Source organism: Bacteroidia bacterium, from assembly GCA_023228875.1.
Classification (GTDB): Bacteria; Bacteroidota; Bacteroidia; order NS11-12g; family UBA955; genus JALOAG01.
Map to the genome: position 1 here is coordinate 461,371 of JALOAG010000001.1, position 115,343 is coordinate 576,713.

A 115,343-nucleotide genomic window follows, 5' to 3' on the forward strand; every position below is an offset into this window, starting at 1 on the left:
CAAGAAAGCAGGCTGATTAGCAACAATACCTATGCTTTTACCAGCCAATCGTGCAAAGCCAACCACTATATTCTCTGCAAAATTTTTGTGTACTTCAAAGAATGACCCTTCGTCAATCACACCCTCAATAATTTCTCGAATATCATAAGGTTGATTGGCATTCTCCGGCACAATGTTTTTAAGCTGGTTACGACTTTCATCATCTTGTGGTGTATAAGGTATAGAAGGGGTTTTCTCTTCGCAATTCTGAGGAATATATGAAAGGAGTTTTTTTAAATTATTTAAGCAATCAATTTCATTGGTGAATGAAAAATGCGCAACTCCGGATTTGGATGAGTGCACGCTTGCTCCACCCAACTCTTCGCTTGTAACTTCTTCGTTGGTAACGGTTTTTACAACATTAGGACCGGTTACAAACATATAACTGGTGTTTTCAACCATACCAATAAAGTCAGTAATAGCAGGTGAATATACCGCACCCCCTGCACATGGACCCATAATTGCTGAAATTTGAGGAATTACTCCGGATGCCAAAGTGTTTCTATAGAATATATCTGCATAGCCTCCCAGTGAAACCACGCCTTCTTGTATGCGAGCACCACCGGAATCATTTAATCCAATGACGGGTGCGCCATTTTGCATCGCAAGATCCATGATTTTACAGATTTTCTCTGCATGAGTTTCAGACAATGAACCTCCGAATACAGTGAAATCTTGTGAAAATATATAGACCAATCTTCCGTTTACACGTCCATATCCGGTAATCACTCCATCACCTAAGTATCGTTGTTTTTCCATCCCAAAATCATGGCTTCTATGCGTTACAAACGCGCCAATTTCCTGAAAAGTACCCTCGTCAAGAAAGAAATTGATTCTTTCTCTTGCAGTCAGCTTTCCTTTTTTATGTTGAGATTCAATTCGTTCTTGACCTCCTCCTTGCAGTGCAAGTTCTCTTTTGCTGTTTAGCTTTTCACGCTTATCCATTTATTCTTTTTCTAATTCTTTCTCTAATTCTTCAGTCAGTTCCAGATTATGATAGACCATGGTTACATCATCATCTTCTTCGAGTTTTTCTATGAGTTTAAAAACCTTGAGTGCTGTTTCGGTATCAAGTGTTGAAGTGCTTTTTGGGATGCGTTCTAATTTCGCACTGGCTACTTCAATATTTTTTTCTTCAAAACTCTTTTGCATTTTGCCAAAGTCTTCAAAAGCAGAGGTAACAATAACCATGTCTTCCTCCCAATCTATATCTTCGGCTCCCATTTCAATTAATTCAAGTTCAAATTCATCTTGAGAAAAACGGGCAATGGCGCTTTTGTTAATTTCAAAAATACCTTTTTGGTCAAAAATAAATGAGAGCGAACCATTAGTGCCCAAATTACCATTGTGTTTATTGAATGCCGCACGAACATTTGCAACAGTTCTTGTCGGATTGTCGGTTGTTGCCTCAACAAATACAGCAATACCTCCGGTTGCATAGCCTTCATAAGTAGCGTTTTGTAAGTTTGCACCTTCGCCACCGGCTCCTTTTTTAATTGCTTTTTCAATTGTGTCTTTAGGCATGTTGACTCCTTTTGCATTTTGGATAGCCAATCTAAGATTAGGATTGAAATTTGGATCCGGTCCACCGTCTCTTGCTGCCATGGTGATATTTTTAATGATACCCGTAAATGCTTTAGAGCGTTTTGCGTCTTGCTTTGCTTTCCTATGTTTGATGTTTGCCCATTTACTATGTCCTGACATAACTCTGTTGAAATTTGTTTTGGTTGCAAATTAAGGGCTTTTTAAGCGAAATTTAATGACTGTCTACCAAACTATAATGGTTATCATTGCATAAAAGAACTGTAAATTATTTTAAATGTTGGCAATAATCATCGCAGCCGTTATCCCAATTGTCTTTATTGCTTTTGTAATATATTTGCTTGATACTGAAAGGGAGCCTATTGCACTGCTTATACGCTGTTTTTTATGGGGAATGATTATCGTAATCCCTGTTGTGTTGGTTGAGAGTTTGTTGCAAATGTTTGGCAACAATTTCGGGTTAAATAGCTTTGCTCAAAGTATTTATGATGCTTTCCTCATTGCCGGTTCAACTGAAGAAGTGTTTAAGTTCGTTGCAGTTTGGCATATACTCAGGAAGACAAAATACTTTGACCAGTTCTATGATGGAATTGTCTTTGCTGTCTTTGTGTCATTAGGTTTTGCATTGGTTGAGAATATTCTTTATGTAGCTGAACATGGAATGACAATTGCTTTGATTAGAGGTTTTTTGTCTGTACCTGCTCATGCGTTTTTTGCAATTTTTATGGGTTATCATCTTTCTTTATGGAGAATTGGCAAACCGCATCATCGAGCAGCAAATCTTATTCTGGCTATTGTTATCCCCATTACAGTTCATGGATTATTTGACTTTTTCTTAATGGATGTTAGTAAGAGAGTGGAATCGCATCCTTTTATTGTAATTGTGTATATGCTCGCTTTTTTCTCATTGAATATCTGGTTCTGGCGGGCTGCATACAAACGTATTAAATTCTATCTCAAAAAGGATTTGCAAAATTTGAATTTACATAAAAAGGAGAAGAATAATAGTTAGTCTTGTAATTTGCTCTTTATTTCATCCATTAAATCCCGAAGCCTTGCAGCTTCAAGGAACTCTAAATTTTTAGCAGCTTTGTACATTTCTTTTTCAGTTCGTTTTAATGCTTTTTCTAATGATTGTTTGCTCATGAACTCAAGTGCAGGGTCGGCTGCCGTATTCATTTTCTCCTGCATGATATAAGGTTTTAACTCTTCATTCTTAATAGCATCTGCAACAGAAGTTTGTTTTAAAATTTGCTCGTTGGATTTTCGAATTGTTTTGGGAGTAATGCTGTGTTCTAAATTGTATTTAATCTGAATCTCACGTCTTCTGTTAGTCTCTTCAATTGTTTGTTGCATTGAACCTGTAATTACATCGGCATACATAATTACTCTACCCCTGTCGTTCCTAGCTGCCCTACCAATGGTTTGCACTAATGAAGTGGTTGAACGCAGAAAGCCCTCTTTGTCAGCATCCATGATTGCCACTAAGCTGACTTCGGGCAAATCTAATCCTTCTCTTAGCAGGTTGATACCTACCAAAACATCAATAATGCCTAAGCGTAATTGACGAAGAATTTCAACTCGCTCTAAAGTCTTAACTTCGGAATGTATATACCGTGCTTTGATATTCAGGTTTTCCAAATATTTACTCAACTCTTCAGCCATTCGTTTTGTGAGTGTTGTAACCAACACGCGGTCTCCTTCTTTAATTGATTTATCAATTTCGTTTAATAAGTCGTCAACCTGATTGATACACGGGCGAACTTCAATAATCGGGTCTAATAATCCCGTAGGTCTGATAAGTTGTTCAACAATCACACCTTCTGAATCATTAATTTCGAAGTCTGAAGGTGTTGCACTTACATACACTGTTTGAGGCACAAGATTGTAAAATTCTTCAAATTTGAGGGGTCTATTGTCAAGTGCCGCGGGTAGTCTAAAGCCATATTCTACTAAGTTGTTCTTGCGAGAGCGGTCTCCGCCATACATGGCTCTCAATTGAGGTAGCGAAACATGGCTTTCATCAATAAATACTAAGAAATCTTTTGGGAAATAGTCTAATAAACAGAAAGGGCGTTCTCCAGCCAATCTCCTGTCAAGATACCGACTGTAATTTTCTATTCCGCTACAATAACCAAGTTCTCGAATCATCTCTAAGTCAAAATTCACTCTTTCGTCAAGTCTTTTGGCTTCTATTGGACGTTCAGTCTCATTGAAATAAGCTACTCTGGTTATCAAGTCATCCTGAATCTGTCTTATTGCAGATTGTAATTTGTCTTTTGGTGAAACATAAATATTAGCAGGGAAAATGGCTGCTTCGCTTAATTGTTCAAAAGAATTGCCGGTAAGCGGATCTATTTTTTGAATCTCTTCGATTTCATTGCCAAAAAATAATATTCTCAAGGCATAGTCAGCATAAGCAAGATATACATCCACTACATCACCAGAAACTCTAAAGTTACCTCTATTAAAGTCCGCTGTAGTTCTGGAATACAATCCGTCCACTAATGCGTGGAGTAGTGTTTGCCTACTCAGCGTTTTACCTTTATAAATCCGCACAATGCTCCCTTCATAATCCTTGGGATTACCCGCTCCATATATACAAGAAACAGATGCGACAACAACAACATCGCGTCTGCCTGATAAAAGTGATGATATCGTCTTAAGTCTGAATTTTTCGATTTCATCATTTATGCTCAAATCCTTTTCAATATAGACTCCGGTGGTGGGTACAAATGCTTCCGGTTGATAATAGTCATAGTATGAAACAAAATATTCAACTGCATTTTCAGGAAAAAACTCCTTGAATTCACCATATAATTGAGCTACTAAAGTTTTGTTATGGCTCAATATCAGTGTGGGTTTTTGGACTCTTTCAATCACATTAGCCATTGTGAAAGTTTTGCCCGAACCCGTAACGCCCAGCAGTGTTTGTGCCTTTAATCCATTTTCAATTCCTTCGGTTAATTGTTTAATTGCCTGGGGTTGATCGCCTGTTGGTTTAAATGGAGAAATAAGTTTAAAAGGCATGGTGCAAAGATAGATTATAAATCATGGATGAGAAGAGGAGGTTGTAGGCAATCTAATGGTAATAAAATGTACATTCGTGCATAAGGAAACCGGATTTATATCATGAATTATTGATCGAGAAACTTTATTAATTCTTGATAAAATTGACCTTGATTTTCTGCATGTAACCAATGCCCGGCATCTTTGATAGTTACAAACTCTGCAAACGGAAAAAGCTCTTTGATATCTGCTAAGTCTTTCTCTCTTATATAGCCTGATTTTTCACCTCTCATGAACAAAGTAGGAATACTGATTGGGAATGGAATGTCAATCTTGCCTGAAATTTCATTATAAGCAGCTTCAATTGCTTGTACATTACATTTAAGTTGAAAGCCTTTGTCTGCGCGTTCTAAATTTTTTAACAAAAACATTCTAATACCTACATTTGCCTCGTATTTAGCGAAAGCTTCATCTGCTTCTTGACGAGTCTGAAATTTGCTAAAATCAATTTCATTAAATGCTCTAAAGTATATTCCATGAGCTGGAGGATATGCTTGAGGTCCAATATCTGCAATAATCAATTTGGATAAGAATTGGGGAAAGTCAACTGCAAACTGCATAGCAACCTTGCCACCCATAGAATGTCCCAGCAGTATGATATTATTCAAATGATGTTTTTGGCAAAATTCTGCTATATCCTGTGCCATTGCCGCAAAGGTCATAACAGATGAATGAGGTGAGCGACCATGATTGCGAAGGTCAACTGCAAAAACTGCATATTGTTCACCAAGCAACTTTGCGTGATATTGCCAATTATCTAACATCCCAAAAAGTCCATGTAGGATGATGATAGGTGGATTGTCTTTATTTCCGTATTGTTTGAACGCAAGTTCCATTTCGCCTGCAAAGATAGATATTAACGCATGACCGTATTTCCTATACTTAGGATTCTCTTGGAATTGGGGTTTATGTCCATTACTTTTGTGGCTAATAAAAAAACTAAATAGAGATGAGAATTGCAATAAATGGATTTGGACGCATTGGACGACTTACTTATAAAATTTTATTAGAAAAAAAGGATGTTGAAATAGTAGCGGTCAATGACTTGACTGACACAAAAACATTGGCACACCTGTTAAAATATGATTCAGTTCATGGTATTTTTAAAGGGGCTGTTTCTTATGATGAACACTCTATCATTGTGAATAATAAAAAAACAGAAGTGTTTGCTGAAACATCACCGGAGAATTTACCTTGGAAAGAACTTGGAGTAGATGTTGTTATTGAATCAACAGGAAGATTTACTGATATTGAACATGCTTCTTTACACATTAAAGCAGGGGCGAAAAAAGTAGTAATCTCTGCTCCCGGCAAAGGAGAAGGACTAAAAACCATTGTATTGGGAGTAAATGAACATGCCTTGGATGGAAGCGAGACTGTCGTGTCAAACGCTTCATGTACCACTAATTGTTTAGCACCAATGGTTAAAATTCTGGATGATTTATGTGGTGTAGAGCATGGATTTATGACAACTACGCATGCATATACAGCAGACCAAAGGCTTCAAGATGCTCCCCATAAAGATTTACGTAGGGCAAGAGCGGCAGCCTACTCTATTATTCCTACAAGTACCGGGGCTGCAAAGGCTGTGGGTGAAGTTTTGCCACATCTAAAAGGTAAATTAAATGGTATTGCACTCAGAGTCCCGGTGCCTGACGGGTCAATCAATGACTTTGTTTGTGTAGTAAGAAACCCAAAATCTGTTGAAGAAATAAATCAGACATTCAAAAACGCTGCTGAAGGTGCCATGAAAGGGATATTGGAATATTCCGAAGAACCATTAGTCTCCATAGACATAGTTGGAAACACTCACTCATGTATTTTTGACAGTGAGTTAACTATGGTCTATGGCAATACTGTGAAGATAGTCGGATGGTATGATAATGAAATGGGGTATTCAAATAGAATTGCAGACCTTGCTCTAAAAGTTGCCGGATAAAATTCTCAAATCTGTTCTGTGTTAAACATACGTTCATTACTTTTCTTTTAAATCGGAACATATTATAAAAATTTATGTATAAGTTTGACCCCGAAACTAAATACAATAAAATTTATGAAAAAGACAAATTACTCAATCGGTGTGCTTGCGCTCATTTTTGCAGCGGTGATCTTTCTAAGTTCATGTAGCACAGTATCGTTAACCCAAAGGAAATATAACAAAGGCTTTCATGTTGAATGGGCTTCGAAACAAAGAAATAACAGTAAGGCTGAAAAACCTAAAGTTACTATTGTTCCTAAAACAGATGTGGTTGTAAATGAGAGTATTCAAAATGAAAATGTGGTGCTTGAAAACACAACATTTACGAATCCTGTAATTGAAAATTCTTATGTTGCAGAATCCGGTATTTCAAACCCAATTACGGCTGCAAAGATGATTCACAAGATTAAAAATATTAACAAAATTGAATTAAGCAATGATGTAATCACTTCAAAAACATTTTCAAAAACCACTTTTCTAAAAGCAAAGAAGGCTCAAAAAGCAGACAGCGTAGATCCCCTTTTATTGATTGTATTGGCAATTTTGCTTTCTCCTGTAGCAGTGTATTTATATGAAGGTTCTTGGACTAATCGTTGCACAGTAAACCTTATCTTATGGATTTTATGTTGGTTGCCAGGCGTGATTCACGCGCTTATAGTGATTTCAGGTAAAAAATAATTTTATTAAAGACAATGTCGCTTCTCAAAAAGGCACTGTTAATCTTTGTATTAATAGTGCCTTTTTTTTTACTTTTTCTCCCCGCAGATTATTTTGATACCGGACAAAGTTTGTGTCCCAGTAAAGTCTTTTTTCATACAGAATGTCCCGGTTGTGGATTAACACGTGGTGTCATGCATCTTATGCATTTTGATTTTGCAACTGCGTGGCAATTTAATGTTCTTTCATATCCTATTTTAGTTATAGGTATCATAGTTTGGTTTCATATTTTAGGTAAAGTAATTCATAAAGAAATCTTCCCTTGGTTGAATAAATTTTATTGATTTTCAACGCTTGCGATATTGTTTTTTAGCGCAAAACATAGTTCCTTTGCAGTCTCTAAACTAGCCATGGAAAAGATACGGTCAATAATTGAAGAATTAAAATCAGGATTAGAGAAGAATATCCGATACACACAAAGTGAATTAAATAGAATCAGAGCAGGGAAAGCACAACCTGAAATGTTAGAACGTGTGATGGTTGATTATTATGGAGCGCAAACTCCCATTAATCAAGTTGCCAATGTTTCTGCACCCGAATCTCGTACTTTAACAATTCAACCATGGGATAAAAGTATTATTGGAGAAATTGAAAGAGCAATTATCAACAGTAATTTAGGACTAAATCCGCAAAACGATGGCGAAATGATTCGCATCAATATTCCTCCGCTCACAGAACAAAGAAGAATTGAATTGGTGAAAACTGCCAAACAAGAAGCAGAAAATTCTAAAATCGGAATCCGAAATTTAAGAAAAGAAGCAAACGAGAGTTTAAAAAATGCTCAAAAAGAAGGAGCATCAGAAGATGAAGTAAAAGATGCTGAAGCACAAGTTCAGAAGCTTGTGGACCATTATATTGATAAGATAGATGCAGTGTTAGCCGATAAAGAAAAAGAAATAAAAACCATCTAATTATAGCTTGCTCTTATTAAAAAATAAAAGCACTTGCAAAGCATAAAATTATGCTTATTTTTGCAACCCCAATTTTGCCCGATCGTCTAATGGCAGGACGACTGATTTTGGTTCAGTTAGTGTTGGTTCGAATCCAGCTCGGGCAACTTTGATAAATAAGATAGGAAAGGGAAAGGCTTAGTAACAAAGTATAAAGTGACATCAATTATTAATACCGTCAAATTGTTTTCCGGCACTAGTTCAAATGCTTTTGCAAAAAAAGTAGCGGAAGCTTATGGCAAAGAATTAGGTGATGTTGCGATTTCCAAATTCAGTGACGGAGAACTACAGCCCAGTTTTAATGAATCAGTGCGTGGTTGTGATGTGTTTATTATGCAGTCAACTTTTGCTCCTGCTGATAATTTAATGGAGTTACTCTTGATGGTGGATGCTGCAAGAAGGGCATCTGCAAATTATATTACCGCAGTTATCCCTTATTATGGTTATGCAAGACAGGACAGAAAGGATAAGCCCAGAGTATCAATAGGTTCAAAACTTATTGCAGATATTTTGTCGGCAAGTGGTGTGAATCGCTTAATGACTATGGATTTACACGCACCTCAAATTCAAGGTTTCTTTAATATCCCTGTTGACCATCTTGACGCTTCTGTAATTTTTATTCCATATATCAATTCACTCGGATTAGAGAATCTTACCATTGGGTCTCCTGATGTTGGTTCTTCCGCGAGAAATCGTGAATATGCAAAGGCATTGGATTGTCCAATGATCATTTGTGATAAAGAGAGAAAGAGAGCAAATGAAATTGCCTCAATGCAAGTAATCGGAGAAGTGCAAGGAATGGATGTGGTATTAGTGGATGACATTGTTGACACTGCTGGTACTCTTTGTAAATCTGCTGCCCTATTATTGGAGAAAGGTGCTAAGAGTGTAAGAGCGGTTACAACTCATCCTGTTTTGTCTGGAAAGGCTCTAGAGAACATTGAAAATTCAGTATTAGAGGAGTTGGTTGTGTGTGATACTATACCCGTGAAAATACAATCTTCAAAAATTAAAGTGTTGAGTTCTGCACCCCTCTTTGCTCAAGCAATCAGGCAGGTACATGAACATGGTTCTATCAGTTCTTTATTTAAGAAGGACAATGTTATTCAGAAAAAGTTAATTTAGAAAATTCATAATTTACATATAAATGAAAACCATATTATTAAAAGGCGAAAAGAGAGCAGACTTAGGAACAAAATTCTCTAAAGCAGAGCGAAATGAAGGCAAAGTGCCTTGTGTGCTTTATAGCAAAGACTCTCATGAACATTTTGTTGTTTATCGCCAGGATTTCAAAAATTTAGTTTACACACCTAATACATATAAGGTAAAATTATCTATCGAAGGAAAAGAATATAATGCAATTTTACAGGATATCCAATTTCATCCTGTGAATGATCTGATCCTACACGCAGATTTCCTACAAGTTGATGATAAAACCCCGGTTGTGATGAATATCCCGATAAATATCACCGGCAATGCACCTGGTGTGAGAGCAGGTGGTAAATTAATCCAAAAAATTTCTAAAGTACAGGTGAAAGGTTTGTTGAATGATTTGCCTGATTTTATTGAAATTAGTATTGATTCATTGAATATAGGTCAATCTATCAAGGTAAAAGATGTCGAAACTGCTAAGTTTCAAATCTTAGATGCGGCTGAGAATGCAATTGTTTCTTGTAAAACTACAAGAAATGTGGTTGCTGCTGATGCTGCTGCAACTGCTGCTAAGTAAATTACGCTTTGTAAGAATTTGTTAAGAGCCTGTAAGTCTTGCAGGCTCTTTTTTTGTGTTTGTACATTTTATTGCATTTATTCGCTTTATATGATTAGCTTTGCAAGTTCCTTATTACCAAAACTATAGATAAGCTAATCCTTCTGTGAGCCAAACAAATTCAATAATGCTTTCAAAGAATCAAGACAATATTGAAATTGTATTTACCCTTGAGCCGCATCCGCAGTTAGGAAATATTATTCAGGTTCAAGCAGTAGAAAAATTAGCCAGTGGAGATTTTTCTATGAATTTTTCCAAAGTCCGTATTCCAAATGCGGATTTTTATGGAATGACTCCGGAGGATAAGGAAGTCTTGAATATTATTGAGGAGTACGAATCTGAAAAGCTCATTGCATTGTTCTACAAGGGCAAAAAGAAAGTTAAAACACAAGAGTTCTTAGAAAAATATTGTACCGAAGAAATTTTGTCTAAACATGTTTTACCTTATGTAGAACATAGGGTTGCAAAAATTCTTTTAAAACTAAAAGGTAGAACAATATATTATTGGGGAGATGGAATTGTAAATAAATGGCTGCCAATAAAAGTCAATGAAAAGCAAAGTGATGTAGTTTTTGCAGTAGAAAGAACTGCTCAGGGTATGAAGTATTATGTGGATGTTTTTCACAATGGAAAGCAAATCAAATTACAAAACCCGGAGAATCTTGTTATTGTAAATAAACCGGCAAATATTCTGTTTGGTAAATCTATTCACTTTTTTGACTCACTAACAGAAGCCAAAAAAATTGCCACATTCTTTAACAAACCAGAAGTGCTTATACCTGCGGCTTCAGAAGAATTATATCTAAATAAGTTCATTTTGCCATTGGTTTTGTCACATCATGTTGAGGGAAAAGGAATTGAAATTAAGGTGGAGCAAGTTGACAGGCAAGCTAAGTTGAATCTGATGACATTTAATTCCTCAATTAATTTTGCATTGGAATTTGGTTATGGTGAGTTGAATTATCCTATGCATAGCATCGTGAATGGGCAGACAACACTCGGGCGTGGTGCAAATGATTGGGTCATTTCTGTTATCAAAAGAGATAAGCGTTGGGAGGAAGACAAAATTGAAGTATTAAAAAGTCATGGGTTAATACATAAACAAGGAGCATTATTTGATATTCCGCGCTCTGTGTCAATAGAAAAATTTGTGTCTCATATTATCCCTGCATTACAAGAAGAAGGATTTTTGATTAACCAAAATGGAATTAAGCAACCTTTTTTCATTGGTATCCCTGTCTTGCTTTATGCTGTTAAGGAACAAAATGATTGGTTTGATTTGCATATTATAGTAAAATTTGGTGCAATTGAAGTTCCATTTAAGAAGCTACGTTCTCACATTATAAATAATAACAATCTCTATACTTTGCCTGATGGGACGGTAGCTATTATTCCTGAAGAATGGATGCAAAAACTCTCGCCAATTCTTGATTGTGCTTCTGAAACAAAGGATGAAATTAGAATAGGTAAGTATCACTATAGCGTCTTAGAGGGTTTCGATAATATAGGTATCAATCGTACAGGTGAGAAGCTGAAATCAATTCTTGATTCATACAAGAAAACGGAAAAAATTGTTTCACCCAAAACCATCAATGCCGCATTACGTAAATATCAGTTATTAGGCTTGCAATGGATGGTTGCACTCAATGAGAACCATTTCGGAGGAATTCTTGCAGATGATATGGGTTTAGGTAAAACGGTACAAACGCTTGCTTTTTTTGAGTGGTTTTTGCTCAATAAACGTCCGGAGTATAGAATGGGAGAATCAGAGCCTTCTGCTATGATCGCTGCTGTTAATCATGCAAAAATCGAAAAGAGAACACCTTTTTTGGTTGTTGTACCGACTTCACTCATCCATAATTGGAAAGATGAAATAGAGAATTTTACACAGTTAAATACCTTTATTTATGCCGGAAATCAGCGAAATCGTTATATCTGGGAGTATTTTAGTGAATATGAAATTGTCATTACAACCTACGGAACTATACGAAATGATAGAGATGTATTTAGTCGTATGCAATTTGATGTAGTTGTGTTTGATGAAGCCCAAAATCTAAAAAATCCTACGTCACTCACTGTCAAAGCTGCTGCAGAACTGAATACTAAGCAGAAAATTTTATTGACAGGTACTCCTATCGAAAACTCTACTTCGGATTTATGGTCGTTGCTCAATATTGCAAATACAGGTTTTTTGGGTAGTTTTACGAAGTTTCAAACCAATTTTATTAATAAAATTGAAAAGAAAAATGATGATGTGAAGCTATATGAGTTGAAAAAATTCGTTGCACCTTTTATTCTGAGAAGGACAAAAGAAGAAGTGGCAAAAGAACTTCCGCCAAGACATGAACAAATTGTTTATTGCGATATGGATGTAGAGCAAGAAAGATTGTATGTTCAAACCAAGTCGTATTATCGCAATGAGCTATTAAAAACAATTTCAGAGAAAGGAATAGAAAAATCAAAAATACATATCCTCAAAGGATTGCTAAGATTGAGACAAGTTGCTAATCACCCGATATTAGTAAATGAGCAATATAAAGGTAATTCGGGTAAGTTTAATATTATTATTGAAAGTTTAAGTGATATTGTCAATCGAGGTAATAAGGTACTGGTTTTCTCTCAGTTTGTAAGCCAATTACGTTTGTTCAAGGAAAAATTAAATGAATTAAATATTGAATATGCTTATCTAGATGGTACTATTAAAGCCATAGACAGAGCAAAGCAGGTTGAGAGGTTTCAAAAGTCCCAAGATTGTCAGGTCTTTTTGATTTCGTTGAAGGCAGGAGGGGTTGGATTGAACCTCACGGCAGCCGACTATGTGTTTATTGTTGACCCTTGGTGGAACCCCGCAGTTGAACGTCAAGCAATGGATAGAGCACATAGGATTGGTAGAGAAAAGCCGGTTTTTGTTTATAAATACATTACAGAACAAACAGTCGAAGAGAAAATCATACGTTTACAAGAACGTAAAAAACAACTTGCCAGTAACCTTGTCTCTATAGATTCCGGTACGTGGCTCGCAAATATTGATAAGAAAGACTTAGAAGATATTTTGAAATAATGAAAACTGTGAGTTTGTGAGGCTCATTGGTTGTTTTGTCAAAATTATTATGTTGTCTTTTGCATAATTTTATCCAACTCATATTTTTACACCATGAATAGAGTTATTCTTATCTCAATAGCTGTTATATCTTTAGCATCAACAGCATGTAATCACAAACCTAAATCTGAACAGACACAAATGCACGCATACACCTATCCGGAAACCAAAAGAGTTGAAGTGAAAGATACTTTTTTTGGAGAAGTAGTAGAAGACCCTTATCGTTGGCTTGAGAACGATCAATCACCAGAGGTTAAATCTTGGATTGAGGCTCAAAATAAACTTACTTTCGGACATTTGGATACAATTCCCTATAAAGGAAAAGTGCGTGAAATGCTTGAACAAGTTTGGAATTATGAACGTTTCTCTGCACCTTTTCAACGCGGTGATTATACATACTTTTATAAAAATGATGGTTTGCAGAACCAAAGTGTACTCTATAGGCAAAAAGGAGATGTTGAGCCTGAGGTGTTCTTAGATCCTAATACATTTTCGACTGATGGAACTACATCGCTGGGTGGAGTTAGTTTTTCAAGAGACGGAAGTTTGATGGCATATCAAATAAGTGAAGGAGGAAGTGATTGGCGCAAAGTAATCGTCTGGAATGCCGTTACAAAAGAAATCATTGATGATACATTAAAAGACGTGAAATTTTCAGGTTTGAGTTGGCGAGGAAACACAGGGTTTTATTACAGTAGTTATGATAAGCCTAAGGAAGGGAGCGAACTGTCAGGGAAAACTGCCGAACATAAATTGTATTTTCACAAATTAGGAGATAAGCAAAAAGATGATATCTTGATTTTTGGTGGAAGCGAAACTCCACGCAGATATATTGATGGGTCAGTTACAGAGGATGAAAACTATCTTATTATTTCTGCAGCAGAATCTACAACAGGCAATGAACTGTATGTACAAGACTTGAGAGTAAAAAATGCACCATTACAAAAGATTGTTGAGAATTTTGAAAACAATCATACAGTAGTTCATTCAGACAAGGACAACCTGTATATTCTTACAGATTTAGGCGCGCCTAATTTAAAGTTAGTGAAAGTGCATAAAAACAAACTCAATCTGAGTGATGCACAAGAAATTATCCCTGAAACCAAAATGCCGTTAAGTGTTTCGACCGGAGCGGGAAAGTTTTTTGCAACCTATCTGAAAGATGCACTTTCCTATGTTGTTCAATATAATACTAAAGGCGAAAAGGAACATGAAATTGAGTTGCCTGGAAATGGTACTGCGAGTGGTTTTAGCAGCAGATGGGAAGATAAACTCGTTTATTTTTCATTTACAAATTTTATACGTCCCTCTTCAATCTATGCTTACGATCCGATAGTCGGTACAACATCACTTTATAAAGAACCTGTATTGAATTTTAATCCTGAAGAATTTGAAAGTTATCAGGTGTTTTATCAATCAAAGGATGGCACCAAGATACCCATGATGATTACTCATAAAAAGGGGTTAGAAAGAAACTCAAATAATCCTACTATGCTCTATGGATATGGTGGATTTAATATCAGTTTAACACCAAATTTTAGTCCTGCCATTGCTGTTTGGTTACAACTGGGCGGTATCTATGCAGTTCCAAATCTCAGAGGAGGCGGAGAATATGGCAATGATTGGCACAATGCCGGAATTAAGATGAAAAAACAGAATGTGTTTGATGATTTTATTGCTGCCGCAAACTACTTGATTAATAAAAAATATACGAGTAGCTCAAAATTAGCTATAAGCGGTGGTTCAAATGGAGGGTTGTTGGTAGGAGCATGTTTAACACAAAGACCGGATTTGTTTGCAGTTGCATTGCCAGCAGTGGGAGTGTTGGATATGTTACGTTATCATAAATTTACTGCAGGAGCCGGATGGGCTTATGATTATGGGACTGCGGATGATTCAAAAGAAATGTTTGATTATCTAAAAGCATATTCACCTATTCATAATGTTCAAAGAGGGAAAAACTATCCTGCAACCCTAATTACTACGGGCGACCATGATGATAGGGTTGTGCCTGCACATTCATTCAAATTTGCAGCCGCTTTACAATATGTGAATGACGGTAACAATCCCACGTTGATACGGATTGAAACAAAAGCAGGGCATGGAGCAGGAAAGCCAACCTCTATGCTCATTGACGAAGCTGCCGATAAATTTGCGTTTACACTGTGGCATTCGGGTATTAAAGAAATAAAATAAATAAACTCACATTGAAATCGTTGCAGGTTGATTGTGCTGCATAAAGAATCTAACTTGTGGCTCAAACACTGACAGCCATAGTTTCTTCGGTTTTAATATCTTTGCCCCTATCAATTATAGATAATAGCAATGATAATGAAGCAATGTAAGTGGTTTGTATTGATTGTGATTTGGTCTTTATCACAAATTGCAAGTGCACAAGTACCATACACGTATAAAGTTAAAACAGGATTTAGATTTGGTTTGTCTAATGAATTCAATCCAAACGAACTGCAAAACACACCAACGGGTGTTTATTATATTGCGAAAGCAATGCCTGAACCTGCCGGGAAAAAGGTAAGTCATAAAAATGAGGTTAATAATCTGAGAACCCAACAAGGAGTACTTTATTCGACTACGAACGTTGATAGAAGAACAGCGGCAGTCCCTATGATTGTTGAGGGATTTGAAGGGTCTATCGGTGGCGGTATTCCAAATGATAATAATGTTGCGGTTTCAAAGTCGGGATGGGTAGTAAGTGTTCTGAATACTAATATAAGAGTGTATAATGATACCGGAAAATGGATAAAGAATTGGTCGTTGGAAGCATTTCCAAGAAGTGTGGGAAATGATCGTCCGGGAAATGGAGTAGGAATTCTTGACAGGTCGTATGATCCTAAAATTGTGTTTGATAATGAAGCAAATAAATTTATCATTGTTTACCTTGAAGGTTCAGAGAGTTCTGACACTCGTATTATTGTAGCTTTTTCCAAAACTGATAACCCATTGGAAGGATGGAATGTTTATGAACTCAACGGCAATCCATTTGGAGGCAAAACTTGGTCAGATTATCCTGTGATTTCATTGTCTGAACAAGACTTATATGTTACTGTAAATATTGTTAAAGATAGTGTAGATTGGACTGTTGGATTCACACAGTCTGTTATTTGGCAAATTCATAAGGAAGATGGTTTTCAAGGAGATTCTTTAAGAGCTAATTTGATTGGCGATATTCGATATGAAGGAAAATCGATTTGGAATATTTGTGGAATTCCAGGTGGTTATAACCAATTTAAAGCAGGGATGTTTTTCTTATCAGTGCGCCCCAGCGATATGCAAAACGATACGGTCTTCTTACATCGGATTCACAATAATTTAGTAGATGGAGAACCCGTTTATTCATTGACTGTCCTCACAACAGATAAACCCTATGGCTTGCCGCCTGATGCATTTCAACCGCAAGTTGGTTATAGACTTCAAACAAATGATGCGCGTGTGTTATCAGGATTTACACATAACAATGAAATACAATATGTGCAAACCACGAAGAACTTTCAAAATAATCGTTCTGCAATCTATCATGGAATCATTAGTGATATTTATTCCAACCCAACAATTAAAGGCAAAATCATTTCGGACGATTCATTAGATTTGGCATATCCCAGCATGGTTTATGCAGGTGACGGGAAGTGGAATAGTAATGCTGTTATTACTTTTTCTCATGCATCCGAGAATCATTATCCCGGTTCTTCTTTTATCTATATGAATGATAACAATGAATACAGTCAAATAGTCAGAATTAAATCAGGCGAAGGGCTTATCAATACCTTCTTGGCTGATTCAATTGAAAGGTGGGGAGATTATACAGGTATTCAAAGAGACTATGCTCATCCTGGAGCATTCTGGACATCCGGCTCTTTTGGTGATAAGTTTAATAAAAATAGTACTTGGATAAATAAGATTGTGATTAACGACAAGAATGTTGCGAATCCGGTTATTCAACCGCAAAATCGAATGGTCAATGCGTTTCCTAACCCTGCAAAAGATGTGTTACAACTTGAACTCTTTTTTGTGCAAAAAGGAAATTTTTCTGTTAAAATAATTGATGTGAACGGCAAGATTGTGTTTGATGAAATGCACACAGCAGAACAGACCGGTCGTTATCGTTGGTATTTGAATATAACACAATTAAAAGCTGGTGTTTATACTTATCAAATATCCCAGAGCAATAGTAAACAAGTGATTAGCGGTAAATTTTTGGTGGAGCAATAATGATAACAACAACACCTGTCAATAAGCCATTGCAAGAAGGCATATTATTAATGAACAAACCACTGCATTGGACTTCTTTTAATGTGGTGAAGAAAGTGCGATACCTGCTGAAACATAAAGGGTATAAAGTTGGACATGCAGGAACACTTGACCCTTTAGCAACCGGATTAGTCATATTGTGTACCGGGAAGACTACAAAACAGATTGAATCCATACAGGCGCAACCAAAGGAATATACAGGAAGTTTTTTCTTGGGTGCTACTACTTCTTCCTTTGATTTAGAAACTGAGCCAATACCAACAAAGGACTGCACTTTGCCAACTGCCGAATCAATACAGCAAGCTGCATTGCGACTAACCGGAGAGATCGAACAAATTCCACCCATCTTTTCTGCTGTCAAAGTAGATGGTAGAAGAGCTTATAAGTATGCAAGGGAAGGCAGTGAATTAAATTTGAAATCCAGAAAAGTGATTGTGTATGAGTTCGAGATTACAAATATTGAACTACCCTTAGTTTGTTTTAGGATTAAATGCAGTAAAGGTACTTATATTCGAAGTCTTGCAAATGATTTTGGGAAAATATTGGGTGTCGGTGCATACTTGAATAGTCTTTGCCGAACACAAATAGGAGAATTTACATTAAAAGATGCATTTTCAATTGAAGGTATAGAAAAATTAATAGCTGAAAATGAAGCTGTATAGGAATCTTCCCATCAAGAATACTTTTCGCAATGCAGTTCTGACACTTGGAACTTTTGATGGTGTGCATGTTGGTCATCGCAAAATAATTGAAAGAATGAAGGAAATAGCCCGTAATGTCGGTGGAGAAACCGTGCTGCTATCCTTCTATCCGCATCCGCGTCATGTTCTGCATACACATCAAAGTACATTGAAAATTATTTCTACCATAGATGAGAAAATTCAATTGTTACAAGAGACGGGTTTGGACAATCTTGTTGTGATACCATTTAACCCTGCATTTGCTGCTACCGAACCGGAATACTTTGTACGTGATTTTTTAAGTGAAAAATTTAACTTGAACACCCTTGTTATAGGCTATGATCATAGGTTTGGAAAAGATAGGAAAGGGGATTTTGTTCTCTTGTCTCAGTTAAAAGATAAATATGGGTTTCGCTTAGAGCAAATAGATGCCCAAGAAGCGGACGAAATAACGGTAAGTTCAACATTTATCAGGAAGGCATTGATAGAAGGAGATTTGAAAACTGCCAATGATTTGTTAGGAAGACCCTATTTACTAAAGGGTAAAGTGGTTGAAGGATTAAAAATTGGACGGACAATCGGGTTTCCTACTGCGAACATAGAAGTAGCAGATGCAAATAAGTTAATTCCTGCAAATGGTGTGTATGCAGTGAGTGTTGTTATTAAGGGAAAAAAATATTTTGGAATGTCGAATATAGGGAGCAATCCGACTATTTTAGAAAAAGGTTTTTCTATTGAAGTGAATATTTTTAACTTTGTGGACTCTATTTACGGAGAAGAAATAGAGGTCAATTTTATTAAAAGATTTAGAAACGAAGAGAAATTTACTAACTTAGAAGAATTAAAAGCACAGCTTGCCAATGACAAGATTGAAGCAGAGAAAATACTCGCCAAAGTTCGTTAAGACTACAATTCTTACAACTTTGTTGGTGCTTGTTAGTTTATCTGTCAATGCATTGAACTTCTATACTGATTCGACTAGTATTAAGACTACCGAGAAACTAGGATTACCCTTGTTGAATGACTCACTTGCCTTAGATGATAATACAAAGACGACAACGGAGTTTTTTAGATTTGGTCCCGTTGATGAATTTTTTATGGATTGGGACACTGCTGTAGTTGACCCATATCAATTTGATATTAAAGAGATTACATATGATTTTCCGGTTTGTCTTTTTATAAGCCCGGATGATGTATATTCTTTGCCACTCAAAAGTATGTCACCTACATCTCCTTTTGGACCGCGCTGGGGCAGGCATCACAAAGGAATTGACTTTGGATTGAACGTTGGAGATTCTGTTTACAATATGTTTGATGGTATGGTTAGAATCTCTGTATACAGCCCGACATTCGGTAACTTTATTGTGGTAAGACACTTCAATGGCTTGGAAACTATCTATGCCCATCTTTCTGAACGCAATGTGTCATCCGGTGATATTGTTAAAGCAGGAGATTGTGTTGGGCTAGGAGGAAATACAGGACGCTCAACAGGTCCCCATTTGCATTTTGAAATAAGGTATAGAGGTGTAGCTTTTGACCCAGAAAATCTGTTTGATTTAGGTTATGAAGATATCGTAGGTGAAGAGTTAACCATAGAGCCCACACTGTTTAATTATTTAAAATATAAAAGTAAACGCAGTCATTCCGGAGCAAAAGGCAACTATCACACAATTCAAAACGGAGAGACACTCTATAGTATTGCAAAGAAATACGGTACTTCTGTTAATGCTTTATGTAGATTGAATGGAATTTCAGAATCTTCCATTATTAGAGCCGGCAATAGACTCAGAGTCAGATAATTACTATGTCTGCAAAAATTGTAAGATTGTCCGGTGGTTGGGTTGTAATTACACTTTCAGTTTTGTTTTTACAATCATGTTTACATTCAGATATCACAACCGAATCTGATGGTAGCGACACAGATTCAGTATTAGATTCTTCTTCGAGAGTATCTACCGAAAATGATTTTCAATCACATGATACTATGTTTCAAAATTTTTATGTTGCACATTTAGACAACGATAGTATCCCTGATTCTTTGTTTATTATGCCGCCCATTGTTAACGATAACGGTGATGAATATGTACAAGATTGTCAAGGTCCATGTATTACAAAAATTAGTTTTAGTAATAATCTTCCCCCAATTTATGTTCAGCAGAGTTTGGGAGGTGAAATCAAAGTGCTTGAGGATATCAATGAAAATGGGTATAGCGAAATAGTATTTTTCCCATATTGGTTCCAAAGTTGTTGGTCGCGGATGGATATCTTTAGTTTTAATGATCAAAATTGGTCATTAGTAAAGTCCATTGATTATAATAGTTGTGATGAAACCCTGCCTACAAATTTTGAAAAAGTTGATAAAGGAGTGTTGCGTGTAATAACCAATGGGTATCAGTTTGAAGAGAACTCACGCGAAATAGAGCAAAATCAGCAAGAATTGCCCGGACTTGAGGCTAAGATTTACGATGTTGAAGTAAAGTAAAAAGAGTAGAGCTATTTAAAGTAATACTCTATTGTTTCAGGAAAGTCTGTTGCAAAAATGCCGTATCCTCCTTGAATGTTTGAGTAAACTGAAGTTGTTTGGGAGAAGGGATCGGATTGATAGAAAAGGTATTCATTGAGCGAACGTGTGTATATGTATCGTTCTTTTGAAAGTGAGCTTACATGTAAGTTAATAGAAACAATCCTTTCTTTATCCGGTGACTTGTGTTCAACAAAAGTCCCAAATTTGAGATTGGCAATCAAACCCTTAAATTCATCATCTACCAATAATAATTCCTTCTTGGAAAACTGAGTGTTAATGTTTCGTACAAACCAGTAATCGTTTGTAAACAAATCCATTTTTTCTATGTGTAGTGTTGAGTCAGTGATGTTTCCGTTTGATTTTTTGTAGGTATAAAATGTTTTTGTGCAATAAAAGAGATAGTAGTTGTCGGTATTTGGGATGTCAGATAAACGGATACTAATTTGAAAAAAATGAGGCTTTCCTTGGAAATATATGGTTGAAGTGTCGGCAGTGTAAGAAGGTTTGTTGCGTGGTGTGCGAGATTGAGAAGTGCAATAATATGATTTTGCAGTCTCTGAAGCCTCTATCAGATATAAAGTTGCAGGTTGGGCAATAACTGTAGATGCAAAGTATCCGGTTGCAGTATCATTGGCTAAAACCTCTATCACATTGCCGGCAGAGTCTAACAATTTGACAATAGCGTTTTGTAAGAAAGTCAGGTTACCGTCTTCTGAAGGTGTATAGGTCTCAGAAATTCTAACTCTAATTGGTTCTCCGACTGTTACAAATGAATTTACTACCATTTTCTTTTCAATTTGGTTTTCGGGAAAAGGGAGCTCCTTTGTACAGGATACAAGGGCTAAAGAGATAATATAGAGTAAAAATCTTTTCAAAATTCTTGCCTGTATGTAAATGATGGGATGATAGGGAAAAGGGTAACTTGTCTTAATACTCTGTTTCCTACATCATTATAGGATGGAGTAATGAAGAAAGCATTTTGTCTGTTGTAAACATTATAAAATCCAAATGACCACGTTCTCAATCCTAACTTGTTCTTTTTGTAATTGCTATAGTTAATGTCAAGCCTATGATAGTTAGGCATTATATAGTTGTTTCGTTTATTGTTTACATAAATATCAACTGATGGAGTTCCGGTTGAAATTCCTGAATAAATTTGATTCGGAAGGGTTATTGGGTTGCCGGTAGCAAAAATAAAGTTTGCTGAAAAGATATTGCGTTGGTTGATTTTGTAAGTAACTGTTGAACTTATATCATGCAGGCGGTTGTATCTGAATAAAAATGGCTCTCCGTTGTTAATGTCAGCAAATTCTCTCGTACTTTTTGACAAACAATATCCAATCCACCCTACTAATTTGCCTACTGTTTTTTCTACATATACTTCAACTCCAATTGCATTCCCTTTTCCGGCTGTAATAAAGTCTGCCCAATTATTCGAATTTCTCAGGTAGTTTGCACCATCTTTATAGTCGATTACATTATGCATTTGCTTGGAAAATCCATCTATTCCAAAATTAAATGTTTCACTATTGTACTTAAACCCAAGCCCTATTTGTTCATTGGATTGTGGCTTGATTTTGTCAGAAGATAATATCCATAAATCGCTTGGAATACCGATTGTTGAATTGGTCAATAGGTGCATATATTGTTGTGTTTTAGAATAGCCAATATTCACAACTATTTTTTTTGTAAGGTATGTATTGAATGAAACTCTGGGCTGTAAGGATGAATATTGAGTAGATTTGAAAAAAAATCCGGCATAGTTTAATCCAACATTGAATTCCGAACGGTTGCCAATTTTGATTTGATTGTCGATATAAATTGAAGGCTCAAAACCAATGCTTCCTTCAATCATGCTTTTAGACGGTTCTAAATTTGGCAGGTTGCTAGTCAGCGTTGTAACACCCGGTTGGAAATAATGCGAAATATACTGTGCGCCAACATTGATTTTCCATTTATTCATAATGAAATAATCTATATCAGCGTTGGCACCAAAATCCCTAATAATTGACTCAAATTTGTAATCAAAGTAATTGACTAAAGAGGTGTCTTTGTTTGTTTCTTCAAATGAATATGTGCTTTGGTTGCCAAAATTGTATGAGGAATACCAACCTGTAACTTTCAAGATGGATTTTGAAGAGAGAATTAAACTGTATTTAATAGATGCCACAGTATTTCCCCATGAAAAACTTTGTTTGTCTCTTTCTTTAATCTTCAGCGTTGGGTTGTCAAGTTTGAATGAATTATTTAGCAGTATCTTATCTATACCATTATAAAAAGAGATTGTGATTTTTGAATTCTTGTTTATTCGATGAACAAGTTTGCCGTTTAAATCATAGAAATAATAAGCAGACAGAAACCCTGCACTCTGAGTAGATAAATCTTTTTTAACAAAAGGTGAAAGCAATAAGTCAATGTGAGAGCGTCTGGCTGATGCTATGAAAGTTGTTCTTTTTGACTTTCCTATTGGACCTTCCAAGGTTAATCTTGAACCTATAAGTCCAAGCACCGCTTCCCCCTTAAAATGTTGCCTGTTCCCATCCTTTGTAATAACATCCACAACTGAAGAGAGCCTTCCACTGTATTTGGCAGGAAGCACGCCTTTATTCATGGAGACATTTTTTATGATTCCGGGATTAAAAATCGAATAGAAACCGAAAATATGCACAGGATTGTATATCTGAATCCCATCTAAAAGAACTAGATTCTGATCTGCATTTCCACCCCTGACAAAGATACCTGAAGTGCCTTCACCAACAGATTGGATGCCGGGCAAGAGCTGTAATGTTCTAAATACATCTGATTCGCCAAATAAGGGCGATAAATCGGAAATTTGTCGCCCTTTGAGTGTAATGTTGTTGCCACTTTCTTGTGTTACTGAATTTGTGTTTTCATTGTTGTTGACAATGATGATTGGTAAGTTGATTGTTGGTGCAAGTTTGATATCAAATCTTAGTTTTTGTTTTGATTTAACTGTGATAGACTTGGGTTGATAGCCCACATAACTAATTCGGAGTTCTATACTGTCTTTGAATGTTTGAATGGAATAAAATCCTTCATGATTGCTAACCGTTCCAATATTCTCTATGGTATTTACAATATTGCAACCTATCAACCTCTCACCTGAAAGACTATCAGAAATAAAACCACTGATAGTGAAATTGTTTTTGGAATGTATTTCTATGTGAGTCAAAACAATGGTGTTGGGAGGGATGAATAGACAAGAGATGTCATTAGGATACAAGAAATCTTTGCAGAATTGTCCAAGTGCCATGTTGTTGCTCTTTAAGTCAAGTTTGTGCATCTTAGAGATTGTGGACTGTTTATAGCTAAATACAATCCCGGTTTGTTTGTTAATGTCTTTTAGAATTGCTGATAAATGTGCTCTTTTGTTTTGCAGCGTTATCTGTTTATTCGCTATAGAATCAGGTAGGTTTTCAGACTTAAGCTCAATCGCAAAAAGCAATAATAACAGAGTGAAAATACAACCAATTACCTCGTTCTTGCGCAGCAGCAACATACCCTACAAACTTAGTTATTTTTGTAGATGCACTCGTCATGAAAGCGGTGAATTTTAGATTAATTACTAAAGTGATTAATGTGAGAATGTAATTGAAAACGGAGTGAAATAGGAATAACATAAATTTAAGTTGGAAGATAAATTTTTGTTCCTTATATTTGTGTCAGTTGTTTAAAAACAAATACTTTTTCTTTAGTTCCTTTACTTATATGTGATAAACTTAAAGTAAATCAATGAGATGGCTAATCATAATATAAAGAATTATTTCATAGCATTTTTAATGTTTGGTACTTGTGTAATGTTGAGTATAAATCAACAAGTGAATGCTCAATGCGTGCTTCCTACTTATGATGTTGTCATAGGAAGTCCAACGAGTAATACCAGTTGGACACCTGCAGGAAGTGGAACAACAGGTGGAACAAGAAGTAAAGTTGTTCAAATACATTCCAGTCCCGATATTTTCATGCGCATAACGTTTATAGCACGTTCCTCTTCGAGCGTTACGCTCTCAAATTGGGATCAGACACCGGCTTCTCCTTTGGATAAAACACGTGGATATACAGAGTCTTGGCAACCAATAGTGCGGTTCCCATCTTCAAATTCTGCAACGGATACTGCTTGGGCTGAATTTTTAGTAGAATTTGCTTCAAAAAATGGTTCCGGGTCTAATAGCTTTGATAACAACCTCGACACATTTCCTTGTTTGCCTGTTACAATCATTGACCTTGATGGCAGTGGATCAAGTACAGGTTCTAATGCATTTCAAGAAATTAACTATGTTAGTGCCCCCTCCGTGCCTTTTGGAATTCCTGGGTCCACCATATCTTCAGGTATGGTCGGAAGTTGGGTTGTGAATGTGAGTGATTTTCCGGTATTCAATAATATTGATACCATTAATAAGGTCGCAATGGTGCAAATGAATTTTTCATCAATGCAGTTTTTTCAAATCAGAGCAGGTGTCATAGGCAGACGTAGAAATAATCCTACTGAGAGGCAATATTCATTCTGGCTCAAACCTTTTGATTCATTAACGAGTTACCTTCCTGTTCATTATTTGAATCAAACTGTATCAGGTACAACTCATAGTGTTTTGTATGATTGGAGTACTGCACAAGAAGATAATAACAGCCATTTTGAAATTGAACGCAGTTCTGATGGTGTCTTCTGGAGTAACATTGGGACCGTTAGCGGTTGTGGTACTTGTGTTGAAGGTCAAACGTATCAATTTGAAGATGAAGCTCCAATGAATGGTTATAACTTATACAGATTAAAACAATTTGATTTTAATGGAAAGTTTCAATATAGTCCTATTGTAAAGTATTTTTGGGAAAATCCACTTAATCAAATCAGAGTCTTGCCTAATCCAATCAATGATCAAGTGCATATAGTTGGAGTTGATTTACCGGATATAAAAATTATATCAGTTGTGGGTGCAGTGGTGTTAGAACAAAAAAGAGTGCAACAGCTTGATGTTAGAGCATTGCCTGCAGGTTTGTATTTTATTGAAATATCCAATGGACTTGGTTCAACTCAGAGAGTTGTACAGAGAATCGTCAAGCAATAATTTGGAGTGAGCTCACTCTGAATTTCCTTTCTATCTATGACAAAATTGCGTTCACAACACGTTAAACTTTGACTGATTGTTAAAGTTATAAGTTGTTTTCAAAAATTTTACTTCAGTTCATCCTTAAAATAGAGGAACGCTTAAGGCTTGGTATATAAATTGATAGAGCCATTAGTAGAAAATTTTAGTGAAGTATTTTCAAAAATGAAAGCAATTATTTCTAAGGTCTCATTTACTTTGATAATGAGTGCCATTCTTAGTTTTTCAGATGTGAGTGCGCAATGTGTATATCCTATACACAACGTTGTTATAGGCAGTCCGGGCAACTATCTTAGTTGGATATCTTCCGGTAGCAGTACGACAGGCGGGACTCGTTCACGTATTGTTCAAATTGGAACTACCCCTGATATATATATGCGTATTACCTGGGTAGCTCGTTCTTCTTCAAGTGTAACGCTGGGTAGTTGGGATTATACCGGTGGTGGGTACGGTGATTCATGGCAGCCAACGATTAATTTTCCTAGATCAACCTCTGCAACAGATACCTCTTGGGCAGAGTTTTTAGTGGAATTTGCTTCTAAAAATGGAGCAGGCGCAAATAGCTTTGATAATAACCCTTATACTTTTCCTTGTTTAGCTGCTACTATAATTGACATTGATGGAAGCGGTAATTCTTCAGGCTCAAACTCATTTCGCGAAATGGTTTGCGTAAGTGCCCCATCAATGCCTTATGGCATTGTTGGTTCTTCAGTTACGTCAGGAACTGTTGGTAATTGGATTGTAAATGTTAGTGGATATGCTGTTTTTAATAATATTGACTCTACTCAACATGCTGCACAAGTGCAGATGAATTTTACTAATGTACAAACTTATAGTATTCGAGTGGGTGTAATTGGGACCCGAAGTGCTAATTCTACCAATCGTCAAAACTCTTTCTGGTTTTTACCTTTCGGAACTTTAACAACTCCGCTTCCTGTTGTTTATACTCGTCAAAACCTGTTCAATTCAAGTAATGAAATTATTTATTATTGGACAACTTCACAAGAAACTAACAATCACCACTTTGATATTGAGAAAAGTACTGATGGAGTATTTTGGGCGAAAATTGGAGAGCAAAAGGGTGCAGGAACTAGCTATGAGAATAATGATTACTCCTTTGTAGATAAACATCCAATACAGGGAGTAAATTTATATAGATTAAAACAAGTAGATATAGACGGAAATTACGAATATAGCCCAATCCAGTCTTCTTATTGGGATACACCGGAGTTTGATGTACAAATCTATCCAAATCCAACAAATGATAAAATACATATTGCAGGTGTGGTCAATGCCGATATGAAGATTGTTTCTTTATCAACCGGCAAAGTTGTGATAAATAAGAAAGTTACGGATGAAGTGAGTCTTTCAGAACTTCCTTCAGGAATTTATTATATAGAACTTTCCAATGGTGTTGGGTTTGATAATAGAGTTGTTAGAGAGAAAATTATCAAACAATAGATGTCTTTTGTCTTCTAGCCTCAAATGCAATCACTGCCGCTGCAACTGACACATTAAGAGAGTCATTTTGTCCTTTCATAGGCACGATGATGTTTGTGAAGTGTTGTTGTCTCCAAAAAGAAGTAAGCCCTGTAGCTTCAGTACCTAAAACAATGGCACAATGTTGATGGAAGTCGGCTTGATAGTAGGGGAGTGCATTCTCAATGATCGTAGTAAAAACCTGAACATTTTTAGATAATAACCATTTAGCTACATCTTCTTTTGTTGCAGATGCTTTTGGAACGGAAAAAACCGTGCCTACACTTGAACGAATAACATTCGGATTAAAGAAGTCAGTTTTTTCATCGCAAACTATGACTGCATCAGCCCCGCAGCCGTCAGCGGTTCGGAGTATTGCCCCTAAGTTGCCGGGTTTTTCAACGCTTTCTAATACAATGATTAATGCATCTTCTGAAAGAGTGATTGCATCAAGGTTTGTGATTGGGAGTTGGCAAATAGCAAGACATTCCGCATGTTCTTCTCTATAGGATGCTTTACTGAAGAGGGCTTTGCTGAATTGGTATTGATGAGCAATGGATTGAAAGTGCTTATTTTCTTTTTCATTGAGGATTGCATTTTCTTCATGGATGAGTTCTGAAATGACAATGCCATTGTCAATTGCCATCATGATTTCTTTTTTTCCTTCAATCACAAATTGTTTGCTCTCCCTGCGCTCTTTGGGTTTGTTCAGTCTAATTATTTTTTTGAATAAGGGGTTGTCTTTGCTTGTGATTAGATTCATGATAATCAATCAAATAAATTTTTCTTTTAATTCCGGTGTAGGAATCATGCAGCTTTCTTTTTTGCCAAACCATTTATACCTATTGCGCGAAATAAACATATACAAAATATCGCGCAGAGGTTTTGGAAATATCCAACCGATTTGCAGGGGTAGCCATAACCAGCCAATGTGTTTTGCAATTACTAAAGCGGCAGTACTTTTGTCATAAAATCTGTTTTGTGATAAAACAATAATGCTTTCGGGTTGTGGGTCTAATTGTAGCGGGAATCCATGTTCTCGAAAGATGTTTGCTGTAGTTTCAGATTGCAATGCCGAAAATAGAAAGCGGTTTTTGAGGTCACGTTTGATGATAAATTGAACAGAACTGTTGCAGAGGTTACATTCCCCGTCAAAGAATACAATGATTTTTGAATGGTATTTTGATTCGGTTTTTTTGTTCATTTACCTTTTTAATTGTTCCAGTTTGCTATCAATTAAGAGTATGAGCTCATCTTGTTCGGGCAGTAATTCGAGATATAATTTCTTCGCCTCTTTAAGGTAATTGATGGTTTTTTCTTTGTTGCTTGTATTGAGCAAACCTGCTGTAAAGTAATACAGATTTGCTAAGACCTTTTTATTGGTTGTATATTGGGGTATCAGTGATTCAAAGAAGGAAATTAATTCAGAGGTCTTGTTGTATTGAGCATAAATCTCAACCAAACCGCCATACACTTCTGCATTTTCTGGGGCTGTTTCAAAATACAAGGTTGTATATTTTTTATATTCATTCTTTTTAAGTCGTACAGAGATGTCGGTTAGTGCATGAATATTGTCAAGGTTGTTTTTGTTAAGATTCCATGCTTCCAAAAAATATTTGTACGCTTCACTATCGTCAGACAGTTCTTCACAAATATAGCCTGCCAACCTGCTGGACTCCGATTTGGGAATGCTGTCATTATACAATTCTATTGCTGATTTTATAGCGGCTAATGCTGCAATATATTCTTTTCTATACATCTGTGTAAGTGCCAAATTATAATAAGCTCCGGCAAACTCAGGGTCTTTGTCAAGCGTAATTGCATAGTAAGTCATTGCCTGATTGTAATCCTCTTTTTGGGAGTAGAGATATGCCATGACATAATATGTTTTAGCAGATGCAGCCTTGTTTTTGATAGCAATCGGGGCATATTTTTCAATTTTTTTTTCGATTTCACTTTTCTTTAAAATCCAACCTTCGGGATATGTTTTGAGGATTTCAAAATAGAATTCACTCACGCCATTATAGAGGTCATATCGCTCGGGATTTTTTTGGATAAGGGTATCAAAAATCTCTTGGATAGGGAAATTCTTCATTAAGAAGTTACCCTGTTGTTTGCGCATTTTTTCAATATCTTGATTCTTAGCAAGATTCTCAAATGCAAACATTTGGTGCATAACGGTTGCGATATAATAATGGGTGGCTATTTCTTGTTTTGCAAGAAAAATGTCAGGATTGGAATTATGTGGATCAAGGCTGTCCAGAAACTCAAATGCAGTCAAGTACTGTTTGTCTTTTACTAAGCGATGAGCGTGAGTAAGAGGTGTTTCAGGGGGTTGTGCGCATGACTGCATACAAGGTAAACAGAGTAAAATTAAGAGTAAGGTAAGTGTTTGACTTATTTGATAGGTGTTGAATTTCATTTTCTAACTATATAATTAATCCGTCTTTGATAGTAAGAGTACGGTCGCTTTGACTTGCTAACTCTTTGTTGTGTGTTACAATAACGAAGGTTTGATTGAATTGTTTTCTTAAATCAAAAAACAGCTTGTGTAAATCTTCAGCATTCTTTGAGTCCAAATTGCCGCTGGGTTCATCAGCAAAAATTACTGCCGGACTATTGATTAAAGCTCTTGCTACCGCTACTCGCTGTTGCTCTCCTCCTGAGAGTTGTGATGGTTTGTGTTCAAAACGCTGTTCTAATTTTAGCAATGACAACAATTCTTTGGCTCGTTCAACCGAAGTCTTTTTATTTTCCTTAGCAATCCATGCCGGAATACATACATTTTCTAAGGCAGTGAACTCCGGCAATAGGTGGTGAAATTGAAATACGAATCCTATATTTCTATTTCTGAATTTTGAGAGTGCTTTTGAACCTAATTTGTCTATACGTTCGCCATTGATTTCTAAAAAACCTGCGTCCGGTCTGTCTAAAGTGCCTAAGATATGCAACAGTGTAGTTTTGCCCGCACCTGAATCACCAACAATTGAAATGATTTCACCTTTTGCAATGTCTAAATCAATCCCTTTGAGCACTTGCAAATTTCCAAAACTCTTTTGTATATCTTGTGCTTTAATCATGAGATGATTGATTGACGAATTCTTGTCCATTGTGTAAGTTTCTCTTCAACTTGGTGCAAAGGCAACATATTCGCTCCATCTGATAAAGCCTTGCTAGGTTCAGGATGTGTTTCCATGAAAATCCCATCAACGCCCATGGCAATAGCAGCATTGCCCATTTTGCCTATCAAATGAGGGAGTCCTCCGGTAACACCTGAGCTGGTATTGGGTTGTTGTAAAGAATGTGTTACATCCATAATAACAGGAAATCCGAACTCTTGCATTGCAGGAATACTTCTAAAATCTACTACTAAATCTGAGTAACCAAAAAAAGTACCCCGTTCAGTAAGTAGAATATTGTTGTTGCCTGAATCTTTGATTTTTTGAGCTGCATGTTGCATCGCATTTGGACCTGCAAATTGCCCTTTTTTAATATTAATGTATTTGCCTGTTTTGGCGGCTGCTACCAACAATTCTGTTTGACGGAATAAAAATGCCGGGATTTGCAAAACATCTACATATTGTGCTGCCATTTCAGCTTCAATTTCAGAATGAATATCGGTAACTACGGGTACGCCAAACTCTTTGCGCACATCTGCCAGCCATTGCAGAGCCTTTTCATCTCCTACTCCGGTAAAAGAGTCCAGACGAGTTCGATTGGCTTTCTTATATGAAGCTTTAAAGATATAAGGAATCTGGAGTTTGTCGCAAACTGTAACAAGGTGCTCTGCAACTTGCATCATAAGTTCGCGCCTCTCAGCAGCACAAGGTCCTGCAAGAAGAAAGAAATTAGTGCTGCTGGGGTGTGAAATGCCCGGAACGTTTTTAATCATGAAGCGCAAAAATAGTCATTGCACGGTGAATTATTGGATTGTGTTTGAACTTTTTGAACTGTGGTAACTATGAAAAGTGAAAACTAATCAGTGGATTTTGCTTCTTTTTGTAGGTTGAGCGAATATTTCCAATAGTTCTGCGCTATGCGAAATTCTCCAAATGTATATGATGCACCTTGCGCTTGCTTTAACTCGCCAATAGTTTTGTCAGGGTTTGATTTTATCAATGCAATTAACTCCTTCACTTTTTCTTTATCTAATAACTCAAAAGGAGATAATTCTCCGGTTAATACAAAACTCGCTAAATGACCTTCAATCGTACTCAAAGCCAATCCGCGTTCTGTTGCAATATCAGTCATTGTCTTGCCGGATTTGAACAACGTAAAGGTTAGTCTGGTGCTGTCTCCTTTTTCTGTTTTTTTTGCTTTTACCGGTGGTGAATTTGGTTCTTCGCTAATCTGTTTGATTACATTGACAATGCCGCTATAGTACTTGTCCAGCATCTGAGAAATATTTCCTTGATTCGATAATTCCGAAACAAGCGTGTGTGTGGATTTGATTAACTCCCTTTTTATTTCTACTTCTTCAGTGAGTGTTTGTATAAGCAAGCTGAATTTGCGGGTAAGTTTTTCTTTACTGATATCTGCTTTGTATTTTGCAATCGAAAATAGAATGTGTTCTTCTAATTCTTTCACAAAGTATAGAGTAGCTGATTCAACTCTGCTTGCAAGATGAAGGTAGTTGTCTTTTTTAGCTTGAGGCAGAATGTTATGTGAAAGTGTATGAATAAATTTATCCGCCACTTTTTTTATTTCGACAATGCGGGCAAACCACTTTCGTGCATTACGCTCTGTTAATACCCTGTCGGGAACCTTGGTGTCGTCAAGGTGATTGAGAAAGTCAGTAAAGGCTTCTTCTAATTTTACAAAACTAAAGTTGTCCAATACAAGATGATTCAGGTACTCCTTTTGCCATTCGGGTAATTGTTCTTCTAATTCATCTTCGGAGCTAATACCTTCCATAAATTCAACTACTTGTTCGCTGCTTCTTACACTTCTTGGTTCGATAGGGGTCTTTAATACCAATCCTTCAGGAGAGGTAAGGCGGCTCAAAGCAACATACACTTGACCTTCTGAAAAAGAACGCCCTGCATCAACCACTGCACGTTCAAAAGTCAGCCCTTGACTTTTGTGGATGGTTACTGCCCAAGCCAATTTGATGGGGTATTGTTTAAAAGAACCAAGTTTTTTTTCTTCAATTTTTCTAGTCTTATCATTGAAGTTATATCGAATATGTTCCCATTCAACTTTAGGGATTTTGAACAGCTCGGTTTCATTCTCGAATTTTACCCAAATCTCCCCGGACCGTATATGATCAATTATTGCCAGTTTCCCATTGTAGAATTTTCTGTCATTGCCACTGTCATTCTTGATAAACATGATTTGAGCACCTTTTTTGAGAATCAATACTCTCGGAGTAGGAAACATGTTTTCATTAAAATCATCTTCTATTTCTGCTTCATAGTAATGCTCTTGGGAGTTGAGTGCATTCAGTTTCTGAAGATTAATTTCTTCTGCAGTAGCATTGTGTGAACAAAGCGTAATGTAGTTTTCACCGGGTTCGGGTGTGAAGTCAGGATTGTAATGATTTTGATTTAAATCTTCCAAATCTTCATACTCAATGCGGTTTTCGCGAATGCGATTTAGCAATGAAATATATGAGCGATTACTTTGGCGATACACTTTTTCAAACTCAATTTTAACCAACTTCATTTCTTTTGCCACAAGTGAATCAAAGAAAAAAGGGCTTTTGTAAAATTCGCTCATCAAACGCCATTCATTGTCTTTGACAACTGGAGGTAACTGAAAAAGGTCGCCAATGCACACAAGTTGCACTCCGCCAAATGGAGCATCAGGTCTTCTGCGAATGTGTCTCAGCACAGTGTCCATTGCATCAAATGTATCTGCTTTGACCATCGACACTTCGTCAATAATGAGCAATTCCATCTCTTGCAAGAGTTTGCGTTTACTTGAACCCATTCGTGCATGTTGCAACAGGGAGTAACGATTGTTGATGTGGACTGCCGGATTGGGGTTGTTGTTGATTTGGTAATCGGGCAAGAATAATCCAAAAGGTAATTGGAAAAGAGAATGTATGGTAACGCCCCCTGCATTAATCGCAGCAACCCCTGTGGGGGCAGCTATCACGCTTTTCTTTAGTGAATTTTTAACAATATGATGCAGAAAGGTTGTCTTTCCGGTCCCTGCACGACCTGTTACAAAAAGATTGCAATTGGTTTGGTTGACATATTTAAAAGCCAATTCAAACAAGGAATTGGTGTTTGATAATTCTGTATCCATACTGCATTATTCTTTGTTCTTACTGTCTATCCAGATTGTTACAGGTCCATCGTTTACTAAGTGTACTTGCATGTCTGCACCAAAAACGCCTGTTTGCACTTCCAGTCCTGAAAAATCTCTTAGATTATTGACAAAAGTATGAAATAATGGTTCTGAAACAATGGGTTTGGCTGCTTTGATAAATGAGGGTCTGTTTCCCTTTTTTGTCATAGCATGAAGTGTGAATTGGCTGACGGCAAGCATACTCCCGCTTATGTCTTTTACAGATAAGTTCATTTTTCCCTCTGAGTCAGAAAAGATTCTTAATTGTGTAATTTTTGATGTTAGATACTGAATGTCATCTAAAGTGTCGTCTTCTTCAATGCCAACAAAAAGTAAAAGCCCTTGGTTAATACTACCGACATGTTTTTGTTCAACCAATACAGATGCTCTACTTACTCTCTGTATCAGTACCCTCATAGAGTTTTATCTTTTCTCTTTGTACTGACATCATAACTGATTCCTACCTCAGCACTCATGGAATACAAGTGGTGTTTTTCTATACCGTAGCTGGCAAAAAAGAATTGTTTGCGCAGGTTGGGTTGTAAGTAAATCCGCATTTTAGGATATAAATCTACATCTATTCTTGCCCCAATGATGGCAGACATGTTGACAATAAAAGGTTTTAGAGCAGTTTCTTTTTTATTCAAGGTGTAATCGCTCATGCCATAAGGCTCAAAACCTCTGAACTCTATTTTCATGTCATGCTTGATTAACCCGTCTAATGAACCTCCGAAAAACCATGAAAGTCTCACTTCTTCATTTTTCATTCTCTTTGGGGTGAAATCTTTGCCAAAGAGCAATGGAATCTCCAAAAAGTGGTAGTTGATTTTGTAATAGATTTGTCTTGTAAAGCCCTGCATGTCATCAGTTATCTTGACTTTTCCTTCCGGCATATTGTCGTGAATCACATCTAAGAAGTTCACCGGCTCTTTTACTCTGGTCAACCCTTTGTTGCTATAATAAATGCCCGTAGTTACAATCCAATCTCTACCGGTTTTAAAACGAAATTGAGCTCCAAAGTCAAGCACATTTTTTAACCGGTCTGCTTTTCTAAGAGAATCTTTTAAATCTGCGCTTGCGTTTGGCATAGAAAGAAAACCGCCATGCAATGTTGGAACGATTGATAAGCCTATGGAAGCATGTTCATATATAATATCTTTTTTCTTTTGTGCATTTACTTGGGTTGAAAGACTGAGAATGAAAAATATAGGGAATAGGATTTTAAGAAATGATTTCATGAATATCTGAAAAATTGAGTGTTCAAAAGTCTGAAAAAATACCTACTAAACAAAGGAGAGTTATTCTGAGTGTTTCACAAGTTTAATACTTGAGAACAGTTTTGAGTATCCGGCACGTTTTACCGCTGATTTTCTGAATATTTCTTTGTAAATATCTTCGGTTAATTCTAACCAATCCTGCTTTGAAAGATGGAATAATTGTTCGTGTGGATTGAATTCAGGTTCATTGTGTTTACTTGAAAATCTATTCCAGGGACACACTTCTTGGCAAACGTCACAGCCAAAAACCCAATCTTCCATTTTGGTTCTAAACTCAGTGGGAATTTCTTCTTTAAGCTCTATGGTCAAATAAGAAATACATCGTTGGGCATTCAAAGTTTTGTCCGGCAATATTGCTTCCGTTGGACAAGCATCAATGCAAGCGGTGCATGTTCCACAATAATCTTTGGTATAGGGGATATCATACTCCAAATCCAAATCACAAATAATTTCAGCCAACAGAAAAAAAGAGCCATGTTGTTTATTGATTAAAATGGTGTTTTTTCCAACCCATCCTAAACCTGCACGTCCTGCCCAAGAGGATTCTAAAATCGGTGCAGAGTCAGTAAATACTCTAAATACAAAATCCCCAAGTTCCTTTTGCATTTTCTTTGTGATTTCTGCCATTTTGTTTTTAATAACATAATGATAGTCTTTGCCATAAGCATATCTGGCAATCTTCACTCCGTCTTCTGGGAGTGCATTTTCCGGAAAATAATTATATGCTAAACAAATTACAGACTTGGCTCCGGGAACTAATTTTCTTGGGTCAATGCGCATATCAAAATAGTTCTCAATCCAGCTCATTTTACCATGATATCCCTTGTTGAGCCATTTTTCAAGGGTAACAGCTTCAGTGTCTAATTGTTCTGCTTTAACTATGCCGCACAGCATAAACCCGGCTTCTGTAGCCCATTGTTTTATAAGTTGGGATGCTTTGTCAGCTTGCATGTTAGTTGTTAGAGATAATTTTTATCTCTGTTCTTCGATTTTGAGCACGTCCTGCTTCTGTTTCATTTGACATCATTGGGACTTCGTCTGCATATCCCATTGCGGTAAGTCTGTTGCGCCTTATCCCCATTTCTACTAAGTATTCCAACACAGCTTTGGCGCGATTTTCAGACAATTTCTTATTGTGCTCCTTGTTGCCGGTGTTGTCGGTGTGTCCTCCAATTTCAATGATCATATCGGGGAAACGATTCATTAATTCAAAAAGTTTTTGTAATTCTGCCTTTGATTCCGGTTTGAGAATAAACTTATCAGTGTCAAAGAATATGTTGTGTAACACTATAGTGCTACCTTTTTCGGGTTTGACAAGTGGTGCTTCCACCAAGAACGGTTTGTCTATTGTGCCTTCGGTCAGTCTGAAATTGTCTGAATAAAATAGATAGTCTTTTCTGTCAATGTTAAACATGTAATCTTGATTCTTGGACAGCACAATCAAGAATTCTCCTGCAATTGAATCCGTAGTTACTGTCTTGATTGAGTTGCCGGTTTTTAAATCAATGAGTTCAACTGTTGCAGCTAGCGGTTTGCGTGTAATCTTGTCATACACCTTTCCTTTAACATAGCTGACAGGTTCGGGTTTTTTGTCTTTTGGTAATTTAAATCGATAAAGGTCTCTTCCTCCATAACCTCCTTTTCTATCCGAGCTGACATATGCGTATTCACCCATCCTATCTACAATCATTCCAAACTCTTCTCCTGATGTGTTAATTGGATAACCCATGTTCTCCGGTTTAGACCATTTTTTACCGTCAAAGCGGGAAATATACAAGTCAGGACCGCCCATTGTTTCATCTCTTCCGTTTGATGAAAAATAAAGGGTTTTACCATCAGGGTGAATAAAGGGTGCTTGGTCATCACCATCTGTATTGATTTCAGGACCTAAATTTACGGGATTACCAAAATTTGACCCTTTCCATTCTGCCTTCCAAATATCAATTCCTCCGTATCCTCCTTCGCGATTGCTTGCAAAATATATTGTCATGCCATCAGGAGAAATACAAGGCTGGGATTCCCAAGCACCGGAATTTAATGGCGGGCGGACAATTCTGGGTTTGCTAAAAGTTCCGTCCGGATTCATAATGGATAAATAGATGTCGCAACCGCCATATCCGTCAGGTCTGTTACAAGCAGTATAAAATATATATTTACCATCGGCTGTAATTGACACATTGCCTTCGTTATTGGGTGTGTTAACATCTCCGGGTAAAGGGAACGCTTTGCCCCATTCTTCACCGGATTTCCTGCTCATATAGATATCTTCTCCATAACTATCTTGACGGGTAAAGATAAATACCGATTCGTCAATAGTGAAGCCGGGCCAATATTCAAGATGCTTTGAGTTGATATTGCTACCCAAATTTTCAAATGTAATATCCAAAGGATGATCCTTTGCATTGATGGCAAATGTGATTGATTTACTCATCTTGTCTGCCTGTTTCACATTGTCAGGGCGTAGGTCTTTCCCTTTATAAAAAGTATCCAAGCTTAGTTTTGCCTCCTTGTATTGCATCATCATATATTGAGATTGTGCAAGGAATAAATATCCATTTGCGTAGTCAGGATGAAATTGCGTGAGTTGCTTTAAATATGGAATGGCACTCTCATGGTCATTGAGTTCTTGATAAATTGCGCTAACCATATTCAGCAAGCTTTTGCTTTCAGGTTCTTTTTTTAACCCTGCTTTAAATTGTTCCAATGCCTTGTTATATTCACCCATTTGATAATAGCGCAAGCCTTGTGATTCGTGCTTGCTCGGCATGTTGTCATCTCCGCCTCTTTTTTGTGCACTGCAATCAGTGAAGGCTAAAAACAAGAGTAGTAATAATGGAATTCTTAAATATTGGCGCATGTTTTTTTATGGTTTAACCGTTCAAAAGTATATATTTTTCAATTAAGGACAAGAGCCATGCCATTTGTTACTCTTGCATTTATGGTAGGACGAAGTGTTGGTTTGAGTTAGATTTCAGTTCTTGAGAATTGAATGAAAACTTTGCCCCTGTATTGATAGCATGTTTTTCATTGCTAAACCCCAAAGTTTGCAAGTATATTATTGGTAAAATTTCCATTGAAGTCCAAACGCAACTCTACGTGGAGGAAGTGAATAGCCGGGGGTAGAGTAATACAAATCTGGAAACGAGCCATCCATTAATTCATAGTTTGCATGTTCAAGTTTGACAAACAGTCGGAATGTTTTTACTTCGGCTCCTACAAATGCATCAAGCAAGGGGTAGTTTCCTTGAATTCGTCTTGCTTGCAGATAAAACAAGCGTGTTGTTGGGTCATAAGCTTTTGCATAAAATTGACTATACCAACGGACATCTATTCCTACTTGCAGTTTGAGTGCTTTTTTAAATAAAGATTGCTGATAGAATATGCTGTTATAGGTAGAAATTGCAGGCGTTGGGAGGATTTCTCCGGTAGTTAAATTGCTCGGCTGCTGCACGATTGTATTTGTGGTAAAATGAAAGCCACCGAATTTGAATTTGAATGTAAACCAAAGTTCGGTTTGGTTTGTGATTCCATTGTATTGTTCAGGGGTCGCGCCATAACCTAAAAATACAGTGTTTGCAATGCTTGTGTTTGCTATTTTTATTCTCCAATCAACGATTTTTAAGTTGCCTGACATTCCTCCCTCAAAATACATCACTTGCTCTTTTACAAAATCCTTGCTCCATTTCACGTGATTTCCTTCATAATGTTGATAGAGGTAGCCAGGGGTGCGATTCTGCATCGTGATTTTTGCAGCGATATTTTCCATAGGCAATCTCTTTTTCTTTAGCCTGTGTTGAGGTCCTAAGAATGAATATTGAAGCGTACCGTTGAGCTGAATATCTCCTGCATTATAGCCTATGAAATAGCTCCTGCTTTCTGCTTGCAGAATGAGCTGTTTGAATATGTTCCATCTAAAATTTGCTTCAGCATACAGGTTGTTGCCAGGACGGAATTTACCAACATTCAAATAATGAACTTTTAATATCTCAATACCTGCTCCAGCATAAAAGTGAAACTTGCTTGTGTCTGTTAGATAATTAGTGATTCCTATGCTATGAGTTTGTTGAACAAATGCTGATGAGTCATGTGTTTGTAAAGAATCATGGTAAATAGCAGCAAATTGCGTCAGGTCTTCACCTTGAGATTCAAATACATTCATTGTTTTTCCAAAAACTGATTGATGTTTGATGCCAAGTGTAGGCTTAAAATATCGGGTAGTATCTGATGTCTTGATATATAAACCTGATAACCAATACACTTGTTCAAAAAAATATTCTCTGTTTCCAAATAAGTTGGACGAATTGTTAAGTCGGACTTGCGCACTCTTATTCACTCCTTTCAATGAGTCGAAATTAGCTTCATCTGCCCAGCCGCCATTTTCTTGCATCCTCATTCGATTATAACTCACACCCAATTGCGCATAATACCGATTGCTCAAATCCATGTACCTACTGGAAAAGCCAAACTGCCTTAGTGAGTTTTTTTGATTGGGATAAAATCCCATATTGTTGATGGTTTGAAATCGAAGTGCAATATTCCAACCTGGCGTAATATTTTGCGAGTGTAAGCCTTGCAGGTGGATATATTCTTTTTTTGTTTGTACGTATTGTAATCTGGTAAACGGGACAAAGCTCCTAAGGTATGGTGTGTTGTTATAATTGTAGAGATAACCATCATATAAGTTCCAACCGGACAAAAATCCCGGTTGTTTTACAAGATTCACGATATAAGGTTGATAAGGCAAGCCTATATCTCCTAAGGATTGCACATTGAAATATTGCTGAAAAAGGGGGCTGTAATTCTGCATTCCTTTAAAATCCCATAGCAGGCTGTCATATTCGAGTCCTGCTCCTTCTACTCCCTGATAAGTTGCATAAAAAGGATCAATTTTTACAATCTCTTTTTTTGATTTTTTCTTGTTTTTAGTGGTGTCTTGATTTGATACGCCAATGTTCACCTGTCCTAATGCTGTAAAGGAAAGCAAACAAAATAATATGAGCAAAAAGTGATGTATGGTTTGATGCTTTCTCACAGAGCGCGAAAGTAATGATTGATTTGTGAATGATTAGCCCTAAATTATATTGTTTCTTTTCTTATTGGTTGATTATTTTTTACAAAATGCTACCACTAAATTTTTGTCGAGTAAAATTGGTAATAAGAAAAAAATATAAATAAAAAAGTATTTTGATACTTTTAAATCTATACCTTTGTCCCCACAAAATCAAAGAAATGATGAGGACTTTTGGATATATTTTTGCGACAGCAGCTTTGATTGGATTGGCATTTGTAACTGTTCCCAACATTAGTTCTACTAATAGAACGAACAAAGAAAATGATACACACCTTCAGGGTGCGCACGGAGTACAATTTCAAAAAATCACATTTGCACAAGCATTACAGAAGTCTAAAACAGAGAATAAACTCATTTTTATGAATGTGTATGCAGTTTGGTGTGGACCGTGTAAATTATTAAAAGATAGGACATTTCAATCTGATAAAGTTGCTAATCTACTGAATAGCAATTTTATCAATATAGATGTGGATGCAGAGAAAGGAGAAGGGATAGAACTTGCACAGCGATATAATGTAGAAGCTCATCCTTTAATGTTGCTAATCAATTCAGAGGGAAAAGTAGTGAAAAGTATCTTGGGATACCGAAAAGACAACCAGTTGGTTGATGAAGTAAAAGACTTTGTTAGGAAATAGTTTGTTTTTCATATTAGTTAAGTTGAATTAGGGGCTTTTTATAAGTCCCTTTTTCATTTTAAAATACCCCGTATTTTTGCAACCCTCATTCAGCCATCATAGCTCAGTTGGTAGAGCAGCTATCTCGTAAGTAGCAGGTCATCGGTTCGAGTCCGATTGGTGGCTCTTACACAAGCAACCCAACACTAAAAATGATGAATCCAACTAACATTACAATTACACTGTAGGGTAATACTTGTTGGGGTTTGAGTTTTGTAATGCCCAATAGAGGCAATGCCCAAAATGGTTGAAGCATGTTAGTCCATTGGTCGCCATAAGCCATAGCCAGTATTGTTTTTGACAAATCGGACCCTAATAATTGAGTGGTTTCTATAATAATGGGACCTTGTACTGCCCATTGTCCTCCACCACTTGGAACAAAAATATTAATCAAACCCGCACTGATAAAGGTGAAGAAGGGTAAGGTAGGCGCATTGGCTATTTGAGTAATTGCATTGGAAAGCACCGTAATCAGTCCGCTGCTTTGCATGATGGCAAGAATCCCAAAATAAAATGGAAATTGTATAAGGATACCTGAAACGTCCTCAATGGCAATTTGTAGTGCTTTGGAAAATTTGTCAATAGTCTTATGTAAGGTTAAAGACAATCCTAAGAATATGAAATTGATGAAATTTAGCTGTATAAATCCAAGCGTACTTTCTCCTTGATAAGTCAGAATTTGATATCCTCCATATATCAATAGACTAATCCCTAATCCCATACCAAAGGCTTTACTGAAGTCAAGACGTTCTGCACCTTCAGCCGGTATTTTTGAATCGTGTAATGTATGTGCAAATTCTTCCGAAAATGTTGGGACACTTGTGCTCGTAGATTTTTTTGCAATGAAATAAAGGACTGTTGGAATTAGAATCAAACAGGAGATTGCAACCGAAATGTTTAATGGCGAACCAATCGTTTCATTAAAAGGAATTGACTCAGGATAAATGCCGGTCAATTGGGCTTTTTTCATCATTTCAGGAATATAACCCAATTCCATTGATTTGGTAGTAGCACTGCCGGACAATCCTCCATGCCAAACCATCATTGTGGAATACGCTGCTGCACCTACTAAACCATAGTTGAGTGCCTTGTTTTCTTTAGCAAATTTCTCTCCAACCTTTCGTGCAATTATTGCCCCAAATATTAATCCCAAACCCCAGTTGATGAGTCCTAATGAAATAGCACCAATGGACACAATAACCACGCTTGACGCAGTGGACGTGCAGTATTGAAGCAGAAGTTTTATTAATTTGTCAACTGCAGGTGTTAAAGCAAGGATGTGACCTAAGACCAAAATCAACATCATCTGGAATGCGAAATACAAACCACCTGTGGAACTATCCCATAAGCCGTTTTCCCATGAACTCACTAACTGAACAAAATATGAACTATGTGAAATGTGAGCAGGCTTGGTAAGGAGTTGTGCAATAATCAGGGTGATAAGTGTCAATACAATTGCGATTGTAAAAGGGCTGGGAAGTATTTTTTTAAATACTGCAATGAGTTTGTCTGTTTGCTGTTTTTCTTGTTTCATTTTTGATTGCAGAGCAAATGTAGTATTAAATTTATGGTAGCAACATGATGAAAGTTGTCTTTAGCAATTGTTTTATGTAGTGAAAAATTTTTGACAATGCAACCCTTTGGAGTCGGTTGTTACAAGGAGTTTTGGATTTGTTCTGTAAGGCTTCAATCTGAAAATATATCAAAGGTCATGTTTGTAAGATGGATTTTGATAAAGCCGTATTTTCAATTCTAAATTTTCAAGATGGAATATTAAATTTGCGAAAATTTTCTGCCTTGGGACTAAAACTTACCATAGATACATCTGCTAATACACTTATGTATGATGATTTTTTTGAGAATCTGAGAAACAAAGAATACAGCAGGCTGGATAAACATCAACACATCTATTTGGATTATACCGGAGGCGGAATGTATGCTGAATCACAGATTGAAGCGCACTTTGCATTGCTCAAAGAAAAGATTTTAGGCAATCCTCATTCTACCAATCCTACTTCTCAACTCTCGACCACATTAGTGGCGGAGGCGCGACAAAAAGTGTTGGACTTCTTTAATGCCAAGGATTATTACTGTGTTTTTACTCAAAATGCATCAAATGCTCTAAAAATTATTGGCGAATGTTATCCGTTTAATTCGCGCTCGCATTTTATGTTACTTACGGACAACCATAATTCAGTGAATGGAATCCGCGAGTTTTGTATGTCAAAGGGTGGCAAAGTTACTTACGCACCTATCTTTTTTGATAACTTGAGAATAGATGATGATTTTGTCCAAAAGGAGTTATCAAAAGAAAATATTTTTGAGCATAAATTGTTTGCCTTTCCTGCGCAATCGAATGTGTCCGGTATTAAGCATGATTTAAAATGGATAAAAATTGCTCAAGATCAAGGCTGGGATGTTTTATTGGATGCTGCTGCTTTTGTGCCTTCTAACCGATTGGACTTGTCTGCTGTTCGCCCTGATTTTGTTTGTGTTTCATTCTATAAGATCTTTGGTTATCCAACTGGTTTAGGCTGTTTGTTAATCAAAAAAGACAAGTTTGAAACTTTGCATAAACCTTGGTTTGCCGGAGGAACTGTCAGCTTTGTTTCAGTCAATGCTTTGCACTATTCTTTAATGGATAATCACGAACGATTTGAAGACGGTACGCTGAATTACCTTGATATCCCTGCAATCAAAACCGGACTTGAATATATTGAAAAGATAGGAATCGAAAAAATTAATAACAGAATAGTGTCAATGCGCACTTATCTTTGTGAAGAGTTGAAAAAACTCAAGCACAATACAGGACAATCGCTGATTCATGTTTCAGGACCCGAGGATAACAATAATATTGGCGGGACTATGATTATGAATTTCTATTATCCCAATGGTGAGCGCTATGATTTTGAATTGATTGAAGAATTGGCTAACAAAAATAATATTTCATTGCGTTCAGGATGTTTCTGCAATCCCGGTCTTGATGAAACCAATAGCTGTTTGACAGAAGAAGAACTATCGAAATATTATACAGGCAGCAAAAGTTATAGCTATAAAGACATGGAAAAATTCTTCGGACGTATGAGAGGTGCCACTCGTATTTCTTTTGGAATAGCTACTGTTAAAAGGGATTTGGATGCTTTTATTCGGTTTGCTTCAAGCTTATTAGATAAGTAAGAACTCACATGTAAACAATTTGTAGCAGGAATAGAATAAGCCTATTTTTGCACACGAAATGACAGGGCAAGCGGATTTAACAATTATTGGAGGCGGAATTACCGGACTTGCAAGTGCTTATATTGCAGCTAAACAAGGTCTAAAAGTGAGGGTGCTTGAGGCAAGCAAGAACTTTGGAGGGTTGCTCAACACATTTGAAATAGGGGGTAATAGATTAGAGTATTTTTATCATCATTTTTTTACACATGATGCAGAGATTCATTGGCTTGTTAAGGAATTAGGGATTGAAGATAAGCTGATATACAAAAAGACTACAATGGGTACTTTTCGCAATCATCGCTTGTATCCTTTCAATGGAGTGATGGATTTGTTGAGATTTAGTCCCATCAGTTTTATTGGTAAAATTCGTTGGGGTGTTACCAGCCTATTTCTGGGGAAATTAGCAAATTGGCGGAATTACGAAAGAGTAACTGCCTTGGAATGGTTTTATACAAATGCCGGAGCATCAGCCACAGATAGTTTGTGGAAGCCTATGTTGGACATTAAGTTTGGTCCGTATGCAGATAAAATTCCTTTGTCTTGGATGATTGGGAGGCTTCGCCAGCGGCTTAATTCTCGTAAGTCCGGTGATGAAAGACTGGGTTATTTGCAAGGCGGGTTGGATACCTTATTACAGGCACTTCTGAGCAAATTAAAGGAGTTGAATGTGGAGTTAATCAACGAAGCTCCGGTTACTGCCATACACTTTGACAGCGATAATTGTATCCAATCGGTTGAAACTCCAAAAGGAGTTTGGGAACAAGGTAAATTCTTGTTTACAATTCCTGGACCCATGATTGCACGTATGTTGCCTGAGTTTACTCAAACTCAAGAAAAATTAGAATCTATCAAGTATTTTGGAGCAGTATGTGTGATTCTCGAAACCAAACATAAACTCAGCGATACATATTGGATTAATGTAGCGGATGAAGGATATGATTTTGGAGGTATTATTGAACATACAAATTTTATAGGACCAGAGCATTATCAAGGTAAGCACATCACATATTTGTCGCGGTATTTCGATGTAAATGACAAACTTTTTCAAGCCACTGACAAACAAATCAGCGACAAAATGATTCCCCAACTAAAAAACATTTTTCCTGATTTTGATTTAGCTGATATTGAGAATGTTCATGTTTTCAGAACTTCTTATGCAGCCACTGTTTGTGATTTGAATTTTTCAGCCCGAGTTTCAAACTGCAAAACGGAATTTGGAAATATGTATGTTGCAAATATGTCGCATATATATCCCGATGAACGCAGTGTGAATAATAGTATTCGTGTTGCAGCAGAAGCTTGCAAAATCATGGGAATGAATAAAGTAAATGTGCCGATAGGTGCTTCTCTTTCAGCTCAAATAGGATTTTCTAATGACTGATGACGAACTCAAAGAGTTAGCTGCTCAACTTAAACAACCTTACGGACCAAAGGGTGTAGAAACAGGGGTTATGCTGCATGAGTCCAATCTAAATATGACGCTTAATGCTATCCGTGCTCTTCGCTTAAACAGCCATGATGCTGTTTTTGAATTAGGTCATGGCAATTGCAGTCATCTTGAAGAGCTGTTTTCTTTTGCAGATAATTTGTCTTATCAAGGGTTGGAAATTTCAGATGTGATGATAGCAGAGGCTATACGAATTAATCAAGCATTTGTGGAGCATAAGAAAGCGAACTTTTGTTTGTATGATGGTTGCCACTTTCCTTTTCCCAATGCCTCTTTTGATAAGGGTTTCAGTGTAAATACGCTTTATTTTTGGGAATCTCCACTCAATATGTTGCGTGAAATTGATAGGGTGCTCAAACCGAGAGGTTGTTTTGCAATCACTTTTGGAGATAAAAGCTATTTAGAAAAACAACCCTTTACACGTTATGGATTTGACTTGTATGGCATTGAGGATGTCGAGGAACTTGTCAAGCAAACACAATTTAGGGTGCAACATATAGAACAACAATCCGAAATGATTCAAAGCAAAGCGGGAAACCGAGTGCAAAGAATCTATAATACCATTGTGATTGGGAAATAAAGTAAATTTGGCTTTCTGTTTCTCATTCGTTATTAATCAACAATTTTGTTTTTAATTCGCACTTTCAATGATTTCCATTGTAATACCGATTTTTAATGAAGAAGAGATTCTTCAACAACTCTATGACCGACTTGTCTCAGCTGCGCCATTATGGAAAGAAGACTATGAAGTGATTCTTGTAGATGATGGTTCTTCTGATAATTCATTGGCTATCATGCGCGGTTTTGTAGAGAAAAACCCTTGTTTTAAGGTGGTAAAACTCAGTCGAAATTTTGGACACCAACCGGCAATCTCTGCCGGAATAAAGAGGGCGCAAGGGGATGCAGTGATTATCATGGACGGGGATTTGCAAGACCCACCGGAGGAGCTGCCCCGTTTTTTGGAAAAATGGCGTGAAGGATATCATGTTGTTTATGCTGTAAGAACCAAACGCAAAGAGGGCTTGTTCAAACGTGTTGCTTATAAAGTTTTTTATAGGGTCTTGGCAAGAGTCAGCGATATTGATATTCCAATAGATTCAGGTGATTTTTGTGTGATGGACAGAAAGGTAGTCAATGTGCTGAATGTCGAAATGCCGGAGAATATCCGCTTTGTTAGAGGTCTGAGAGCCTATGCAGGATTTAAACAAATTGGAGTTGCCTATGAACGCGCAGAACGTGCCGGAGGAGAAGTGAAATATACTTTCAGGAAACTTGTTAAACTTGCTGTTGACGGAATCTTTGACTTCTCTACTTTTCCGTTGCGATTGGCAACTTATTTTGGACTCTTTTTATCAATCCCATCATTTATTCTGGGCATATTCTTTATCATACACAGATTGTTGAATTTTAAAGTCTTTGGTTATTCACCACAAGACACGCCCGGTATGGCAACACTGGCTGTTGCAATGTTCTTTCTTGGTGGAGTGTTACTGGTAATTTTGGGTGTGATTGGCGAATATCTCGGAAGAATCTATATTGAGGTTAAGAAACGTCCTTTTTACCTTATAGAAGAAGAGATTGTTAACCAAAACAAGTCGAACTAATTGCGGTAGCTTGCAACTCTAAATGTTACGCTCCAATTGTTGTTTTACTATAGCCAAGCCTTCAACAAAACTGTGAGGCTCATAGCCTAATTCCTTCCTGGATTTACTCAAGTTGAAGCCCGTCTTAGGTGGGCGTTTTGCCGCTTGATTCAAGGTTGTACTACTCACCTCGTTAATGAGGCTGATGTCTAAATTCCAAAATTGTCCAACCGTCCTGACTAAGTCATCTATACGTAATAAGTCCTTGCCTGAAATGTTGTAAATACCTTGTGCTTCATGTTTTTCTGTTAAGTAACAGCCCATTGCTAAATCCTCTGCAAGGGTTGGTGTACGCCATTGGTCATTGACTACTTTAATAGGTGCACCTTTTTCTAATGCACCTTTTGCCCATAATACTATATTGCTTCTGCTCATGTCGCTCACTACGCCATAGACCAATACAGTTCTAAGGATTGCATAATGCTGGGCATGTTGCTGTACTTTTTTCTCCCCTTCCCATTTGCTGTTTCCATAAAAACTCAACGGGTTTGGTAAGTCATCTTCTGTATAGTTGCCTATCGTGCCGTCAAAAATAAAATCGGTTGAAATATGAATGAAGTGAATGTTGAGTGTCGCACAAAGCTTTGCCATGTTTTCTACTGCAGTAACATTGAACAAGGTGCAGTTTTTGGTGTCTGATTCACAGTCATCTACTTGGGTCATGGCGGCTGCATTGATTAATACGTCAGGTTGGATGAGTTCCAAAATCTCTTTTGTCTTTGCAAAATCCGAAATGTCTAATTCTATGTAGTCATATCCGTGCTTTTCGGGATGCCTGTTTGCGCCTCTACCGCTGGCAAAAAGTTTCCTGTCAGGTAGTGTTCTATACAAGTCGGTGAGTTTTTGTCCTAACAAACCATTGCTGCCTGTTACCAATATTTTTTTCATGTTGTGATTTGCGGTTACAAATGTATTGATTTTACTAGGTGCTAATACCATCATTTGACCCTAATGCTGCAACAAAACAGATATGCTCTTTGAGAAATGGAAGTTTCATCATTCAATTAAATGATAATTTCATCTACTTTTGCCCCAACGAAAAAGTTTTGGGGTGCTCTCTTAATTGAGAACTGAGATTATACCCGCATCACCTGGATCATGGTCATTCATGCGGCAGGGAAAGCTTATGTGGTAAACTTCTTTTCAAACACACCATGCTTTTTCATTTTTAAAAATTATTTAAAATGAAAAAGTTAGTATTAACAATTGCAGTCCTAATTCCGCTCTTTGCTTTCGCGCAAACTAAGGACAATTATCAAATTAGTGGAAAAGTGCTTTCACCCGAACTCAAATCTATGGAAGGAGTGTCGGTTCTTGTTACATTGCCAAATGGAGGCTCCTCAGGAGGAATCACCGATCAACAGGGTAATTTTAGTGTGCCAATCTCTGCCGAAAAGCAATCTAAATTATTTGTCAGGTTGTCTTTTGTGGGGTTTAACAGTATCTATGACACACTGAATCTTGCGAATTTAGCTAACGGGAAAATATATTATATGCAGCCGGCATCCAAAGATTTAGAGGCTGTCAATATCACAAGTTCTATAATCGCAGACCCTAATGCGCCTATAGCAAACCAAACCTTAAACAAAGCCGAGATACGAAAAAATAATCTTGGACAAGATTTGCCTGTATTGTTAAATGCAACGCCCTCTTTGGTTTTTACAACAGATGCAGGGGCGGGAGTTGGTTACTCTGCTTTAAGAATCAGAGGTTCAGACCAGACTAGAATTAATGTAACGTTAAATGGGATTCCTCTCAATGACCCCGAAACACAAGGGGTGTTTTTTGTGAATATGCCCGACTTCGCTTCGTCTGCTTACAGAATTGACATCCAACGCGGGGTTGGTGCTTCTACTAACGGAACAGGAGCTTTTGGAGCCAATATTAATCTTGAAACATTCAATCGCAGTATGAGTCCTTCTTTTGAAATCAATAACTCTTTCGGATCATTTAATACCCGAAAGCATACTGTTGCTTTTAATACAGGATTGATTAATAACCATTGGAAAATGTCTGGGCGAATGTCAAGAATCTATTCAGACGGCTATATTGACCGTGCGTTTTCTGATTTGAAAAGCTACTACATAGATGCGTCCTATCGCTCAACCAATCAAAGGTTTACGTTGGAAGCCATTCATTTCGCGGGAAGTGAGCGCACTTATCAGGCATGGTGGGGTACGCCTGAGAGTCGTTTTACTGGTGATGTTAATGCCATGAATGATTATGCGGATCGCAATTTTCTTTCTCCAACTCAAAGACAGAATTTGTTGCACTCAGGCAGGACATATAACTATTATGAATATGATAATGAAACCGATAATTACAGTCAAAGCCACTATCAACTGCATGCAAATTATTTATTTAACAAATACTTGAAATTGTCTGTTAGCGGGTTCTACATTAGAGGGTTGGGGAATTTTGAACAGTCTATGCCTGCACAGCGATATGAAGATTATGGTATTGAACCTTTTGTACAAGGTGCTGATACACTTGCGACTACTGATTTGGTGCGAAAGCTATGGTTAGACAATCACTTCTTTGGCTCTGTTTATGGCTTGCATTATCAGAACAATAAGACTATTGTGCAGTTTGGTGGAGGGTTGAGTCGTTACTTAGGAGATCATTATGATGATGTGATTTGGGCTGTAATTGCAGGTAATATGCCCAAAGACTACCGTTTTGCTTCAAGTTATTCTGTAAAAAATGATGTAAACCATTTTGTAAAAGTTACCCGGAAAATCAATGATAGATTCAGTGTTTATGCTGATTTGCAATTTAGGTATGTAGCATATAAGGCGGATGGGTTGGATGATAACAGAGTACCTTTTGCATTTGACAAGCAGTTTGCGTTTTTCAACCCTAAAGGAGGTGTTAATTACGCGCTAAAGCACAATCAACGTCTGTATTTTTCAATAGCAAATACAAAACGCGAGCCGGTTCGAATGGACTTCATTGAGTCTGCACCGGATGTGCCCAAGCATGAGAGTCTGACTGATTATGAATTTGGTTATCAGAAACGAACAAAAAAATATCTGTTGGATGTGAATTTATATTACATGGACTATATCAATCAGTTGGTGTTGACAGGTGAAATGAATGCGGTTGGAGGTTTGATTAGAAAAAATGCAGGTAAGAGTTACAGAGCCGGATTTGAACTGCAAGGGAAATATATTATTAATGATTATCTGAATGTAGGAGGAAATGTAACATTAAGCCGAAACATTATTAAAGACTACAAGGAAGTGGTATTTGATTGGTATGGTGTAATTGAAGAACAGCATTTTGAATATAAAAATACTCCGATTTCTTTCTCACCTTCGGTAGTGTCTGCTGTCTTTGCAGAACTCAAGTTTAAATCGTTTACGGCAAATGTTACAGGAAAATACGTTGGGTTGCAATATCTTGATAATTCAGGAATGAAAGAGAGTGTCTTATCGCCCTATGCTACCGGAGATTTCCGACTTGCATATAAACTTCCCGGCAAAAAGACCGAATCTGAAATGGTGTTGATGGTGAATAATTTTACCAATCAATTATATGCAAGCAATGGCTACACCTATAAGTATTATTTGGGAAGTACGGATGCATTTTACAGTGATAAAATGGTGTATCCCCAAGCCGGCATTAATTTCTTATTGGGCTTAAACATTCGTTTCCAATGAATTGAGGTAAAGACGTGTCTTGAAAGTTGGGAAGCTCCTCAACTCGGGGCTTTAACCAATTGTGATTGATTTTGTATGCGTAAAAATAAACGCACTCAATTACTTTTATTTAGAATAATTCTTAGTAATTTCGTGCCCTTCAATCAAACACACAAATTCTGCCATGGATAGTTCAACCGAAAAAATTCTTATAGTTTCTGAAATAGAACCAAGATTTAAACATTCAACTGTTTTTCAATATTTTGATGATTTAATGGGAGGAGAGAGTTTTATACATCAAAACGATCACGATCCTAAGCCTCTTTATTACCAGTTAAAAGCAGATCATGGAGAGACATTTACATGGGAGTATTTAGCAGAAGGACCTGAGGTTTGGAAAATAAGAATAGGGAAACACAACACTAAGCCGGCAGCTACCTCAGACGAAATTGTGCTCAACGCAACCCTTATTGAACCGCAATATAAGCATGCCACTATTTTTGCGCAGTTTGATAACCTGAGAGAAGGTCAAAGTTTTATTTTGCAGAATGACCACGACCCGAAGCCTTTGCATTATCAGTTGCTACAAACACGTGGCAATGTGTTTAAATGGGAATACTTGGAGGAAGGTCCTCAATGGTGGCGCATTAGAATTACAAAACAAGCACCCAAGCAAGGGCATCCTGCATTGAGTAGAGCCGAAAATGGTGAGTACATTTTAAATGCTACCTTGATTGACCCACAATACAAGCATGCCAGCATTTTTGCTTTTTTTGATGACCATAAGGAAGGCGAGAGTTTTATATTGAAAAATGACCACGACCCCAAACCGCTTTATTATCAACTGCAACAAAACAGAGGAGATATTTTTACTTGGGATTATCTGCAAGAAGGTCCTGAGTGGTGGGTTATCAGAATAGCTAAAAAGAATTTTCAACACCAAGATTCAGCTCAACAACATGAAGAAGGGGATGTTTTAGATGCAACCCAGTTGCATCCTTCCGTTAAGCATAGTAAGATTTTTGAAAAGATTGACAGCTTGAAACCGGGAGAATCTTTTATTCTAAAAAATGACCATGACCCTGTTCCGCTTTATTATCAGTTAGAACAAACAAGAGGGAAAGAATTTTCATGGGAATATGTTGAGAAAGGACCTCAATGGTGGCATGTGCAAATTGGAAGAAATGAAGAATTGAAGTCTGAAGGTACATCCGCAGCGAGCAATGATGATGAAAATAAACTCGATGTAACCCAGTTGCCTCCTGCACGGAAACATCCAACCATTTTTGAAAGATTTGATGCTTTAACCGGAGGTAAGTGGCTCACTATTTATAACGACCACGACCCTAAACCTCTCTATTATCAGTTAATGGCAGAGCGGGGAAATATTTTTACATGGGAGTATCTTGAGCAAGGTCCGCAATGGTGGATTGTGAGAATTACTAAGAGGAAAACCGGAGAACAAGATGAAACGCTGGGACAAATTGTTACAAAGGATTTTAGAAAAGCTGTTGTTTTTGCTAAGTATAATCTTGATTATGGTTTCTTAGGTAAACAAACAGTAAAAGAAGCCTGTGCGGAAAAGGGTTTGGATGTAACATTGGTTGAACAAGAACTTCAGCAAGTTGAGAAGAATATTGGAAATTCCGTCAGACCATTGCCTTACAATGATTGGAATATAGATTTTCTTGCAGATTACATTGTCAATACACATCATTCATTCATTAAACAGCTTGTGCCGGATTTGCGTACTGCTTCCAAAAATGTGTTGAGTCAACATGTGGCAGCGCATCCTGAATTGGAACAGATTCATGCAACGGTTGATAAGTTCACACATGCATTACTCGCACACTTGCAAAAAGAGGAAACCATTCTTTTTCCTATGTTGAAACAATTGGTGCATTCACATTCAACAGAAGGGGCAGTATTTGATACGGTTGCAGAACCTATCAATATGTTTGAAATGGAACATGATACTTACAAAGAATATCTAACAACATTGCGTGAATTGACAAATGATTATACATTGCCAAGTGATTCTTGTGCCAGTTATGAATTGATGTATAAACTGATGCAAGACTTGGAGGCTGATTTGATTGTTCATGCACACTTAGAGAACAATATTTTGTTTCCAAAATACATTGAATTAGAAGGTAAATCAAAATAGAAAAATTTTATGCAGATCAATGCTTCAACCAAAATTTCCAAGATTCTAAAAGAACATCCCGATGCTTTAGATGCTATCATTAGTATTTCTCCTAAATTTAATAAACTCAAAAATCCTTTGCTGCGCAAATTAATGGCAGCACGTACATCAATCAGCATGGCAAGTAAAATTGGAGGAGTGCAGGTAAACGATTTTTTTGAAAAGCTGAAACCATTGGGGTTTGAAATTGACGAATCTATTGTTGAACAAAATGAAGCAGAGTCAGCTGCTATGCCGGATTTTATTAAAAATTTAACTCCTCAAAACACTGTTGAATTAGATGTGCGACCCATATTGGATGAAGGAGGCGATCCACTCAATTTAATTATGATGAATGTCAATAAATTAACTTCAAATCAAGCACTTAAAATCATCAATACTTTTGAGCCTACACCTGTCATAATGATTTTGGAAAAACGTGGTTTTGTTGCTTATACCGAAGTGGTCAACGAAAATGTAGTTCATACATATTTATATAAGACCGGTGATGCAAATGAAGTCAAAGCCGAAGTGAAAACAGATGCAGCAGGTTGGGAAGAGATGCTCGTAAAATTTGCAAATAAGATTGATGAAGTGAGAGTCGAAAAGTTAGAACCGCCATTGCCAATGATGATGGTGCTTGAGGCTTGTGATAACCTGAAAGATGATAGAGCGGTTTATGTCTATCACAAACGTATTCCGGTTTTTTTGTTGCCGGAGTTGCAGGAGCGCAATCTGGACTACAGAATCAACGAGATAGAAGATGGAGATGTCAGAATTTTAATTTTCAAGAAATAGCAGATGTTTGCTTCTCCCTTCGATACAAATCTTGTTAAAACCACTTCTTACAGGGTTGTGCTGCCGTTTTATGCGTATGCAGCCATTGCATTTTTAGTAGCAACAGTGTTGCTACTTTTTTCTGAAGCTCATTTTTTGGGACATTATTTTCAATTTAATATTTTGGCAATTACACATTCAATGGCATTGGGTTGGGGTACGATGATTATTTTGGGAGCAAGCCATCAGTTAGTGCCGGTACTGATAGAGGGAGAGTTGTATAGCAATCGCTTGGCTTATATATCATTTGTATTAGCCGGCTTAGGAATCCCAATACTTGTTTATAGTTTCTTTATGCATGAATTCGGGCTAACTGCTGAAGTGGGTGGAAGCCTCGTGTTTGCGGGATTGCTTGCTTATTTCATCAATATTACTTTCAGTGTCCTAAGGAGTAAAAAGAGAAATAGCCATACTGTCTTTATCTTTACTTCAATTGTATGGTTATTAATTACCGTGGGTCTTGGGTTGTTGCTAATCTTTGATTTTCGTTATAGCTTTTTGATGTATGATGCCACCCATTATTTGCCGTTGCATGCACACTTTGGAATAGTCGGTTGGTTTTTATTGTTGGTGATGGGCGTGGGCTCAAGATTGATTCCTATGTTTATGATTTCAAAATACGCTAACAAAAAGTTATTGGGAGTCATTTGCTTTTTAGTAAACATAGGAGTGGTAACATATACCTTCATATTCCTCTATTTTAATACGATAAAATGGTTGCTTTTTTTGCCGGTAGTATTGATATTAACCGGCTGTGTCATGTTTATTTATTATTGTATTAAAGCATATAAACAAAGACTTAGAAGAAGGGTAGATTATCAAACACAATTTGCAATTCTTGCCGCTATTATGTTTTTAATTCCCATTGTTTTGCTTTTTGTCATTCTCTTTAGTTCTATGCTTTATTCCGAAGTGCCTTTATCGGTAGTATTGACCTATGGATTTATGATTTTCTTTGGCTGGATGACGGCAATAATCTTGGGTATGACATTCAAAACATTGCCGTTTATTGCTTGGAATAAGGCATATAGAAAACGCTCCGCAAGAGGTAAAACACCGAACCCTAAAGATTTATTTAGTGAAAAAATATTTAATCTGATGGGTGTTTCCTATTTGATTGGATTGTTCATTTTTGCAGTTGGAATCATGTTGGGGCTAATCTTGTTGATGAAAATAGGAGCTGTGTTATTGTTGATTACTGCGGTACTGTATAATATGAATGTATTTAAAGTTATGAATCATAAACCGATTGAATTATGAATGTTACAACAAATAATGAAATAAAATCTACGATTGCGCTTGCGGGCTTGCAATATGTGATAGATCCTGAAATCGGACTCAATATTGTTGATTTGGGCTTAGTCTATGACTTAAATTTTGATGATGAAGCACAGAAAGTATTGTGTACAATGACGCTTACGACTGAGTTTTGTCCAATGGGTGATGCCATTGTAGGGGATACTACTTCATCGCTTGAAGCCTCATTCCCTGGCTATGCCATTGAAGTTAAATTGACTTTTGATCCGCCTTGGAGTTATGATGCAGTGTCAGAGCAAGGAAAACAATATTTAGGAATGTAATTTATGTTAAGTGTAACTTGTCAAGTAGCTTTAAAGGCTGTAACATACATAGCCTCAAAATATGAAAAGAGGAATAAAAAGTCAGGGATAAAAGAAATTGCCATGCAAATTGAAGAGAGTGAACACACCATTGGCAAAGTGTTGCAAAAATTGGTAGCACTAAAAATTATCAGTAGTACAAAAGGTCCCAATGGCGGTTTTTTTATTTCGAAGGAGCAACATCAGCATCCAATCATTCTTATAGTTAAAGCAGTAGAAGGCCAGGACTTTTTTGATAATTGCGGTCTTGGACTTGGTATGTGCTCAGACACACACCCATGTCCTATTCACGAAGAGTTTAAACCGGTGCGCGAGGCATTTAAGGAGTTTAGTTTGCATAAAAAGATTGGGGATTTGTATCCTGACTTGAATGACGGCAAGACCTATCTGGTGAGTTAATCCTAGTTATATTTATGTTTTTGAATTTATAAGTTGTTAAGCAAACGTGTGTTAGTAACTTGTGCGTAAGTTGGTTTTTTAATAAAGGACAAGAATGTCCTTTATTGATACGTTTGCGAAGTCTTTACAGAAACAATCAAAGAAAAAGAATTTTTTTTCAAATATTAATCCAAACAAAATTTAAATTAACAATGAAAGGACAAGAGTTAGTTTTAGCATTATTCCTGGTATGTGCTGTGGCGATTTCCTTGATTTCCTATATGATTTATAGAAGCACCAAGCACGCAGCTGAGGAAGGAGAGGGAATAAAAAATCCATTACAGAAGAGATTCTATTTTTTACTGTTATGGGGTGGTGTACTCATTATTCTAATGTCTGTAACCATACCCAAATCCCCTTACTTTATGTATAAGGATAGTAATCCCGAAAAAGTAGTAAAAGTTGAAGCAATGCAGTATGCTTTTATCATGAGTGATGAAACTGATAATGCGTCAATAGAAGTGCCGGCAGGTAAGATGGTCGAGTTCAGAGTAACGAGTATGGATGTAACACATGGTTTTGCAATATACAATCCCAAACACGAATTGGTTACTCAAACTCAAGCTATGCCCGGATATGTCAACCGATTGAGATGGGTATTTGATGAACCCGGCAAATACGATATTTTGTGTACGGAATTTTGCGGAATTGGACACGCTACACAGACAGGGTCTATGCGTGGTGAATTTATTGTTAAATAGTTAAAATAAGAACATTATGAATTTATCTTTAAAAAGAATTACATCTACTTGGATTATCACAATACTTTTATTGTTTTTTACTGCCATTATCTTGGGTATAACTATGCGGTTTAACCAAGGAAAGGTTATTAGTATAGATGATGGACGATTTTATGGAATCATGACTACACATGGATTGACAATGGTTGCCATTTGGGCTGTTGCAGGTATGGTAGGAGTGCATTATTTGCTCAATAGATATTTGAAAATTGGCGCAGGTCTGAGTGTGTTTGCTTTTGTAATGACTGTTATTGGGGTAGTGATGTTTTATATTTCGACTTTCCTTGGTAACTTCCATGCAGGTTGGACTTTCTTATATCCTTTGCCTTTTTTGAATTCATTTGCTTGGGCGTCATGGGCGACTCCATTGTTCTTCTGGAGCTTGGCAGTGTTAGGAGTTGGATGGTTGGTGTGGTCGGTTGGATTGCTTGTTGCAATTTTTAAAGAATATTCTCTGAGTGAGACTTTTGCTTGGCAGCATTTGTCAAAAAAAGAGCCTAAAGTCCAAACACCTCCTTTGGTGCTGATCTCTGCAATTTCTCTCGTAGGTGTTGTATTGTGCTTGCTCACTGCGGTTGTGATTTTGATTTTGTCTTTTGCGGAATTGTATTCTGACGGAAAATTTGTCAATGATCCTTTGTTGATGAAGAATCTAATTTACTTTTTTGGTCATACCATTGCAAATGAGTCTCTGTATTTAGGGTTAGCAATTGTGTATGAACTGCTTCCGGAAATCAGTGGTCGTCCAAAGTACAAGACTACATGGTATGTTTCATTAGGTTGGAATTTTACTTTATTATTTGTGCTTACAGCATATTTCCACCATCTGTACATGGATTTTGTACAACCATTGGGATTGCAAATGTTTGGTCAATTTGCTTCTTATTTTGCAAGTATTCCATCTGCGGTAGTAACAATAATCAGTATCATTGTGTTGCTATATGGGCATAGAATCAAATGGTCTATTACCAATTTACTGTTCTTTATCGGTATTACAGGCTGGATTATTGGTGGAATCGGGGCTTTGATTGATTCTACAATCTCCAATAATATCTTTTTGCATAATACACTTTGGGTGCCTGCACATTTTCATACATATAATGCCTTGGGCAATGTATTGTTAATTTTGGGTTTCTTTACTTGGGCAGCCAATGAGTTTTCAGGTAGCAATACAGACCCAATGCGCAAGTTAAAGTTAGCATTGATAATAATTGGCGGTTTTGGATTTGTATTAATGTTTTATTGCGGTGGAGCAGAATCAATTCCAAGAAGATATTCTGTTTATCCTGCCGAGTTTACGAGAGGTGCAATGTTTGCCGCAGCTGCTGCATGGTTTGCAATAGCATACCTGTTGGGGATGTTGCTTATCTTTGTAGATATATTTAAAAAGTGTACAAAGGTCTTTTCCTCTTCTCATTAATAATCATTTGCTCCTTGAGTTTGTTTGCTCAAACTCAAGAATATAGCCTTGCAGAGGAGGATAAACTATTCACCAAGGTCGAGAACGTTCAAATACTTACAACGACAGGGGACAATATCAAACTATCTGCATTGTATGAGCGTGAACCAGTTATTCTTGCTTTGATATTTACACGTTGTACGGGAGTTTGCTCACCTTTGATTCGCAATCTACAAGATAATTTAGCAAGGCTTCGACCCAAAGAACAATTCAAAATTTTAGTAGTGAGTTTTGATAGTGCAGATAAGCCCACAGACATGGAGAATTACCAAAAAATGTTGAATGTTTACGCAGACAATAAGTGGATTTTCGGAGTTACAGAAAACATTCTTGATTTAACAGGATCAGTTGGTTTTTATCCACAATGGGATTCAGTATCTCGCCAATTTGAGCATGATGCATTGTTGGTTGGCATCAATGGGAATGGATATATAGTTAAAAAATTACTTGGAATAAGAAACGATAACTCTCTCAATGGTTTGATAAAAGCCATCAGCAATGAGTTTGTAATATCATATCCGCTACCTCGCAAGAATGCACTATTTACGTGTTTTACTTACGACCCTATAACAGGAGAAAGAAAGCTCTCATTAGGTCTCCTTATTTTATTAATACCTGCAGTCGGAACCATTATACTGCTGTTTTTGATTTCAAGACGTAAAAAGGGAAATACAGCATTGTAGGTTTAATATCCCCAATTTGTAATAGAAATAAATTATATTGTATTTCATTATAAATTAATTCAATATTAAGTGATGTAAGAGAGTTTGACAATGCAACATTACTATCATCAATAATTTAATTGGTACTGATTTCAATGACATTTATCATATAAGAATGTGATAAATGTCATGTTTGAAATTGATATAAATCATGGTTTGCAGTTTTTGGGATAGATTAGTTTGATTCATTCAAATTGAATGGAATTGTTGAAATGATTCGTGTTTATTAATATTAGCAATCTATGAAAACTGTTTTTCAAGTAAATAAGTCTGCTAAAATAAGTAGTGTTTTATTGTTTCTTATCATGCTTGGAATTTATCATCCCAATCATGGACAAAACGGAGAAGAGATATTTGCAAAAAATTGTGCATCTTGTCATACAATAGGTAGAGGTAGATTAGTGGGTCCGGATTTGTTAGGTATAACAAAAATTAGATCCGCAGATTGGTTACTTAAATGGACAAGGTCGTCCCAAACATTAATTAATAAGGGCGATCCGGATGCAATTGCCATATCGCAGGAATATGGAGGATTAATCATGCCGGACTAGTCGCAATTATCGGAAAATGATGTTAAAGTTATCTTTGCTTTCATAGCAGGAAAAGGAGATGTAAGTTCTGAAAAAAATTCTGTTGAGGCTACAATTGTCAATGAATCTGATCAAGCTACCGAGGATGATATTCAAAACGGGAAATTAATTTTTGAGGGAGTTATACGGCTTGAAAATCACGGTCCTGCTTGTGTTACATGTCATAATGTGAATTATAAAGGGGTCATAAAGGGAGGGTTGTTAGCGAAAGATTTGACAACTGTATTTAGCAGAATGGGAGGAGATGCCGGATTATTTGCGGTAAAGCGCACTAGTGATTTAATCCCTGATTGTCATCCTTTGCCTATTGAGTTTACAGCGGTTCGGTATGAGGTTTCCGCACTAGAAATAAAGATTGAAATGGAGGTGCACACCATCTATAAAACAGGTGTTGAAGTTGAGGCAATGCACGGAGTCTCTGTTGTTGCACTAACTATGTATGATATGCTAAAACCAATTGATAGAGGCATTGAAATTACATCAATCAAATTGCTGCAGAAATCAGGAGGGAAATCGGATTTCCAAGATAAGTCTTATGCAACATTGAAAGCGTCTGTCATTGTGTGTTCCGATAGTATTGCATCCGGACAAAAAGAAGATAAAGCAGGGCAAGCCATCATTCATAAACTTAAGGAGTGTGGAGTAGAAGTTGCTGATTATATTGTGATTCCTGATGAATTTGAGCAAATTCAACAGAGAGTTAAATTATTAAGTGAACAAAGCCAACTTATAATACTTACCGGAGGAACGGGATTGTCTAAGCGGGATGTGACTCCTGAAGCTGTGCGCCCTCTCTTAGAGCGCGAAATACCCGGTGTAATGGAAGCAGCACGAAATTATGGTCAAGAACGTACGCCCTATTCTATGTTGTCACGTGGAATTTCCGGAATGATAGGCAATACGCTCGTTATGACACTGCCCGGCTCAACAAAGGGCGCAAAAGAGTCCATGAATGCCTTATTCCCATCAGTTTTGCATCTGTTTAAAATAGTTGATGGCGCACAACATTAAAAATAGTTTCTGTGATGTCAGACCAATCTGAATTAAAAAAAAGACTGCGATATTTTCGTTTGATTGTCTATGCGCTTTTGCTGGCCTATATCTGGATTCAATATGAATATCGTTCCGGAAACTGGGATTATGACAATGGTCAGATTAAAGTGTCCGGGAAAAATGTAAATGGTAAAGATGAAGGAACATGGGTTTGGTATTATGCTAACGGGAAAAAGCAAATGCAAGGAGATTTCTTAAAAGGTAAAAGAGTAGGACGATGGATTATTTGGGATTCTATAGGGAATAAGATCAGTGAAGTGCAATATGTGAATGATAAACTTAATGGTGAATTTGTCAGATGGTATTCAAACGGAAATATTGCAAGCAAAGGTCTGTATAAAGATGATAAGGTAGTTTGGGTTGAGTATTTGCATCCTGATGGAACGCAACAATGAAACTCTATTCGGGTAGCTCAAACTCAGTTTCCCACTTTTCTCCTGAGTTGGTATTAATCAGATTGATTTTTAAAAAGGATTCATCCCCCTTTTTATAATATGTCCTGCCTTCTACGATACAGTAGACTTCAATCTCGGCATTATTCTTCTTTTTGATTTTGTCGCCTTTGCGAGGCATAAAAGGATAATGAATAGTGATTTTTTCATCTTCGGTTAAAACAAGTTTGAGTGCGGTTTTGAAAATGATTTCTTCAAACTTCTCAGCTATAATTTCATCACTCAACTTTTTTTTGACTTGTGTTGAAATTTGGTTTGACCAATCAATGAGACGTTCTATTGATTCTAATTTTAGCTGTTCTCTGATATAGAATGGGAAAGGGGAGCGGATATGCAGATTGCCTGTAAACCAATAATTAAATGCAGCCTCAATCATTTCTGCTTCAATATGCTTTTGATTTTTGAGCTTTATTTTGAGTTGAGAATGCATAGGATAAATATTCAAATGGGTCATTCAAAGATAATAAAGATGGGCACTATGAAATAAATATTTTTATTTCATAGTGCAATAAGCTTCCCTCTTACTCCAACTTCGTTTTGTTTTGTCTGAATAACCAGTCTGCGGTTTGTGTTTGAGAAAATGCGTATTGCCTTAATTGTGTTGCGATTTCAGGGTGTTCCTTTATGAAATTTTTGCTGTGAGGTTCTGATTTGCGATATAAATATTCGTTGCCGGAATAGTAATATATATACAGCCATTCATCATTTAGTGCCGTGAGTTTGTCATCGGATGAAAAATAGATCATATCGCGCTTGACATCAAAAGGTGATACTCCCAATGTATTATTGATATAAGGCAGTTTTAGGATGGACATTAAATATGGAAATACATCAATTTGTTGCATAAAACTATGTACTTGAGTCGCTTGTGTTTTGCTTGGTTGATATATGATAAATGGAATGTGTTGATAATTGATGGCAAAACCTGAGATTTGTTCACCAACATTGAGTCCGTGATCGGCAATGAAAAGGAAAATCGTATTGTCGTACCAAGTTTCTTTGCTGCATTCTTCTAAAAATAACCCAATTGACCAGTCTGCAAAGTGAACAGCATCAAGGCTCTTGTCATTATATTTGATTTTAAAGTTTTTGGGAATGATATATGGATCATGATTTGAGCTGGTGAGGATGGTAGCAAAAAAAGGTTGGGTAGTGGAGGAGAGTTGTTGATGTGCAAAGGTGAAAAGATAGTCATCTGCTACTCCAAAGGGTCCCACTACTTTTTCTTTGTCATAATCTGGTTGGCTATATACTTTGTCAAAAGAGTTGAAAGACAGGAATGAACCTAAATTGTCAAAACTCTTGTCATGGGTGGTAAAAAACATTGTTTGATAACCATACTGTTTAAGAGTATAAGGAATTCCACTGTATTTTCTTAGCGGAACCGTACCCATTGGGCGTGTTCGCTTGATAGCAGGAAACCCATAGAGGGTTGAAAACACTCCATTGTTTGTATGGATTCCTGCACTATACATATTCGTGTGCATGATTCCTTTTCTACTCAAACTGTCTAAGTTTGGTGTAAGCCCTTGTGTATTCCCTCCAAATTCCATGTATGCAGCACTCATACTTTCCATGATTACTAAGATTACATTTGGTTTAGAAATTTGCAATTCGCCTTCACTCGCTCGCGCAATTGGTGAAAGTGAGTCAATTGGATTTGTAATGTTGAGATATTGTTTTGTTAATTGAATGGCCTGTTCTTCATCCATCAGATTGGCTTTTGCTTCATAGCTTTTGATTAGAGTAAAAATTGGATTCAGTGCAAGTTGGTTTACCGTAGTATTGTCAGAAAAAAAGGCATCGCCCTCTTTGAGGGGATGGTCAAGACGACCACGCATGCCTAAGAATGTGAACACAATGAGCACAATACTCAATGTGAATCGCATTAGAAGTGGCAGATTATAGGGGTGGTTTGTTGAATTTCTCACCCATTGCACTCCAATTTTATAGAAAGAATAAATGAGTCCAATGCAAAATAAAACAGCTAAAATCAGTGTAAGTAAGTGGGTTGTGTTTCCTGCAAGCATATCAAAAACAATGGCAGGATTGCTTAACCACTGAAATGAAGACTCAGTAAGCTTATTTTTAAAAAACAGGAAGTATGGAATGTCTGCAACGGTTAGAATTATCAATATGGGCAGACTGATTATGTAATAGAGTATTGTTGATTTAAACAACGCTTTTTGAGCAACCAAATTAGCGACCCACAAAGAGCAGAGAAATAATAGGATAGGAATAGCGCTGTAAAATGAAATCACAAACAAGTCAAAGGGAAGCCCATTTGCAAAAATCTTTGCTTGCGTGTCAGACGAAATTGCTGATTCTTGGTTTGCTATTAATTGAATTAATATTGCCCTTGATGCAGTAAAAAATAAAAGCACAAACAGCCCAACCAGCAAAATAAAATAAAGGTGCAGAGTTGAAGTGCGAAGCGTTTGTTTGTTCATGAATCATGCAAAAGTAAAAGAAATTTGCAGGTCTCTAATATTTCAATAAAAAGAGAATTTCTCTGTCGAAACAGAAAGATAGTCGGAATTTTTCGCAATATTTGCCGACTCAACTATATATAAGAAGGGTTTTTATCAAGTAGCAGGAGTTGAAATTATAGCATGAATAATGGATTTTAGGGAATATTTTAAACATATCATACAGCAATTCAATCTACCCTTAGAGAGTCCTATCCTCGTGTTTTCGCTAATATTATTAATTATCTTGCTGTCGCCTGTATTATTAAGGAAACTCAATATTCCCGGCATAATCGGGTTGATAATTGCCGGTGTAGTCATAGGTCCGCATGGATTACATGTGCTTGAAAAGAACTCAGCCATAGATTTATTCTCTACCATTGGATTGTTGTATATTATGTTTATTGCGGGTCTTGAACTTGATTTGAATGAGTTTAAGGCAAATCGCAATAAGAGCTTGCTGTTTGGTTTTTTCACTTTTGCTATTCCTCTTTCCATTGGCTATCCTGTTTGTCATTATTTATTGGGCTATGATTTTAACACCAGTCTTCTCACAGCGAGTATGTTTGCTACACATACGCTAGTTGCCTATCCTATAGTGAGTAAATTTGGTATTGCAAAAAATCAAGCAGTGGCTGTAACAGTTGGAGGTACAATTCTGACAGACACAGCGGTTCTGATTATTTTAGCCGTCATTTTAGGAAATAGTCAAGGAAGTCTTACGAGTGATTTCTGGATAAGATTAGGAGTTTCGCTCGTAATCTTTTCTCTCATTATGTTTTTGATAATACCGCGAATTGCCAAATGGTTTTTCAAAAAATTAGAAAGTGAGAAACATTCACATTATATATTTGTTCTATCGGTTGTGTTTTTTGCTGCATTTTTAGCCGAAGCAGCCGGTATAGAGCCAATAATAGGTGCATTCGTTGCCGGTCTTGCATTGAATACACTTATTCCAAATTCATCTGCATTGATGAATAGAATTGAGTTTATTGGGAATTCATTGTTTATACCATTCTTTTTAATCAGTGTGGGTATGATTGTGAATATCAAAGTGATAATGAGTGGACCAACTGCTTTGATTGTTGCAGCTACACTTTCTGTTGTTGCAATATTGGGAAAATGGCTCGGGGCATTATTCACACAGCTAATCTTTAAATATTCAAAAGCACAAAGGCAGTTGATTTTTGGTTTGAGCGGAGCACATGCTGCTGCAACGTTGGCTGTAATATTGGTAGGATTTCAACAAGGCATTATCAATGAAAACATTTTGAATGGCACCATTATTCTTATCTTAATTACTTGCATCGTTGCATCATTTGCAACCGAAAAAGCAGCGAAACAAATTGTGATTGAGTCAGAAAATGACCACTCCGAGATTCAAAAACAGAATGGGGTACACAATGAACATATCCTTTTGCCAATTTCAGATTTAGAAAAAATAGAGAAATTATTGGAGTTCTCGATTTTTATTAAAGATAAAAAATCAGCCAACCCAATTTCAATCCTCTCTGTAGTGTCCAATGATGATGAAGCAGAGGTGAATATTATTAAGACAAGAAACAAACTCGAAGCATTTGTAAAGCAAGCATCAGCATCAGAAACCAAAGTAAATGTCATCACTACCATAGATCATAACTCAGCGAGTGGTATCAGTAGAATTTCTCGTGAACTTATGGCGGACATTGTTACTATGGGATGGTACAGCAAGACGCATATCATCGATAAACTCATGGGAGAGAAATTGGAAAGTATTTTAAAGAATATTGACAAAACTGTCATGATTTGCCATTTTGGACAACCATTGGCTTTACACAAAAGACTTGTGGTTGCTGTCCCGCGTATGGCTGAATTTGAGAAGGGATTTGCGTTGTGGGTGAAAAAACTTGCCATGCTTGCGCAGGAACTAAGCATGTCGATTTTAGTGTATTGTTGTGAATCAACAGAAAGAGCAATAAAAAAAGTGTTTACCCAACACAAACTATCGCCTTCCTTACAATTCAAATCTTTTGTTGACTGGGATGATTTTCTCATCATATCAAAGGATGTCCGCAAGGATGATTTATTTGTTTTAATCTCCGCTCGTAAAGGTGCTACATCCTATATAGGAGCATTAGATAATTTGCCTTCAAAAATTGAAAAATATTTTGAAAAGAATAACCGAATCGTGATTTATCCTCAAGAGTATGATAGTGTGCCAATCGAACGATTTAGTGATATATCGGGAGAGCCTATTAATAAAGGTCTTGAAGCTGTACAGAAAATTGGTAAGGGTATTGGGTCAATTTTCAAGAAGCAAGATGAGGAATAGGGTTATTCCAAGCGTTTGAGCTGAGTTTATGAGTTTAAGATAGCTTTTGCGTAGTTAGCCCAACTGAGTTTTTCGCTTGATTTACTTATGTTTTGAGGAGGAATAGGGTGTGCAAGTGCTTTTAACATAACCGATGCCATATCTTGAATGTCTTTGTCTTTCGCTAAATAACCATTAAAGCCATCTTCTATTGTTTCGGGGAAATGTCCTACAGTGGTCGCCAAGACAGGTAAGTTAAAATTATATGATAAAGATTCTACGCCTGAGGGTGTTGCGGTTAAATAATACAAGACAATATTGTTGCTGACCTGAAAATATTTGTGTACGTCTTCATTAGGCACAAATTGGTTGTAGATAAAAACACTCTCTTGCATTCCAAGTGCATCTACGAGTGCAAGAGGATTGTAGTTTTGTTCATCATCAGTCTTTTTAAGAAATATCTTTTTAGCTAAACCAAATAATGTTTTCTTGATTTTGGACCCCAATGAATTCTTGGGTAGTGTGTTCCAGAATGATTCACCAACTATCAATAATGACACGTCATTTCTTTGTTTTCTGACTATGTCAAATGCTTGGATGACTTGGTGAAGCCCTTTGTATTTGCGGATAAACCCAAAGAAAAGAAAAACGTTTTCTTTTAGGTTCATTTCCTGCTTAGCTTTTGCAATATCAAAGTTCGGAACCGGTTTAAAGAGGTCATATACAGGGTGGTAAAGTTTGATTATACTGCGTTTTGGCGGTGTTGCTCTTGACCCGGTTTCGTTGATTTCAAACTGTTTTTTAGGCAACAATTCTTTTAATTCATTTGCGGTCTTATAGGCGTGGGCAATGTATGTGTGTGCATGGCTCAAGCCTAATTCAGAAAAGAATCTGTCTAATTTAGAGCCTTCCTTTTGAACAACTAAGTGGCAATCAATGATTAATTCAGTTTTCCCCCATTTGAATAATTTTTTAGTAATGTAACCCAGAGGTAAACCTTGAATGGCAATTGCCCATTGAAAAATCACTTTATCAGGTTTGAGTTTCTTAATAAAATTTACAGTCTTTTTCCATGACAATGGATTGTTGTAATTGGTCAAATAGGATACCTTTATTTGAGTTCCCTCTAATAAATCATGTTTGCTTGCTCGGTCTTTAAAATCACGCGGGATAATTGCCGGGTATTGCTGTGTCCAAGAAACAATATGTACTTCAGCCCCTTCTTTTTCAAGAGCTAATCCTAATGAGGTGTTGTAATTGGAAATTCCACCTTTGAAAGCCGGTCCCGGACCAAAGCATACTATTTTGAGTTTCTTGTCTGACAAGGGTTTTTATTTGTTCAATCGTTCAAGTGCTTTTTCATACACCCTTCTCATCCCTTCTTCAATTGAGATTTTGGGTTCCCATCCAAATGTGTTTCCAACATAGCTCATGTCAGCATATCGGGAATGTACTCCAACGGGTTTGTCTAATAAAGGTTTGATTGTGGGTGTGTATCCTGCAATATTGCAAAAGACTTCAATAATTTCAAGGAACGAGGTTAGTTTTCCGGAGCCGATATTAATGGCAGTTCCATCTGATATATTATCCATTGCCATCAGAATACAATCAATACAATCATCAATATGAACAAAATCTCTTCCTTGTTTACCGCTGCCCCATATCTCAAATGGGTTTTCTTTTGCAGCAGCTCTTGCTGCAATGGCAGGTACAGGATAGGTGAGGTCTTGATCTTCCCCATACCCTGAAAAAGGACGAATGCAAGCAACAGAAATGCCGTAATGTTTTGCCGCAATTTGTGCAAGGTATTCACCGGTTAATTTACTCCAACCATAAGTCATATCCGGTTGTCCAAGTCTCCCATTGAAGTTAATGTCTGATTCTTTCAATGCCACAGCATCGTTGACAGTTTGCATGTCTATCGGGTATGCAGCTGATGAACTTGGATATAGCACTCTTTCTGGTTTGTAGTTGCATATCCAATAAAACAATTCTGCATCAATACTCAAATCTAATGCAACCGCCATTGGGTCGCCATCTATTTTTGCTCTACCGCCTACAATAGCTGCAAAGTGATATACATCAGAAAAGCGGGGAAATCTAAACCCATAGCGACTGTTAATGAAGTCCGGGTCTTTTCTAATTTCATACAGGAAATCCCTAAAATCACCTTTTCTAAAAATCAGTCTTTCATTTGGTCCATAGATTCTTAAATCTTGTACCTCTCTCTGCAAAGGCTGGTCATGCCAAGAATCGGGCATTGGTGTTCCGGCTGAAAGGTCGTCAACTACGAAAATATAATCCTGTGTTGTTTTTAAAAGTCGTTTTACCAAGTTGCGCCCAACAAACCCACAACCTCCTGAAACCAAATGTATTTTAGACATGTGCTGTTTAGAAAAATTAGTGGTGCAAATCTATGTTTTTTCGCACAAAGTCTATTGCTTCAAAAGTTTGAATCTGTGGACTCCGGCTTCATCTTCTACTTCAATACAATAGATTCCTGTTGCAAACTCTTGCATTGATACTTGCGTCCGGTTTTGTTCAATCACTTGAATAGTTTTGCCTGTGAAATCCTTGATTGTAATCCTTTGTATGGTATTTGGAGAATTGATGTGGAACTGGCTCTCCACCGGATTCGGGTAGATGCTGATTTGTTTGTTTTGTGAATGGAAAATTACAGTTGCAATTTGTGAGAATACATCATTGTTATTCCAATCGGTCTGCTTGAGTCTGTAATATTGAATTCCTTGAAGAGGCGTGTAGTCTTTAAACTCATAATCCAAAGTGATATAGGAATTTCCGGCACCTTTTACTTTTCCAATTTCAAACCATTGGATTAAGTCTATTGTTTTTAAAACTGTGAATAAATGGTTGTTCATTTCACTTGCAGTTTGCCATTGCAACAAAACATAATTCTCACGTGGTAAAGCATTAAAGTTAAGCAGTTCAATAGGCAAGGCAATGCAACCAATGTTCACAGTCGTAGTGTCTGCATTTTTACAACCATTGTTAGGGAAGGTTACTGTAAGATAGATTGTTTTCGTGCCGGGTAAGGTAGGATAAACCCATTGTGCAGTTGGATTGTCGAGATCAAGTCCAATCATAGTGTCTGTTTCGGCTTCTTCAAAAATCCATTCGTAGTTCAAACTTACAGTACCATGAGGATAGCTAAATTCCACTGTATCTTTACATACTGTTAATGGATTCACGGCAATAGTTGGTTTTTGCGGAATTGAATCCACAGTAATGGAAACAGTATTGGTGTATCCTAAATTTCCGCAGGCATTATAAAATGAATTGCGATAAGTATTAGTCACCAGACTTGAATCAATGTTGTAGATGGTAAGATTTGCTGATGTTGCACCGGGAATATTATTCCAAGTAACACCTCCATCCGAACTTATTTGCCATTGATAATTAATAGTAGGAGTACCGTTGAAGGTTGGAGTAAAAGAAATAGATGAGAATCTACATCCTGTTTGGTCGGTTGGCTGAGTATTGACTGAAGCAGGTATCGGGGTTGCTGATGGTGTAAAAGATTGTGCCCAACTTCTGATACTTTCAATGCTATCTTTGTCTATAATAGCAATTGCAAACCAATATGTTTGCCCATTGGTTAAGCCGGTTACTAAATACGAAGTATCTGTAGTTTTTGCAATTTCGGTCATTTCCTCTCCAATTAATTGAAATATTTTAAATGTGTCAGTTGCAACAGTTGGATTCCAATGAAGATAAACTTGTCCGGAACAAGTGATGCCCGAAACTCCTGTATTTAACGGGTTGGGTTTAATTGTGAAAACATTGTTGTTGGTTGAACTCATGCCCCCTGTAGTGCTCACCCTTATTAATGCTTGTCGTGTGGTAAGTGTAGGAGATGCACTATTCCATGTATAATATCTGGTAGTATTGGGAAGCCCACTTACGAGAGTGCTCCAGGTGCTTCCGCTGTCATCTGAAAACTCTAAAGAAATTGTTCCTGATAAATCAAAACCATCCCAAGCTATTATCTGAGCAGAAGCTGCATCTTTGGGTGGTAACCATTTTTCACCTCCGAAAGGATAGGTAAGTTCTAAGTATGGTTCTGTTTCTATCCAAGTAAGGGAAAATGGTATTTTGCCGGAAGGAATAGTAGTGCCTAAAACAACCACTTTGTAATCACCGGCTACAACATTTGAGACAACTACCTGCTCATTATTATTTAAAGTGTCAATCTTTTGGGTTGCAGAGACAGCAGGATTTGTATAATCCGGTACTAAAGGTCTTATGGTGTCTAAGTTGGGGTCAATAATGAATATGTCTAAATCATTGATTAAGGCGAAGTTTGTAGCCAAAGGTGTAGGTTCTTCTGCCCAAGCTAAAAGAAACTTTATTTCTTTTGTTTTCGATAGTGCGGAAATTGTTACCAATGTGTCAACACAAGAATCTTGGTGTGCAACACTGTCAATAAGGTATTGGTTGTTCTCTATCACCTTGGCAGCTTTATATGCATCAATCCTGCCAAATCCATATATAAAGTCGGGACCTGTATTCCCAAGATCCTTCGCTGTATTTAATAAGATCGCTTTGATTGTGTGTGAGTCAGGGTCCTTGTTAGAATTAAGATTTCTATAATGTTCATATAAAAGAGTAGCTGCACCAGCCGCATTTGGCGAACTGAATGATGTGCCCGAAGCACTTGCGTAATTATTTGATGTAGCAGAACTGTATATGCTTACACCTCTGTCAACCACGTCAGGTTTAATTCTTCCATCAAGTGTTGGTCCATAAGAATGATTTGTGCTGTTGCCATCAATCGCATCGACCGACCCGACTGTAAGTCCATTCTTGGAAGATTGTAAACCTTCAAAAACTGTTCTATACCCGCCTGCAATGCAATTATTTGCTCTGTGATTGCCTGAAGCAAAAGTTTGCAATAAAGAAGGGTGCATTACCGCGAGTGTGTCAAAATAATAACTGACAATGTCATAATCACCTCTATTTGTACATGTCATGTCATTTCCAATGAAATATGAATGATTGGCAACAACCATATTGAATGTGCTAGCACCTGAGTCTATATCTCCAATAACAGATGCTTGAATTTCCCATGAATATATGTCTGCTTTGTTTGCATTTCCCATTGCATAAGGATTGCGATTCCCGGTTCCTGCAAATAAGCCTGCCACTTCTGTTGCATGATCTAAAATGGTACTGCCTTTTACTATGTGTAATCTGTAGGCAAAATCAATATGATTAAAAACCAAACCATCAAAAATGCCGATCGCGACTCCGTTTCCACTTAAGCCTCTTTGACCTGTTAATTGTGACTTTAGGATATTTGTTCTGTGTAAAGAGAGCGAAGGAATGTCAAGTGGTTTAGCTTCCATGTTTTTTTCTTCTATCCATATCACATAAGGTAATTGTGCAAGGCTGAAGACTTGCTCTCTCTTTATATTGATTGTATAAATACCAAAACTCACTTCTGTAATGATGGCGCCTGCAATCTCATGTTTGAGATGTTCTGTACACTGTTTAATATTAGAATTCTTGTAGAATGAGACGAAGAAATTCGCACGTTCCGAAGTAAATTGATTAATGCCGTTTCTTAATTTTAAATCAGGTGTTTGGATAAAGAAGCTTCTAACAAATTCTAGATTTCTTATCTGAGCATAGTTATCCAAAGGAACTGTTATAGAATATGCATTGTTTTTGATGTAATCTCCTAATACAATACCCAATGTTGTTAATCTATGTCTTTGTGCTTTATTGGGTATTTCATAAAATTGGAGAAACCCATATACGGTATTGCTATTTGTGGCAGATTGTAATTCAAGTTGAGGAACAATTCCTCTGTTTTCTATTGGAGTAAAAGTGCTGTTTTTGAAAAATACATTATAATTCTTTATTTGGGCATTCAAAGGAATTTGAATAGCCATCATCATCACAATGATTAATGACATTGTTCTCTTCATAATGTATTGCAAAAATATACAGATTGGTATATGTAATCGAAATATTTAATTTAATACATCAGTCTAGCAAAGAAGCTAGTGAAGTCAGCCATCCTTAAATTCAGAAGTAAAATGAAACTGAATGTCGGGATTGGTTTCAATAGCAGTATTTAATACCCAAGCGGTATCAGCCAAGAAAACTAAGTTGTGATCTTTGTCTGAAACAATATTTTTTGCTTTAAACTTAATAAACTCGTTTATTTTACTTTTATCTCCTGTAATCCAACAAGCTTTGTAGAAAGAACGTGCTTCAAAACGACACTTTGCACCGTATTCATGTTCTAATCTGTATAAAATGACTTCAAATTGTAATTCGCCCACTGTGCCTATAAATTTTCTGTTACCTGGTTCTTGTCTAAACAACTGTGCAACACCTTCATCCGTGAGTTGTTCAATACCTTTTTCGAGTTGTTTGGATTTCATAGGATCAAGGTTAATTAGTTCTTTGAAAATCTCAGGCGAAAAACTCGGTATTCCTTTGTAAATCATTTTCTCGCCTTCAGTGATAGTGTCTCCAATCTTAAAATTCCCGGTATCATATAAGCCAACAACATCTCCCGGGAATGCACTTTCAACCAAACTCTTACTTTCCGCCATAAAAGTTACGGGATTAGAAAATTTCATTTCCTTGTCTAATCTTACATGATAATAGAAAGTGTTCCTGTCAAACTTGCCTGAAACAATACGGAGGAATGCAATTCTGTCTCTGTGTCTGGGATCTATGTTTGCATGAATTTTAAAAACAAAACCGCTTAATTTAGGCTCATTAGGGCTTACTAGTCTTAAAGAGGTTTCGCGTGGTTTAGGTCTGGGTGCAATTTCAATAAATTTATCAAGCATTTCTTGGATACCAAAACTGTTCAATGCTGAACCAAAAAACACCGGAGCAAGTTTACCGGATAAATATGCTGCGATATCAAATTCACCATAGATGCCTTCAATGAGTTCATTGTCTTCTCTTAGTTTTTCAGCTTCCTTAGCTCCAATCAAATTGTCTAGTTCTGAAGAATAAAGGTCGTTGAGTACAGCCACTTCTTTGCCGATTTTTGTTTTTGCTGTTTCAGTAAATCTAAAACTGCCGTCATATAATTTATATACACCTTTAAAGGTTGCTCCTATTCCAATAGGCCAGCTAAGCGGACGAACTTTAATTGAAAGTTTTTGTTCTAATTCATCTAATAGTTCATAAGGGTCTCGACCTTCGCGGTCTAACTTGTTGATAAAAACAATTACAGGAGTGTCTCTCATACGACATACTTCCATAAGTTTCTCCGTTTGTTCTTCAACCCCTTTAACGCAGTCAATAACAAGAATGACACTATCTACCGCAGTAAGTGTTCTAAATGTATCCTCAGCAAAATCCTTGTGACCGGGTGTGTCCAAAATATTAATGAGTTTGTTCTTGTAATTGAAAGTCATAACCGAGGTTGCAACACTAATCCCTCTTTGCTTTTCAATCTCCATAAAATCGGATGTGGCAGTTTTTTTAATTTTATTTGACTTAACAGCACCGGCAGTTTGAATGGCACCACCAAATAAAAGTAGTTTTTCAGTCAGTGTTGTTTTTCCGGCATCCGGGTGACTTATGATGGCAAATGTCTTACGCTTGTCTATTTCTTTCTCGATTATAGTAGTCATCTTTGTTTTTTATTTTTTCTTTTTAGTACAACTAAGTATAATGCCAACGCACTCAAGAATCCGATTGTAGCAAAAAGTAAAATCCTGGGTTTGTGTGTAGGTTGTATGACACTAAGCGAATCTTGTTGTGCAAATTGCAGTGAGTTAGGTTCAAAAGACCATTGCAACACAAGTGCTATAGATAATGTCAATACGATAATTAGTATATGAAATTGAGGAGTTTTCATTGGGTTGGCAAATGTATAACGAAATTAAATTGCAGTTCTTGATTTTATGAAGAGTAAGAAAGGTCGAAAGAAACATAATCGTAAAAAAAAGTTTAACTATGCTTTTATTATGTCTGTTCTTGCAAATCGTTGATACTAACAGATGTTAGGTTGGTTTTATTTTTGGAAAAAGTTTGCGTAAATAAAAATAAGGATAAATTTGCGCACGAAAATCACATTATAAAAGTCAATAATAGCGAAATGAATTCTACTTTAAAAAAGACCATATTCAAGGCATTAGTTGCTGTTGTATTTTTGTCAATTGCTTATTTTGCAAAACCAGTTTTTTCTCATCAAATCCTGCCATTTGAAACGCATCAAGCATCATGGTTTGGAGTTGGAGGAGGAGAATATACTCCTTATGAAGCTGTAACTCCATACGATACGGTTAGAACTCAGGTTTTATGGATGATTTTTATTGCCTTTGTTTTATTAATTGTTGTTATTGCATTTGTTTTTGATATCGCACATTTCACATATAAAATAACAGGCAAGAAGGTTGCAGATATTAATAAGGTAAGTGCATGGATTTGTATCATTATCTTGGTTGTTGGGGTTTATTTTGCATTCTGGGAACTATTTGCTCAGGGTAAATATGCCAAAGTAGGCAATCCAAGTGCTGCACATGGTGTTGCATTAGATAACATGTTCATGTTTACTTTTGTATTAACCTTCGCAGTTTTTATTCTTACTGAGATTTTATTGTTTGTTTTTCCATTCTTGTATAGGACTAAAGAAGGCAGAAAAGCATACTACTATCCTGAAAACAATAAACTTGAAATCTTCTGGACTGCTGTTCCTTTCATAATATTGGTTATAATGGCATTTAGAGGAAATGCAGCATGGAAAGAAATTACCTATAACCCCGAAGCTAAAAATGCTGATGAAATAGAAGTTTTTGCATATCAGTTTGGTTGGTCTGCACGCTACCCAGGTCAAGATGGAAAGTTTGGCGCAGCAAGTTTTAATTATATCTCAGGTACTAACCCTTTAGGTTTAGCAGTAAAATCAGAGGTTGCGAAGTTTACGGAAGAGTTAAAGAAGGATACAGCTGATTGTAATAAAAAGATTGCGAATGTTTCTGTTTATTTATCTGAACTTAATAGCCAATTAATTGAATATCAAAATAAAGCAGACTTTAAGGGAGTAAAAGACACAGAAAAAGAAATAGAAAATGTGAAGTGTGGTAAATATGTTGATGAGTTAAAATTAACGTTACGCAGAAGAACAAAACAATTAGAGAGAATGGCTTTGTTAGAATCTGATAAGGACCAATACGCTAAAACATTTAATGGAGATGCAAACGATGATTTGGTGGTGAAAGAAATTGTTATTCAAAAAGGGAAGGCTGTAAGATTCAAATTCCGTTCTAGAGATGTTATTCATTCAGCATTTGCTCCGGATTTTAGACTACAAATGAATACTGTACCAGGTATGAGTACATATTTTGTTTTTGTTCCAACTAAAACCACCGCAGAAGCCAGAGCAGAAAAAGGCGATGAAGAATTCAATTATTATATTTATTGTAACAAGGTCTGTGGTCAAGCACATTTTAATATGAAGATTAAAATTACTGTTGTTGAAACAGAAGCAGAATATAAAGAGTGGATAGGTAAACAAAAACCTTCTTTTGCAGAAACTCAAATAACTAATTCTGCGAGCATGATTGCAGTTACCGATTCTCACAAAGCAAATAATCTTTAATTTATCATAATTATAAATACTTAAGTATAATGAGTCATACAGCACATATAGAAACAGAAGGTCATAGCCACCATGAACATGGCAAACAGAGCTTTATAAGCAAGTATATTTTTAGTTTGGATCACAAAATGATTTCACGTCAATATCTAATCACAGGTATGATTATGGGATGTATTGGTGGTTTTATGTCTGTCTTGTTCAGATTACAATTAGCTTGGCCAGGACACTCGTTTACCATTGTAGAAATGTTGCTTGGTAAGTGGGGTAAAGGCGGAGTTATTGACCCGAACTTCTTCCTAGCATTAGTTACTATTCATGGTACAATCATGGTGTTCTTTGTACTTACCGGTGGGTTAAGCGGCACCTATAGTAATCTGTTAATTCCGTTACAAATTGGAGCTAGAGATATGGCATCTCCATTTTTAAATATGCTTGGCGTTTGGTTCTTTATCGCTTCTGCAATAGTATTGGTTTGTTCATTTTTTGTTGAAACTGGTCCTGCCGGTGGTGGATGGACTGTTTATCCTCCTTTGTCAGCACTAGACAAAGCAATTCCTGGTTCGGGTATGGGAATGACTTTGTGGTTGTTTTCAATTGTCTTGTTTATAATTTCATCTTTATTAGGTGGCATTAATTATATTTCAACTATTCTAAACATGAGAACTAAAGGTATGTCCATGAATCGTATGCCTTTAACAGTTTGGAGTTTCTTTTTTGCTGCTATTGTAGGATTGCTTTCTTTCCCTGTATTGTTAGGTGCAGGATTATTTTTAATTTTTGATAGAATGTTAGGAACCTCATTCTATTTGTCGGATATTTATCTTAATGGTGTTGGAGCTTTAGATAATGTTGGAGGTAGCCCTATCTTATATCAACATTTATTTTGGTTTTTAGGACATCCAGAGGTTTATATTATTATTCTACCTGCTTTTGGGATTGTATCAGAAATTATATCAAACAATGCACGTAAACCTATATTTGGATATACTGCAATGATTATTTCCATGTTTAGTATTTCTTTCTTGTCTTTCCTTGTATGGGGACACCACATGTTTGTTACAGGTATGAATCCGTTTTTAGGTACTATTTTTATGGCTATTAGCTTGATTATCGCTGTGCCATCATCCGTAAAGACATTTAATTATCTTACGACATTGTGGAAAGGTAATATAAGATTTACACCAGGTATGTTATTCTCAATTGGCATGGTTTCATTATTTATTTCCGGAGGTGTTACAGGGATGTTCTTAGGAAATGCTGCTGTAGATATTACACTGCACGATACTTATTTTGTAATTGGACATTTCCACCTTGTAATGGGTGCGGCTGCAATATTTGCGATGTTTGGTGGAGTCTATCATTGGTTTCCAAAAATGTTTGGACGTATGATGAATAACACATTGGGACATTTTCATTTTTGGCTTACCTTCATAGGCGCTTATGTAGTATTTTACCCTATGCACTTTTTAGGTGTTGCCGGAGTGCCTCGTAGATATTATGAGTTCACATTAATCCCTGAATTCGGGGTTTGGATGGATGTGAATATTGTGATGACACTTGGAGCTATTTTAGGAGTTGGAGCACAGTTACTTTTCATTTATAACTTTGTTAGAAGTATTTATTGGGGGGAAAAAGCTACTCAGAATCCTTGGAATGCGAATGGACTTGAATGGACAACACCTGTTGAACATATTCATGGTAATTGGCCAGGTCCACTTCCTGTTGTATATAGAGGTGCTTATGAATATAGTGTACCCGGAAGAGAGTCTGATTTCTGGCCCCAAAATGAACCTGATGATAGTGATTTAGTTGAAGCTAATTATCAACCTGTTACATCTCACACACCTGATACTGAAACTCCTTCAGTTATTGATGAGACTCCAACTGCAAACAAAGTATTATTTTCTTCTTTTGCACGCTTGTTCGGTTTGGTTAAAGCATAATTATAGAACCCTATTTAGAAAGCCTTAGAAGATCTCTAAGGCTTTTTTTATTTTCAATTTCCCGCATAACGTACGCTTAGCTACACTCTCGTAATATTTTTGATAAGCTGTGTTATTCATGCCGTTGAATATTAAGGTTTTGCATTTGTATTATTTTTTTTACTAAAACGCTTGTTAAAAGATGAAAATAACTATTATTGCGACCTAATAATTAGTTAACTAACAGTATGAAAAATAAATTACAAAAAATCAGCAACAGATTATTCCTGATGTCTGTATTTATGATGCTATGTAATTCGTTGTATTCTCAAATGTCGTATGAAGAATATAAAGCGACTTACAAACCCAATTACAAAACCATTACTCCTGATATGAAGCTTGTGAAAACAATTAATGATTCAAAGCCTAGTGTAGGAGCAGCAGCAATCGAGATTTTATTAGAGAATATTGATAAAAACTCAAGTGATCAGGACTCTAAATTGAAAATTGTTGCAATTTTAACAAGTTGTAAGCGTGACGTGGTTGCGAATATTTTAAAAGAACTTTCAACCGAGAATGCAATAAAGGCACTAAATATTGTAAAAGATGAATGGGTGAGAGAAGTAATGTGGTTCGTTGATGTAACAACATATCATAATTTAGCTTCTAGTTTAGCGGCTATCAAAAATTTCAAAGTCAATGATGGCGCATTCGGGCAAAAATCAGATAAGTGGATGCCTGTTTATGCAGGTCTTGGTTATGATCTTTCTATAGGAGGATATCAGGCATTTAATGATTATATAGAAGTTTACAACGCGGGGACAACTAAAAAAGATGGGAAAGGAAATCTTTTGACATTGTCCACTCCGTTAAATAAAATGAGTAAAACAAATGGTATAGATATATTTGGTGCTTTCTATAAAACAGGCAAAAGAATAATCGAGATTCAATTGCAAAGTAGAAAAGCAGTTTCTACGGGTGGTGGTACCGACTGGTCTAGGACATACAGCTTTGGTTCAAATGCACTTAATTTGTTAATTTTAAAACCAAGTGCACATACATATAAACCTGTCATAACTTATTCAGGCTGGGGTTTTCATGGAGCTTTTGCTAATGTAAGAGGTAAGATTGACGTAGCGAATTCTGAAGGTGTGCCACATCAAGGAAAGTTAGGTGGAGGTACTTCTGCCGGATTTAGCTATAACTTAGGGATGTTTATTAACCCAAGTAAAAAATGGCCAGTAATGATTGGTTTACGAGCTTATGCACAATTTAATTTAATGCTTTATGATGTTAGTTATCTGAATGCCACTAATCCTCAAGCAAGTACTCCAAAGACTGTAAAATCAATGAATAATCTTTATGGATTACAGTTTCAAGCTATTTATAAGTTCCCTCAAAGAACACCTTCTCATGTATATCCAACATTCCAAGAGGAAATAGTTGCTAAAATGGATAAGCATATTAACACAGTATATAGTGAGATTAATCCGGTCATTTCACCCGATGGGAAAACTCTTTATTTTATTAGATCTGATCACCCTTTAAATAATGTTGGTGCTTATTCTTCTCAAGATATTTGGGTAGCTGATATTAGTAATGGAATAGAAAACGCTTCTGCGGAGCATTTAACAGATCCTTTTAATACTCGCACATATAATAGTATTGCAGGTGTGAGTCCCGATGAAAATACCATGATGATTAAAGGTTTCTTTAAGAATGGAGAGTATGTTAAAAAAGGATATTCTTTCATCTATAGAACTATTGACGGTTGGTCTAAACCGGAAGGGATTACTATTAAAGATTATGAAAACATGTCTAAGGGTAACTATGTTGCTGCATATTGGACTCAAGATGGTAAACATTTAATTTTAGGTTTTTCTGAAAGTTCAACAGATGATAACGAGAAATTATATGTATCTCATTTGCAAAAGGATGGAACATGGTCAAGACCTATTAATTTAGGACCCAAAATCAACACTTCAGGAGATGACGTTCACTCTCCGTTTATGGCATCTGATGGAAAAACCCTTTATTTCTCTTCAAACAGAAAAGGAGGACTTGGAAGTAATGATATTTGGATTTCAAAGAGATTGGATGATACTTGGACAAATTGGTCTGAGCCGGAGAACTTAGGTGATGGTGTAAATACACCTAAATGGGATGCATATTATTCAATTGATGCATCAGGAAAATATGCTTATATGGCAAGTTCTGAAAACTCAGTTGGCTTAACTGATATTGTTAGAATAACACTTAAAGAGGATGTTCAACCGGATCCTGTTGTATTGATTCGAGGAAAAGTGTTGAATGAAAAAACTAATGAACCCATTGGAGCCACTATTGTTTATAATGGAATTGAAGATGGCGTGAATTATGGTGTTGCACGTACGAATCCCAAAACAGGTGAATATAAAGTTGTATTACCTTATGGTAAGAACTACGATATTACAGCAAGCGCTGCAGGTTTCATTGGTGTTTCGGAAAATTTAGATTTTAGAAAAGTCGGAGACTATCAAGAAATTGAGAAGAACCTTTATCTTGTTCCTATTGAAGTAGGTGCTACTGTTAGGTTGAATAATATTTTCTTTGAGTTTGGTTCTGCTAATTTACAATCTGAATCATTTACAGAGTTAGATAGAGTAGTGAAGTTCATGCAGGATAACCAAACTGTAAAAATTGAACTTTCTGGTCATACTGACAATGTTGGAAGCGATGCTTCTAATAATAAATTGTCACAAGATCGTGTGAATTCTGTGAAAAAATATTTGGTTGACAAAGGTATTAATGAAAGTAGAATGACTGCCAAAGGATATGGAAAAACTAAGCCAGTTGCTACTAATGATACAGAAGAAGGAAGACAACAAAATCGAAGGGTTGAGTTTAGCATCATAGAGAAATAACATATCAAAAATAGAATTTTTGAAAGGCAGTGTTTTTTAACACTGCCTTTTATTTTGTTTCCATTTTTGGATTAATTTCGCAAGCACTTTACGCCTTGGACAATCAGCCTGAAATATCACAAACAAACATTGTAGCACTAAGAGCCGGAATCAAGGATTATCTAATGTTAGGTAAATTTCGTTTGTCAATGCTTGTCGCTATTACTGCATGTATTGGATATATTGTTGGCGTGTTTAAGCATCCTGAAGTTGCGGAATTTAGCATTTTATCATTGCTTTTGCTCCTTGTTGGTGGCTTTCTTTTGTCTGCTTCTTCAAACGCATTAAATCAAGTTATTGAAAGAGATTCTGATAGGTTGATGTCAAGGACACAAAATAGACCGCTTGTTACCAACGTGTTGTCTGTGAATGAAGCCTTAGTTTTTGCTTTTATTACTGCAGTGCTAAGCATTTTCATTCTTGGTATTACTTTTAATGCAACAGTTGCTTTTTTAGGTTTAGGTTCACTTGTAATATATGCATTTGTGTACACTCCTCTAAAAAAGGTGAGCCCTGTATGTGCATTTGTTGGGGCATTTCCCGGTGCAGCCCCGCCAATGTTAGGGTTTATTGGCGCAACAGGTGAAATTACTTTTATTGCTTTAGTGATTTTTGCGATACAATTTTTTTGGCAATTTATTCATTTTTGGAGTTTGGCTTGGTTACTTCATGAAGATTATTTAAAGGCTGGCTACTTTATGCTTCCTTCTCGACAAGGAAAAAGTAAAAGAAGTGCTTTTCAAATATGGTGGTATGCTTTATTAATGACACTTACAAGTGCAATACCTTTTATTGTTGGCTTTAGTGGTCCGTTCTATTTGCTTGTTGCAATGATATGCGGAGGGCTTGTGATGTGGTATGCACTACAACTTTATAAAACACTGGAAAACAAAGAAGCAAAAAAAGTAATGTTGTCAAGCTATATGCACATTGTTTTTGTTTTGCTCGCTCTTTTAATGTAATAAAATGACTACTAATTTTGAAACAAATAATCACCTTCAAGATTCCAAAAACTTAAAAAGTTCAGGAAGTTTTGGCGTTCATCCTGTAATTTTTCTTGTTTGGCTTTTAATAATCGCCTCCATAATGCTCTTTGCAGGTTTTCTAAGTGCATATATTGTACATAGAACAGATGGGTTACGTAATGAAGCGTGGTTGCAATTTGATTTACCAATATGGTTTTGGATTAGTGCCGGAATCGCCATAGCCTCAAGTTTATTAATGCAGAAGGCATATAATGCAGCTAAAAAAGACGATGTACAATTGGTGCCAAGTTTAGTATTGCTTTCAATTGTTACAGGAGTAGCATTTGGAGTATCACAATTCTTAGGCTGGAAAGATATGATAAGCAGAGGGTTATTTATTTCAAATCAGGAGCCGGAGGAAATTTCTGCGAGTTTTGTATATGTGATTTCTTTTGTTCACTTAGCTCATATTCTCATAGGACTTTCTTTATTAATCCTTACGTTCTTTAAGTCTTTAAAGTTAAACGTCCATCGCAAAAACCTTGTGTTTATTAATATCTCCACAACTTATTGGCATTTTCTTGGGTTGCTTTGGATTTGTATTCTTTTATTTCTTTACTTTGCGCGGTAAGAATTTTATTCAGAACTAATTATTTATTTTTCATATAGATGTCAAATACTACTACAATACAACAAGCTAAGCCCACATGGGCAGGAGGTCGCTCTCCATTTAATGTTAGCTATGGAAAGTTGATGATGTGGATATTCTTGATTTCGGATATCTTTACATTTTCTTCACTTTTAGTTTTTTATGGTGCCACCAGATTTGCTAATTGGGATATATGGCCATCGCCAGATATGGTGTTTAATCACTTCCCTTTTGCAGGTCATACCCACTTACCTTTATTTTTTGTTAGCTTAATGACTTTTGTCCTAATTTTCAGTTCAGTAACAATGGTGCTGGCAGTTGAGGCAGGTCAAAGGAATTCACACAAAGAAGTAGGTAAGTATATGTTGTTGACTATTATTGGCGGAATTATTTTCCTTTCTTGTCAAGCATGGGAATGGTCTGTATTTATTGGAGAAGGTGCACGATTATACGAGAACAACTTTGGATTATCTGAAGCCGGATTTAAGTATGCACATAGTCTTAAATTGTTTGATCACTATCATTGGGAAGAAGGATTTAGAGTGGCAGGTGCTCCGCAGTTCTCAGCCTTTTTCTTTTTGGTTACAGGTTTTCATGGATTTCACGTACTAAGCGGTGTGATTATCAATATTGTAGTTTATCTAAATGTAATTTTTGGTACGTATGAAAGAAGAGGGCACTACGATATGGTTGAGAAGGTAGGTCTCTATTGGCACTTTGTTGACTTAGTTTGGGTGTTTGTGTTTACCTTTTTCTATCTCATCTAATTTATACATTAATTTATATCAATATGAGTACAATAAATCAAGTAATGGAAGATCCGGAAAAACAATATGACCCGACTGTTTATGTCCCTGAGGCACATAGCCATGGTAAGAAAGAAGTTTGGATGGTTTTTTGGGTATTGTTGTTTCTAACCTTAATTGATGTAGTTCTTTACTTCACATTTAAACCTTCTAATCTTAGAAATTACACCTTTATTGCATTAGGACTTCTGAAAGGGTTTTATATAGTCGGAACATTTATGCACCTTAAATATGAAGTTAAAAATCTAGTTTTAACTATACTTTTACCTTTGATTTTGGTAGTGTATTTGATTGCATTAGTAATTCATGAAGGCGGAGCAATCGAACTCTCTAACTATATATAAAAGGTAAAGACAATATACGTTTTCTCAAATCCTCTTATACCTCAAGTATAAGAGGATTTTTTTTGTATGTCTTTCCGTAATCTCTGTTTTAGTTCAATTGCTTTTTACTCCTTGATGAAACTGTAGACTTTACTTTGCATAATTGCTATACTCAAAACTATAAGAGCAGTATTAATTTGTGATAAGGTAAGTTAGATTCATCTCAATTTTTTAGCTTTGCAGCACTATGAGTATAACACAAGATTTGAAAGAGCTTGATGAAATTGTTAAGCACATTAAAGAAAGAGGGTATTATTCAAAATACACAGAAAATATTAGGTCTTATTCAGAAGAGTATATGAAAATGGGTGAGACTGCATTTCATAAACAGTTGAATAGTAATTTTAATGAATTATATGCTTCCGGTTGTGCAAATTGGATTGGTGAGGAAGTTTCACCTTACTTAAATGTCGGTTTAGGAATACATTATCCTGCATTTGATGTAAAAACATTGGTGCTGAATGCTCAGCAAGTGAAAAACGCATGGGCTAAAACTTCTTTAGAATTGCGTACAAAAATTTTATTAGAATCTTTAGATGTAATTGCAGAGAGGTTCTCCGAAATAGCTTATGCTACCATGCATACAACCGGTCAATCGTTTTTAATGTCATTTCAGGCAAGTGGGCCTCATGCACTTGACCGTGCGATGGAAGCAATTGTTATGGGATATGTGGAACAAAGTAGATATAATGCACACACAACATGGACTAAAAATTTAGGCAAATTTGATTTGACACTTGAAAAGAACTATAAAGCAATCCCCAAAGGAATCGGGCTGTTAATCGGCTGTTCTACATTTCCAATTTGGAATTCATTTCCTGGTCTATATGCTGATTTAATTACTGGTAATGTTGCGATTCTGAAACCGCATCCTAAAGCAATCTATCCAATCGCCATTGTGATAAGCGAAATACAAAAAGTATTAGAAAAGTACGGTTTTGATAAACGGATTGTACAAATAGCAGTTGATACAGTGCAGGCTCCTATTACAAAGGTATTATGTGAACAATCTGATATTAAATTGATAGACTATACGGGTGGCAATGCTTTTGGAGATTATGTAGAATCTCTTGTTGGAAAGGAAACATTTACAGAAAAAGCAGGAGTTAATTCAATCATATTGGATTCCTCTAATGATTTGCAAAAGACCGCACAAAATATTGCGTTTTCAATTAGTTTATATTCAGGTCAAATGTGTACTGCACCGCAAAATATTTTTGTTGCAGAACAAGGTATTTCAACACCAAATGGAATTGTTGGATTTGATGAGTTTAAGACAATATTGTCAGAGGCTATAAAAGGTTTGGTTACCAATCCTAAAGCAGGAGCAGCAACTTTGGGTGCAATACAAAACGATTTTACTTTAGAAAGAGTGAAGAAAGGGAAATTGCAATTCTCAGATATAGTCTTGGATACAGTTCCGGTAGAAAATCCTGAGTTTGAAGCGGCAAGAGTACAAAGCCCAATTGTAGTAGCAGTTGAAAGTGCTCAAAAAGATTTGTATTGGAAGGAATACTTTGGACCTTTTGTGGTGCTGATAAAGACCAAGAATTTCGAAGAATCTCTTCAGTTAGCTGCTCAGTCAGCACGTGAAAACGGTGCAATTACATGTTTAGCCTATTGCACAGATGCAGAGAAGTCAGACAAGATAGAAGATGTTATGAATAATGCGTTTACTCCTGTATCTTTTAACTTTTCAGGTGCAGCATTTGTCAATCAACACGCTGCTTTTTCCGATTTACACGTAACAGGTGGCAATCCTGCAGGTAATGCAACTTTCACCGATCCTAATTTCATTAATAAGCGTTTTGTTTGGGTGGGAAACCGTTATATGAAAGAATAAATTAGATGTATATACATATAATTTTATTCTTCAGATACTAAATTTGCACTCGTATTAACAAAACAAAATCTTAACATGAAAAAAGTATTTTTAATTGGTTTTGCTGCAGTATTATTTGCAGCGTGTTCAAGTAACACAAATCAAGTAGCTGCAACTGAAGCCGGAGAAGTAGCACAAGTAGAAGAAACAGCCCTAACCCTTAATATTGATACTCAACAAAGTGGAATTGAGTGGTTGGGAGCTAAATTCTTAGGAAAAACTCACAATGGTACCATTAATCTTTCAGGCGGAACTGTTTCAATTGAGGATGGTAAAGTAGTAGCCGGTGATTTTACGGCAGATATGAATACTATAAAGAATCTTGACTTACCTGCAGAAGGAGAGTATAATCAAGAAAAGTTAGAAGGACATTTGAAAAGCGACCATTTCTTTGATGTAGCTAAGTTTCCAACCTCTACTTTTCATATTACTTCAGTTGAAGTTGTTCAAGATGATTCAGGTAATACTCATAAGATTTCAGGTAATTTAACAATCAAAGGTGTAGCAAAGCAGGTTACATTCCCTGCTAAGGTTGATTTCTCTGAGAATGGTTTTAAAGCATCGGCTACTTTTGTAATTAATAGACTTGATTGGGGAGTTACTTATGATGAAGAAGGTATTAAAAACTTCTTAGATGGCGTGGTGAAGAAAGGAAAAGATGACTTTGTTAAAAATGAACTAGAAATCAAGGTTAACTTGGTTGCTCATTAATACGTGCATTGACAAGTCCATCATATTTTTTGTTTTATATAAAGCCCTTACGTCAAATCGTGAGGGCTTTTTGATTATAACTTAATTGTAAAAGTATTAATATTGCACTCTCATTTAAAAACCGATGTCAAATAGAATTATTATCGTTGTGTTGTTAATCCTCAATGGGATTGTTGGCTTTTTAATTTATTATTCAGTCAAAAAAGATGTTGATTACACTATGCAAGTACGTCTGATTGATCAACAAGTGATTGATAGATTGAAAGAAGTCCAAAAAGCACAATTGGCATATAAAGATACCAAAGGAAAGTTTGCTGATAACTTTGACACATTAATTTATTTCTTTAAAAACGAGAAGTATATGGAAATAAAAAGTATCGGAGATTTAGATAAAGATTCGCTAGCCGGATTGGAAGTTGACACTATATATCTTGATCCTTTGATAGAAGTGTTTGGAAGCAAAGAATATAATATTGATAAAATTGCTCTTGTACCTCCACAAGATACTGCTAAATTTAACATTTCAGCCGGTTTTATTGAAAAGAATGAAATCAAAATTCCTGTATTTGAAGTTACAGACCCGCATCCGTTTAACAAACAAAGAACCTTGAAAGTGGGTTCTATGAAAGAAGCTATCTATTCTGGAAACTGGAAATAAGTATAAAGCCAATGTCTTTAAGGAATATTCTTCCAAAAGATGGCAGGAGGATGCCTCCGCAGATTATTATTATATATTTTCACAAAAAAATGGGTTTTATAATGAAGCCGTTTTTGCGCTTGATTTAGAATTAATTGCATTTAGACAGACTGCTGACGAAGATGTTTCCCTTCTGAATTTTATCCCAATTTCACATAATTGTTCATCACAATATTTTCTATTTACTCCAGATTATATTGAGATTATACCGTCAATTTTTAAGGGAGCAGGTGTTTTAAATTTTAATACACGTTTACTTGAGTCGGAAGTAGATTTTTTTGAGACAAAACTGCTATTACGAAATGAGTTTACACCAGAAACAATGCCACCAAGAGGACAGATTCAAGAGATGTCAATTTCAGATTTATTAATTAGGTTGGCAGCAAAAAGTTTAATCCAATTTCCATCTGAAAATGCAATTTTTGTATTGAAGAAACATAATGGATTTCATCTATTGCTGTTAAAAAAAGACAGGTTATTGTTTGCTAATACCTTTGACTTTGTTGCTGCGGAAGAAGTATTGTATTTCTGTTTGAATATTCTAAAAGATTACCAAATTAGCCAAGAGTTAGCATCTTTGTTTTACTCAGAGAATGAATACGCAGAAGGTGTTGTCGAGCTATGGCGACCATATTTTGCAAATCTAATTTCTCTTGAATCCCATTTTGTTTTACCTCGATGCCAAGGTGAGCCTGCGTTTGATTTGAGAGAGTTCAATTTGTTGTTACAGACAGTAAAATGCGTATAAGTGGAGGTGAATTTGCAGGGAGAATAATTAAAGGAAGTCCTGGAACTCATGTGAGACCTACAACCGACCGTGCCCGTGAAAGTTTGTTCAATATTTTGCAAAATCAATTTGATTTCAATGAACTGAAAGTATTGGATTTGTTTGCCGGAACGGGAGTCATTGCTTTAGAATTTCTTTCAAGAGGAGCATTGCATGTGGATTCAATTGATTTGAATATGAAATCGGTTGCATTCATGCAAAATTTAAGAGATGATTTTAGTGTTCAAAACAAATGGACGATTTTTAAGGGAAATGCAATGAGTTGGATAAAGTCTTCAGATTTGTCTGCATATAATATTATCTACGCTGATCCGCCTTATGCTTGGGAATATTATAACAGTTTTCTTAATCTTATGGTTGAAAAGATGCACACGGGTACTCTATTTTGTCTTGAGCATGAGCGTAATAAGTTACTTCCGCATACTACTTTAATTGATGAAAAAGTGTACGGACAGTCTATAATCAGTTTTTATAGAAAATAATTTTCGCTTATTTTGCATAAATGAAACGTGCAGTCTTCCCGGGTACATTTGACCCAATAACCAATGGTCATGTTGGAGTAATTAAGAAGAGCCTCCGACTTTTTGATGAAGTTGTCGTAGCCATTGGTGTTAATGTCAAGAAGTCTTCACTTTTTAGTATTGAACACCGCAGACGTTGGATAGAAGCCGTGTTTGTTGATGAACCGCGTGTAAAGGTGATGAGTTTTGAGGGCTTAACCGTCAATTTTTGCAAATCGCAAGGTATACAATTTGTTATCAGAGGATTAAGAAATTCCACGGACTTTGAATATGAACAAGCTATTGCACACGCCAATGCAGCTATGGCTCCTGAAATTGAAACTATTTTTGTTGTTGCACCGTCAAATGCCGCCACAATCAGTAGCTCTATAGTAAGAGAAATAATAAAATCTGGCGGAGACTACTCACATTTTGTTCCTAAAGTAGTCTGTGAACAAAATTAATATTATTTAATAACCCCTAATTCTTTTCCCACTTTTGTAAAGGCAGCAATTGCTTGATCAATATGCGCTCTTGTGTGTGCCGCTGAAAGTTGTACTCGAATTCTGGCTTGACCTTTTGCAACCACTGGATAGAAGAACCCTATAACATAGATGCCTTCTTTGAGAAGTGCATTTGCCATATCTTGGCTTAATTTAGCATCATACAACATAATTGGAACAATGGCAGCATCTCCATCTTTGTAGTCAAAGCCTGCTTGTTTAATACCTGCCTTAAAATATTTTACATTCTCTTCTAATTTGTCTCTCAGTTCGGTTGTTTGAGAAAGCAAATCAAAAACCTCGATACTTGCATGAACGATACTTGGGGCAAGTGAATTTGAAAACAAATAAGGACGAGAACGTTGTCTCAACATTTCAATAATTTCTTTGCGACCTGTTGTATATCCGCCCATTGCGCCACCTAAGGCTTTGCCAAGTGTTCCTGTTACAATATCGACCCTTTCCATTACTCCACATAATTCCGGAACTCCGCGTCCGGTTTTGCCAATAAAACCAGCACTATGACATTCGTCTGTCATTACTAAAGCATCATACTTGTCTGCTAAGTCACAAATCTTATCTAACTGTGCAACATAGCCATCCATGCTGAATACACCATCCGTTACGATGAGTTTGAATCTGGCACCTGCGGCATTTGCTTGTTTGAGCTGTTCTTCTAAATCAGCCATATCATTATTTTTGTAGCGGTAACGTTGTGCTTTGCAAAGTCTCACTCCGTCAATGATTGATGCGTGGTTAAGTTCATCAGAGATGATGCAATCAAGTTCATTTAATAAGGGTTCAAAAACCCCTCCATTAGCATCAAATGCAGCTGCATAAAGAATGGTGTCTTCTGTGTGATAAAAGTCTGCTATTTTCTTTTCTAATTCTTTGTGTATGTCTTGTGTGCCACAGATAAAACGAACGGAAGACATACCATACCCATGCGAGTCAAGCCCACGTTTTGCTGCTTCAATCACACGGGGGTGGGAGGAAAGACCAAGATAATTGTTTGCACAAAAATTAAGCACCTTTTGACCTGTTGAAAGTGTAATCTCTGCTCCTTGCGCTGAAGTAATAATTCTTTCGCTTTTGTAAAGCCCTGCTTCTTTAATATTGTTGAGCTCGTTGCTCAAATATTCTTTAATTTTACCGTACATATTGTTCTGAAAAAATTTTGTTTGAATCAAGTTGCAATTATAGTATAAATGTCTTGTTTGCCCGAAAATAAAAACCTTTGACATTAAAATTCTTACAAAATTGTACCTTTGCACACTTATTCGCAGTAATACGGATGGAACTCAATCAAAACGAAAATACAAATCCCAATGATAAAAAATCTGGAGGATTAGGACCTAAAAAACCGGCACAACCTAAGTTTAATGCCTATTGGATTTATGCTCTATTGATAATTGGCATTCTGATTATGCAGCTTATGCCTCGTGATAGCGGAGTACAATCTTCATGGGATGATTTAAAGAAGATGGTTGAAGCTCGCGATGTGCGAATGGTGCAAATTGTTAATGACAGAATCGTTAAAGTTTATTTAACGAAGGAAGCATTAGAAAATGCAAAATACGAGAAGTTGAGAAAGTCGAGAGGGTTCTTGGATACAGAAGCTCCTCAATATTACTTTGAAACAAATGTAGATTATTTTCAAACCCAATGGGAGAATCTAAGAAAGGATCATAAAGAGGAAGTGGATGCGGTTAAATTAGATTTTAAAACCGAACACGATTTTATAGGACCAATTTTACAATGGGTAATTATGATTGCCCTCTTTATCGGATTGTGGATGTTTATCATGCGTAGGATGTCAGGAGGTGGTGCCGGAGGACCAGGCCAAATTTTCTCAATAGGAAAATCGCGTGCACAGCTTTTTGATAAGAATACGAAGGTCAATATCACTTTTAAAGATGTAGCTGGTTTGGATGAGGCGAAAGTTGAGGTAATGGAAATCGTAGATTTTCTAAAAAGTCCAAAAAAATACACCAATTTAGGAGGTAAAATTCCTAAAGGAGCATTGTTAGTAGGACCTCCCGGTACAGGAAAGACTTTGATGGCAAAAGCAGTTGCAGGCGAGGCAGGAGTTCCTTTCTTTTCATTATCAGGTTCGGACTTTGTTGAAATGTTTGTGGGAGTAGGAGCAAGCCGAGTACGTGATTTATTTAAACAAGCGAAAGAGAAAGCACCTTGTATTATTTTCATTGATGAAATTGACGCAATAGGTAGAGCCAGAGGGAAAAACTTGGTAAGTGGAGGAAATGATGAAAGAGAAAATACTTTAAATCAGTTGCTAACAGAAATGGATGGCTTTGGTACAGACAGCGGTGTTATTATTCTTGCTGCAACCAACAGACCCGATATATTGGATTCTGCACTCTTACGTCCCGGTCGTTTCGACAGACAGATTTCAATAGATAAACCTGATTTAATAGGTCGGGAGCAGATTTTTAAAGTACATCTTAAACCGGTGAAAATTGCCAATGATGTGGATGCAAAGAAATTGGCAGCACAAACTCCCGGTTTTGCAGGTGCTGAAATAGCGAATGTTTGTAATGAAGCGGCTCTAATAGCTGCCCGTAAGAATAAACCTGCTGTTGAGATGCAAGATTTTCAAGATGCTATTGATAGGGTTATTGGTGGTTTAGAGAAGAAGAATAAGCTCATCAGTCCTGAAGAAAAAAGGATTGTTGCATACCATGAAGCCGGACATGCGATTGCAGGCTGGTTTTTAGAGCACGCAGATCCGCTTGTCAAAGTTTCAATAGTGCCACGAGGAATTGCTGCACTTGGATATGCGCAATATCTGCCCAAAGAACAATTCTTGTACAGAACCAATCAATTGTTAGATTCTATGTGTATGGCACTGGGTGGACGCGCTTCAGAAGAAGTATTCTTTAATGAGATTTCGACCGGTGCGCAAAATGACCTTGAGCGTGTAACAAAAATGGCTTATAATATGGTTACTATTTATGGTATGAGTGCCAAAGTGGGACAAGTTTCCTTTTATGACCCTACAGGTGAATACGCTTATCAAAAACCATATTCAGACACTACAGCCCAACTTATAGATGAAGAAGTAAGACAAATAATTGAAAGTGCTTATCAAAAAGTAAAGCAGTTGCTTACTGAAAAGAAAAAGGAAATAGAAATATTGGCTGAGGAGTTGTTGAAGAAAGAGATTCTTTTCCAATCAGATTTAGAGGTTTTGATAGGAAAACGCCCTTTTAACACAAAGACTACGTATGAAAGCTATATGGATGGAGATCATATGGTAACAACTTCAGAAAACGAGAAAGAAATTGAGCATCATACAAACCTGGTTCAAAATGATTCAGAAATTACAAATAAAGACAATGGAGTTTCTGAAGAAAACAGTATTGTTTCTGATGAAAACAACCATGAAGAACAGTAGTAAGTTCACAATTCTTGTTCGTGGTTTCTATTTATTACTTCTTTTAGGTCTTTCTTTTTCAGTTTTTAGTAATTCTCATGCAGATAGTCTGCGCACTGTTGTCAAGACAAGATATGGTGGCAAAGTGAAGATTATTAAGGAATATGACATCAAAACCAATAAGTTGGTTACCAAAGAAAAAATTAAAAATGGCAAACGTGTTTATTTCATTGAATTTAATGAGAAAGGCAAAGTTAAACGCCATATCAATAAGAAGGGTGAGGAAATTATTCATAAACCAGGTTGTAATTGTTCGTTTTAAACATTGTGTCAGTAGCGAGGTGTACCATACTTTTCTTTTTAGCCTTTACTTGTTTTTTGCAAGTAAAGGCTCAAAAAATACAGATAATTAATACTGATGAATTGCGTTTTGATGCAGCGTCTCAGTCAAAGTACTGCAAAGGCAATATTAAGGTATTGCATGAAGGAGTTTTTATTCAATGTGATTCGGCAGTCATTAACGACAAATACAATACAGTTGATGGTATCGGAAAAGTATATATATATCAGCCTGATACCTTTGATATGAGAGGAAATCGCGTTTTTTATGATGGAAAGACTAAAATAGCTAGAGTCTCAGGGGATGTGGTTCTTACAGACCAAAAAATGACCCTAACTACTCCTTTTATTGATTATGATACGAAAAATAAAAGTGGTTCTTATAGTGCAGGAGGATTGATTGTTAATGAAAATGATCGCCTGACCAGTAACAAAGGGTATTATAATTCAAGGACGAATGTGGCTTCTTTTAAAGAAAATGTTGTCCTTGTAAATCCTGAATATACTATGACCGGAGATACATTGCAATACAATACAAGTTATAGAACTGCTTACTTCTTTGGACCTACTGTTATACAGAGTGAACAAAACCGAATTGAGTGTGTTTGGGGATATTACAATACTGCTTCAAATCTTGCTTCATTTAGTAGGCGAGCTACCATTTTTGGAGAATCTTCTGATATCACTGCGGATAGCTTTTTTTATAATAGAAACTCAGGTGATGGAGAGGCATTTGGTAACATTGTAATGAATGATACTGCCGAAGAGATTACTGTGTATGGACAAAATGGTTTGTATATGGAGAAGAAGCGTGAAACTATTATTACCGGCTTCCCTATGAGTGAACGAATGTTGGACAATGACACTATGCTTTTGTTGGCAGATACATTCTACTATTATTCGGATACATCAATAAAGAAATTATTGGCATATAGAAATGCTCAAATACTTTCTCCACGTATTGCAGGTAAATGTGATACACTGATTTACTTTATGAAAGATTCGGTGATGCTCATGTTGGAAAAACCCATACTTTGGAATGAGAACAATCAAATTACCGGAGATTCAATCAGTGTGTACATGAAAGATGAGAAATTGGATTATATGTTTGTGCGGAACAATGGTTTTGTTGCTTCTTGGTTGGAAGAGGATAGATTTAATCAAATGGCAGGAAATCAAATCTATAATTACTTTGTGGATGGTAAATTAAGAAAAGTGAATCTTTTTGGTCAAGGGCAATCCATCTATTATGTGCGCGAGGACGAGTCTGATACTGCTGCATATACTGGTGTTAATCGTATTGCAAGTGGTGCGATAACGATCTTTATGGATAGTTCAGGTATTCATAATATTCGATTTTATCCTCAACCGGAACCGGAAGGAGTCCTTTATCCCCCTAAGGAAATACCTGAATCTGAGAAAGTGTTGGATGGTTTTCATTGGCAAATCCAATTAAAACCTAAAGATGAGGATTTTTATAAAAGAAAATCTCAATAAGTAAAACTACCGAACTTAGTAAAACATATAACCTTCTGTACTAATCTTGATGTTTTGGTTTTGCTTAATTTCCCTTACAAACATATATACAGTAGTTTTTTCTTCCTTATCTTCTATAATTGATTCATAAGGCATGCCTTTTCCATTAAAATTCACTCCTTTAAAATCTGATTTTTGCACATTTGACATGCCATTTTGCATGTATTCTTCCCATATTTTAATGTCTCCTTCGGCTACCCAAAACGTTTGTTTTTGTTTGCTGTTTTCACCCACATATTCGTAGCAAGTTTTTCCTAAGATTTTCTTTGTTTTTCCTGTTTTAGAAAGTTTAATCTTATTCTTTTCAGCTTCCTCGCTCATTTTGCCTTTTAATGAAATTGACATTCCAATTTTATTAGTACCTGTTTGCATTAGTGTTGTAACGCAGCTATCTTGCATATTTGTAATCATTTTCATGTCTTTGGTTTCCTCACTTACGCTTGTATAATGGATGATGCTCCCAAATTGCAAACCTGTTTTTTGATATAACATAGACATATTCATATTGAAACTATCCTTGTCTTTCTTCTTTGCATCTATTTTAACGGAATACATATCAATAATGTACTCGGTTTGAAAGTTGTATTCCTTTTCAACTTTGCAGTTCTTATTTCCACCGAACCCACCTATATTCGGCATCACAAATTGGTTAACTCCTCCTGTATCAGAATCTTCAACTTTGTTTGTTTTAGTATCAGTTCCGATATTGATGTTCACATTTATCTTATTATTAATTCTATCAAGAATGCCTTGAGAATGGAGTGCGTTGTTGGTGAACAATATTAAGGCAGAAGCAATGACTATAGTTTTCATTCTTCAATATTAAGAATTTTATGAATAAGAGTGATTTTGTTTTCAGATTTTAGTAATCATCGAACTATTCGATGGTTTTTAATCTTTTACACTTTATGTTTAATTAGCCAAAATCTGTTCTTGCCAATTATATCTTGAATAATTTCTGAATGAAATTGTGCTTCATCGCCTATATGTTGCAAAGATGTTGCATACATAGGATTGATTTCGCATATCATCTTGCCTTGTGAAGCAAGATTTTTTTTTGCCATCAACAATAATGCACGATAATAAATCAGCGAATCATCGCCTTCGGCAAACAAAGCTAAATGTGGCTCAAATTCAAGGACATTGGGAGATATTGTTGATGTTTCTTCTCTTGTGATATAAGGGGGATTAGATACAATTAAATCAAATAATGGCTCATGTGGTAACTGTGCTTGGTTGAGTAAATCATGTTCAATGAATTTAATGGCATGATTAGTTCCAAAGTTTTGAAGTGCGTTTGTTAATGCGGTACTAAGTGCTTTTTTGCTAATATCGGTTGCCCAAATTGTCGCCTGAGGAAAAATATTTTTTAAACCCAGCGCAATGCATCCACTGCCGGTACAAAAATCTATTGCTTTGGAAGGTTGTGTATTATTAAATAGTTTCTTTGTCAAAAGTACGAGTTCTTCTGTTTCGGGACGTGGAATAAGCACAGAAGAGTTAACATTGAGTTTCATTCCTAAAAAATACTCATAACCTAAAACATATTGCAAGGGCTCACCGGTTTGCAGTCGCTTGAGTGTGATGTTAAACTCTTTCTCTTGTTGAGGGTTGGGCTGTATTTCTTTAAGACGAATCTTGGTTAAACTCATCCCGCTCATTTCTTCAATTAATCTCTTAGAAATAGCAACATTATCCTCTAAATGTTTTAATTGAGAACAAGCTAAGTCGTATAGTTCTAACCAGCTATGTGTCATGATTAACTCAATAAATTGTATGCTGCCATGCACACAAAATAAGCAGCTCCATACATTGATACCAACTGAATAAGAGTGTATTTAATACTTTTAGTCTCTTTATATACAACTGCAACAGTACTCGCACATTGGAGCGCAATAGCATAGAATAATAGCAAAGAAATTAATACAGGGAATGTGTATATGGAAAGCCCTGTTGTTGGGTCTTTTTGTTTTTGTAACATTTCACGTAACCCTACGCCTTCATCATCATCAGCTAAGCCGTATATTGCAGACATAGTGCCGACAAAGACCTCCCTTGCAGCAAAGGATGTTGTGAGTGCAATCCCAATTTTCCAGTCGTATCCCAATGGTTTGATAGCAGGTTCAATTATCTTTCCGATTTTGCCAATCCAAGAGGCTTCGAGCAGCTCTGCATTTTGTTGTTGCTCAATTTCGGGACTGAGTGAGTTTCCATATTCAGTTGCATACTGTTCTTTAATTTGTTGCATTTGACCGGCAGGTCCAAAGCTTTTTAATAAGAATAGAATGAGCGAGACAATCAAAATAACTTTTCCGGCTCCGCTTAAAAACATCATGCTTTTTCGATAGAGCATATAGAACAACGGTCTCCAGCGTGGTGGACGCAATTCAGGCATTTCTAAAACAAAAAAGTGATTCGCTTTTGCTTTAATAAAGAGTCTGAAAATCAACGCAAATAATAATGCAGACACAAATCCCAATAAATACATGCCCATCAAAACTAAGCCGCGTGTGTTAAATAGCCATACATAACTGTCTTCCGGGACTAACATAGAAATCAGTAACGTATAAACCGGTAAGCGAGCAGAACATGTCATTAAGGGAATAATAAAAATAGTAGCAAGTCTTTCGGCTCTGTTTTCAATAGTGCGTGCTGCCATGATGGAAGGAATTGCACATGCTAATCCTCCGGTCATTGGAATGACTGATTTTCCACTCAATCCAAATTTGCGCATGAAATGGTCTGATAAGAAACTGATTCTGGTGATATATCCTGTTTCTTCTAAAAGCCCTATGAAGAAAAATAATATTACTATTTGCGGAACAAAGACTACCACACCGGCTAATCCTGATATGATGCCTTCTACAACCATGTCATTAAAGAAACCGGGTGCTAAAGCATTTTTGATGAACCCTCCTACCTTAATGAAAATCCATTCTATTCCTTGCATTGGAAGTTCTGCTAACATAAATACCGATTGGAAGATCACTGTCATTACTGCTAACATTATTACTATGCCCCAGATTGGATGTATCAGGAGTTGGTCTAATTTTTCAACCAATCTTTTTTTATAGGGTAGGCGAGTTACTGATGTTTTAATTATTTCAGCAATCATTCTTTGCCTTTTTCCGGCATCTATCTTACGGTTTTCATCAAGATGTTCTTGGTTACTCAACATTTGCTGTTCCACAAACTCCGGGTATGCTATTCCTGAATTGTCAAAACTTGCATAGAACGGGGTTTGATTAGGAAAGACAACTTTATGGATAGTGTTCTTTAATGTGTCAATACCGGTTGATTTGAGTGCACTGATTGGAACAACCAACACTCCCAGTCTTTGCGACAACGCGTCAATATCTATTTGAATTCCTTTGCTTTGAGCCAAATCCACCATATTGAGTGCCAACATTATGGGGATTCCTAAATCAGCAATTTGAGAAAAATAAAAAAGGTTGCTTTCTAATCTTGTTGCATCTGCAACAAAGACTATCATATCATTCTTTGCATTCAGAATTTCATTAGCAGCCACAAGTTCATCTTCTGACTTAGGAAAAAGACTGTATGCTCCGGGTAAATCTACCAGTGTATAGGACTTGTTATTGACTTTGATAGTTCCGGAAACTTTCTCAACCGTAGTACCCGGAATATTGGTAACTTTCTGATTTAAGCCTGCAAGTATGTTGAAAATAGATGTCTTACCACAATTTGGGTTTCCTGCAAGTAATATTCTTGGGGTATCTGCTTCCAATTTGATGTGAATTATACTTGGGGTTCAACCATGATTTGAGAAGTTTCGCTCTTGCGAAGAATTAATTTAGTGCATGTACATTCAATGATCGCAGGGTCGCCAAAGGGCGCACAACCTGTTACAGTAAGAGTTGTACCTTTGACAAATCCAAACTCAAGCATTTTGAGTTCAAGTTGAGGATTGTTCACGCACTTAAGTGTGGCTTTTTCACCCTTTTTTAGTTCGCACAGCGCTTTTGCCATCGGTGCAAATGTACTTATTTATTATCATTTTAAATAAGGGTAAATCGCTTTTTGGAAATTTTATCATTCTTTCGTTTGATTGCCGGAATAAGGGATTAGCAGAGGGTATGGTGTCAGATAATGTGAACGATTGCATGTTTGCGAGCTTGTGGAATCTGAGTCTATGAACGTTCATCCGATGTCTCGTCCCGAAAAAACGTTACAGCGTGATTGAATACAAAAGTATTTTTTAACCAATGATGTATTTCAAAATGTAAATACACTGAAATTCAAAAACATAAATTAGTTTTTTAATCGGTAAAATATTAACAATCAATGAGTAGATAAATAGGGTGGTTTTGCGACAATTTTACGTTTTGCAGCTACCCGAAGGTGGCGACTTCGAAGCACTTCACTGTCAACCAAGCACAAAGTACGATAGAAGCACAAAACTTGATTTAACCACTGAGCCGCCACTTTTGAGTAGCTGCTGTTAGCAGCAGTATTCTAAATTTTGTTCTGGTTTAATAGTCAATGTGTTATTAAATTTAATCAGATGCTTAAAGATGCAAATTAACCGTTTAAAAAGTTGATTTGAAGATCAGTTAAATTTAGCTATGCATCTAAATCCAAAAACAGTATTAGAATTGCTTTTATATGGTTGAATTTCGTTATTAGTGGAAATATTTTGAACTTTGTTGTAGTAAATTATTTCAGGCACTTCTGATGAAATATTGATTATGTTCTTTCTTCTGTCAGCTATTCCCAAATATGTATATGTTGTAGAGTCAAGAGGATAATAAGTTATATTGCTACCAATGAATCCTTTTAACTGTCGAACTGCTTCTGTCCTGAATTCTGAATATTTTTCAATTTGGTCAGGTGTAACACCAACTATCGGAAGTTTTTTATCTGTTTCATTTTCACTATAATAAACATTCTTACCGTAATAAACCTTAATAACATTAGTGTCTGGCAAACAAAATAGCGCAGAAGAATCTCCGAGATTATGTTTAGTGTACCAATAAAACTCTTTCCAATCAATTATAGATACAACTTTTTTATCGACAAAGTATCCAAGATGATTAACAAACTCTGTACCTGGTGGAATTTTTCGAGGTTTACTAAAACGATTAGTCAGACTAAACTGGGAAATTCCAAGTAAAATTATCAAAATCGTCAATGAATATTTCAACATCTATATAGTCTTTCTTTAATGATTAATTTTTGAAATTCAATTTCTGTTAAATTGTAAAGTGATTTTAAATCTGGTTTGGTAGTACCACCTTTCAAATAAACACCCCAAATCTTAAATATTGTGATAAGCCTTTCTTCTTCATCATAATCTAAATAGGGTTCACAATTTAATCCGAAGAAGAATGCGAACATTTCCTCATCTATTTCAGTAGGGGAGAATGTTTGAATAAGGTTGTCAAGATTAGCTACTGAAAAACTATTTAATTGACCATCGGTAAAGTCAGCATCATATTTAGGTGGAGTTAGAATTATCTCGCCAGAGGGACAATTTGCTTTTCCTTGAGCTTTAGCTTCTTTTTTACTTGTTGAAGAGCCGCCTCCGGAACCATCTTTACAAGTCCAAACCCACCATCCAGTAGTTTTAGATTTTTCAATTTTGTAGTTTTTTGCCATTGTCTTATTGTCTATATTGCAAGTAAATGTTTTTTATCGTTTACTTCATTAAATTTATTTTTATAAACGATTAAAGTTAATACGGGTTCGATAAGAACTTCTGTAGCTTGATTAGAAATCATAGATTCTGTTTATATTGCACGTAACGACAGTCTGTAAAATAACTTATTATGTAGTTAATATTCGTTGTTAAACTAGGCATTTATTGCAAATTTAAGGATTTCTTTATAGGATATTTTTTAATGGATGTTTGCAGATTATCAAAGAAGAAGCTGTTGTAATGGGATTTTCAAAACTGTTCATCTAATTAAAGTAGAAGCCGCATTCAACACAGGATTCAATCGAAGTGGAACTATGTTTAATCCCTATATGTTACCGGTTCGTGCTTCTTTTCTGTCGTGTTGGTTTTTGCCCTTGATATTCCAAAACCCAATCAAAATACTGCGAAATGGAATATCATATTTCAAGCCAAGTTTCCGATACGTGTAATTACCTTTAAATACTCGGCAACAATTTCTTCTTTTGTTTTTCTTTTTTGACTCATTTTGTGTAAAATTAGGTTAACATTTCTGTCAACCTATTTCAGTATAAGTCATATATTTTTTCTCTTTCCAAAAATTCAAAAGGGCTGTTGAGATAGGTGTATTCTAATTACACTTTCACTATCGTAAATGTTTGTGATAAGACAGAAATTCTACACTGCCATTATTTACTTACAGAAATCTTACTATTGAGAGTAAGATTGGTAGGGTCGGAATAATCGTATTGGAAGATACCGTCTTGTGCACTCAATATGATGTTGTTGTTGAAAGGAATCACATCATAAGGACCACTGACATTTATTGAATTTATCTGTTTAGGGTTCGCAGGATTTGGGTCATTTACCTTCATTACCAATAGTTTGTCCCCATCACAAACAAATAGAATGTTATTGTCAATGCCAAGTCCTCTGGGAGAGGTCATGTGCACTGTCTTTACTAAATTTGGCATGTCGATGTTAGAAATGTCTAAAATATGTAATTCATTAATAGACCCTCTGCAACCTGTGGCTCCATTGATGGTTACATAGGCAAAATCATTTTCTGCTACCACGGGGTCACATCCGATGATATGGCTGAATCCACTCACATATTGTGGTGATTCAGGGTTTGCCAATGAGTACACTATCATTCCAAACTGGGTTCCAAATAATAAATGCCCATTATAGTAAAACACTGTTTCAACATTCCTGTCAAATCCTGAACCATTAATGGGAACTGTATTTTTTTCTTTAATGTTGGCAGGGTCTGAAATGTCATATACTATTACATTATTGCTGCTCACTGAATATAAGTAGTTGCCTACAATAGAAAAACGCGCATAGGATCCACTCTTTCCAGTATTGCCATTTGAATTACCGGTAGGGTTAGATATATCTTTTGAACAGGAAGCTATACAGAATGAAAGCATTGCTAATGCAATTGTGTTTATTATAGAAAGTCTTTTCATAGTATTCAGATTATCTAATTGTACAATATTCTCCTTCAATTTCACCTAATTTCCAGCCAATCACCATTCCTTTGTCCGGGTCAGGGCATTTAAAAATAATTTCTCCATTCTCATTTCTAATTGAGCTTGTAACATCAGGATTGGAATTGTTGTTTGTTTTGGATTCAATCATGCTTACATATTTTGCATTTATAGGGTCGGCAATGTTTATTGCTATTAAATTGAAGCCCACATTGGCAAAAAGCGTATTTGCTTTTACTGCCATATCATAACAACCTGGTATTTTGTAAAATGCAAGATTGACGGGCTGTTTATTGTTTGTGTTGTCAAGTACATGTATGCCTTCTCCTCTCTCGTTGATGAACAAAAGGTTGTTGTAAATATAAATTTTGCCGGGGTTTTTTAATTTAGAGGGTGCTGTTTGAATAAATAACTCTTCAACATCGTTTGCATAAATAGGAAGATAGCCCTTTTTAATACGATCTTTTGTGTTGACAGTGCAACTGATCAGGGCAAGTAAAATTATGAGAAAGAAGTATGTTTTTTTCATAAGAAACAGTCCGTTTGTTTATGTCAAAAGTAGTTTAATTTTCTGTATAAACAGCTAATAGTTATACCGCCCCTATGAGTAATTTATTTACTTTGCGACTCAAATGAAAATTGGAATTTTATTATATCCAACTTTTGGCGGAAGTGGGGTCATGGCAACTGAATTAGGCAAAGCTCTAGCTCAAAAAGGATATGAAGTACACTTTATCTCTTATAATATTCCTGCTCGATTGACACATTTTCATGGGAATGTTTTTTTTCATGAGGTTTCGGTTAAATCCTATCCTTTGTTTGACTATGTGCCTTATGAAACAATTTTAGCAAGCAAAATTGTAGATATTGTCATGAGACAAAACTTGGATATTCTTCACGCCCATTATGCAATCCCACATGCATCGGCTGCAATCATGGCAAAGATGATTCTGAAGGAGAAAGGGATTCATATTCCTCTTGTTACTACTCTTCATGGCACAGATATTACGCTTGTGGGTCGAAATCCCACTTATAAACCGGTTGTGGAATATTCAATTAACAATTCGGAGGCTGTAACTGCGGTTTCAGAAAGCTTGAAGTCGGATACCTTGACAATTTTTAATATAAGAAATCACATCAATGTAATCTATAACTTTGTCCATATTGAGGAAAATGAAAGAGTGATAGACAATGATTTCAGGAAATCCATTGCCCCGCATGGAGAGAGAATCTTGGTGCATAGCTCAAATTTTAGGAAAGTAAAAAGAATTGAAGATGTAATACAGGTATTTAATAAGGTTCGTAAACAATTGCCTTCAAAACTGATTATTATTGGCGATGGTCCGGAGCGAGATGCAATTGAAGCCTTGTGTCAACAACTGAGTCTATGTAACGATATTGTTTTTCTTGGCAGACAAGAAGCAGTGTATGAGATACTTGCCAATTGTGATTTATTCCTTCTGACATCCGAGACAGAAAGTTTTGGCTTGGCAGCTTTGGAAGCAATGGCATGTGGCACTCCTGTAGTTTCAACCAATGCTGGTGGAATACCCGAAGTAAACAAAGAAGCTTTTTCGGGTTTTTTACTCCCGGTAGGAGATGTTCAAGGAATGGCAGAGAAAGCAATATATATTCTTTCTTCAGAAGAACGACTAAGGCAGTTTAGCAGCAATGCATTGGTTCAAGCAAAACAATTCTCTATTCATAGTGCTTTGCACGGCTATTGTGAGGTTTATGAAAAAGCAATTTCTGCTGTAAAAAGATAATTACAACACAATCTCTTCTCCGGCTTGGTTCTCAAATGCAAAGAGTCCCAATGGAGTTTGTTTGTCATCACGTATATTGAGCCATTTGCCGTATTTGAGAAACCATTTCATGCGAATAGTAATTATACCTTTTGTGAAATATGATTTCAAAATGGGATTGCAAACCAGCGTTAATTTCTTCATATTTTGGTTCATATACAGATAGGCAAGTGCTTCATCAATTCTGTCTTCAAGTAGGTTAGCAGACTCAACTTTGCCGGAGCCGTTGCAAGCAGGACAAACCTCAGATGTAATAATCACAGTCTCAGGTCTGATTCTTTCTCTGGTTATCTGAATTAAACCAAATTTGCTCATTGGCAGAATACTGTGTCGTGCCTTGTCGGCTTTCATGTATTCAAGCAATTTCTCATTGAGTTGTTTTTTGTGTAGCGGTGATTTAAGGTCAATAAAATCAACAACGATAATCCCACCCATATCGCGGAGCCTTAATTGACGAGCAATTTCTTGTGCTGCTTCAAGATTAACTCGCAGAGAAATCTCTTGTTGACTTTCACCTGCATTAAGTTGACGACCACTGTTTACATCTATAACATGTAATGCCTCTGTATGTTCAATGATAAGATATGAGCCGGCAGAAAAAGGCACCTTCTTTCCAAATGAAGTCTTGATTTGTCGGTCAATATCAAAGTTCTCGAACAAACTCGCTTTACCCTTGTACAGTTTTACTAAGTTTGATTTACCGTGTGAAATACGATTAACTATTTGACGGATTTCATCCATCAAGGGCATTTCGTTTACCCAGATATTTTCAAAACTATCATTTAGTAAATCACGCAGAATCACCTCTATCTTAGAACCTTCGCTCAGTAACTTTGTCCTGTGATTGGCATTATGTAAGGCTTTTACAGTAGAATCCCATTTTTTAAGTTGTTCTTGTAGGTCATTTTTGACCTCTTCATATGTCGCTTCTTCAGCAACGGTCCTAACAATAATCCCAAAGTTTTGAGGTCGAAAGTCTCTAAAGAGATTTTTAATTTCCTTCTTTTTTTCAGGATTTCCTATCTTTCGAGAAACAGAAAGCTGCTGAGAAAATGGCATTAAAACTAAATACCTACCTGCAAATGAAATGTCGCAACCCACACGCGCACCTTTGTTATGAATAGGCTCTTTGAGAATCTGAACCATGATGAGTTGCCCTTTTTTAACATAGTCGCCTATGGGAGCACCCTTAAATGTGTCAGGTTGAAATTCTATATTGTCAAGCTTGGTATTTTTAACACCTGCTTGATGCGCAGTTTTAAAGTAGTTATTATATGTAAGAAATTTAACACCAAGGTCGTGGATATGCAAAAAAGCATCCCTTGTGTCACCTATGTCTATAAATGCAGCATTAATTCCCGGAACAACTCGTTTAACCTTGCCCAGATATAAGTCCCCAACTTTAAAAGATTCGTTACCACTTTCGTTGTGGTACTCCACTAATTTTTTGTCGGATAATAAGGCGATTTTTGTTTGTCCGGCAACTCTTTCTATGAATAATTCGTTGACCAAACTTATAAAGAATAAAATGAATAGAAGACTATTTCTTCTTGTGGCGATTCTTTCTTAAACGCTTTTTTCTTTTGTGAGTTGAAATTTTATGTCTTTTTCTTTTTTTACCGCTTGGCATATATCTTTAAAATTAAATTTTACTGTCCTTTTAATGTTTCCTTTGTTCTGAACTCGGTGCCTCGTTTCAAGTAGTAATCAGCACTGTCTTTTATGTTCATTCTGCTGAATACTTCACTGACTTTAAAGTTGTAGTCAGAATTAAAGGGCTGCAAAGATAGTAATTTTTTGAAACGTTCTAATGCTTTTTCAAATTGTCCTGATTCAATAGAAAAATCCCCTAACATATATAACGCATCAGTATTATTTGGGTCTTCTGACAACACTTCTTGTAACACACTGATTCCTTCCATTGATACAGGTTGAGTTCGTACTAATATAAAGCCTTTTAGTGTCTTTGCATCAAGGTTCTTAGGATTGTTGGTTAATATCTTTTCTAAAATTGCTTTTGCTTTTAATAAGAAGAGTGTACCTCGGGAGTCTTCTTTTGTAAATCTGTCTGCCACAATTAAATAACGTGCTGCTTGCAAACGCAGGCTATCATTTTGTTGCATTTCTGCAAGTTTGTCATTGTAATATGCAACCGTTGAAACCAAACCGGAATTGATAGCTCTTTCAATAAGGGTGCTAATAGAGTCGCTACTTAGTTTTGCTTGTAAAGGGAAATCTGTTTCAATGTTGTACCCTAATTCTGATATTTCTTCTGAAATAGCGAGCAGGTATGATTCTTCTGAAAAAACGGGTTGACTGGTTGCGGGTTTTGTGGTTTTAGTAATGTTTGCTTTTGAAGTTTTCCAGTTCTGAAATATTAGTAGGATTCCAATCGCTATTATTATAGAAATAATAGCAAGGCGAAATAGAGGCTTAGAGAGCATTATTTGACTTTAATTCTTTTTATTTTATCAGCAAAGGTTTTGGCTGGTTTAAACTTTGGAATGTAATGCGCTTCAACAACCATTGCAGTATTTTTGGTAATGTTTCTCGCAATTTTTTTAGCTCTTTTTTTCAAAATAAAACTCCCAAACCCTCTGAAAAAAATGTTCTCGCCTTTGCTCATTGAGTCTTTTACAACATCAAAGAATGAGTCAACAGTCTCGAGAACAACTGCTTTCTCCGTGCCTGTTTTTTCAGCAATTTTTGCTACTACTTCGGCTTTTGTCATGACTGTGTGTTTTAATTATTAGTAGGGCAAAATTAGTAATTCGTCTTTAACAAACAAGTGTTCAATTTGTTTAATATTGGCACTGCAATCGGATGAGTTGGTATATTGAGTTGATTAATTGGTATTTGAACAACAAAAGGGAATTGCCATGGCGTGATGAAAAAAATGGTTATTTGATTTGGGTATCAGAAGTAATTCTGCAGCAGACGCGTGTAAATCAAGGAATTGCATATTACCTGCGTTTTATTGAACGATACCCTACAGTTGAAAGTTTAGCAGAGGCAGATGAACATGATGTGCTCCTGCTTTGGCAAGGCTTAGGTTATTACTCCAGAGCAAGAAATTTACACAAAGGTGCAAAACAAATCGTGGAAAATTTTCATTCTAGTTTTCATTATCCCCCAGAAGAGTTGATGAAAATTAGGGGAATTGGGCATTATACGGCAAATGCAATTGCATCATTTACAAATGATTATCCGGTGCCGGTTGTTGATGGGAATGTATATAGAGTCGTTACTAGACTGTTTGGAATTGACGACCCTGTGCCAAGTGAAAAAGTGCGTAGGCTGATTACTGATATTTTACAACCTGTTGTGAGTCAGTGTAAATCTTCAATTTTTAATCAGGCGTTGATGGAGTTAGGAGCATTAATATGTTTGCCACAAAGTCCTAAGTGCTTTGATTGTCCGATTCATGTTCATTGCTTTGCATGCAAAAACAATCAACAAGGTTTCTTTCCTGTCAAAGTTAAAAAGGCTAAACCCCGGCATTTGTTTATTTCTTATTTACACTTTGTTGATTCAGAAGGAAAAACAATGTTATATTTACGTAAGGAAGGAACATGGAAAGGATTATATGAGTTTCCATGTTTGCAAGGAACGAATTTAATCGACAAAGAAGAAGTGTTATCTTGGCTCAAGAATCAAAACTGTCTTATTAAACGGATGAGTAAAAAGTATGAGACAAAGCATCAGCTTACACATAAAACCATTTTTGCTCAGTTTTGGGAAATATCTCTTGACAGGCTGCCATTATTTGAAAATTTAATTACCTTTGACATTTATTTTGAAGAAATAAGAAATTATCCTATTCATCAATTAATGCAGAAATACATTAATCAACTTTAGCTTTTTATCATGATAAACAAAGTAATTCTTGTGGGTAGAGTGGGTAAGGACTTAGAGTTAAGGACCTTGAATATGGGTACGCATAGTAGGAGTGTCGTTAATTTTCCATTTGCAACTCATGAATTTTCACTCAATCGAAAGACTGGAGAAAGAGTTGAGCAGGTTGAATGGCATAATATTGAAATGTGGGATAAGAATGCAGAAAATGCATCTAAGATACTCAGGAAAGGTAGGGTGGTTTATATTGAAGGCAGAATTAAGTGTGATATATCAACAGATGTTGAAGGAAATAAGCAATATAGAACTAAGATTAGAGCAAGTTTGTTTCAGGTACTAAATCTAAAAGGTAATGCTGTAAAATCACAAAGTGATAATGAAGTCCGATGTGAAGATATGGATGAAGATATTGAACCACTTTTTAATGAATTTGATGAAGATAATTTTAATATTGAGGGGTAGAAATTTGGTTTTAGAATGAACAAAGAATTAAGTTATCCTCCTGTTTTATTACTCTTACTTGTGGGATTAATGTTGGTTATAAGTGCTTGTGATACAGCGCTAAGTCCGAGAACAAAAGGATATCCTCGAATTTATTTCCCTGAAAAAGTGTATGATATCTTTGATTCAGCGCAGTGCGGTTATACTTTTTCAAAACCGACTTATGCCAAAATGCAGAAAGATCCTGCATATACCGACAACCAGCCTTGTTGGTACAATCTTAATTTTGTGCCTTTTAATGCAACCTTGCATATTAGTTATCATGAATATACTACACCTCAAGAGTATGATTCTTTGTATGAAGATACACATAAGTTGGTGTATAAACACATAATAAGAGCTGATGATATAGAAGAGATTGAAATTGGTTCTAAGAGTGATAGTATCAGCGGGATGATTTTTCAACTACGAGGGAACACTGCAACCAATATCAACTTTTTCCTCACTGACAATAGCCACCGATACTTTAGGGGAGCGTTATATTTTAATACTCAAACAGAGCCGGACTCAATTGCACCGGTATATCAATTTATTCAAGACGATATTTATCATATAATTTCAACCTTTAAATGGAAATGACCGAAAAGACAACAAATGATATATTGGTAAGGGTTGTTGCACAATACGAGCCTAATATGTCAGTTCCACATCAAAATGAATTTATTTTTTCGTATATGATCACGATTGAAAATAAATCACCATTCAGGGTGCAATTGCTTAGACGAAAGTGGAATATACTTGACTATATCACAGTCAATCCAATACAGAGATTGGTTGAAGGAGAAGGAGTGGTGGGAGAAACGCCCGTTTTAGAACCGGAAGACGTTTATACTTATACATCATTTTGTCGGTTAAACTCTACGAAAGGAGAAATGTCAGGAGTTTATACTTTCTTCAATTTTTCTGAATATGAGGAATTTGAAGTAGAAATTCCTTCATTTGTAATAATTACGCCTTGGGTACAGAATTAATCTGTCCTTGTTTTATCTGCCTGCAATGCAACTTATTTCAACTCTTGCCCCTGCGGGTAACGCTGCCACTTGTACTGTTTCTCTTGCAGGAAACATTCCGTCAAAATAGCCTGCATATACTTTGTTTACTTCCTGAAAAGTGCTCATGCTGGTAATGAAAATTGTTGTCTTAATGATTTCATTAAAACTGAGTCCGGCTTCTGTTAAAATGGCTTTTAGATTTTGCATAACTTGCTCTGTTTCTGCTATAATACTGTCTTGTACCATTTTGCCGGTTGCTGGATTTAAAGGAATTTGGCCGGAAACAAAAACTAACCCGTTCAATTCTCTAGCATGACTATAAGGTCCAATTGGAGCTGGTGCATTGGGTGATGTAATTACTTTGTGTGTCATAATATTCTTCTTGTTGAATTTTCTTGCTGTTTTAACGTTAATTTTGCCCACGTACTTTTACTAACCTGAATGAATATTGCAATCATAGGAACAGAAAAACTTTGTGAAGAACTAATTATCGTTATTTCGCAAGGCAATAATACTAGAATATTTGAAATTGATAAAATCCCTTCAAATGAAAGTTTTGATATATTAATTGACCTTGATTTTGATAAAGACACGCACAAGCATTGGCAATATTTAAACAAAGTTAATGCAAGTGTTTTTTTGTTGGGAGCAACCTTTATCCAACTCTCATCCATTCATTTTGACACAAAACGTAATCAAGTATTTGGTATTTGTGCACTACCGACCCTGCTTCCAAGAACAACGTTGGAATATTCCTCTGCTGCAGGAATTAATTTGCCGGAGAATGTGGTTCACTCATTAAATTTTAAGGAGGCTTTAAGGGTAGATGATAGGGTGGGAATGGTTACACCCCGTGTAGTTTGTATGATTATTAATGAGGCATATTATACTGTTCAGGAAGGTACTGCTAGCAGAAGTGATGTTGATTTGGGGATGAAGTTGGGCACTGCTTATCCTTTGGGTCCTTTTGAATGGGCAAAGAAAATAGGGGAATACAATGTCTATGCTTTGCTCAAAGCAGTTTATGAGGATACTATGGATGAGAGATATAAAATATGTAATCTGCTGAAAACCGAAGCATTAAAAGTGTCTTAGTGTGAAAAAGATTGGATTATTCTTTGGTTCGTTTAATCCCATTCATGTTGGACATCTCGCTATTGCAGAATATATGCTTCAAACGTTAAGTTTAGATTCAATTCTATTTATTGTTTCTCCTCAAAATCCCTTTAAATCATTAAAAGATTTGTGGTCAGAGCACAAGCGTTTTATGCTTGTTCAAAAAGCAGTTGAATATAATTCTAAATTTATTGCATCTGATATAGAGTTTAAATTGCCAAAACCCTCTTATACTTTTTTAACATTAGAGAAATTAAAGCAACGTTATCCGCAAGCGAAATTTTATATTATTATAGGTTCGGATAATTTAACCAGATTAATGGAGTGGAAACAAATTGATGAAATTTTACAACAGCATTCTATTGAAATATACCAACGTCCCGGGACAGAGAATCTTACTAGTCTCCATCCCAACATTCATATACATTCTACTCCAATGCTTTCGGTTTCTTCAACAGAAATTCGCAATTTGTTGGCAGCAGGTAAATCGGTAAAAGGATTAATGCCGGAGTCGATTTTGCATTTATTGCAATAAAAAAATCCTGCCCGAATATATCGAACAGGATTTGAAAAAATATAATTAGTATTCGTTAATCAACTAATACCCCAACTACTTCAGTTTCGCCTTTTGTGTTCTTACCCTCTATTAAAACACCACCTTTTTTATTCTGTAAAATAGCAATTGCATTGGTTACAGAGTAAACTTTGGTTTTGTCAATAGAAGTAATCACAAAGCCCTTGCTTAATTTCCCTGAAAATGCACCTTTTTTCACATCTACAACCTTTACACCATTGCTGATATTTAACCTGGCAAGTTCTTGTTTATCGATGTTTTCTAAAACCAAGCCTAATGCTTCATTCTTGTTTTGTGAGGCAAATACTTGCGGTTTATTATTACCATCCTTGTTAAGTAAGGTAGCGTACAATGTTTTGTTTTCACCATTTCTGTTAATCAAGAGTTCAATTTTATCACCTGGACGGTATTTGCCAATCTCTTCTTGTAGTGATGAGCTGGAATTGACTTCCTTCTTATTCACTTTAAGGATGATATCACCTGATTTAATACCGGCTTTTTGTGCAGCACTATTGTCAACGACATCATGAACATAAACACCTTTAAGTCCTTTAATATGTTCTTTCTCTGCAAGCTCACTTGTGATGTCTTGGATGGAAACACCAAGTAAACCTCTTTGTACTCCACCAAATTCTTTGATGTCATCTAAGACTTTCTTTGCCAAATTGATAGGTATTGCAAAACCATACCCAATAAAACTTCCGGTTTGAGAGGCTATTGCAGTGTTTATTCCGATGAGTTCTCCTTTAGTATTTACTAAAGCTCCACCACTATTGCCGGGGTTAATTGCCGCATCAGTTTGAATAAAATTTTCAATTGCATATTGATTGTTATTTGTTCTCAACAGATTGAGACTTCTACCTTTAGCAGAAACAATACCTGCAGTAACAGTAGAACTTAGGTTCATTGGGTTTCCAACGGCAATTACCCATTCGCCAACTTTCATTGAGTCTGAATTTCCGGTAGGCATAAAAGGAAGTTCTTTCTCATTAATTTTTAATAATGCCAAATCAGTCGTTGGGTCAGTGCCAACAAGGTCGGCTATATAAGTTCTTTTATCATTTAGAGTTACCTCAATTTTGTCTGCGTCCTGAACAACGTGATTATTTGTTGCTATATAGCCATCTGCAGTCAGAATGACACCTGAACCACTGGCTCCTTGCGGCCCTTGTGGCATATCAAACTTAAATCCATGTTCTCCAAAAAAATCAAAAAAATCAGGGAAGGGAGAAGCACCTCCGGGACCTTGCCTGTTTGCTTGGTTGGAAGTAATCGTAGTTTTTATATAAACTACACTAGGGGTGGCTAATTCTGCAGCTTGTACAAAGTCAATGCTGTTGCCGGTCTGGGCATCTCTCAATGCAGCAAACGCCATTGCGCGTTGTTCATTGTTGAGCTCAACTGCGCTACTACTGCTTGGTTTAGAAACATAAGTGTAAATACCAATGGCTACTAATCCACCAATGGTCCCTACTGCAAGTAAACTTAATATTTTTTTCATTGTCTTATTCTTTAATGTTGTTTGAACGCCCAAATTTATTCAAAAATTATTCCTTTATTAATTCGTTCGTGGGTAAAAACCAACCTTTTAAAATAATTTACCTTGATATTGCCATAACTGTTTCCTTGTTTACCTTTGTCGGTTAATTGGAATAAAATCTAAACTGCAATGCTTTTTGAAAAAAAAATCAGTGAAAAGAAATTGTTTGAGGAGTTGAAAGCGGGCAATGACAAAGCATTGATTCAGTTATATAATGACAATTATACTATGGTTCGAAATTACATCATGCGAAACAATGGGAAAACTGAGGACGTAGAAGATGTGTTGCAAGAAGCTGTTGTTGTAGTTTGGGAGAATGTGAGAAAAAAAGAATTTGAGTTGTCGTCCCTTTTGTCAACATATTTAATGGGTATTGTCAAAAATATGTGGCTGAAAAAATTAAGTAAAGCTGCAAGAATTGACTTTGATAACGATAAAGTAACCGCACTCAGGAAGGGCTATCACCAAGAGTTTGGCAATGAGAAGTTAAGGGTTGTTGGGCTAATGATGGACAGATTGGATGAAGGGTGTCGCCAGATTTTAACCCTCTTTTATTTCAAGGATTTGGAAACACAAAAGATTGCTGAGATTATGCAATTTGCAAATTCAGATGTGGTCAAAAGCAAGAAGTACCAGTGTTTTAAAAAACTTCAAGCATTGTTTGAAGAGAATTATAATAGTGCTGATTTCTTTGATTGAATATGGAGCTTACAGAAAAGGATATAGAATTGTTTGATAGGTACATTAAGGGAATATTGACCCAAGATGAATTAATTGCGTTTGAACAAAAACTGCAACAAGATGCAACGTTGAAACAGCATTTTGAGCTATATTCTACGCTGGTTTCAGGAATCCAATTCAAGGCAAGGGAAGAGTTGAAAAAGAAAATTGCTGCCGAAGGGGAAGTAAAATACATTCAGAATATTTGGGGCAAAAAAGGAACTATGGCTGCCGCTGCTGTTCTTGTTTTTTTTATCGGGCTGTATTTTGTTTTTGAAAGTAATCTGTTTAAACAGCAAAATAAAGCAACTGATTCCGAACAAAGTATTGCAATGCAAGATGATACTAAGCCGGCAAATAAGCCTTCCTTCAAGAAAACACACATAGAGAAACCTAATGCTGCCGAACAATCATCTGACTCAGTTTTAAACTCGGATTCATTTTCAACAGATGTTGCTGACACGACTGATTTTGCAATTGCTATGTTAGACGAAAAGTCTGTCCCTGCTGATGATGTAGAGGAAGATTCTTCTCCTGTTGATATTGCCGGTGGAGTGTCTGTTCGCAAAGAGGTGTATGCTGCACCTTCTGCTGCCAATGATGACTTTAAGGTTATGTCAGGGCAATTGCTGGTAGATTCTTTCTTTGCAGCATTGCGTATAGATGAAGAACAGTTTGTTTTAAATAATAAAATGGATGAAGAGGATTTGAGGTATGCAAATATTCACATTCAGTTCTGGAAGTCTCCATTAAACTCAAAGGTTTATTCTTTTGCCATAAAAAATGAAGTTCCAACATTAGCTATTTATGGGATAAACCCAACGGATGTAGGAAGGTCATTCTATAATGAAAACAAAGAGGTAATTTTAATAGTGAATAAACAAGCCTATAAATTTAGTATGAACAGAGGCGCTTTCCAGCCTCTATCAACGGTATCAGACCAACATTTACTCAACGCACTTATCCATTTCCATGAAGATTGATTTTGTTAAATACCAAGGTACCGGTAATGATTTTGTAATTATTGATAACCGTCTTAAACAATATTCAAAATTGCCGTTTAAGAAACTGTGTGACAGGCGTTTTGGGATAGGAGCGGATGGACTCATGTTGTTGGAACAAGTTACAGGATATGATTTTAAAATGGTTTACTATAATTCTGACGGCAATGAAAGTACAATGTGCGGAAATGGAGGTAGATGTTTGACAGCTTTTGCCCATAAACTTGGATTAGGAAAAAATGGAAGATTTCATTTTCTGGCTATTGATGGAGAACATCAAGCAATTGTTTTGCCTCATAATATTGTTTCACTCAAAATGAATGATGTTACATGTATCAAAAATGAAAAATCGGATTTTACCTTAGATACAGGTTCTCCTCATTATACTCGTTTTGTTAATGATGTTCAATCAATTGATTTGCTTAATGAAGCACGCGCAGTGCGTTATTCATCACCTTATTCTGAAAAAGGCATTAATGTGAATTTTATTCAAATACAAAACCACAACGAACTTGCTGTGCGTACATACGAGCGCGGTGTTGAAGACGAAACATTAAGTTGCGGTACGGGTGTAACTGCTTGTGCGATTGCGTATGCAGAGAAAAGTGGTTTGCCAAATGGTGCAAACGAAGTTCATATTCATACACCGGGAGGACAATTAATGGTTTCATTTCATAAAGCTGAAAATAAGTATGAAGAAATCTGGTTAACAGGTCCTGCCACTGAAGTATTCAGTGGTGTAATTGAAATATAAAATTTTAGATGCTTTTAAAGCAAGTATTAATTAGGGTTATTGAACTCCGGTATCTAAGATGGTAAACTCAACTCTTCTATTGAGTGCACGATTTTCTGCATTGGTGTTTTCAACTACAGGTTTGCTTTCTCCATATCCTTTTGCAACAATTCTATCAGCATTGATACCTTTTGATATTAGATACTCTCTCACGGCATTTGCTCTTCGCTCAGATAATTTCTGATTGTAACTGTCTGAACCAACATCATCAGTATGTCCTGAAATTTCAATTTTGATTTTGTTGTTTTTCTGTAATAGAATTACAAGTTTATCTAATTCGGTAAAGGATGCCGACAGTAATTCAGACTTGTCTGTCTCAAAGAATATATTGTTTAGACGTACTGTTGCGTCTTTCTCAATTGGAGTAAGCGCAAAGTCTTGCCTGATTTTGCCGAAATCCTTCAAATCAGTAGTATTTAAACTATGACTTTCCCCAATAAATCCATCTGCATTTGCATCAAAGGCATAATAAATTCCTTTGCGTAAAATAATTGAGTATTCACCCGTTTCAGCGTTTGAGAGAGCGGTACCAATTACTTGTCCTGAATAGATGTCATAATACTTGATTTCTGCTTGTATGGTTGCATTATTCTTTTTATTGGTTGTTACGCCATTGATAATAATAACAGGTTCTGGCATAATATCTTCCTCTACCGGAATAGTCGCAGGCGGAGGTGTAATTTGAACAAAGGTAATGCTGTCTTGTTCCGGAATACTGTCAGATTCAGGTATCTCAATGCTAGGCATTTCAATAGGTTTAGGTGGCTCTATATAAAGTTCAGAGGTGTAAATATTAGTATGTGTTTCATCCTCCCATCTCACAAAATAAAACCTGCCTGCACTGGCATCTATCACAAAACTATTCTCATGTTCAGAAGAGTTGATGGAGTTGCCTAAATTGACAGGTTCACTCCAATTTGTCCAAGTGTCATCTAAACGTTTGGTTACATAAATATCACCTTGGCCAAAACCGATTTTGCCGGAAGATGAAAAATAAAGAGTTTTGTTATCAGAAGCCAAATAGCAAGGAGTTTCGGTTCCTAAAGAGTTAATATCAAAGCCCATGTGTTTGAATGGAGACCAATTGCCGCGTTCGTCCTTAATCGAAACGTATAAGTCTTCTTTATATCTGTCTCCGCGATCACTTTTTTCTTTATAGCCAAGTATAATGATGTTGCCATCGTAACTCATCACATAGTCAATGAAAATGCCTCCATTCTTGTAATTTTTGATTGTCTCTTTATCATACTTCCATTTTGGCTTGCCAAAGATTGACTTGCCTAAATATGTCTTATAAAATTCAAATTTATTGAGCTTCATGTCAGAAACATAACCTATGTTGTTATCTTGACTAATTCCTATCAAACCGCAGGTTCTTGATTTTCCTTTAGGTAGATTAAATACGCTTGGTTCTACCTTAATAATTTGACGTTCACTACTGAGGTCTGCTCTATAAATCTGTTCATTTCTGTTTTCCATGTGTGAGAAATAGAGATAGTTGTTGTCAGCTGAAAGAATCAAGCCGGCCGGGTTTTTTTCTCCATTAATGTCATCATTTAACTTGGCAACATTCTCGGCAAATAGCTTTCTCTTAGGTAAGTTCACAACCGGATAATAGTCTGTGGTTGAATTTGTCAAGCATACTCCCCCAAATTGATTAACGCCATCAACTGCTGCGTAATCTACATAGAGCCAAACATCTGTAATGTTTGGAATGGTATCAAAATGATAGTATTTTACAGTATATTTTGCTTCGGTAGGTGTAGCCTTTCCTTCCCATACAACCTTTTTAATTGTTTTGCCTTTTCCTTTAGGTTTATATCCAATAACAACTTTTGAAATAGCTCCTGGATTAAAGGTCTCAGTTACTACAGCTTGACATGCATCAAAAGGTTCAAAGTAAAAGTGTAGCACAGCCGGCTTCTTACCCGGTTTTATTTTTTTACCTTCTTTGCGGTCTTGGTATGGTGTAATTGCATTTGTTCTGTATCCGTAAGTCCAAATTTTTGGCACTCCTCTGCCTTCATCGCTTCCTTCTACCATATAGGGCCAGCGCGTTTTCTGGGCAATTGCGTTGTTGTGTAATGTCAATATGCCTAATAGAGCAATAATAAAGGGTGTTAGTTTGATTTTCAATGAAACTTGTTTTTTTTCAGGCGTAAAAGTAATTAAATTTTGAATATTACAATATCTCTATCTCCTGTTCTGAAATAGTATTGAAGTAATCTATATATTTTATTAAGATAGATTGTAAAAGTTCTTGAATTTCATCTACATGATTGGATGAAACGAGTTGAGTCCTGATATTTTTAAAGTCAGGCAGCCCTTTAAAGTATCCGGCATAGTGTCT

Annotated in this window: 101 protein-coding genes and 2 tRNA genes (2 of these 103 only partly in view); 62 read left to right on the forward strand and 41 right to left on the reverse strand. The window is 36.3% G+C overall.

The annotated features are described in order from the left end of the window. Both M0R38_02205 and M0R38_02210 read right to left on the reverse strand, forming a co-directional pair. Window positions 1-984: the 5' portion of an acyl-CoA carboxylase subunit beta gene (locus M0R38_02205; GenBank protein ID MCK9480557.1), read on the reverse strand. 558 nt of this gene lie to the left of the window's left edge; 984 of the gene's 1,542 nt are visible here — the first part of the coding sequence; it begins with the start codon at window positions 982-984; its stop codon lies off the left edge, out of view. Then, complete coding sequence (locus M0R38_02210; GenBank protein ID MCK9480558.1) at window positions 985-1,743, reverse strand: YebC/PmpR family DNA-binding transcriptional regulator; 759 nt, start codon at window positions 1,741-1,743, stop codon at window positions 985-987. Between the two features lie 115 nt (window positions 1,744-1,858). Here M0R38_02210 and M0R38_02215 point away from each other — a divergent pair, with 115 nt between their 5' ends. Continuing rightward, window positions 1,859-2,593 (forward strand): PrsW family glutamic-type intramembrane protease, encoded by a 735-nt coding sequence (locus M0R38_02215; protein MCK9480559.1) that lies wholly within the window; start codon window positions 1,859-1,861, stop codon window positions 2,591-2,593. Here M0R38_02215 and uvrB read toward each other — a convergent pair. Both uvrB and M0R38_02225 read right to left on the reverse strand, forming a co-directional pair. Beyond that, window positions 2,590-4,611, reverse strand: a complete 2,022-nt coding sequence (gene uvrB, locus M0R38_02220) for an excinuclease ABC subunit UvrB (protein MCK9480560.1) — start codon at window positions 4,609-4,611, stop codon at window positions 2,590-2,592. The genes M0R38_02215 and uvrB overlap by 4 nt on opposite strands. A gap of 107 nt (window positions 4,612-4,718) precedes the next feature. Continuing rightward, window positions 4,719-5,486, reverse strand: a complete 768-nt coding sequence (locus tag M0R38_02225; protein ID MCK9480561.1) for an alpha/beta fold hydrolase — start codon at window positions 5,484-5,486, stop codon at window positions 4,719-4,721. 113 nt (window positions 5,487-5,599) lie between these two features. Between M0R38_02225 and gap the strand changes: the two genes are divergently transcribed. The 14 genes from gap (at window position 5,600) to M0R38_02295 (ending at window position 20,591) form a co-directional block, all read left to right on the forward strand. Next, window positions 5,600-6,589 (forward strand): type I glyceraldehyde-3-phosphate dehydrogenase, encoded by a 990-nt coding sequence (gene gap / locus M0R38_02230; protein MCK9480562.1) that lies wholly within the window; start codon window positions 5,600-5,602, stop codon window positions 6,587-6,589. Window positions 6,590-6,703: 114 nt separating this feature from the next. After that, window positions 6,704-7,306, forward strand: coding sequence for a YqaE/Pmp3 family membrane protein (locus M0R38_02235; GenBank protein ID MCK9480563.1), 603 nt, complete (start codon window positions 6,704-6,706; stop codon window positions 7,304-7,306). Window positions 7,307-7,320: 14 nt separating this feature from the next. Continuing rightward, window positions 7,321-7,629 (forward strand): DUF2752 domain-containing protein, encoded by a 309-nt coding sequence (locus M0R38_02240; GenBank protein ID MCK9480564.1) that lies wholly within the window; start codon window positions 7,321-7,323, stop codon window positions 7,627-7,629. A gap of 66 nt (window positions 7,630-7,695) precedes the next feature. Beyond that, window positions 7,696-8,256: a ribosome recycling factor gene (frr, locus tag M0R38_02245; GenBank protein ID MCK9480565.1), complete on the forward strand. Its 561-nt coding sequence runs from the start codon at window positions 7,696-7,698 to the stop codon at window positions 8,254-8,256. 75 nt (window positions 8,257-8,331) lie between these two features. Beyond that, window positions 8,332-8,402, forward strand: a tRNA-Gln gene (locus M0R38_02250). Between the two features lie 61 nt (window positions 8,403-8,463). Further along, the gene (locus tag M0R38_02255; GenBank protein ID MCK9480566.1) at window positions 8,464-9,420 is read left to right on the forward strand and encodes a ribose-phosphate pyrophosphokinase; all 957 of its coding nucleotides are present in this window, start codon (window positions 8,464-8,466) and stop codon (window positions 9,418-9,420) included. Between the two features lie 22 nt (window positions 9,421-9,442). After that, complete coding sequence (locus tag M0R38_02260; protein ID MCK9480567.1) at window positions 9,443-10,024, forward strand: 50S ribosomal protein L25/general stress protein Ctc; 582 nt, start codon at window positions 9,443-9,445, stop codon at window positions 10,022-10,024. Window positions 10,025-10,190: 166 nt separating this feature from the next. Beyond that, on the forward strand, window positions 10,191-13,124 hold the full coding sequence (locus M0R38_02265; GenBank protein MCK9480568.1) for an SNF2 family helicase: 2,934 nt from the start codon (window positions 10,191-10,193) through the stop codon (window positions 13,122-13,124). A gap of 93 nt (window positions 13,125-13,217) precedes the next feature. Further along, on the forward strand, window positions 13,218-15,359 hold the full coding sequence (locus M0R38_02270) for a prolyl oligopeptidase family serine peptidase (protein MCK9480569.1): 2,142 nt from the start codon (window positions 13,218-13,220) through the stop codon (window positions 15,357-15,359). Window positions 15,360-15,488: 129 nt separating this feature from the next. Beyond that, window positions 15,489-17,390 carry a T9SS type A sorting domain-containing protein gene (locus M0R38_02275; protein ID MCK9480570.1) on the forward strand — a complete coding sequence of 634 codons (1,902 nt, stop codon included), beginning with the start codon at window positions 15,489-15,491 and terminating at the stop codon, window positions 17,388-17,390. Continuing rightward, complete coding sequence (truB, locus tag M0R38_02280) at window positions 17,390-18,091, forward strand: tRNA pseudouridine(55) synthase TruB (GenBank protein ID MCK9480571.1); 702 nt, start codon at window positions 17,390-17,392, stop codon at window positions 18,089-18,091. The genes M0R38_02275 and truB overlap by 1 nt, the downstream gene beginning before the upstream one ends. Beyond that, on the forward strand, window positions 18,078-19,013 hold the full coding sequence (locus M0R38_02285; protein ID MCK9480572.1) for a bifunctional riboflavin kinase/FAD synthetase: 936 nt from the start codon (window positions 18,078-18,080) through the stop codon (window positions 19,011-19,013). Before truB ends, M0R38_02285 begins: the two co-directional genes overlap by 14 nt. After that, complete coding sequence (locus M0R38_02290; protein ID MCK9480573.1) at window positions 18,970-19,908, forward strand: M23 family metallopeptidase; 939 nt, start codon at window positions 18,970-18,972, stop codon at window positions 19,906-19,908. Before M0R38_02285 ends, M0R38_02290 begins: the two co-directional genes overlap by 44 nt. A gap of 5 nt (window positions 19,909-19,913) precedes the next feature. Continuing rightward, a complete protein-coding gene (locus tag M0R38_02295) occupies window positions 19,914-20,591 on the forward strand; it encodes a hypothetical protein (protein MCK9480574.1) in 678 nt (225 codons plus the stop codon). An 11-nt stretch (window positions 20,592-20,602) separates the two neighbouring features. Here M0R38_02295 and M0R38_02300 read toward each other — a convergent pair whose 3' ends face one another. After that, window positions 20,603-21,508: a DUF4249 domain-containing protein gene (locus M0R38_02300; protein MCK9480575.1), complete on the reverse strand. Its 906-nt coding sequence runs from the start codon at window positions 21,506-21,508 to the stop codon at window positions 20,603-20,605. Continuing rightward, the gene (locus M0R38_02305) at window positions 21,505-24,153 is read right to left on the reverse strand and encodes a TonB-dependent receptor (protein MCK9480576.1); all 2,649 of its coding nucleotides are present in this window, start codon (window positions 24,151-24,153) and stop codon (window positions 21,505-21,507) included. The genes M0R38_02300 and M0R38_02305 overlap by 4 nt, the downstream gene beginning before the upstream one ends. Window positions 24,154-24,391: 238 nt before the next feature. Between M0R38_02305 and M0R38_02310 the strand changes: the two genes are divergently transcribed. Together M0R38_02310 and M0R38_02315 are read left to right on the forward strand one after the other, a co-directional pair. Then, entirely contained in the window at window positions 24,392-25,717 is a 1,326-nt protein-coding gene (locus M0R38_02310) for a T9SS type A sorting domain-containing protein (protein MCK9480577.1), read from the forward strand. A 204-nt stretch (window positions 25,718-25,921) separates the two neighbouring features. Further along, a complete protein-coding gene (locus M0R38_02315) occupies window positions 25,922-27,217 on the forward strand; it encodes a T9SS type A sorting domain-containing protein (GenBank protein MCK9480578.1) in 1,296 nt (431 codons plus the stop codon). Here the strand turns inward: M0R38_02315 and M0R38_02320 are convergent. The 11 genes from M0R38_02320 to M0R38_02370 all read right to left on the reverse strand — a co-directional run bounded on the left by M0R38_02320 (window position 27,207) and on the right by M0R38_02370 (window position 39,763). Next, window positions 27,207-27,998, reverse strand: a complete 792-nt coding sequence (locus M0R38_02320; GenBank protein MCK9480579.1) for an RNA methyltransferase — start codon at window positions 27,996-27,998, stop codon at window positions 27,207-27,209. The genes M0R38_02315 and M0R38_02320 overlap by 11 nt on opposite strands. A gap of 9 nt (window positions 27,999-28,007) precedes the next feature. Then, window positions 28,008-28,439 carry a thiol-disulfide oxidoreductase DCC family protein gene (locus M0R38_02325; GenBank protein MCK9480580.1) on the reverse strand — a complete coding sequence of 144 codons (432 nt, stop codon included), beginning with the start codon at window positions 28,437-28,439 and terminating at the stop codon, window positions 28,008-28,010. Further along, window positions 28,440-29,657: a hypothetical protein gene (locus M0R38_02330; GenBank protein MCK9480581.1), complete on the reverse strand. Its 1,218-nt coding sequence runs from the start codon at window positions 29,655-29,657 to the stop codon at window positions 28,440-28,442. 7 nt (window positions 29,658-29,664) lie between these two features. Next, window positions 29,665-30,315 (reverse strand): ABC transporter ATP-binding protein, encoded by a 651-nt coding sequence (locus tag M0R38_02335; GenBank protein ID MCK9480582.1) that lies wholly within the window; start codon window positions 30,313-30,315, stop codon window positions 29,665-29,667. Continuing rightward, window positions 30,312-31,127 (reverse strand): 3-deoxy-8-phosphooctulonate synthase, encoded by an 816-nt coding sequence (gene kdsA, locus M0R38_02340; GenBank protein MCK9480583.1) that lies wholly within the window; start codon window positions 31,125-31,127, stop codon window positions 30,312-30,314. The genes M0R38_02335 and kdsA overlap by 4 nt, the downstream gene beginning before the upstream one ends. A gap of 83 nt (window positions 31,128-31,210) precedes the next feature. Continuing rightward, a complete protein-coding gene (locus M0R38_02345) occupies window positions 31,211-33,487 on the reverse strand; it encodes a helix-turn-helix domain-containing protein (protein MCK9480584.1) in 2,277 nt (758 codons plus the stop codon). A gap of 6 nt (window positions 33,488-33,493) precedes the next feature. Beyond that, window positions 33,494-33,946, reverse strand: a complete 453-nt coding sequence (gene dtd / locus M0R38_02350) for a D-aminoacyl-tRNA deacylase (GenBank protein MCK9480585.1) — start codon at window positions 33,944-33,946, stop codon at window positions 33,494-33,496. Then, window positions 33,943-34,767, reverse strand: coding sequence for an outer membrane beta-barrel protein (locus tag M0R38_02355; protein MCK9480586.1), 825 nt, complete (start codon window positions 34,765-34,767; stop codon window positions 33,943-33,945). Before M0R38_02355 ends, dtd begins: the two co-directional genes overlap by 4 nt. Before the next feature lie 60 nt (window positions 34,768-34,827). Then, complete coding sequence (gene queG / locus M0R38_02360) at window positions 34,828-35,757, reverse strand: tRNA epoxyqueuosine(34) reductase QueG (GenBank protein MCK9480587.1); 930 nt, start codon at window positions 35,755-35,757, stop codon at window positions 34,828-34,830. A 1-nt stretch (window position 35,758) separates the two neighbouring features. Further along, window positions 35,759-37,663, reverse strand: coding sequence for an OmpA family protein (locus M0R38_02365; protein ID MCK9480588.1), 1,905 nt, complete (start codon window positions 37,661-37,663; stop codon window positions 35,759-35,761). A 198-nt stretch (window positions 37,664-37,861) separates the two neighbouring features. After that, complete coding sequence (locus M0R38_02370) at window positions 37,862-39,763, reverse strand: putative porin (GenBank protein MCK9480589.1); 1,902 nt, start codon at window positions 39,761-39,763, stop codon at window positions 37,862-37,864. 272 nt (window positions 39,764-40,035) lie between these two features. Here M0R38_02370 and M0R38_02375 point away from each other — a divergent pair, with 272 nt between their 5' ends. Together M0R38_02375 and M0R38_02380 are read left to right on the forward strand one after the other, a co-directional pair. Then, window positions 40,036-40,512 (forward strand): thioredoxin family protein, encoded by a 477-nt coding sequence (locus M0R38_02375; GenBank protein ID MCK9480590.1) that lies wholly within the window; start codon window positions 40,036-40,038, stop codon window positions 40,510-40,512. A 92-nt stretch (window positions 40,513-40,604) separates the two neighbouring features. Then, a tRNA-Thr gene (locus tag M0R38_02380) sits at window positions 40,605-40,677 on the forward strand. 1 nt (window position 40,678) lies between these two features. Here the strand turns inward: M0R38_02380 and M0R38_02385 are convergent. Next, the gene (locus M0R38_02385) at window positions 40,679-42,085 is read right to left on the reverse strand and encodes a TIGR00366 family protein (protein ID MCK9480591.1); all 1,407 of its coding nucleotides are present in this window, start codon (window positions 42,083-42,085) and stop codon (window positions 40,679-40,681) included. Between the two features lie 188 nt (window positions 42,086-42,273). Between M0R38_02385 and M0R38_02390 the strand changes: the two genes are divergently transcribed. The 4 genes from M0R38_02390 (at window position 42,274) to M0R38_02405 (ending at window position 46,818) form a co-directional block, all read left to right on the forward strand. Then, window positions 42,274-43,728, forward strand: coding sequence for an aminotransferase class V-fold PLP-dependent enzyme (locus M0R38_02390; GenBank protein ID MCK9480592.1), 1,455 nt, complete (start codon window positions 42,274-42,276; stop codon window positions 43,726-43,728). A 58-nt stretch (window positions 43,729-43,786) separates the two neighbouring features. Continuing rightward, on the forward strand, window positions 43,787-45,148 hold the full coding sequence (locus tag M0R38_02395) for an NAD(P)/FAD-dependent oxidoreductase (protein MCK9480593.1): 1,362 nt from the start codon (window positions 43,787-43,789) through the stop codon (window positions 45,146-45,148). Further along, window positions 45,141-45,794 carry a class I SAM-dependent methyltransferase gene (locus M0R38_02400; GenBank protein ID MCK9480594.1) on the forward strand — a complete coding sequence of 218 codons (654 nt, stop codon included), beginning with the start codon at window positions 45,141-45,143 and terminating at the stop codon, window positions 45,792-45,794. The genes M0R38_02395 and M0R38_02400 overlap by 8 nt, the downstream gene beginning before the upstream one ends. Window positions 45,795-45,861: 67 nt before the next feature. Beyond that, window positions 45,862-46,818, forward strand: coding sequence for a glycosyltransferase family 2 protein (locus M0R38_02405; GenBank protein MCK9480595.1), 957 nt, complete (start codon window positions 45,862-45,864; stop codon window positions 46,816-46,818). Between the two features lie 18 nt (window positions 46,819-46,836). On the opposite strand, the gene M0R38_02410 is transcribed toward M0R38_02405, so the two are convergent. Then, window positions 46,837-47,799, reverse strand: a complete 963-nt coding sequence (locus M0R38_02410; GenBank protein ID MCK9480596.1) for an SDR family oxidoreductase — start codon at window positions 47,797-47,799, stop codon at window positions 46,837-46,839. Between the two features lie 242 nt (window positions 47,800-48,041). Here M0R38_02410 and M0R38_02415 point away from each other — a divergent pair, with 242 nt between their 5' ends. The 12 genes from M0R38_02415 to M0R38_02470 all read left to right on the forward strand — a co-directional run bounded on the left by M0R38_02415 (window position 48,042) and on the right by M0R38_02470 (window position 60,536). Then, entirely contained in the window at window positions 48,042-50,519 is a 2,478-nt protein-coding gene (locus M0R38_02415) for a TonB-dependent receptor (GenBank protein ID MCK9480597.1), read from the forward strand. A gap of 163 nt (window positions 50,520-50,682) precedes the next feature. After that, the gene (locus tag M0R38_02420) at window positions 50,683-52,665 is read left to right on the forward strand and encodes a DUF542 domain-containing protein (protein ID MCK9480598.1); all 1,983 of its coding nucleotides are present in this window, start codon (window positions 50,683-50,685) and stop codon (window positions 52,663-52,665) included. A 9-nt stretch (window positions 52,666-52,674) separates the two neighbouring features. After that, complete coding sequence (locus M0R38_02425) at window positions 52,675-53,481, forward strand: DUF2249 domain-containing protein (protein MCK9480599.1); 807 nt, start codon at window positions 52,675-52,677, stop codon at window positions 53,479-53,481. A gap of 3 nt (window positions 53,482-53,484) precedes the next feature. Next, window positions 53,485-54,780 carry a cytochrome C oxidase subunit I gene (locus M0R38_02430; GenBank protein MCK9480600.1) on the forward strand — a complete coding sequence of 432 codons (1,296 nt, stop codon included), beginning with the start codon at window positions 53,485-53,487 and terminating at the stop codon, window positions 54,778-54,780. Beyond that, window positions 54,777-55,100, forward strand: coding sequence for a metal-sulfur cluster assembly factor (locus M0R38_02435; protein MCK9480601.1), 324 nt, complete (start codon window positions 54,777-54,779; stop codon window positions 55,098-55,100). The genes M0R38_02430 and M0R38_02435 overlap by 4 nt, the downstream gene beginning before the upstream one ends. A 3-nt stretch (window positions 55,101-55,103) precedes the next feature. Continuing rightward, complete coding sequence (locus M0R38_02440; GenBank protein MCK9480602.1) at window positions 55,104-55,538, forward strand: Rrf2 family transcriptional regulator; 435 nt, start codon at window positions 55,104-55,106, stop codon at window positions 55,536-55,538. A gap of 191 nt (window positions 55,539-55,729) precedes the next feature. Beyond that, window positions 55,730-56,278, forward strand: a complete 549-nt coding sequence (locus M0R38_02445; protein ID MCK9480603.1) for a cytochrome C oxidase subunit II — start codon at window positions 55,730-55,732, stop codon at window positions 56,276-56,278. A gap of 16 nt (window positions 56,279-56,294) precedes the next feature. Continuing rightward, complete coding sequence (locus M0R38_02450; protein MCK9480604.1) at window positions 56,295-57,737, forward strand: cbb3-type cytochrome c oxidase subunit I; 1,443 nt, start codon at window positions 56,295-56,297, stop codon at window positions 57,735-57,737. A 14-nt stretch (window positions 57,738-57,751) separates the two neighbouring features. Further along, on the forward strand, window positions 57,752-58,459 hold the full coding sequence (locus M0R38_02455) for an SCO family protein (GenBank protein MCK9480605.1): 708 nt from the start codon (window positions 57,752-57,754) through the stop codon (window positions 58,457-58,459). 281 nt (window positions 58,460-58,740) lie between these two features. Then, on the forward strand, window positions 58,741-59,049 hold the full coding sequence (locus M0R38_02460) for a cytochrome c (protein MCK9480606.1): 309 nt from the start codon (window positions 58,741-58,743) through the stop codon (window positions 59,047-59,049). A gap of 225 nt (window positions 59,050-59,274) precedes the next feature. Then, window positions 59,275-60,099: a bifunctional molybdenum cofactor biosynthesis protein MoaC/MoaB gene (gene moaCB / locus M0R38_02465; protein ID MCK9480607.1), complete on the forward strand. Its 825-nt coding sequence runs from the start codon at window positions 59,275-59,277 to the stop codon at window positions 60,097-60,099. Between the two features lie 14 nt (window positions 60,100-60,113). Beyond that, a complete protein-coding gene (locus M0R38_02470; GenBank protein MCK9480608.1) occupies window positions 60,114-60,536 on the forward strand; it encodes a hypothetical protein in 423 nt (140 codons plus the stop codon). Between the two features lie 4 nt (window positions 60,537-60,540). Here M0R38_02470 and M0R38_02475 read toward each other — a convergent pair whose 3' ends face one another. Both M0R38_02475 and M0R38_02480 read right to left on the reverse strand, forming a co-directional pair. Further along, window positions 60,541-61,047, reverse strand: coding sequence for a hypothetical protein (locus M0R38_02475; protein MCK9480609.1), 507 nt, complete (start codon window positions 61,045-61,047; stop codon window positions 60,541-60,543). Window positions 61,048-61,114: 67 nt separating this feature from the next. Next, window positions 61,115-63,043, reverse strand: coding sequence for an LTA synthase family protein (locus M0R38_02480; GenBank protein ID MCK9480610.1), 1,929 nt, complete (start codon window positions 63,041-63,043; stop codon window positions 61,115-61,117). 169 nt (window positions 63,044-63,212) lie between these two features. Here M0R38_02480 and M0R38_02485 point away from each other — a divergent pair, with 169 nt between their 5' ends. Beyond that, window positions 63,213-65,372, forward strand: a complete 2,160-nt coding sequence (locus tag M0R38_02485) for a cation:proton antiporter (protein MCK9480611.1) — start codon at window positions 63,213-63,215, stop codon at window positions 65,370-65,372. A 26-nt stretch (window positions 65,373-65,398) separates the two neighbouring features. On the opposite strand, the gene M0R38_02490 is transcribed toward M0R38_02485, so the two are convergent. The 4 genes from M0R38_02490 to M0R38_02505 all read right to left on the reverse strand — a co-directional run bounded on the left by M0R38_02490 (window position 65,399) and on the right by M0R38_02505 (window position 72,979). Then, window positions 65,399-66,676, reverse strand: coding sequence for a glycosyltransferase (locus tag M0R38_02490; protein ID MCK9480612.1), 1,278 nt, complete (start codon window positions 66,674-66,676; stop codon window positions 65,399-65,401). A gap of 6 nt (window positions 66,677-66,682) precedes the next feature. Next, a complete protein-coding gene (locus M0R38_02495; protein ID MCK9480613.1) occupies window positions 66,683-67,735 on the reverse strand; it encodes an NAD-dependent epimerase/dehydratase family protein in 1,053 nt (350 codons plus the stop codon). Between the two features lie 51 nt (window positions 67,736-67,786). Then, on the reverse strand, window positions 67,787-71,302 hold the full coding sequence (locus M0R38_02500) for a S8 family peptidase (GenBank protein ID MCK9480614.1): 3,516 nt from the start codon (window positions 71,300-71,302) through the stop codon (window positions 67,787-67,789). An 84-nt stretch (window positions 71,303-71,386) separates the two neighbouring features. After that, window positions 71,387-72,979 (reverse strand): peptide chain release factor 3, encoded by a 1,593-nt coding sequence (locus M0R38_02505; GenBank protein MCK9480615.1) that lies wholly within the window; start codon window positions 72,977-72,979, stop codon window positions 71,387-71,389. A 467-nt stretch (window positions 72,980-73,446) separates the two neighbouring features. On the opposite strand from M0R38_02505, the gene M0R38_02510 reads away from it, so the two are divergent. The 13 genes from M0R38_02510 to coaD all read left to right on the forward strand — a co-directional run bounded on the left by M0R38_02510 (window position 73,447) and on the right by coaD (window position 87,657). Next, window positions 73,447-74,949 carry a cytochrome c oxidase subunit II gene (locus M0R38_02510; protein ID MCK9480616.1) on the forward strand — a complete coding sequence of 501 codons (1,503 nt, stop codon included), beginning with the start codon at window positions 73,447-73,449 and terminating at the stop codon, window positions 74,947-74,949. A 29-nt stretch (window positions 74,950-74,978) separates the two neighbouring features. Then, the gene (locus M0R38_02515) at window positions 74,979-76,892 is read left to right on the forward strand and encodes a cbb3-type cytochrome c oxidase subunit I (GenBank protein ID MCK9480617.1); all 1,914 of its coding nucleotides are present in this window, start codon (window positions 74,979-74,981) and stop codon (window positions 76,890-76,892) included. A 227-nt stretch (window positions 76,893-77,119) separates the two neighbouring features. Further along, window positions 77,120-79,774, forward strand: a complete 2,655-nt coding sequence (locus M0R38_02520) for an OmpA family protein (protein ID MCK9480618.1) — start codon at window positions 77,120-77,122, stop codon at window positions 79,772-79,774. Window positions 79,775-79,869: 95 nt separating this feature from the next. Then, window positions 79,870-80,775 carry a heme o synthase gene (gene cyoE / locus M0R38_02525; protein ID MCK9480619.1) on the forward strand — a complete coding sequence of 302 codons (906 nt, stop codon included), beginning with the start codon at window positions 79,870-79,872 and terminating at the stop codon, window positions 80,773-80,775. Between the two features lie 4 nt (window positions 80,776-80,779). Continuing rightward, window positions 80,780-81,409 (forward strand): cytochrome oxidase subunit III, encoded by a 630-nt coding sequence (locus tag M0R38_02530; protein ID MCK9480620.1) that lies wholly within the window; start codon window positions 80,780-80,782, stop codon window positions 81,407-81,409. A 38-nt stretch (window positions 81,410-81,447) separates the two neighbouring features. Then, window positions 81,448-82,194, forward strand: a complete 747-nt coding sequence (locus M0R38_02535; protein MCK9480621.1) for a cytochrome c oxidase subunit 3 — start codon at window positions 81,448-81,450, stop codon at window positions 82,192-82,194. 23 nt (window positions 82,195-82,217) lie between these two features. Further along, window positions 82,218-82,577, forward strand: a complete 360-nt coding sequence (locus tag M0R38_02540; GenBank protein MCK9480622.1) for a cytochrome C oxidase subunit IV family protein — start codon at window positions 82,218-82,220, stop codon at window positions 82,575-82,577. A 226-nt stretch (window positions 82,578-82,803) separates the two neighbouring features. Further along, window positions 82,804-84,459 (forward strand): aldehyde dehydrogenase family protein, encoded by a 1,656-nt coding sequence (locus tag M0R38_02545; GenBank protein ID MCK9480623.1) that lies wholly within the window; start codon window positions 82,804-82,806, stop codon window positions 84,457-84,459. 75 nt (window positions 84,460-84,534) lie between these two features. Next, entirely contained in the window at window positions 84,535-85,209 is a 675-nt protein-coding gene (locus tag M0R38_02550; protein ID MCK9480624.1) for a YceI family protein, read from the forward strand. Window positions 85,210-85,333: 124 nt separating this feature from the next. Continuing rightward, window positions 85,334-85,867 carry a hypothetical protein gene (locus M0R38_02555; GenBank protein ID MCK9480625.1) on the forward strand — a complete coding sequence of 178 codons (534 nt, stop codon included), beginning with the start codon at window positions 85,334-85,336 and terminating at the stop codon, window positions 85,865-85,867. Window positions 85,868-86,228: 361 nt separating this feature from the next. Continuing rightward, entirely contained in the window at window positions 86,229-86,654 is a 426-nt protein-coding gene (locus M0R38_02560) for a DUF3822 family protein (GenBank protein ID MCK9480626.1), read from the forward strand. Next, the gene (locus M0R38_02565) at window positions 86,645-87,175 is read left to right on the forward strand and encodes an RsmD family RNA methyltransferase (protein MCK9480627.1); all 531 of its coding nucleotides are present in this window, start codon (window positions 86,645-86,647) and stop codon (window positions 87,173-87,175) included. Before M0R38_02560 ends, M0R38_02565 begins: the two co-directional genes overlap by 10 nt. Before the next feature lie 20 nt (window positions 87,176-87,195). After that, window positions 87,196-87,657: a pantetheine-phosphate adenylyltransferase gene (gene coaD, locus M0R38_02570; protein MCK9480628.1), complete on the forward strand. Its 462-nt coding sequence runs from the start codon at window positions 87,196-87,198 to the stop codon at window positions 87,655-87,657. 2 nt (window positions 87,658-87,659) lie between these two features. Here coaD and kbl read toward each other — a convergent pair whose 3' ends face one another. Further along, entirely contained in the window at window positions 87,660-88,856 is a 1,197-nt protein-coding gene (gene kbl / locus M0R38_02575) for a glycine C-acetyltransferase (GenBank protein MCK9480629.1), read from the reverse strand. Window positions 88,857-88,990: 134 nt separating this feature from the next. Between kbl and ftsH the strand changes: the two genes are divergently transcribed. Genes ftsH through M0R38_02590 form a run of 3 tightly spaced genes read left to right on the forward strand, consistent with a single transcriptional unit; the run spans window position 88,991 to window position 92,929 of the window. After that, window positions 88,991-91,114 (forward strand): ATP-dependent zinc metalloprotease FtsH, encoded by a 2,124-nt coding sequence (ftsH, locus tag M0R38_02580; protein MCK9480630.1) that lies wholly within the window; start codon window positions 88,991-88,993, stop codon window positions 91,112-91,114. Next, window positions 91,101-91,415 carry a hypothetical protein gene (locus tag M0R38_02585; protein ID MCK9480631.1) on the forward strand — a complete coding sequence of 105 codons (315 nt, stop codon included), beginning with the start codon at window positions 91,101-91,103 and terminating at the stop codon, window positions 91,413-91,415. Before ftsH ends, M0R38_02585 begins: the two co-directional genes overlap by 14 nt. A gap of 5 nt (window positions 91,416-91,420) precedes the next feature. Then, entirely contained in the window at window positions 91,421-92,929 is a 1,509-nt protein-coding gene (locus M0R38_02590) for a hypothetical protein (protein MCK9480632.1), read from the forward strand. A 15-nt stretch (window positions 92,930-92,944) separates the two neighbouring features. On the opposite strand, the gene M0R38_02595 is transcribed toward M0R38_02590, so the two are convergent. The 8 genes from M0R38_02595 to M0R38_02630 form a co-directional block, all read right to left on the reverse strand. Next, window positions 92,945-93,781 (reverse strand): hypothetical protein, encoded by an 837-nt coding sequence (locus tag M0R38_02595; GenBank protein MCK9480633.1) that lies wholly within the window; start codon window positions 93,779-93,781, stop codon window positions 92,945-92,947. Between the two features lie 86 nt (window positions 93,782-93,867). Further along, window positions 93,868-94,725: a peptide chain release factor N(5)-glutamine methyltransferase gene (gene prmC / locus M0R38_02600; protein ID MCK9480634.1), complete on the reverse strand. Its 858-nt coding sequence runs from the start codon at window positions 94,723-94,725 to the stop codon at window positions 93,868-93,870. Window positions 94,726-94,727: 2 nt separating this feature from the next. Then, window positions 94,728-96,716 (reverse strand): ferrous iron transport protein B, encoded by a 1,989-nt coding sequence (gene feoB, locus M0R38_02605; GenBank protein ID MCK9480635.1) that lies wholly within the window; start codon window positions 96,714-96,716, stop codon window positions 94,728-94,730. 11 nt (window positions 96,717-96,727) lie between these two features. Next, window positions 96,728-96,958, reverse strand: coding sequence for a ferrous iron transport protein A (locus M0R38_02610; protein MCK9480636.1), 231 nt, complete (start codon window positions 96,956-96,958; stop codon window positions 96,728-96,730). Between the two features lie 580 nt (window positions 96,959-97,538). After that, a complete protein-coding gene (locus M0R38_02615; protein ID MCK9480637.1) occupies window positions 97,539-98,120 on the reverse strand; it encodes a hypothetical protein in 582 nt (193 codons plus the stop codon). A gap of 8 nt (window positions 98,121-98,128) precedes the next feature. Then, window positions 98,129-98,587 (reverse strand): hypothetical protein, encoded by a 459-nt coding sequence (locus M0R38_02620; protein ID MCK9480638.1) that lies wholly within the window; start codon window positions 98,585-98,587, stop codon window positions 98,129-98,131. 705 nt (window positions 98,588-99,292) lie between these two features. Further along, a complete protein-coding gene (locus M0R38_02625) occupies window positions 99,293-100,075 on the reverse strand; it encodes a hypothetical protein (GenBank protein ID MCK9480639.1) in 783 nt (260 codons plus the stop codon). A gap of 10 nt (window positions 100,076-100,085) precedes the next feature. Further along, entirely contained in the window at window positions 100,086-100,625 is a 540-nt protein-coding gene (locus M0R38_02630; GenBank protein MCK9480640.1) for a hypothetical protein, read from the reverse strand. Window positions 100,626-100,728: 103 nt separating this feature from the next. On the opposite strand from M0R38_02630, the gene bshA reads away from it, so the two are divergent. Then, window positions 100,729-101,862: an N-acetyl-alpha-D-glucosaminyl L-malate synthase BshA gene (gene bshA, locus M0R38_02635; protein ID MCK9480641.1), complete on the forward strand. Its 1,134-nt coding sequence runs from the start codon at window positions 100,729-100,731 to the stop codon at window positions 101,860-101,862. On the opposite strand, the gene M0R38_02640 is transcribed toward bshA, so the two are convergent. The 3 genes from M0R38_02640 to M0R38_02650 all read right to left on the reverse strand — a co-directional run bounded on the left by M0R38_02640 (window position 101,863) and on the right by M0R38_02650 (window position 104,632). Beyond that, a complete protein-coding gene (locus M0R38_02640) occupies window positions 101,863-103,413 on the reverse strand; it encodes an Rne/Rng family ribonuclease (GenBank protein MCK9480642.1) in 1,551 nt (516 codons plus the stop codon). 137 nt (window positions 103,414-103,550) lie between these two features. Continuing rightward, a complete protein-coding gene (locus M0R38_02645) occupies window positions 103,551-104,345 on the reverse strand; it encodes a tetratricopeptide repeat protein (GenBank protein MCK9480643.1) in 795 nt (264 codons plus the stop codon). Next, on the reverse strand, window positions 104,345-104,632 hold the full coding sequence (locus tag M0R38_02650) for an integration host factor subunit beta (GenBank protein MCK9480644.1): 288 nt from the start codon (window positions 104,630-104,632) through the stop codon (window positions 104,345-104,347). Before M0R38_02650 ends, M0R38_02645 begins: the two co-directional genes overlap by 1 nt. A gap of 92 nt (window positions 104,633-104,724) precedes the next feature. Here M0R38_02650 and mutY point away from each other — a divergent pair, with 92 nt between their 5' ends. The 4 genes from mutY to apaG are packed head-to-tail and all read left to right on the forward strand — an operon-like array spanning window position 104,725 to window position 107,228. Continuing rightward, window positions 104,725-105,759, forward strand: a complete 1,035-nt coding sequence (gene mutY / locus M0R38_02655) for an A/G-specific adenine glycosylase (protein ID MCK9480645.1) — start codon at window positions 104,725-104,727, stop codon at window positions 105,757-105,759. 9 nt (window positions 105,760-105,768) lie between these two features. Beyond that, the gene (ssb, locus tag M0R38_02660; protein MCK9480646.1) at window positions 105,769-106,218 is read left to right on the forward strand and encodes a single-stranded DNA-binding protein; all 450 of its coding nucleotides are present in this window, start codon (window positions 105,769-105,771) and stop codon (window positions 106,216-106,218) included. Between the two features lie 15 nt (window positions 106,219-106,233). Then, window positions 106,234-106,836: a gliding motility lipoprotein GldD gene (locus M0R38_02665; protein MCK9480647.1), complete on the forward strand. Its 603-nt coding sequence runs from the start codon at window positions 106,234-106,236 to the stop codon at window positions 106,834-106,836. Next, window positions 106,827-107,228, forward strand: coding sequence for a Co2+/Mg2+ efflux protein ApaG (apaG, locus tag M0R38_02670; protein ID MCK9480648.1), 402 nt, complete (start codon window positions 106,827-106,829; stop codon window positions 107,226-107,228). The genes M0R38_02665 and apaG overlap by 10 nt, the downstream gene beginning before the upstream one ends. Before the next feature lie 12 nt (window positions 107,229-107,240). On the opposite strand, the gene M0R38_02675 is transcribed toward apaG, so the two are convergent. Continuing rightward, window positions 107,241-107,621, reverse strand: coding sequence for a RidA family protein (locus M0R38_02675; GenBank protein ID MCK9480649.1), 381 nt, complete (start codon window positions 107,619-107,621; stop codon window positions 107,241-107,243). Window positions 107,622-107,690: 69 nt separating this feature from the next. Between M0R38_02675 and M0R38_02680 the strand changes: the two genes are divergently transcribed. Both M0R38_02680 and nadD read left to right on the forward strand, forming a co-directional pair. Beyond that, complete coding sequence (locus M0R38_02680; GenBank protein ID MCK9480650.1) at window positions 107,691-108,344, forward strand: 3-hydroxyacyl-CoA dehydrogenase family protein; 654 nt, start codon at window positions 107,691-107,693, stop codon at window positions 108,342-108,344. A 1-nt stretch (window position 108,345) separates the two neighbouring features. Then, window positions 108,346-108,900 (forward strand): nicotinate (nicotinamide) nucleotide adenylyltransferase, encoded by a 555-nt coding sequence (gene nadD, locus M0R38_02685; protein ID MCK9480651.1) that lies wholly within the window; start codon window positions 108,346-108,348, stop codon window positions 108,898-108,900. Between the two features lie 55 nt (window positions 108,901-108,955). On the opposite strand, the gene M0R38_02690 is transcribed toward nadD, so the two are convergent. Further along, complete coding sequence (locus tag M0R38_02690) at window positions 108,956-110,440, reverse strand: Do family serine endopeptidase (GenBank protein ID MCK9480652.1); 1,485 nt, start codon at window positions 110,438-110,440, stop codon at window positions 108,956-108,958. A 168-nt stretch (window positions 110,441-110,608) separates the two neighbouring features. On the opposite strand from M0R38_02690, the gene M0R38_02695 reads away from it, so the two are divergent. From M0R38_02695 to dapF, 3 genes are read left to right on the forward strand one after another with little or no spacing between them, the layout of a single operon-like run. Next, window positions 110,609-111,178 carry a sigma-70 family RNA polymerase sigma factor gene (locus M0R38_02695; protein MCK9480653.1) on the forward strand — a complete coding sequence of 190 codons (570 nt, stop codon included), beginning with the start codon at window positions 110,609-110,611 and terminating at the stop codon, window positions 111,176-111,178. A 2-nt stretch (window positions 111,179-111,180) separates the two neighbouring features. Beyond that, window positions 111,181-112,182, forward strand: coding sequence for a hypothetical protein (locus tag M0R38_02700; protein ID MCK9480654.1), 1,002 nt, complete (start codon window positions 111,181-111,183; stop codon window positions 112,180-112,182). Beyond that, a complete protein-coding gene (gene dapF / locus M0R38_02705) occupies window positions 112,172-112,954 on the forward strand; it encodes a diaminopimelate epimerase (protein ID MCK9480655.1) in 783 nt (260 codons plus the stop codon). Before M0R38_02700 ends, dapF begins: the two co-directional genes overlap by 11 nt. A 36-nt stretch (window positions 112,955-112,990) precedes the next feature. On the opposite strand, the gene M0R38_02710 is transcribed toward dapF, so the two are convergent. Both M0R38_02710 and dusB read right to left on the reverse strand, forming a co-directional pair. Continuing rightward, window positions 112,991-115,129, reverse strand: coding sequence for an OmpA family protein (locus tag M0R38_02710; GenBank protein MCK9480656.1), 2,139 nt, complete (start codon window positions 115,127-115,129; stop codon window positions 112,991-112,993). 46 nt (window positions 115,130-115,175) lie between these two features. Continuing rightward, window positions 115,176-115,343: the 3' end of a tRNA dihydrouridine synthase DusB gene (gene dusB, locus M0R38_02715; GenBank protein ID MCK9480657.1), read on the reverse strand. Its footprint extends 852 nt past the window's final position; the window shows 168 of its 1,020 coding nt (coding positions 853-1,020); the start codon falls outside the window, past its right edge; the stop codon is at window positions 115,176-115,178.

Excerpts from the sequence above, each read along its gene's own strand:
- bshA (MCK9480641.1), top strand. The coding sequence starts at position 100,729 with ATGAAAATTGGAATTTTATTATATCCAACTTTTGGCGGAAGTGGGGTC.
- M0R38_02395 (MCK9480593.1), top strand. The coding sequence starts at position 43,787 with ATGACAGGGCAAGCGGATTTAACAATTATTGGAGGCGGAATTACCGGA.
- M0R38_02520 (MCK9480618.1), top strand. The coding sequence starts at position 77,120 with ATGAAAAATAAATTACAAAAAATCAGCAACAGATTATTCCTGATGTCT.
- M0R38_02470 (MCK9480608.1), top strand. The coding sequence starts at position 60,114 with ATGTCAGACCAATCTGAATTAAAAAAAAGACTGCGATATTTTCGTTTG.
- M0R38_02695 (MCK9480653.1), top strand. The coding sequence starts at position 110,609 with ATGCTTTTTGAAAAAAAAATCAGTGAAAAGAAATTGTTTGAGGAGTTG.
- M0R38_02450 (MCK9480604.1), top strand. The coding sequence starts at position 56,295 with ATGAATTTATCTTTAAAAAGAATTACATCTACTTGGATTATCACAATA.
- M0R38_02330 (MCK9480581.1), bottom strand. The coding sequence starts at position 29,657 with ATGAAATTCAACACCTATCAAATAAGTCAAACACTTACCTTACTCTTA.
- M0R38_02345 (MCK9480584.1), bottom strand. The coding sequence starts at position 33,487 with ATGGATACAGAATTATCAAACACCAATTCCTTGTTTGAATTGGCTTTT.
- M0R38_02400 (MCK9480594.1), top strand. The coding sequence starts at position 45,141 with ATGACTGATGACGAACTCAAAGAGTTAGCTGCTCAACTTAAACAACCT.
- M0R38_02610 (MCK9480636.1), bottom strand. The coding sequence starts at position 96,958 with ATGGCAAAAGCGCTGTGCGAACTAAAAAAGGGTGAAAAAGCCACACTT.
- M0R38_02325 (MCK9480580.1), bottom strand. The coding sequence starts at position 28,439 with ATGAACAAAAAAACCGAATCAAAATACCATTCAAAAATCATTGTATTC.
- kbl (MCK9480629.1), bottom strand. The coding sequence starts at position 88,856 with ATGTACGGTAAAATTAAAGAATATTTGAGCAACGAGCTCAACAATATT.
- M0R38_02680 (MCK9480650.1), top strand. The coding sequence starts at position 107,691 with ATGAATATTGCAATCATAGGAACAGAAAAACTTTGTGAAGAACTAATT.
- M0R38_02275 (MCK9480570.1), top strand. The coding sequence starts at position 15,489 with ATGATAATGAAGCAATGTAAGTGGTTTGTATTGATTGTGATTTGGTCT.
- M0R38_02435 (MCK9480601.1), top strand. The coding sequence starts at position 54,777 with ATGAATGTTACAACAAATAATGAAATAAAATCTACGATTGCGCTTGCG.
- M0R38_02650 (MCK9480644.1), bottom strand. The coding sequence starts at position 104,632 with ATGACAAAAGCCGAAGTAGTAGCAAAAATTGCTGAAAAAACAGGCACG.
- M0R38_02485 (MCK9480611.1), top strand. The coding sequence starts at position 63,213 with ATGGATTTTAGGGAATATTTTAAACATATCATACAGCAATTCAATCTA.
- M0R38_02500 (MCK9480614.1), bottom strand. The coding sequence starts at position 71,302 with ATGAAGAGAACAATGTCATTAATCATTGTGATGATGATGGCTATTCAA.
- M0R38_02550 (MCK9480624.1), top strand. The coding sequence starts at position 84,535 with ATGAAAAAAGTATTTTTAATTGGTTTTGCTGCAGTATTATTTGCAGCG.
- M0R38_02440 (MCK9480602.1), top strand. The coding sequence starts at position 55,104 with ATGTTAAGTGTAACTTGTCAAGTAGCTTTAAAGGCTGTAACATACATA.
- M0R38_02700 (MCK9480654.1), top strand. The coding sequence starts at position 111,181 with ATGGAGCTTACAGAAAAGGATATAGAATTGTTTGATAGGTACATTAAG.
- M0R38_02475 (MCK9480609.1), bottom strand. The coding sequence starts at position 61,047 with ATGACCCATTTGAATATTTATCCTATGCATTCTCAACTCAAAATAAAG.
- M0R38_02420 (MCK9480598.1), top strand. The coding sequence starts at position 50,683 with ATGGATAGTTCAACCGAAAAAATTCTTATAGTTTCTGAAATAGAACCA.
- kdsA (MCK9480583.1), bottom strand. The coding sequence starts at position 31,127 with ATGATTAAAAACGTTCCGGGCATTTCACACCCCAGCAGCACTAATTTC.
- gap (MCK9480562.1), top strand. The coding sequence starts at position 5,600 with ATGAGAATTGCAATAAATGGATTTGGACGCATTGGACGACTTACTTAT.
- M0R38_02390 (MCK9480592.1), top strand. The coding sequence starts at position 42,274 with ATGGATTTTGATAAAGCCGTATTTTCAATTCTAAATTTTCAAGATGGA.
- M0R38_02315 (MCK9480578.1), top strand. The coding sequence starts at position 25,922 with ATGAAAGCAATTATTTCTAAGGTCTCATTTACTTTGATAATGAGTGCC.
- prmC (MCK9480634.1), bottom strand. The coding sequence starts at position 94,725 with ATGACACATAGCTGGTTAGAACTATACGACTTAGCTTGTTCTCAATTA.
- M0R38_02565 (MCK9480627.1), top strand. The coding sequence starts at position 86,645 with ATGCGTATAAGTGGAGGTGAATTTGCAGGGAGAATAATTAAAGGAAGT.
- M0R38_02295 (MCK9480574.1), top strand. The coding sequence starts at position 19,914 with ATGTCTGCAAAAATTGTAAGATTGTCCGGTGGTTGGGTTGTAATTACA.
- M0R38_02510 (MCK9480616.1), top strand. The coding sequence starts at position 73,447 with ATGAATTCTACTTTAAAAAAGACCATATTCAAGGCATTAGTTGCTGTT.
- coaD (MCK9480628.1), top strand. The coding sequence starts at position 87,196 with ATGAAACGTGCAGTCTTCCCGGGTACATTTGACCCAATAACCAATGGT.
- M0R38_02290 (MCK9480573.1), top strand. The coding sequence starts at position 18,970 with ATGACAAGATTGAAGCAGAGAAAATACTCGCCAAAGTTCGTTAAGACT.
- M0R38_02270 (MCK9480569.1), top strand. The coding sequence starts at position 13,218 with ATGAATAGAGTTATTCTTATCTCAATAGCTGTTATATCTTTAGCATCA.
- truB (MCK9480571.1), top strand. The coding sequence starts at position 17,390 with ATGATAACAACAACACCTGTCAATAAGCCATTGCAAGAAGGCATATTA.
- M0R38_02585 (MCK9480631.1), top strand. The coding sequence starts at position 91,101 with ATGAAGAACAGTAGTAAGTTCACAATTCTTGTTCGTGGTTTCTATTTA.
- M0R38_02385 (MCK9480591.1), bottom strand. The coding sequence starts at position 42,085 with ATGAAACAAGAAAAACAGCAAACAGACAAACTCATTGCAGTATTTAAA.
- M0R38_02555 (MCK9480625.1), top strand. The coding sequence starts at position 85,334 with ATGTCAAATAGAATTATTATCGTTGTGTTGTTAATCCTCAATGGGATT.
- dtd (MCK9480585.1), bottom strand. The coding sequence starts at position 33,946 with ATGAGGGTACTGATACAGAGAGTAAGTAGAGCATCTGTATTGGTTGAA.
- M0R38_02480 (MCK9480610.1), bottom strand. The coding sequence starts at position 63,043 with ATGAACAAACAAACGCTTCGCACTTCAACTCTGCACCTTTATTTTATT.
- M0R38_02535 (MCK9480621.1), top strand. The coding sequence starts at position 81,448 with ATGTCAAATACTACTACAATACAACAAGCTAAGCCCACATGGGCAGGA.
- M0R38_02690 (MCK9480652.1), bottom strand. The coding sequence starts at position 110,440 with ATGAAAAAAATATTAAGTTTACTTGCAGTAGGGACCATTGGTGGATTA.
- M0R38_02410 (MCK9480596.1), bottom strand. The coding sequence starts at position 47,799 with ATGATGGTATTAGCACCTAGTAAAATCAATACATTTGTAACCGCAAAT.
- M0R38_02265 (MCK9480568.1), top strand. The coding sequence starts at position 10,191 with ATGCTTTCAAAGAATCAAGACAATATTGAAATTGTATTTACCCTTGAG.
- uvrB (MCK9480560.1), bottom strand. The coding sequence starts at position 4,611 with ATGCCTTTTAAACTTATTTCTCCATTTAAACCAACAGGCGATCAACCC.
- M0R38_02210 (MCK9480558.1), bottom strand. The coding sequence starts at position 1,743 with ATGTCAGGACATAGTAAATGGGCAAACATCAAACATAGGAAAGCAAAG.
- M0R38_02430 (MCK9480600.1), top strand. The coding sequence starts at position 53,485 with ATGTTTGCTTCTCCCTTCGATACAAATCTTGTTAAAACCACTTCTTAC.
- mutY (MCK9480645.1), top strand. The coding sequence starts at position 104,725 with ATGAGTTGGTATATTGAGTTGATTAATTGGTATTTGAACAACAAAAGG.
- M0R38_02560 (MCK9480626.1), top strand. The coding sequence starts at position 86,229 with ATGCCACCAAGAGGACAGATTCAAGAGATGTCAATTTCAGATTTATTA.
- M0R38_02235 (MCK9480563.1), top strand. The coding sequence starts at position 6,704 with ATGAAAAAGACAAATTACTCAATCGGTGTGCTTGCGCTCATTTTTGCA.
- M0R38_02375 (MCK9480590.1), top strand. The coding sequence starts at position 40,036 with ATGATGAGGACTTTTGGATATATTTTTGCGACAGCAGCTTTGATTGGA.
- M0R38_02240 (MCK9480564.1), top strand. The coding sequence starts at position 7,321 with ATGTCGCTTCTCAAAAAGGCACTGTTAATCTTTGTATTAATAGTGCCT.
- ftsH (MCK9480630.1), top strand. The coding sequence starts at position 88,991 with ATGGAACTCAATCAAAACGAAAATACAAATCCCAATGATAAAAAATCT.
- M0R38_02665 (MCK9480647.1), top strand. The coding sequence starts at position 106,234 with ATGAACAAAGAATTAAGTTATCCTCCTGTTTTATTACTCTTACTTGTG.
- M0R38_02530 (MCK9480620.1), top strand. The coding sequence starts at position 80,780 with ATGACTACTAATTTTGAAACAAATAATCACCTTCAAGATTCCAAAAAC.
- M0R38_02260 (MCK9480567.1), top strand. The coding sequence starts at position 9,443 with ATGAAAACCATATTATTAAAAGGCGAAAAGAGAGCAGACTTAGGAACA.
- M0R38_02285 (MCK9480572.1), top strand. The coding sequence starts at position 18,078 with ATGAAGCTGTATAGGAATCTTCCCATCAAGAATACTTTTCGCAATGCA.
- M0R38_02310 (MCK9480577.1), top strand. The coding sequence starts at position 24,392 with ATGGCTAATCATAATATAAAGAATTATTTCATAGCATTTTTAATGTTT.
- M0R38_02540 (MCK9480622.1), top strand. The coding sequence starts at position 82,218 with ATGAGTACAATAAATCAAGTAATGGAAGATCCGGAAAAACAATATGAC.
- M0R38_02305 (MCK9480576.1), bottom strand. The coding sequence starts at position 24,153 with ATGTTGCTGCTGCGCAAGAACGAGGTAATTGGTTGTATTTTCACTCTG.
- M0R38_02460 (MCK9480606.1), top strand. The coding sequence starts at position 58,741 with ATGAAAACTGTTTTTCAAGTAAATAAGTCTGCTAAAATAAGTAGTGTT.
- frr (MCK9480565.1), top strand. The coding sequence starts at position 7,696 with ATGGAAAAGATACGGTCAATAATTGAAGAATTAAAATCAGGATTAGAG.
- M0R38_02595 (MCK9480633.1), bottom strand. The coding sequence starts at position 93,781 with ATGAAAACTATAGTCATTGCTTCTGCCTTAATATTGTTCACCAACAAC.
- M0R38_02675 (MCK9480649.1), bottom strand. The coding sequence starts at position 107,621 with ATGACACACAAAGTAATTACATCACCCAATGCACCAGCTCCAATTGGA.
- dapF (MCK9480655.1), top strand. The coding sequence starts at position 112,172 with ATGAAGATTGATTTTGTTAAATACCAAGGTACCGGTAATGATTTTGTA.
- M0R38_02415 (MCK9480597.1), top strand. The coding sequence starts at position 48,042 with ATGAAAAAGTTAGTATTAACAATTGCAGTCCTAATTCCGCTCTTTGCT.
- M0R38_02365 (MCK9480588.1), bottom strand. The coding sequence starts at position 37,663 with ATGCGCCAATATTTAAGAATTCCATTATTACTACTCTTGTTTTTAGCC.
- M0R38_02625 (MCK9480639.1), bottom strand. The coding sequence starts at position 100,075 with ATGAAAAGACTTTCTATAATAAACACAATTGCATTAGCAATGCTTTCA.
- M0R38_02515 (MCK9480617.1), top strand. The coding sequence starts at position 74,979 with ATGAGTCATACAGCACATATAGAAACAGAAGGTCATAGCCACCATGAA.
- M0R38_02505 (MCK9480615.1), bottom strand. The coding sequence starts at position 72,979 with ATGACTACTATAATCGAGAAAGAAATAGACAAGCGTAAGACATTTGCC.
- M0R38_02405 (MCK9480595.1), top strand. The coding sequence starts at position 45,862 with ATGATTTCCATTGTAATACCGATTTTTAATGAAGAAGAGATTCTTCAA.
- queG (MCK9480587.1), bottom strand. The coding sequence starts at position 35,757 with ATGCAAGCTGACAAAGCATCCCAACTTATAAAACAATGGGCTACAGAA.
- M0R38_02630 (MCK9480640.1), bottom strand. The coding sequence starts at position 100,625 with ATGAAAAAAACATACTTCTTTCTCATAATTTTACTTGCCCTGATCAGT.
- M0R38_02495 (MCK9480613.1), bottom strand. The coding sequence starts at position 67,735 with ATGTCTAAAATACATTTGGTTTCAGGAGGTTGTGGGTTTGTTGGGCGC.
- M0R38_02425 (MCK9480599.1), top strand. The coding sequence starts at position 52,675 with ATGCAGATCAATGCTTCAACCAAAATTTCCAAGATTCTAAAAGAACAT.
- M0R38_02335 (MCK9480582.1), bottom strand. The coding sequence starts at position 30,315 with ATGATTAAAGCACAAGATATACAAAAGAGTTTTGGAAATTTGCAAGTG.
- M0R38_02215 (MCK9480559.1), top strand. The coding sequence starts at position 1,859 with ATGTTGGCAATAATCATCGCAGCCGTTATCCCAATTGTCTTTATTGCT.
- M0R38_02445 (MCK9480603.1), top strand. The coding sequence starts at position 55,730 with ATGAAAGGACAAGAGTTAGTTTTAGCATTATTCCTGGTATGTGCTGTG.
- M0R38_02620 (MCK9480638.1), bottom strand. The coding sequence starts at position 98,587 with ATGGCAAAAAACTACAAAATTGAAAAATCTAAAACTACTGGATGGTGG.
- M0R38_02320 (MCK9480579.1), bottom strand. The coding sequence starts at position 27,998 with ATGAATCTAATCACAAGCAAAGACAACCCCTTATTCAAAAAAATAATT.
- apaG (MCK9480648.1), top strand. The coding sequence starts at position 106,827 with ATGGAAATGACCGAAAAGACAACAAATGATATATTGGTAAGGGTTGTT.
- M0R38_02545 (MCK9480623.1), top strand. The coding sequence starts at position 82,804 with ATGAGTATAACACAAGATTTGAAAGAGCTTGATGAAATTGTTAAGCAC.
- ssb (MCK9480646.1), top strand. The coding sequence starts at position 105,769 with ATGATAAACAAAGTAATTCTTGTGGGTAGAGTGGGTAAGGACTTAGAG.
- M0R38_02225 (MCK9480561.1), bottom strand. The coding sequence starts at position 5,486 with ATGGAACTTGCGTTCAAACAATACGGAAATAAAGACAATCCACCTATC.
- M0R38_02355 (MCK9480586.1), bottom strand. The coding sequence starts at position 34,767 with ATGAAATCATTTCTTAAAATCCTATTCCCTATATTTTTCATTCTCAGT.
- M0R38_02645 (MCK9480643.1), bottom strand. The coding sequence starts at position 104,345 with ATGCTCTCTAAGCCTCTATTTCGCCTTGCTATTATTTCTATAATAATA.